Source organism: Pyxidicoccus sp. M6 (genome assembly GCF_055568925.1).
Window position 1 is genome coordinate 7,035,185 of the sequence record NZ_CM145714.1, and the last position, 115,343, is coordinate 7,150,527.

77 protein-coding genes, 3 rRNA genes and 1 riboswitch (2 of these 81 running past the window's edge) are annotated in these 115,343 nt (G+C 68.6%); of the genes, 37 read left to right on the top strand and 43 right to left on the bottom strand.

Annotated features, from left to right (window positions below; genetic code table 11):
* Nucleotides 1–1,476, bottom strand: partial view of a patatin-like phospholipase family protein gene (locus ACVTJA_RS27995; protein WP_465824112.1) — the 5' portion only. It extends 39 nt beyond the left edge of the window; 1,476 of the gene's 1,515 nt are visible here — the first part of the coding sequence; its start codon is at nt 1,474–1,476; its stop codon lies off the left edge, out of view.
* Nucleotides 1,477–2,343: 867 nt separating this feature from the next.
* On the opposite strand from ACVTJA_RS27995, the gene ACVTJA_RS28000 reads away from it, so the two are divergent.
* Complete coding sequence (locus tag ACVTJA_RS28000; RefSeq protein WP_465824114.1) at nt 2,344–2,685, top strand: hypothetical protein; 342 nt, start codon at nt 2,344–2,346, stop codon at nt 2,683–2,685.
* A 105-nt stretch (nt 2,686–2,790) separates the two neighbouring features.
* Entirely contained in the window at nt 2,791–4,779 is a 1,989-nt protein-coding gene (locus ACVTJA_RS28005; RefSeq protein ID WP_465824116.1) for a pullulanase X25 domain-containing protein, read from the top strand.
* A gap of 176 nt (nt 4,780–4,955) precedes the next feature.
* Here ACVTJA_RS28005 and ACVTJA_RS28010 read toward each other — a convergent pair whose 3' ends face one another.
* The 3 genes from ACVTJA_RS28010 to ACVTJA_RS28020 all read right to left on the bottom strand — a co-directional run bounded on the left by ACVTJA_RS28010 (nt 4,956) and on the right by ACVTJA_RS28020 (nt 8,280).
* Nucleotides 4,956–6,482: a sensor histidine kinase gene (locus ACVTJA_RS28010; RefSeq protein WP_465824118.1), complete on the bottom strand. Its 1,527-nt coding sequence runs from the start codon at nt 6,480–6,482 to the stop codon at nt 4,956–4,958.
* The gene (locus ACVTJA_RS28015) at nt 6,479–7,153 is read right to left on the bottom strand and encodes a response regulator transcription factor (protein WP_465824120.1); all 675 of its coding nucleotides are present in this window, start codon (nt 7,151–7,153) and stop codon (nt 6,479–6,481) included. Before ACVTJA_RS28015 ends, ACVTJA_RS28010 begins: the two co-directional genes overlap by 4 nt.
* 131 nt (nt 7,154–7,284) lie before the next feature.
* Entirely contained in the window at nt 7,285–8,280 is a 996-nt protein-coding gene (locus tag ACVTJA_RS28020; RefSeq protein ID WP_465824122.1) for a dioxygenase family protein, read from the bottom strand.
* 171 nt (nt 8,281–8,451) lie between these two features.
* Between ACVTJA_RS28020 and ACVTJA_RS28025 the strand changes: the two genes are divergently transcribed.
* Complete coding sequence (locus tag ACVTJA_RS28025; protein WP_465824124.1) at nt 8,452–9,321, top strand: alpha/beta hydrolase; 870 nt, start codon at nt 8,452–8,454, stop codon at nt 9,319–9,321.
* 3 nt (nt 9,322–9,324) lie between these two features.
* Here the strand turns inward: ACVTJA_RS28025 and ACVTJA_RS28030 are convergent, their stop codons facing one another.
* From ACVTJA_RS28030 to ACVTJA_RS28065, 8 genes are all read right to left on the bottom strand, one after another.
* On the bottom strand, nt 9,325–11,190 hold the full coding sequence (locus tag ACVTJA_RS28030; RefSeq protein ID WP_465824126.1) for a serine aminopeptidase domain-containing protein: 1,866 nt from the start codon (nt 11,188–11,190) through the stop codon (nt 9,325–9,327).
* Between the two features lie 14 nt (nt 11,191–11,204).
* Nucleotides 11,205–13,751 carry a glycoside hydrolase family 2 protein gene (locus tag ACVTJA_RS28035; protein WP_465824128.1) on the bottom strand — a complete coding sequence of 849 codons (2,547 nt, stop codon included), beginning with the start codon at nt 13,749–13,751 and terminating at the stop codon, nt 11,205–11,207.
* 18 nt (nt 13,752–13,769) lie between these two features.
* Nucleotides 13,770–14,750 (bottom strand): DUF1839 family protein, encoded by a 981-nt coding sequence (locus tag ACVTJA_RS28040; protein WP_465824130.1) that lies wholly within the window; start codon nt 14,748–14,750, stop codon nt 13,770–13,772.
* Nucleotides 14,747–15,655: an amino acid--[acyl-carrier-protein] ligase gene (locus ACVTJA_RS28045; RefSeq protein ID WP_465824132.1), complete on the bottom strand. Its 909-nt coding sequence runs from the start codon at nt 15,653–15,655 to the stop codon at nt 14,747–14,749. The genes ACVTJA_RS28040 and ACVTJA_RS28045 overlap by 4 nt, the downstream gene beginning before the upstream one ends.
* Before the next feature lie 81 nt (nt 15,656–15,736).
* Nucleotides 15,737–16,930: an acyl-CoA dehydrogenase family protein gene (locus tag ACVTJA_RS28050; RefSeq protein ID WP_465824134.1), complete on the bottom strand. Its 1,194-nt coding sequence runs from the start codon at nt 16,928–16,930 to the stop codon at nt 15,737–15,739.
* A gap of 4 nt (nt 16,931–16,934) precedes the next feature.
* The gene (locus ACVTJA_RS28055; RefSeq protein ID WP_206727852.1) at nt 16,935–17,177 is read right to left on the bottom strand and encodes an acyl carrier protein; all 243 of its coding nucleotides are present in this window, start codon (nt 17,175–17,177) and stop codon (nt 16,935–16,937) included.
* The gene (gene acpS / locus ACVTJA_RS28060; RefSeq protein WP_465824136.1) at nt 17,174–17,581 is read right to left on the bottom strand and encodes a holo-ACP synthase; all 408 of its coding nucleotides are present in this window, start codon (nt 17,579–17,581) and stop codon (nt 17,174–17,176) included. Before acpS ends, ACVTJA_RS28055 begins: the two co-directional genes overlap by 4 nt.
* 198 nt (nt 17,582–17,779) lie before the next feature.
* A complete protein-coding gene (locus ACVTJA_RS28065) occupies nt 17,780–18,379 on the bottom strand; it encodes a sigma-70 family RNA polymerase sigma factor (protein WP_465824137.1) in 600 nt (199 codons plus the stop codon).
* A 188-nt stretch (nt 18,380–18,567) separates the two neighbouring features.
* On the opposite strand from ACVTJA_RS28065, the gene ACVTJA_RS28070 reads away from it, so the two are divergent.
* Genes ACVTJA_RS28070 through glgB form a run of 4 tightly spaced genes read left to right on the top strand, consistent with a single transcriptional unit; the run spans nt 18,568 to nt 25,764 of the window.
* Nucleotides 18,568–20,562: an alpha-1,4-glucan--maltose-1-phosphate maltosyltransferase gene (locus ACVTJA_RS28070; RefSeq protein WP_465824139.1), complete on the top strand. Its 1,995-nt coding sequence runs from the start codon at nt 18,568–18,570 to the stop codon at nt 20,560–20,562.
* 14 nt (nt 20,563–20,576) lie between these two features.
* Nucleotides 20,577–22,232: a maltose alpha-D-glucosyltransferase gene (gene treS, locus ACVTJA_RS28075; RefSeq protein ID WP_465824141.1), complete on the top strand. Its 1,656-nt coding sequence runs from the start codon at nt 20,577–20,579 to the stop codon at nt 22,230–22,232.
* On the top strand, nt 22,229–23,563 hold the full coding sequence (locus ACVTJA_RS28080; protein WP_465824143.1) for a maltokinase N-terminal cap-like domain-containing protein: 1,335 nt from the start codon (nt 22,229–22,231) through the stop codon (nt 23,561–23,563). The genes treS and ACVTJA_RS28080 overlap by 4 nt, the downstream gene beginning before the upstream one ends.
* Complete coding sequence (gene glgB / locus ACVTJA_RS28085; protein WP_465824145.1) at nt 23,560–25,764, top strand: 1,4-alpha-glucan branching protein GlgB; 2,205 nt, start codon at nt 23,560–23,562, stop codon at nt 25,762–25,764. The genes ACVTJA_RS28080 and glgB overlap by 4 nt, the downstream gene beginning before the upstream one ends.
* Nucleotides 25,765–25,844: 80 nt before the next feature.
* On the opposite strand, the gene ACVTJA_RS28090 is transcribed toward glgB, so the two are convergent.
* A complete protein-coding gene (locus ACVTJA_RS28090; RefSeq protein ID WP_465824147.1) occupies nt 25,845–28,874 on the bottom strand; it encodes a protein kinase domain-containing protein in 3,030 nt (1,009 codons plus the stop codon).
* Nucleotides 28,875–29,608: 734 nt separating this feature from the next.
* On the opposite strand from ACVTJA_RS28090, the gene ACVTJA_RS28095 reads away from it, so the two are divergent.
* Nucleotides 29,609–30,556 (top strand): hypothetical protein, encoded by a 948-nt coding sequence (locus ACVTJA_RS28095; RefSeq protein ID WP_465824148.1) that lies wholly within the window; start codon nt 29,609–29,611, stop codon nt 30,554–30,556.
* A gap of 687 nt (nt 30,557–31,243) precedes the next feature.
* Nucleotides 31,244–32,389: a hypothetical protein gene (locus tag ACVTJA_RS28100; protein ID WP_465824150.1), complete on the top strand. Its 1,146-nt coding sequence runs from the start codon at nt 31,244–31,246 to the stop codon at nt 32,387–32,389.
* 114 nt (nt 32,390–32,503) lie between these two features.
* Here ACVTJA_RS28100 and ACVTJA_RS28105 read toward each other — a convergent pair whose 3' ends face one another.
* From ACVTJA_RS28105 to ACVTJA_RS28115, 3 genes are all read right to left on the bottom strand, one after another.
* A complete protein-coding gene (locus tag ACVTJA_RS28105) occupies nt 32,504–33,571 on the bottom strand; it encodes an acyltransferase family protein (RefSeq protein ID WP_465824152.1) in 1,068 nt (355 codons plus the stop codon).
* A gap of 207 nt (nt 33,572–33,778) precedes the next feature.
* Nucleotides 33,779–34,246, bottom strand: coding sequence for a hypothetical protein (locus ACVTJA_RS28110; RefSeq protein ID WP_465824154.1), 468 nt, complete (start codon nt 34,244–34,246; stop codon nt 33,779–33,781).
* A 153-nt stretch (nt 34,247–34,399) separates the two neighbouring features.
* Nucleotides 34,400–34,612, bottom strand: a complete 213-nt coding sequence (locus ACVTJA_RS28115; RefSeq protein WP_465824156.1) for a hypothetical protein — start codon at nt 34,610–34,612, stop codon at nt 34,400–34,402.
* 281 nt (nt 34,613–34,893) lie between these two features.
* Between ACVTJA_RS28115 and recD2 the strand changes: the two genes are divergently transcribed.
* The gene (recD2, locus tag ACVTJA_RS28120; protein ID WP_465824157.1) at nt 34,894–37,179 is read left to right on the top strand and encodes an SF1B family DNA helicase RecD2; all 2,286 of its coding nucleotides are present in this window, start codon (nt 34,894–34,896) and stop codon (nt 37,177–37,179) included.
* A gap of 89 nt (nt 37,180–37,268) precedes the next feature.
* Here the strand turns inward: recD2 and ACVTJA_RS28125 are convergent, their stop codons facing one another.
* From ACVTJA_RS28125 to ACVTJA_RS28140, 4 genes are all read right to left on the bottom strand, one after another.
* The gene (locus tag ACVTJA_RS28125; RefSeq protein ID WP_465824159.1) at nt 37,269–38,099 is read right to left on the bottom strand and encodes a hypothetical protein; all 831 of its coding nucleotides are present in this window, start codon (nt 38,097–38,099) and stop codon (nt 37,269–37,271) included.
* A 173-nt stretch (nt 38,100–38,272) separates the two neighbouring features.
* Nucleotides 38,273–38,389, bottom strand: a 5S ribosomal RNA gene (gene rrf, locus ACVTJA_RS28130).
* 163 nt (nt 38,390–38,552) lie between these two features.
* Nucleotides 38,553–41,515 (bottom strand): 23S ribosomal RNA (locus tag ACVTJA_RS28135).
* A 410-nt stretch (nt 41,516–41,925) separates the two neighbouring features.
* Nucleotides 41,926–43,463: ribosomal RNA gene (locus ACVTJA_RS28140) — 16S ribosomal RNA — on the bottom strand.
* The 16S, 23S and 5S rRNA genes sit together here, the layout of an rRNA operon.
* 1,249 nt (nt 43,464–44,712) lie before the next feature.
* Here ACVTJA_RS28140 and ACVTJA_RS28145 point away from each other — a divergent pair.
* A complete protein-coding gene (locus tag ACVTJA_RS28145) occupies nt 44,713–45,789 on the top strand; it encodes a hypothetical protein (protein ID WP_465824160.1) in 1,077 nt (358 codons plus the stop codon).
* A gap of 72 nt (nt 45,790–45,861) precedes the next feature.
* Here ACVTJA_RS28145 and sthA read toward each other — a convergent pair whose 3' ends face one another.
* Nucleotides 45,862–47,259: a Si-specific NAD(P)(+) transhydrogenase gene (gene sthA / locus ACVTJA_RS28150; RefSeq protein ID WP_465824162.1), complete on the bottom strand. Its 1,398-nt coding sequence runs from the start codon at nt 47,257–47,259 to the stop codon at nt 45,862–45,864.
* 257 nt (nt 47,260–47,516) lie between these two features.
* On the opposite strand from sthA, the gene ACVTJA_RS28155 reads away from it, so the two are divergent.
* The 5 genes from ACVTJA_RS28155 to ACVTJA_RS28175 all read left to right on the top strand — a co-directional run bounded on the left by ACVTJA_RS28155 (nt 47,517) and on the right by ACVTJA_RS28175 (nt 55,249).
* Entirely contained in the window at nt 47,517–49,622 is a 2,106-nt protein-coding gene (locus ACVTJA_RS28155) for a xanthine dehydrogenase family protein molybdopterin-binding subunit (RefSeq protein WP_465824164.1), read from the top strand.
* A gap of 2 nt (nt 49,623–49,624) precedes the next feature.
* Nucleotides 49,625–50,107, top strand: coding sequence for a (2Fe-2S)-binding protein (locus ACVTJA_RS28160; protein WP_465824165.1), 483 nt, complete (start codon nt 49,625–49,627; stop codon nt 50,105–50,107).
* A gap of 111 nt (nt 50,108–50,218) precedes the next feature.
* The gene (locus ACVTJA_RS28165) at nt 50,219–51,688 is read left to right on the top strand and encodes an MDR family MFS transporter (protein ID WP_465824167.1); all 1,470 of its coding nucleotides are present in this window, start codon (nt 50,219–50,221) and stop codon (nt 51,686–51,688) included.
* Nucleotides 51,689–51,740: 52 nt separating this feature from the next.
* On the top strand, nt 51,741–54,626 hold the full coding sequence (locus tag ACVTJA_RS28170) for an Hsp70 family protein (RefSeq protein ID WP_465824169.1): 2,886 nt from the start codon (nt 51,741–51,743) through the stop codon (nt 54,624–54,626).
* Nucleotides 54,623–55,249, top strand: coding sequence for a hypothetical protein (locus ACVTJA_RS28175; RefSeq protein ID WP_465824171.1), 627 nt, complete (start codon nt 54,623–54,625; stop codon nt 55,247–55,249). The genes ACVTJA_RS28170 and ACVTJA_RS28175 overlap by 4 nt, the downstream gene beginning before the upstream one ends.
* Before the next feature lie 99 nt (nt 55,250–55,348).
* Here the strand turns inward: ACVTJA_RS28175 and ACVTJA_RS28180 are convergent, their stop codons facing one another.
* Entirely contained in the window at nt 55,349–57,244 is a 1,896-nt protein-coding gene (locus ACVTJA_RS28180; RefSeq protein WP_465824173.1) for a M4 family metallopeptidase, read from the bottom strand.
* Nucleotides 57,245–57,916: 672 nt separating this feature from the next.
* Between ACVTJA_RS28180 and ACVTJA_RS28185 the strand changes: the two genes are divergently transcribed.
* On the top strand, nt 57,917–58,126 hold the full coding sequence (locus tag ACVTJA_RS28185) for a hypothetical protein (RefSeq protein WP_465824175.1): 210 nt from the start codon (nt 57,917–57,919) through the stop codon (nt 58,124–58,126).
* 196 nt (nt 58,127–58,322) lie between these two features.
* On the opposite strand, the gene ACVTJA_RS28190 is transcribed toward ACVTJA_RS28185, so the two are convergent.
* Genes ACVTJA_RS28190 through ACVTJA_RS28200 form a run of 3 tightly spaced genes read right to left on the bottom strand, consistent with a single transcriptional unit; the run spans nt 58,323 to nt 60,446 of the window.
* Entirely contained in the window at nt 58,323–58,844 is a 522-nt protein-coding gene (locus ACVTJA_RS28190) for a gamma-glutamylcyclotransferase family protein (RefSeq protein ID WP_465824177.1), read from the bottom strand.
* A 10-nt stretch (nt 58,845–58,854) separates the two neighbouring features.
* A complete protein-coding gene (locus ACVTJA_RS28195; protein WP_465824178.1) occupies nt 58,855–59,451 on the bottom strand; it encodes a GbsR/MarR family transcriptional regulator in 597 nt (198 codons plus the stop codon).
* Nucleotides 59,448–60,446, bottom strand: a complete 999-nt coding sequence (locus tag ACVTJA_RS28200; protein ID WP_465824180.1) for a polyprenyl synthetase family protein — start codon at nt 60,444–60,446, stop codon at nt 59,448–59,450. The genes ACVTJA_RS28195 and ACVTJA_RS28200 overlap by 4 nt, the downstream gene beginning before the upstream one ends.
* 215 nt (nt 60,447–60,661) lie before the next feature.
* Here ACVTJA_RS28200 and ACVTJA_RS28205 point away from each other — a divergent pair, with 215 nt between their 5' ends.
* Nucleotides 60,662–62,164, top strand: a complete 1,503-nt coding sequence (locus tag ACVTJA_RS28205; protein WP_465824182.1) for an MFS transporter — start codon at nt 60,662–60,664, stop codon at nt 62,162–62,164.
* Between the two features lie 3 nt (nt 62,165–62,167).
* Here the strand turns inward: ACVTJA_RS28205 and ACVTJA_RS28210 are convergent, their stop codons facing one another.
* Nucleotides 62,168–63,700 (bottom strand): methyl-accepting chemotaxis protein, encoded by a 1,533-nt coding sequence (locus ACVTJA_RS28210; protein WP_465824184.1) that lies wholly within the window; start codon nt 63,698–63,700, stop codon nt 62,168–62,170.
* 177 nt (nt 63,701–63,877) lie between these two features.
* On the opposite strand from ACVTJA_RS28210, the gene ACVTJA_RS28215 reads away from it, so the two are divergent.
* Complete coding sequence (locus tag ACVTJA_RS28215) at nt 63,878–64,858, top strand: alpha/beta fold hydrolase (protein WP_465824186.1); 981 nt, start codon at nt 63,878–63,880, stop codon at nt 64,856–64,858.
* A gap of 492 nt (nt 64,859–65,350) precedes the next feature.
* Here ACVTJA_RS28215 and ACVTJA_RS28220 read toward each other — a convergent pair whose 3' ends face one another.
* The 10 genes from ACVTJA_RS28220 to ACVTJA_RS28265 all read right to left on the bottom strand — a co-directional run bounded on the left by ACVTJA_RS28220 (nt 65,351) and on the right by ACVTJA_RS28265 (nt 78,786).
* Nucleotides 65,351–65,656, bottom strand: a complete 306-nt coding sequence (locus ACVTJA_RS28220) for a hypothetical protein (protein WP_465824188.1) — start codon at nt 65,654–65,656, stop codon at nt 65,351–65,353.
* 148 nt (nt 65,657–65,804) lie between these two features.
* Nucleotides 65,805–66,137: a quaternary ammonium compound efflux SMR transporter SugE gene (sugE, locus tag ACVTJA_RS28225; protein ID WP_465824189.1), complete on the bottom strand. Its 333-nt coding sequence runs from the start codon at nt 66,135–66,137 to the stop codon at nt 65,805–65,807.
* A 17-nt stretch (nt 66,138–66,154) separates the two neighbouring features.
* Nucleotides 66,155–66,214, bottom strand: a riboswitch (guanidine-III (ykkC-III) riboswitch).
* A gap of 61 nt (nt 66,215–66,275) precedes the next feature.
* On the bottom strand, nt 66,276–67,310 hold the full coding sequence (locus tag ACVTJA_RS28230; protein WP_465824191.1) for a D-alanine--D-alanine ligase family protein: 1,035 nt from the start codon (nt 67,308–67,310) through the stop codon (nt 66,276–66,278).
* 4 nt (nt 67,311–67,314) lie between these two features.
* Complete coding sequence (locus tag ACVTJA_RS28235; protein WP_465824193.1) at nt 67,315–68,385, bottom strand: putative zinc-binding metallopeptidase; 1,071 nt, start codon at nt 68,383–68,385, stop codon at nt 67,315–67,317.
* Nucleotides 68,386–68,551: 166 nt separating this feature from the next.
* Entirely contained in the window at nt 68,552–69,532 is a 981-nt protein-coding gene (locus tag ACVTJA_RS28240; protein ID WP_465824194.1) for an NAD(P)H-quinone oxidoreductase, read from the bottom strand.
* Nucleotides 69,533–69,539: 7 nt separating this feature from the next.
* On the bottom strand, nt 69,540–70,067 hold the full coding sequence (locus ACVTJA_RS28245) for a MaoC/PaaZ C-terminal domain-containing protein (RefSeq protein WP_465824196.1): 528 nt from the start codon (nt 70,065–70,067) through the stop codon (nt 69,540–69,542).
* Nucleotides 70,064–70,954 (bottom strand): HpcH/HpaI aldolase/citrate lyase family protein, encoded by an 891-nt coding sequence (locus ACVTJA_RS28250; RefSeq protein WP_465824198.1) that lies wholly within the window; start codon nt 70,952–70,954, stop codon nt 70,064–70,066. Before ACVTJA_RS28250 ends, ACVTJA_RS28245 begins: the two co-directional genes overlap by 4 nt.
* An 18-nt stretch (nt 70,955–70,972) precedes the next feature.
* On the bottom strand, nt 70,973–72,187 hold the full coding sequence (locus ACVTJA_RS28255) for an 8-amino-7-oxononanoate synthase family protein (protein ID WP_465824199.1): 1,215 nt from the start codon (nt 72,185–72,187) through the stop codon (nt 70,973–70,975).
* An 11-nt stretch (nt 72,188–72,198) separates the two neighbouring features.
* Nucleotides 72,199–76,743 (bottom strand): amino acid adenylation domain-containing protein, encoded by a 4,545-nt coding sequence (locus ACVTJA_RS28260; protein ID WP_465824201.1) that lies wholly within the window; start codon nt 76,741–76,743, stop codon nt 72,199–72,201.
* Nucleotides 76,744–77,283: 540 nt separating this feature from the next.
* On the bottom strand, nt 77,284–78,786 hold the full coding sequence (locus tag ACVTJA_RS28265) for a hypothetical protein (RefSeq protein WP_465824203.1): 1,503 nt from the start codon (nt 78,784–78,786) through the stop codon (nt 77,284–77,286).
* Nucleotides 78,787–79,307: 521 nt separating this feature from the next.
* On the opposite strand from ACVTJA_RS28265, the gene ACVTJA_RS28270 reads away from it, so the two are divergent.
* The 3 genes from ACVTJA_RS28270 to ACVTJA_RS28280 are packed head-to-tail and all read left to right on the top strand — an operon-like array spanning nt 79,308 to nt 82,068.
* Nucleotides 79,308–79,457, top strand: coding sequence for a hypothetical protein (locus ACVTJA_RS28270; protein WP_465824205.1), 150 nt, complete (start codon nt 79,308–79,310; stop codon nt 79,455–79,457).
* Nucleotides 79,454–80,404, top strand: coding sequence for an SAM-dependent methyltransferase (locus ACVTJA_RS28275; RefSeq protein WP_465824207.1), 951 nt, complete (start codon nt 79,454–79,456; stop codon nt 80,402–80,404). The genes ACVTJA_RS28270 and ACVTJA_RS28275 overlap by 4 nt, the downstream gene beginning before the upstream one ends.
* Nucleotides 80,401–82,068 (top strand): AMP-binding protein, encoded by a 1,668-nt coding sequence (locus tag ACVTJA_RS28280; RefSeq protein ID WP_465824208.1) that lies wholly within the window; start codon nt 80,401–80,403, stop codon nt 82,066–82,068. The genes ACVTJA_RS28275 and ACVTJA_RS28280 overlap by 4 nt, the downstream gene beginning before the upstream one ends.
* Nucleotides 82,069–82,128: 60 nt before the next feature.
* Here ACVTJA_RS28280 and ACVTJA_RS28285 read toward each other — a convergent pair whose 3' ends face one another.
* Together ACVTJA_RS28285 and ACVTJA_RS28290 are read right to left on the bottom strand one after the other, a co-directional pair.
* Nucleotides 82,129–82,881 carry a lysophospholipid acyltransferase family protein gene (locus ACVTJA_RS28285; protein WP_465824210.1) on the bottom strand — a complete coding sequence of 251 codons (753 nt, stop codon included), beginning with the start codon at nt 82,879–82,881 and terminating at the stop codon, nt 82,129–82,131.
* A gap of 77 nt (nt 82,882–82,958) precedes the next feature.
* The gene (locus ACVTJA_RS28290; RefSeq protein ID WP_465824212.1) at nt 82,959–85,364 is read right to left on the bottom strand and encodes an ABC transporter permease; all 2,406 of its coding nucleotides are present in this window, start codon (nt 85,362–85,364) and stop codon (nt 82,959–82,961) included.
* A 166-nt stretch (nt 85,365–85,530) separates the two neighbouring features.
* On the opposite strand from ACVTJA_RS28290, the gene ACVTJA_RS28295 reads away from it, so the two are divergent.
* The 12 genes from ACVTJA_RS28295 to ACVTJA_RS28350 all read left to right on the top strand — a co-directional run bounded on the left by ACVTJA_RS28295 (nt 85,531) and on the right by ACVTJA_RS28350 (nt 99,898).
* A complete protein-coding gene (locus ACVTJA_RS28295) occupies nt 85,531–86,037 on the top strand; it encodes a DUF2716 domain-containing protein (RefSeq protein WP_465824214.1) in 507 nt (168 codons plus the stop codon).
* Nucleotides 86,038–86,207: 170 nt separating this feature from the next.
* On the top strand, nt 86,208–87,821 hold the full coding sequence (locus ACVTJA_RS28300; RefSeq protein ID WP_465824216.1) for a CotH kinase family protein: 1,614 nt from the start codon (nt 86,208–86,210) through the stop codon (nt 87,819–87,821).
* A complete protein-coding gene (locus ACVTJA_RS28305; protein ID WP_465824218.1) occupies nt 87,818–88,579 on the top strand; it encodes a VTC domain-containing protein in 762 nt (253 codons plus the stop codon). Before ACVTJA_RS28300 ends, ACVTJA_RS28305 begins: the two co-directional genes overlap by 4 nt.
* A gap of 193 nt (nt 88,580–88,772) precedes the next feature.
* Complete coding sequence (locus tag ACVTJA_RS28310) at nt 88,773–89,756, top strand: porin (protein ID WP_465824220.1); 984 nt, start codon at nt 88,773–88,775, stop codon at nt 89,754–89,756.
* Nucleotides 89,756–91,435: a dTMP kinase gene (locus ACVTJA_RS28315; RefSeq protein WP_465824222.1), complete on the top strand. Its 1,680-nt coding sequence runs from the start codon at nt 89,756–89,758 to the stop codon at nt 91,433–91,435. The genes ACVTJA_RS28310 and ACVTJA_RS28315 overlap by 1 nt, the downstream gene beginning before the upstream one ends.
* On the top strand, nt 91,422–92,090 hold the full coding sequence (locus ACVTJA_RS28320; protein ID WP_465824224.1) for a DUF4956 domain-containing protein: 669 nt from the start codon (nt 91,422–91,424) through the stop codon (nt 92,088–92,090). The genes ACVTJA_RS28315 and ACVTJA_RS28320 overlap by 14 nt, the downstream gene beginning before the upstream one ends.
* Nucleotides 92,091–92,185: 95 nt before the next feature.
* Entirely contained in the window at nt 92,186–93,124 is a 939-nt protein-coding gene (locus tag ACVTJA_RS28325) for a hypothetical protein (protein ID WP_465824226.1), read from the top strand.
* A 34-nt stretch (nt 93,125–93,158) separates the two neighbouring features.
* Nucleotides 93,159–94,022, top strand: a complete 864-nt coding sequence (locus ACVTJA_RS28330) for a hypothetical protein (RefSeq protein ID WP_465824228.1) — start codon at nt 93,159–93,161, stop codon at nt 94,020–94,022.
* Nucleotides 94,023–94,031: 9 nt separating this feature from the next.
* Nucleotides 94,032–96,053, top strand: coding sequence for a PEP/pyruvate-binding domain-containing protein (locus tag ACVTJA_RS28335; protein ID WP_465824230.1), 2,022 nt, complete (start codon nt 94,032–94,034; stop codon nt 96,051–96,053).
* Nucleotides 96,054–96,070: 17 nt separating this feature from the next.
* Nucleotides 96,071–96,766 (top strand): hypothetical protein, encoded by a 696-nt coding sequence (locus ACVTJA_RS28340; RefSeq protein WP_465824231.1) that lies wholly within the window; start codon nt 96,071–96,073, stop codon nt 96,764–96,766.
* Between the two features lie 144 nt (nt 96,767–96,910).
* Nucleotides 96,911–98,374, top strand: a complete 1,464-nt coding sequence (locus ACVTJA_RS28345) for a sensor histidine kinase (RefSeq protein ID WP_465824233.1) — start codon at nt 96,911–96,913, stop codon at nt 98,372–98,374.
* 60 nt (nt 98,375–98,434) lie between these two features.
* Nucleotides 98,435–99,898, top strand: a complete 1,464-nt coding sequence (locus ACVTJA_RS28350) for a serine hydrolase (RefSeq protein WP_465824234.1) — start codon at nt 98,435–98,437, stop codon at nt 99,896–99,898.
* Nucleotides 99,899–99,941: 43 nt separating this feature from the next.
* On the opposite strand, the gene ACVTJA_RS28355 is transcribed toward ACVTJA_RS28350, so the two are convergent.
* Nucleotides 99,942–100,934: a hypothetical protein gene (locus tag ACVTJA_RS28355; protein WP_465824237.1), complete on the bottom strand. Its 993-nt coding sequence runs from the start codon at nt 100,932–100,934 to the stop codon at nt 99,942–99,944.
* 108 nt (nt 100,935–101,042) lie between these two features.
* On the opposite strand from ACVTJA_RS28355, the gene ACVTJA_RS28360 reads away from it, so the two are divergent.
* Nucleotides 101,043–102,815: a serine/threonine-protein kinase gene (locus ACVTJA_RS28360; RefSeq protein ID WP_465824239.1), complete on the top strand. Its 1,773-nt coding sequence runs from the start codon at nt 101,043–101,045 to the stop codon at nt 102,813–102,815.
* A gap of 116 nt (nt 102,816–102,931) precedes the next feature.
* Here ACVTJA_RS28360 and ACVTJA_RS28365 read toward each other — a convergent pair whose 3' ends face one another.
* Nucleotides 102,932–104,248, bottom strand: coding sequence for a hypothetical protein (locus ACVTJA_RS28365; RefSeq protein ID WP_465824242.1), 1,317 nt, complete (start codon nt 104,246–104,248; stop codon nt 102,932–102,934).
* Between the two features lie 347 nt (nt 104,249–104,595).
* Between ACVTJA_RS28365 and ACVTJA_RS28370 the strand changes: the two genes are divergently transcribed.
* Complete coding sequence (locus ACVTJA_RS28370; protein ID WP_465824245.1) at nt 104,596–106,185, top strand: FAD-dependent oxidoreductase; 1,590 nt, start codon at nt 104,596–104,598, stop codon at nt 106,183–106,185.
* Here the strand turns inward: ACVTJA_RS28370 and ACVTJA_RS28375 are convergent.
* A complete protein-coding gene (locus ACVTJA_RS28375; RefSeq protein ID WP_465824247.1) occupies nt 106,173–107,294 on the bottom strand; it encodes a polysaccharide deacetylase family protein in 1,122 nt (373 codons plus the stop codon). The genes ACVTJA_RS28370 and ACVTJA_RS28375 overlap by 13 nt on opposite strands.
* A 32-nt stretch (nt 107,295–107,326) precedes the next feature.
* The gene (locus tag ACVTJA_RS28380; RefSeq protein WP_465824249.1) at nt 107,327–109,069 is read right to left on the bottom strand and encodes an NADase-type glycan-binding domain-containing protein; all 1,743 of its coding nucleotides are present in this window, start codon (nt 109,067–109,069) and stop codon (nt 107,327–107,329) included.
* Between the two features lie 165 nt (nt 109,070–109,234).
* On the opposite strand from ACVTJA_RS28380, the gene ACVTJA_RS28385 reads away from it, so the two are divergent.
* Entirely contained in the window at nt 109,235–109,501 is a 267-nt protein-coding gene (locus tag ACVTJA_RS28385) for a LamG-like jellyroll fold domain-containing protein (RefSeq protein WP_465824251.1), read from the top strand.
* Between the two features lie 78 nt (nt 109,502–109,579).
* Here the strand turns inward: ACVTJA_RS28385 and ACVTJA_RS28390 are convergent, their stop codons facing one another.
* Nucleotides 109,580–115,343, bottom strand: partial view of a non-ribosomal peptide synthase/polyketide synthase gene (locus tag ACVTJA_RS28390; RefSeq protein ID WP_465824253.1) — the end only. The gene runs 26,894 nt beyond the window's last position; the window shows 5,764 of its 32,658 coding nt (coding positions 26,895–32,658); its start codon lies beyond the right edge, outside the window; its stop codon occupies nt 109,580–109,582.

Genomic DNA, 115,343 nt, shown 5'->3' on the forward strand with positions numbered 1-115,343 from the left:
GATGGCCAGTTCTCGCGCGAGGCCCGACCTCACGACGGGCGCATAGCGGTCCCACAGCGGTCCGAGGAAGAACCGCCCGAAGCGGTCCATGGCGGACAGCCCCCCGCTTCCCCGGCGGGCCGGGTGCATGCTGGAGATGATTTCGAGGACCTGGGCCACGCCGAGCGACAGCACTCCGGCGCCCACCACCGGGCCGCGCGCATCCGGGCCTTCGTGAAGCTGACAGTGGAGCCGCGTGGTGTCCTTCCACAGCGTGGCGGCGGAGGTGTAGCGGATGGCGCGCGTGCCTTCGAGGAAGTACTCGCGGCCCTCGTGGGCGAAGCGCAGGCCGTAGGTCATCAACCGTGTGCGCGCGTCTTCTCTGGACTGGAAGATGTTGAAGCTGCCCAGCCGGACGGGGATGTCATCGCCGAAGGGGGCGTAGCTGAGCCGGGCCACGAGCCGCGCGGTGTGGCGGATGTCACCGACGAACGCGTCCACGTCGTCCACGCCGATGGTGAGGTGCACGGTGAGGGGCCGCGCTTCGGGATGGAGGGCGCCGGCCATCGGGTCCGTGGGACCGAGTGCGAAGGGGCCGGTGAGGGACTCGCTGAAGGTCAGGTCCGGAGCGGGCTCGGTGGTGAGGGTCATCTCGGGCGTGAGCGGCAGGCCCTGCTCGCCGCGCACCGTGAGGTACCTCCACGCGTCCGAGTAGCCCATGTCGATGAGCGAGGCCGGGGTGACGCGTCCGTCGTAGACGTCCGTGTCGAGGGGCAGCGGGCGCTCGGGCTTCACGAGGTGGACGGCGATGGGGCGGCTGTGGCCCATGACCTCCTCGCCCGCGAGGATGCGCTCGTTGATGTCACGGATGCGCTCGAGTTGTTCGAAGAGGGCGCCGTTGGCGCTCAGCTCCATCAGGTGGGTGTACTGCTGGAGGAGGCCGCGGCCGTAGCGTGGCGTGTTGCCGATGCACCAGAGCACCCAGATGACATCCGCGCCCCGGCGCACGGCTTCCATCAGGTTGCCGTCCTGGATCCACAGCGAGTCGGTGTAGAGCGTGCCGTCCCGATTCACCGGCGGCATGAGGATGGGCGGAGAGACGGCTGCGACCAGCAGGTCCAGGTCCACGCGCTTGTGAGGGATGACCTCGTTCACCTTGCGGGCGAAGTCGCAGACGTTGAAGGTTCCTTCGAGGAGCTTGCTCTTGTGGATGGCCCGCAGGTCGATGCCCAGGTGCGGCAGGACGCGATGCACGAGCGCCTCGGCGTCTCCGAGCGCTTCCACGTCGAGCAGGTCCACGGGCTTCCGTGGCGCCGCGAAGGAGAGGAAATCCTTCACGGGGAGCGTCCGCCACCGGTTGCAGATTTCCTGGGGAGACAGGCCGGAGAGCAGCATGGCCAGGTTGAGGATGCCGCTCGACGTGCCATCCGCATGTTGGAAGACGACGCCCGCGTCCGCGAGGGCACGCATGGCACCGGCCTGCCACGCGGCGCGCATGCCTCCGCCGACGAGGATGAGCGAGCGCTTCCGACCGTCCCCTCCTCGTCCGACGAGTGAGGCCGGAGCAGCGGATGACTTTGCTCGGGCGCGTGACTTCTTGCTGGAGGATGACCGCTCCCGGGTGCCGGACTCCGCCTGTCGCGAGGCAGCAATGGGCGACCTCGTTGTCGGGCCCGAACCGGCATGTCGCGGAGCGGCTGCGCTGGGCCCCTTCGCACCGCCCTTCCCTCGTCGCGAGATGGCGGCGCCGGCTGCGAGCTCTTCTCGTCGCCGACCCATGAGCGCTCGCCACCTTCCGCCCTCGAGTCGCCCTACTCCATCACCGTGCCGTGCGCCCCTGCGCCTGAACGTGAGGTAGCCGTAGGCCAGCGCGCCCCCGATCACGTTCCCCGCGACCACGCCCAGCGCGAGCGGAGACAACCGCTCTCGCACCGCGGGCGGGAGCACCTGCCCCCTGTCCGTCTCCCTGTCCCCGTGGGCGGAGACGGAGCCCGTGGGCTGTCCGTCGCTCTCGCCACGCTGCTCCGGGGCTTCACCTTCGAGAGGAGTGCTGGACGGTTCGGCTGGCATGACGCGGGCCCCACGTCTCGACTCGAACGGGCCTATCGCTGTGAGGACTGCTTCGCGAAGGGCCTGCCCCCCTCCGGCACGTCGTCAGCCAGGGGAACCTGCGACAAACCTGGGGAGCACCCACGTGGCATGCAACCCTCGCCCACCGCGCTCGACCAGCCAGCGAGGCCAGCGAGTGGCACCACCTCGCGCACCCGCCATTCATCCACGCGCTCCCAGCACCCCACGTCTCCACGCTTCACGGCCTGGATTCGAGCAAGATGCCGCCCGCAGGCTCTTGCGCGAGGTCGACCGGTGAGCACGGATTGGAAGCCCTATGAAGACGGAGGCTCGCTCGGATGGATGGGCTCGCAGGGCGGCACCATTGCCCGCGACGAGGAGCTCGCAGGACAGGTGCGCCTCACCTACGAAGTCGATGACTCGCGCTCCTTCCACGCCATCACCTGCGCCGTGACGGGCTGGCTCCTGCACCACCGCTTCTTCGACAACGCCGAGGCCGCCCACTCAGCCTTCGACGCCATGAAGCCCGCGCTGGAGGAGCTCCGCACCCGGCTCACCGAAGGCGGCCCGAAGTCCCCCGCCGAGGCCCGCGCCGGAGGTCCGCTCCTCGCCGCGTTCATGGCCCGGTTCTCATGACATGCCGCGTCTGGGGGCCCGGGTCATCCGAGCCCCTGCGCGAGCCTCTGGACGTCCGCGCTAAGGTGCACCCTCTCTGCACTTTTCCGACACGGGTCGTCCTTCATGACTCCATTCCGCTTCACCACTCCGGTGTGTCTCCGTGCGTGCGCCGTGCTGCTCACCCTGCTCTGCGCGCGTGCGCAGGCCCAGGCCCAGCCGTCGTCGGTCACCATCGTCGGCACCTTCCAGCCCGCGCTCGGCTGCGCCGGGGACTGGGATCCCACGTGCAGCGCCACGAATCTGGAGCTCAACCCGGTGGACGGTGTCTGGCGAAAGCTCTTCACCGTCCCGGGAGGTGAGCAGCAGTTCAAGGTCGCCCTCAACGGTTCGTGGGAGGAGAACTACGGAGCCCTCGCGCAGCGCGGCGGTCCGAATCTCATCTTCAGCCACACCGAGCAATCCCTCCCCGTGAAGTTCTTCTACGACCCGGTCACTCACTGGGTCACCAACTCGTCAATCACCTCCATCGCCGTGCTCGCGGGCACGCTCCAGTCGAAGCTGGGTTGCCCGGGCGATTGGGATCCGGCGTGCATGCTCACGTGGCTGAAGGACATCGACCTGGACGGGGTGCAGGAGCTCCGCATCCCCTCGCTCCCCGCGGGGACCTATGCGCTGAAGATCGCCCACCACGAGAGCTGGGAGGAGAACTACGGCCTGAACGGTGAGCGCGGCGGCCACGACATCCCCTTCACCGTGCCCGCCGAAGGGCAGGCGATTCGCTTCTCGTACGACACGCCGAGCCACATCCTCACCATCCGCGTCGCCGCGCCCACCACCACCACGCTCGTCGTCACTCCGAATCCGGCGCGCCCGACCGAGCCCATCACGCTCAGCGCCATCGTTGACGTGACGGAGGGCTCCGCCGTGCCCGTCGGGACGGTGAGCTTCAAGGTGGATGGGCAGGAACTGGGACGCGCGGGCGTGGCTCTGGACGGCGTGGCGAGGCTGACGACGGACCCCTTCCCCAGCGGGACGTTCAGCCTCACCGCCGAATACAACGGCACCTATGAGTCGAGTCTGTCGCTGCCCGTGGTCTTCCTGAATGGGTACCCGACGAAGACGACGCTGACCGTCACGCCGTCGAGCGCCATCGCCTACGGGGAGCCGGTCACCCTGGAGGCCTCCGTGGTGCCGGTGGACTCGGGCGTGAGCACGGTGCAGGGCACCGTCTACTTCTATGACGGAGAGACGCAGCTGGGCTTTGCACAGCTCGACAATGGGCACGCGAGCTTCCCGCTCGACACGATGACCGTGGGTGAGCATGCGCTCTCGGCCCGGTTCAGTCTGATGGCGCCGTTCCTCGCTTCGAGCGATGAGGTCACGTACACCGTCAACCGGGCGGTATCCGAGGTGATGTTGAGCGCATCCTCGAATCCCATCCCCAGTGGCCATCCGGTGACCCTCACCGCGTGGGTGCTCGGGGTGCGGCCCAATGTGCCAGGCGTGCCGGGCGCGAGCGTCACCTTCCTGGAGGGGACGAATGAGCTCGCGACCGTGGCCCTCAACGCGGAGGGCGAGGCGAGCTACACCACTGCCCCCCTGGGGACGGGGCTGCACTCGTTCACCGCGGCGTACTCGGGTGACGCGGTCTTCGCGCCGAGCACCTCCGCGCCGCGGGTCGTGGACGTGAGGTCCGTCGAAGAGCCGGATGGAGGCCCGGGCGACGAGGACGCCGGCTCCGCGCCGGATGCCGGCTCGTCCTCGGACGGAGGGACTACCGGGTCCGATGCGGGCTCGGGCACTGTGGACGCGGGTCCGGCACCGGATGCAGGTGGCGGCAACACGGACGCGGGCTCGGGTGACACCGATGCGGGCACTGGCAATACGGACGCCGGAACCACGCCGGGCAGCGACGCCGGCACGCAGGGCCCGGACGCGGGCACCGGCACCACCGATGCCGGAACCTCCACCGACTCGCCCCAGTCCGACGATTCCTCGGGCTGCGGCTGCGGCGCGGGCACGAGCGGCTCTCCGATGTTCCTGCTCGGCATGTGGATGGGCCTCACCGCCCTCCAGTCGCGCCGCCGCTCCAGCCGTCAGTCCCGCGGCTGAAAGACATACAGAGGGCTCGGCGCCCCCGAGCCCTCACACCGCAGTGCGCAGCCTGGACACGAAGAACCACAAGACCAGGGCCACGCCTTGCGAGCCTGCTCGCGCGCGTGCGCCTCGATGAGTTGCCGCGCGGCGGTGTTGTCTGGCTCCAAAGCCACCGCCTGCCGCGCCCGAGCCTATCCGCCAGTCACCTCACCCTCCAGGCTCACCTCGAGCCCGCCGTACTCCGATGGCAACAGCGACAGCGTCCACCCGTGCACCTGGGCCACATGATGGGTGATGTGCAGCCCCAGCCCCTGCCCTTCGATGCCGCGCGTCCGAGCGGCATTGCCCCGGAAGCTGCGCTCCAACAGTCGTGAGCGCTCCTCCTCGGGAATGCCCGGTCCGTCGTCGATGACGCGCAGGTGGAAGCGGCCCTGCCGCGTGCTCTCCAGCACCACCGCCACGTGCCCGTCCTCATGCCCGTGGTGGATGCCGTTGAAGACGACGTTGCTCACCGCCTGCTCGATGAGCGTGACGTCGCCGTTCACCCAGACAGGGGCCTCGGGCACGCCGCTCTCCAGGGAGATGCGCCGCTGCCGGGCAATGGGCTGGTGCCGTCCGAGGACGCGAGCGATGACGCAGTTCAGGTCCACCGGAGCGCGCTGCACCTGTGGCGCTCCCGCTTCGAGCCGCGCGGCCGCCGCCAGGTTGTGGACCAGCGAGGCGATGTAGTGGGCCTCGCCCATCGCGGACGCGAGCACGGCGGGCTCCGGTGCCTCGCCGCGCCCGGTGCGCTGCTGCAGCGTGGACAGGTGTCCCTGGAGCACGGTGAGCGGCGTCATCACGTCGTGCATGGTGTTGGCGAGGAAGTCCCGCAGCGCCTGCTCGCGGGCCTCCTGCTGAGACAACTGGCTCTGGATTTCCGCGCGCGCCTCCTGGAAGGCCCGGGCCAATTCCGCCACTTCGTCGTTGCCGCGGACGGAGACGGGCTGCTGGTAGCGGCTGACGGCGGAGGCCCGCACGTCGCCGGTGAGCTGGCGGACGCGCCGCACCACGGGCCCCAGTGCCACCACCACCGCCACCACGGACAACAGGGGTATGAGCAGCACCTCCGGGGGAGGAACGCCCTCGACGGGAGCGCCCGGAGCATCCATGCGCCGCGCGAGCACGTACGCGCACGCCCCCCCGTCCCACGGCATGCGCATCAGCACGTCGAGGACCGCGCGCCCTTCCAGCGTCGAGCGGCGGACGACGACGCCCTGTCCCGTGGCGACCTCGTGCTGGACATCCTTGGCGATGGCGGGCGCGGATGGGTTCCGCGAGACGAACTGGTCGTCGTACGCGAAGTGCATGAAGAGGGGGGGAGGAATCCCGCTCCGCCCCGAGGGGAGGTCGGGAGGTGGCCCCCGGTCCGGAGGGGGCCGGGGCCCACCCGGAGTCGGGCCACTGCCGGAAGAAAGCGGCTCGCGGTGCGGGCCACTCCCGCTCTCACCCGGCGGCCGTGGTGCGTTCTTGGGAGGCGGCCCCTTGCGCATCCTCCAGGACTCGGGAGCGGCCTCGCATCGCTCGCGCTCCCCCGCCTGCATCTGCGCGAGCGTGAAGGTCTCCAGCGTCTGCTCCTGGCTGCGCAGCACCAGCGACCGCTGGGCCAGCGCGATTCCCGCGACGACGGGAACCGTCACCGCCACCACCGTGAGCGCCAGGCGCAGTCGAAGCTTCACGAGCCATCTCCGGACACGAGCCGATAGCCCACGCCCCACACCGTCTCCACACCGTGCATCGGGCCCAGCTTGCGCCGCAGTCGCGACACATGCACGTCCAGCGTGCGCTCCGTGCCCTCGCGCTCCGGATCCAACACGTGCTCCACCAGCCACTGCCGCGTCACCGCCTCGCGCGGGCGTCGGGCCAGCGCCGCGAGCAGCGCGAACTCCACCCGCGTCAGCTCCACGGGCTGGCCCTGCATGGAGACCTCGCGCGACTGGAGGTCCACGCGCAGGGGCCCGAGCTCGACGACGGCCTCCGCCTTCTGGAGCAACGGCCGGCGCAGGCGCGCGCGCACCCGCTCGATGAGCTCCTCCGGCCAGAAGGGCTTGGTCATGTAGTCATCCGCGCCGAGCTTCAGCGCCCGCACCTTGTCGACGGTGTCGTTGCGTGCGCTGAGGATGAGGACGGGCACCTCGGAGAAGGCGCGGAGGGCCTTGAGCATGTCCATGCCATAGGTGCCCGGCAGCATCAGGTCGAGCACCACGAGGCTCGCCTCGGGCATTCCCTCGGGCGTCAGGAGCCGGCCCTCCTTCCACCACGTGGGCTCGAAGCCCGCGCTCCGCAGGTGCTCGACAATCTGCGCGCCGAGCTGTGCGTCGTCCTCGACGAGCAGGATGCGTTCCCCCATGTCCCGTGTCTCCTCACCCATGCTGGGGCGCCGTGCGCGCGGCCGGTGCTGCGTTCCTCCTCCGGCCAGTACGCACGCCGCCCCCGGGAATCAAGTCACCCGTCGGCACGGGGACTGGAAGTGCTCACCGATCACCCGGCATCGGGGCGGGGAGGCGGCATGCCGCCATCCCAGCCAGGGGGCGGGCCCATGCCGCCATCACCCCCCGGAGGCGGGCCGCCCGGGCCACCCCCGCCGCTGCCGCCCGGCACCTGGCACGACGCCGCGTCCAGCGACGAGCGGATGACCAGCGTCTTCCAGGCCAGCATCGCGCCGTCCTCCATGCGCTGCGTCTGGAACACGTAGTCCGCCACCGAGTCCGCGGAGATGACGGTGTCGTTGCTGTTGGTCGTGTCGCGCGCGCCGCGCGTGTTGTAGAGCGGCTGCGTGTTGACGATTTCGTCGTCCAGCGCGTCGTCGAAGAAGAGCTGGGAGGTGACGTACTCGTTGCCATTCACCCGGACGGTGAAGTGGATGTGGATGGTGCGGCTGCTGTACCAGCCGGGGAAGCAGGTATCGAACTCCGCGCGGCCGTTCGCATCCGTCGTCTGCACGCCGCGGAACCAGCGCGCGGCTCGCGCCGTGGCGTCGCCCGAGGTGCAGAAGTCGCTCGCGTCGTCGCCGGAGTAGAGCCCCTCGGGCGCGGCGTGCCAGATGTCGACGGAGGCGCCAGGCACCGGCTGGCAGGCCTCGTTCACCACCAGGAGCGCGATTCGCACGGGCAGGCCGTCATGGCCCTCGCTGATGTCCTTCCGCTCGAGGGTGTTCGCATAGCAGGGCCCCAGCGTCGCCTCGCACGCGAGTTTGCACGTGGTGCCGATGCCCGAGGCGAACGGGTCGGGGTACGAGGCGGCCAGCGTCATCGCCGCGGTGCCGCCGGTGGCCCACGCCGTGGCGGAACCCGTGCCCGCGTCCGTCTCCGTGCCCGCGTCCGTACCGGTGTCACCGCCGGTGTCATCCGTGCCCTCGCCGCAGGCCACCACGAGGCGTGCGAGCGGCAGCGCCGCCAGTGCCATGCCCATGCCGCGCAGCACCTTCCGGCGCGTGACGACCTCCGCGATGAGGTTCTTCTTGGCGTCGTTGTCCATCCAGGTCCTCCTGAGTGCCGGTCCAGTTCGCCCGTGCTTCCAGGCGTGACGCTGCTTCTCGCGGAAAGACCTTAAGGAAACCTTGAGGGTTCCCGACCCCGACGGCGTGAGGGTCGGCTATCGTCAGCGGGCCATCACTCCGTGGACGGCTTCATGCGAATGAGAAGGCTCATGTGGGGACTCGGAGTGGTGCTGCTCATGGTGGTGGGAGTGCTGGGGCTCAAGGCCTTCCGCACGTACCGCTACCAGGCAACCGTGCTGCGCCCCGCTCCCTCGTCCGCCGTCGTGCCCGAAGAGCTGAAGGACCCGAGGCTGCGCGCCGTCACGCTGACGACGCCGCGGGGGCTGGAGGTGCGTGGGTGGTACGTGCCGCCCACGCGCGGCTCGGCCATCATCTTCGTGCACGGCTCGCCATCCACGCGGCTCGACCTGGTGCGAGAGGCGGCGGCACTGATGCGGCATGGGCACGGCGTGTTGCTCCTCGACATGCCGGGCCACGGCGAGAGCCAGGGGCCACCCACCTGGGGCGCCGAGCACCGCGCCGCGCTGGAGAGCGCGCTCGACTTCCTCACGCGCCAGCCCGAGGTGGATGCGTCGCGCATCGCCGTCTTCGGCTTCTCCATGGGCTGTGCGGTGGCGGCGCGAGTGGCCGCGGGAGACCAGCGCATCGCCGCCGTGGCGCTGGCTGGCGCCTACACGCGGCTGGAGGACCAGCTCCGCTACGAGTTCCGCGCGTGGGGCCCGGTGACGTACCTGCCTGCCATCGCCGCCAACCGGGACGTGGGGCTGCCCGTGGACGAGCTTCGCAACGAGGAGTTCGTCCCCTACCTGTCACCGAGGCCGGTGCTCTACATCGCGGGGACGGCGGACCCGGCCGTCCCGCCGTCCATGGCGGAGCGCCTGTACGCACTCTCCGGTGAGCCGCGCGAGCTGCTCCTCGTGCCGGGCGCGGGACACGGGCACTACGCGGACACGGGCGGAGACGCCTACCTCTCGAAGGTGTGCGCCTTCTTCGACAAGGCGCTGGCTCCCCACGCGTGAGGCTCAGCCGAAGTTCGTGGTGATGAACTCCAGGATGAGGGTGGCCAGGTAGACCTGGGACCAGAGCGGCGTGAAGGTGTGGTCGGGGCCTTCCACCACCTCCATGCGGAAGTTGGGCTTGTTCGCGAGCCTGCGTCCGCGAGGCCCGAGATACCGCTCGATGACGTCCAGTCCGCCGTCGTTGGCGCTGTAGACGAGAAGGGACTTCACGCCCCGGTCCACGAGCTCGGAGAAGGAGCGGCGGACGGCCAGGTGCTCGCGCTGCTCGCGGCCTTGCAGAGGACCGGGCAGCGGCAGCGTCTGGGCGCGCTTCACGGCCCGGGACAGCAGCTCGCGCGCGATGCGCCGCACCTGGATTTCCCCTCGCATCAGGCGGCGCCACGTCTCCTTGCGAAGGATGGCGCTGCGGTAGAAGCGCGTGGACTTGAAGGACGTCTCGTAGGCGGGCCGCTGCTCGCGCTGCTTGATGACGAGCGAGTCGCCGGTCCGCCAGACGAATGTCTGCGGGTTGATGAGGACCTGGGCCGCGACGCGCTCGTCCTGCACGCTGGCGTGGAACGTGAGGAAGGCGCCGGAGCACAGCGAGGCGACGACGAAGCGCCTCATCCCGTAGGTATTGCTCATCCAGTCCATGGCCGCCTGGATGTCGCGAACGGAGGCCTTCGAGTAGAGCGGGTGCTCGCGCTCGCCCGGAGCGGGAGGGCTGTCACCGACGCCAGCGATGTCGAGCCGCATCGCCGCGAAGCCCCGGCCCGCCAGGTCGCGCGACATCGTCACGTGCATCCGGTTGGGGCCCGTGCGGTGGTTGGCGCCGACGGAGACGAACAGCACGCCCACCCGGTCCGTGCGAGGCAGCTCGCGAGAAGGCTCCGCGACGATGCCGAAGAGGCGCCCGTCCGTGCCGAAGCGCACCGCCCGCTCCCGCACCTGCGCACCACTATGCGCCTTGCAGACGAGGACGCTCTCGGACGTGGCGGCACCGGAGGACACGCTCCGCGCGGGCGCGAGACCGTCGGCCTCATCCGCCCCGCGCAGCCAGTCCACCAGTGTGCCCAGCGCCACCTCCGGCAGCTCCGTGAACTCCGCATCCCGCATCGCGGCGGAGTAGCCCGGCACCGTGGGAGAGGACACCTCCGCGCCACTCGCGGTCAGGTGCTTCGCAATCTGAGCCTCCGCACCGGGCAGGTCGTCCCGCCCGATGAGCAGCGCCCGCCGCACCGCTCGCGTCGGCGTCTCCAGCGGCCGAATACCTGACAGGTCCTCCATCGTATCCGGACGCAGCAGGTAGCCAGCAATCTCCTCGCCCGGCGTGGGGTTCTCACGCGGAGGCCCGACGTTGTCCTTCTCCTTGATTTGCCGGAACGCGCGCAGCTCGCGCACGTACGCCCGGCCCGTGGCCGGAGCAGCCCACAGCATCAGGGCCCGCACGTCCTCGCGCTCCGAGGCGGTGGTGAGCGCGAACAATCCGCCCAGCCGCAGCCCGAAGAGGCACACGTGCGCGACACCGGAGCGCCGCTTCACCTCGTCGATGGCGGTGCCGATGCTCCCGCGCCACGCGGCGACACGGCCCGGCTCGTCGTCATAGCCGCTCGAGTCCCCCGTGCCGTCGTAGTCGAAGCGGAGGACGGGGAAGCCCGACTCGGCCAGCCGCGCCGCCAGATGGCGGAACGTGCGATGAGCCGGCATGGCCTCGTAGCCGAGCGGGTTGCACAGCACGACGCCCATGTGGCGCGGCGTCCCGCGCGGAGCGTGGTACCAGCCGAAGAGGCGGCGCTCCTCGGGGCCGAAGGCGATGGGCTGGGGCAGGACGCTTTCCGTGACAGTGGGCACCGGAACCACGGGGGCCTGTCGCGCGACGTTGACGCTCATGGGGGAGGACCCTCTCAAGGACTGGCCGCCTCGGCGGGGGCCAACTCGATGCGCACCGGAGTGGCGGCGTTCAGCGCGTGGACGAACCCACGGAACGCGCGAGCGGACGGCCGGGGCCGTAGCACCACTGTCCGCTCGTCACCCGGTGCCAGGTGGAAGTAGTTGTCGTCCGGCACGTGGCCGGGAGTCTCGAAGGAGACGGCCTGCACGAATCGCTTCGCGCGCAGGCGCACGGTGTGGCTGCCATCCGCGCCGGGGAAGGCCACCGCTTCCAATCCCACGTCCCCGCGCCGCGCCGCCATGGCCGCGTGCGCGAAGTGGAACGCGCGCTGCAACAGCCGGCCGGAAGCCCGCTCGAACAGCGAGGCCACCACCAACTCATGCCCCGGCGGCCCGAAGCGGTACGCATACGTCGAGTCCACGAAGTGGCCCGCCATTGCCTCCGCCGAGAGCCGCACCCCGTCGCGCGCGGGCACGACGGCCTGAAAGCGCCCCTTCGCCACGGGCACGTCGCCGTCCCGGAAGAAGGCCACCTCGAGCTCCACGTCCAGCGCCGTGCCCGTGTCGTTGGTGACGTTCAAATCCAACCCGTCGAGCCCCTCGTCCGACAGCGAGAGCAGGACGCTCGAAGAGGCGCGCTTCAGGCCGTAGTACGCGGCCTTCGGAAGCCCCGTGGAATCCACCACGCCCCAGCCCGCGCCAGGCCACAAGTCACGGAAGAACCACACCAGGGCCCCGTGGCACGTGGAGCCGGGCCGCCGGAACTCGGCCAGCGTCGCGGCCATCACCTCGCCCGACGTCACACGCCCGAGCGCCAGGTAGCGAGCCATGTCCGAGTAGCGCAGCCGCGGGGGCTCCACGCCGAACAACAGGCCCACGTAGTGGTCGCGCACGTCCTCGAAGTCCCAGCCCGCCCCCGGGTCTCTCGGGACGCGAGCCTTCCACTTCGGGTGGTGCGCGGGAGCTTCGCCATCGGCCAGCGTGCGCTCGATGGTGGAGTCCTCGGGAACGTTGGCGAAGGCCAGGCACTCGGAGGCGAAGCGGACGCCCGCGCGGCGCGCATCCTCCATGGGCCGCAGGTACGCGCCGACGCCGTAGTAGTGCGTGACGCCCGTGCGCGTATGGAAAGGCATCGCGCCGCCGCTCGGAGAGGAGCGCCAGTAGGGCACATCCGGGCGCAGCGCCGCGCCAGCCTCGGGCAGCACCTTCTCGAACAACGGGCCGGTCCACATCGAGGGAGCCATGCCCATCATCGCGGCCTGCTGCTCCGCCTCGCTGTTGCCGCACAGCACCGACAGCGACGGACACGCCTGCACGCGCGACAGGAACTGCTCTGCCTCGCGCCGCACGTTGGCGGTGAAGGCCGCGTCCTCGGCGGGGTAGTCCATGTTGGCGAACATGAAGTCCTGCCACACGAGGATGCCTCGGGCGTCGCACGCCTCGTAGAAGCGGTCGTCCTCATAGACCATCGTCCCGCCCACGCGGAGCATGTTCATGCCCGCCGAGCGCGCGAGGTCCAACGCCTCCGCGTAGTCCCGCTCCGTCCCCCCGAGCGACACCACGTCCAGCGGCGTCCAGCACGCGCCCCGGCAGAACACGGGCACGCCATTGATGGACAGCGCGAAGCCACCGTCCGCCGTGGAGAGTTCCACCGTGCGGAAGCCCACCCGCCCCGCGTCGAGCGAGACAGAAGCACCGCCCTCCAGTGCCACGTCCACGCGCACGGGATACAGCCGGGGCTCGCCATGCGTGTGCGGCCACCACCGCTCCACGGACTCCAGCCGGGCCTCTCCATGCAGCCGCCACACGCCCTCACCCACGGCCTCACACGAGAGGGCCGCGCTGCCCTCCCCCACCCGCACCGTCGCCGCACGCACCGGGCTCCACGCCCGCATGCGCAAGTCCACCGAAACCACGCCACCCTCACCCACCACGGAAGAACGCAGGTCCGCGCGCTCCACGCTGAGCCCCACGTGGTGCTCCACGCTCACGGGCCGCCATGGCCCCACGGGAGGCACCGGAGGGCACCACCCGGGGATGTGCCCGAGCAGCGTGGTGCGGAACCAGCGCAGGTGCGGAGCATCCACCAGCCGCGTCTTCCACCGAGGCCGGGCCCGCCGTTCCTGCAACGCCGTCGCGAGCGAGCGGAACCGCAGCGCCAGCCGGCGAGTCCCGCCGGCCCACCGCGTGACATCCACGGAGTGCGCCAGGAACATGTTGTCCGAGCGCAGCACCGGCTCATCGTCCAGCCACACCTCCGCGAGCGTGGCCAGTCCGTCGAACCGGAGGAACACCGCCCCGCCCTCGGCGGCGGGCAGCGCCACCTCGGTGCGGTACCACCAGTCCCGAGTGTCCAGGGGCGGAGGCCTGTCGATGTCGAACGGCCCCGCCGCGCGAAGCAGCGAGGCCGCCGTACCTGGAACGGGCGCGGGCAACCACGCCAGCGCCCGCTCCGCGAGCCGGGAGGGATGGTCCACCGCGCCGGGCTCCACGGCGACGGCCTGCCAGCCCGTCTCCAGCGGTGTCACCCGGTGCGAGCTGACGTTGCGAATGCGCGCCATGTTCCCTCCCGCTGTCTCTCAGCCCGCGACCTGCGTGAGCAGGTCCGTGCCGCGCTGCCAGCCCGACTCCATCGTCCCCAGCAGCTCGCTGAAGTCCGTGGGCTTCTTCGCCGCCACCGAGCGCGCCCCCTTGAGGATGAGCGTCTTCGCCGCCGAGGAGATGGACTCGAAGTCCGCCGCCGCGCGCGTGAGCTCACCCTCGGACGCACCCGCCAGCCAGCGCAGGTACGCCGCCGCCAGCTCGAAGTTCGAACCGAGCTGCCGCAGCGTGGCGAAGGCATAGATGTGGTACGCGTCGATGCCCTTCGCGCGCAGCCCCTCCAACTCTGGAGCGAACTGCTTCGCGAACCGTGCGACGGGACTGATGGCCGGACGGCGGCGCAGGTAGCGGGACAGCAGCGCGCGAGAGCGCTCACGCAGCACGTCCTCGGAGTGCCGCTCCATCCGCTCCAGCCCCACCCACTCCGCGAACAGCGGGAGGATGTGCGCGTCCCACGTCCCGGCGCTGCGGAAGACGCCGTCGAAGTCCTCGCCCTCCAGCGTGTAGTAGCCGGTGTTGTGGAAGTAGCCGAGCTTGCGGCCTGCGACGTCAATCGTCTCCAACGCAATCGTCGTCTTCGTGTGCTGTCGGCGGTAGTCCGTGCCCGCCGTGTCCGGCAGGAAGAACGCGTCGGACTCGGTGAGGATGAGCCGCCCCGCGGACAGGTGGGCCACGGCGTGCTCGGCCAGGGAGCGGTAGACGTTCAGCTCCTGCACCTCCAGGCCGTAGAGCGTGTTCAGGTCGTCGTGCGACGGCTTGTAGAACGTCCACTGGTCGCCCACGAAGTCGAGCGCGACGGTGAAGGCCAGCAGCGGCAACGGGTTGAGCTTCAGCGCGTGCAGCACTTCAATCCACACGTCGGCGTAGCAGTTCTTCTCCACCCACAGCGCGCTCTCGTGGTGGAGGGTGTGCTTGACGTAGGAGCCGGGGTCGATGCCCAGAACGGAGATGACGCTCATGGCCAGAGCACCTTGCGGACCTCGGCCGGCCACTCGGCGGGCACGTAGCCGTGGTGGCGGAACAGGGCCATGGTGACGCGCTCCAGGCCGAAGCCCAGGCACGCGGTGTGGGCCACCTGCCCGTCCGCCGTCTTGATGTCGAAGAGCAGGCCGAAGTGGTCCTGGTGGTAGTTGAACGAGCACACCGCGGTCTGCTTCGCCGTGGACAGCACCGGCACCAGCACTTCGAACTTCAGCTTCTGCATCCGCTGGTTCGCCGCCAGCATGCGGCCGCCACGGCCGAAGAACGGGTCCGACGCCGTCTCCGGCTCGGCGGGCAGGCCCAGCCGCCGCAGTAGCGTGAGGCCGCGCTCCAGCCACATGTCGCGCCAGTCCGCTACCTGCTCCGGCCTGCCGGCGCGCACCATCTCCCGGATGCGGAAGGACTGCATGCGCGTGGGCTCGGGCGACGGCTCGTGGCGGAACACCCAGTTCTGCACGTCCACCAGGCGCCCGTTCTCCGGCAGCGTGCCGGTGAGCTGCGGGTAGATGGGGTAGCAGGCCGCGGGCGCGAGCACCACGTCCGTCATCTGCTGGTACTGCGCCCAGGGCTTGCCCTCGTGGACGCAGTTCATCATCTCCCGGTGCTGGGCGTCGTTGCCCATGAAGCTGAAGATGGTGCCGGCCAGCTGCGGGAAGGACTCCAGGTAGTCGCTCTTCTCGAAGATGCGCCGGGTGATGACGGGCGGGAAGAGCATGTGCTCCGCGACGTCGTCCTTCGCGGCCTCGGTGACGAGGTCGCCGAAGCGGCGCAGCACGTCCTCGAACACCGGCCCGCGGCCGAACACGCCGGGCACGCCGACGGGGATGATGAGCTTGTGCGCGACGAGCGCGTCGTGGAAGTCCTGGGCTGAAATGTCAGTCACGGCAAGAGACTCCGAAAAGAAAGCGAAGAGGTGCCATGCGCCCCGGGGACACGGCGGAGCGCGGGAAGGGACACGCGGCCGTCAGTCCTCCTTGAGGACGAGCAGCAGCGACGCGTTGGTGGCGAGGATGCGGTCGTTGCCAATCATCAACGCCGCGGAGTGCGCGTCGCGCAGGTACCGGCCGAGCGAGAACGGCGAGTCGTTCTTGTAGCCCTGGATGCCGCAGATGAGCAGCGCGCGGTGGACGATGTCCGCGACGAGCGTGGAGGCGGACACCTTCAGGTTGTTCATCTTCAGCGAGAAGCCGATGGAGGACAGCGCCTCCGGGTCGCTCGCGGCCATGCGGCGGCCGGCCTCGGCGGACACCTCGTGCACGCTGGCGCGCATCGTCTGGAGCAGGTTGTGCACCTCCGCGAGGCGCGACGCGGTGGGCGGCACGGTGCCCGGCTTCGCACGAGCCTGCTGGCGCACGAAGGCACGCGCCTTGGCCACGGCGCCGGCGGCGATGCCCAGCCACACGCTGCCCCAGAGGACGTGGGACACCGGCACCATCGTCTGGCTGGCGATGTCCGCGAACGGCACGGAGAGGATGTGCTCCGCCGGGCCGGTGGAGCGGACCTTGAAGCCCGGGCTGCACGTGCCGCGCATGCCCATCGTGTCCCAGTTGCTCGTGCGCTCCAGGGTGAAGGCCCCCTTGCGCAGCAGCACCAGCGACTGGTCATTGCGGGGCGCGTCCGGCGCGCGGCGCGCGGTGGCCAGCAGGTCGTCCGCGTGCTCGCCGTACGAGATGGTGGTGGCGTCCTTGTCCAGGCTGAAGCGCCCGTCGCGCTGCTCCACGGCGGTGACGCTGGCGCGCATCTCCCCGCCCACGCCCACCTCGGAGGTGACGGAGGCGATGAGGAGCTGCTTCTCGTTCAGCTCCGTGAGGTACGCGCGCAGCATGGGAGACGCCATGCCGTGTCGCGCAATGCTCGCCACCTGGATGTGGTGCATGGCGAAGACCATGGCGGTGGACGCGCAGTGGTGGGCCAGGGCCTCGCACATGGCGGCCACCTGGTCCAATGCGACTTCCGGTCCCCCGAGCGAAGCGGGGACGAGCAGTCCGAGCATCCGCGCGCGCTTCAGCGCTTCCATCGCTTCCACCGGGAAGCGGCCCTCGCGGTCCACTGCGTCCGCATGGACGCGGGCCACTTCCGAGGCAATGCGTGTGACGGTCTCCAGCGGACTGGCGGCCGGGTTGGAGACTTCGCCCTGAGGCGCGGCGGCGGTGGTCATGGAGTTATTTCCCCGCCGTGAGCTCTTCCACGGCCTCGCGGATGGACGAGACGCTCTGGAAGACGGTGCGCTTCAGCATGCGGTCGGGGAACTCCACGTCGAAGCTCGCCTCCAGCGCGAGCATGACATTCACGCTCGCGTGGGACGTCATGCCGGCCTGGTACAGGTCCGCCGTGTCCGACAGGGTGGTGATGTCCGTGGACAGGCGCGCGTGCTCTTTGAGGATGTTGCGGATGGATTCAATCATGGGCGTACGGTGGGTTGGAGCTGCTGGGCAATGACGACCGCGGAGGCGTACTCCGCCTCGTGGGTCAGACTGACGGAGAAACCAAAAAGGCCCCGAGCATCCGCGACGCTCAGGGCCTCGGCGTGAAGGGCCAATTCGCAGAAGCCCTCCGGCGAGCGCACCACCTCGATGGTGCGCCACGGCACGGGGACTTCATGGACGCGCAGCACCTTGAGGGTGGCTTCCTTCGCCGCGAAGCGCGCGGCCAGCCGCTCCGGCGCCGCGTGCGCGTCCTTCAGGCAATAGGCCAGCTCGCCGGGGGTGAACAGCCGCTCCAGGTAGCGCTGACCGAAGCGCTGGACGGAAGCCGCCACCGCGGAGACCTGGACGAGGTCCGTCCCCACCACGATTGAGCTTGCAGCCATGCGGCGACTCCCGCCGTCGCTCATACGGCGGCGACGCAGTATTTCCATAGGACCGTGAAGACTTCCAGTGACGGTCGAGGAAATGACAGTTGCACCCGAGTGACTTCTTCGGGGGGCCCAAACTCTAACTTTTGAGAGGGAATGGGGTAGCCACGGACCCGGAGCCCGCTGGTGGTGCGGGCGTGCAGGCGTTGCGCCCTACTCGCCCGGGGCCAATTCCCGAAGCAAATCGCCGAGCTTCTCCAGCGCCAGCCGCGCGCGCGTCTTCACGGTGCCGAGCGGGTCACCGGTGCGCTCCGCGATTTCGCGCTGCGACAGGCCCTCGAAGTAGGCCAGCTCCACCACCTCGCGCTGCTCCGGCGGGAGCTGCTTCAGCGCCGCGAGCACCCGCTGGCGGTTCTGCCCCAACGCGCTCGCCTCGTCCGGCGCGGTCGGCGTGGCGCTCACCGGTGGTGGCTGGTGGGTGGCACCTTCCACCACCCGCGCCGCCGTTCCCATGCTGCGCAGCCGGTCGATGGCGCGCGTGCGGGCGATGGTGGTCACCCACGTCTCCAGCCCGCCGCGCTCCGGGTCGAACTCGCGCGCGCGACGCCACACGTCGAGGAAGGCCTCCTGCAGCACCTCCTCCGCGTCGGCGCGGGAGGGCAACAGCCGCAGCGTGACGGCGAAGGCCCTCGAGGCACAGCGCGCGTACACCTCGCGCATCGCCGCGGCGTTGCCGAGGGCCACCTGCTGGAGGAGGGCCCTGTCAGCCGCCGGGTCGCTCGCTCGGGGGACGGAGGGTGGAGGAGGCGCCATGCAAGTCCCGGATACCGCAACCGACGGGGCAGATCCCAGCTTCAAGTATCACGGTGGGCGGCTGGCAATCCCGTTCCTAACGTTGACAGGCCAACGCGGCCGGCGCGGAAGCCGTCCTGCATCAACGCCTTCCGTGAATCGTCGCCCGGCCGGATTGAACCCAAGCCCTATAAGGGCCGACAGCCTTTATGACCGAACGAATCGGAAGCGTGTTCATCGAGGGAGTCCGACCCGAGCTGGACGCGGGCCGGTATGCCGTCAAGCGCGTCGCCGGAGAGAGCCTCACCGTCAGGGCCGACGTCTTCAAGGAGGGCCACGACGTCCTCGTCGCCGTCGTCCGTTGGAGACAGGTCACCCCCAAGTCACAAGTGACGGACTGGCGGGAGGTGCCCATGCGCTTTCTGGGCAACGACCTCTGGGAAGCCGACTTCCCCCTCGCCCACAACGGCCGCTACGAATACACGATTGAAGCCTGGCCGGATCAGTTCCGCACCTGGGCGTCCGAGCTGAGGCGCAAGGTGGACGCGGGCCGGGACGTGAAGAGCGAGCTGTTGGAAGGCGCGGCGCTCCTGGAGGCGGCCGCCGTCCGGGCCCGGTCCGCTAGCGAGGACGATGCGCGGGTGCTGAGCGAGGCCGCCGTCCGCATGCGCGGCCCCGCCGAGCCGGAGCTCATCGCCGTGGCGCTGGCGCCCGAGCTGGCCACCATCGCCTCCGAGTACCCGGACCGGAAGCTGGCGAAGCGCTACGACAAGGTGCTGGAGGTGTTCGCGGACCGGGAGAAGGCCCGCTTCGGCGCCTGGTACGAGTTCTTCCCGCGCTCGGCGAAGCGCGACGGGAAGACGCACGCCACGTTCCGCGACGCGGAGGAATGGCTGCCGTACATCCAGCGGCTCGGCTTCGACGTCATCTATCTGCCGCCCATCCACCCCATCGGCCGCACCGCGCGCAAGGGGAAGAACAACAGCCTCAAGGCGGGCCCGGACGACGTGGGCAGCCCCTGGGCCATCGGCGCCGCCGAGGGTGGCCACAAGGCGGTGCACCCGCGGCTCGGCACGCTGGAGGACTTCCGCCGCTTCGTGGACGCGGCCCAGCAGCACGGCATCGAAGTGGCGCTGGACATCGCCTTCCAGTGCGCGCCGGACCACCCGTACGTGAAGGAGCATCCGGAGTGGTTCCAGCACCGCCCGGACGGCACCATCAAGACGGCGGAGAACCCGCCCAAGCGCTACGAGGACATCGTCAACTTCGACTGGATGGGCCCCGGCCGCGAGACGCTCTGGCCGGAGTTGGAGTCCGTCATCCTCCACTGGGTGAAGCAGGGCGTGCGGACGTTCCGCGTGGACAACCCGCACACCAAGCCCATCCAGTTCTGGGAGTGGCTCATCCGCCGCGTCCAGGACGCGCACCCGGACGTCCTCTTCCTCTCCGAGGCCTTCACCCGCCCGAAGGTGATGAAGGCCCTGGCCAAGGTGGGCTTCACCCAGTCGTACACGTACTTCACGTGGCGCAACTTCAAGGGCGAGCTGCAGGAGTACCTGGAGGAGCTCACCTCGCCGCCGGTGTCGGACTTCTTCCGCGGCAACTTCTGGCCCAACACGCCGGACATCCTCCCGGAGATGCTGCAGAACGCCGGGCCCGGCGCCTTCAGGCTGCGCGCGGCACTGGCGGCCACCCTCACCTCCGTGTGGGGCATGTACTGCGGCTTCGAGCTGTGCGAGGGCCGCCCGCTGCCCGGCAAGGAGGAGTACATCGACTCGGAGAAGTACCAGCTCGTCGCGTGGGACTTGGACCGGCCCGGCAACATCAAGGACTGGATTGCGCGCCTCAACTCCGCGCGCAACACGCAGCCCGCGCTGCGCCACTACGACACGCTGAAGTTCTTCGAGGCGAACAACGAGCGCGTCCTGTTCTACGGCAAGCGCTCGCCAGATGGGCTGAGCACGGTGCTGATGGCGGTGAGCCTGGACCCGTACGCCCCGCAGGAGGCGCTGCTCCACGTGCCCATGGAATGGCTGGGCGCGAAGCCGGAGGAGACGTACCAGGTGCACGAGCTGATGTCGGACCAGCGCTCGCTCTGGCAGGGCCCTGACGTGAAGGTGCGCCTCACGCCCGAGCAGCCCGCGGCCATCTGGGCCGTGTACCGCTTCCGCCGCACCGAGCACGCGTTCGACTACTACGAGTGACACCCGAGAGGCGTATGGAACTGGATCCCCTCTGGTACAAGAAGGCCCTCATCTACGAGCTGCACCTCCGCGCGTTTCACGACTCCAACGGCGACGGCCACGGGGACCTCCCGGGCCTGATTGAAAAGCTGCCGTACCTCCAGGACCTGGGCGTGGACTGCCTGTGGCTCCTGCCGCACTACCCCTCGCCGCTGCGCGACGACGGCTACGACATCGCGGACTACTACGGCATCCATCCTGACTACGGCACGCTCGCGGACTTCCAGCGGCTGGTGGACGAGGCGCACAAGCGCGGCATCCGCATCATCACCGAGCTGGTCGTCAACCACACCAGCGACCAGCACCCCTGGTTCCAGGAGTCGCGAAGCGACCCGAAGAGCCCCAAGCGCGACTGGTACGTCTGGAGCGACACGGACGACAAGTACAAGGGCACCCGCATCATCTTCCTCGACACGGAGCGCTCCAACTGGACGTGGGACCCGGTGGCCAAGCAGTACTTCTGGCACCGCTTCTTCAGCCACCAGCCGGACCTCAACTACGACAACCCCGAGGTGCAGGAAGCCATGCTGGACGTCATGCGCTTCTGGCTCAACATGGGGGTGGACGGGTTCCGCTGCGACGCCGTGCCCTACCTCTTCGAGCGCGAGGGCACCAACTGCGAGAACCTCCCGGAGACGCACGCCTTCCTCAAGAAGCTGCGCAAGACGATTGATTCCGAGTACCCGGGGAAGATGCTGCTCGCCGAGGCCAACCAGTGGCCCGCCGACGTGCGCGTGTATTTCGGCGACGGCGACGAGTTCCACATGGGCTTCCACTTCCCGGTGATGCCCCGCCTCTTCATGGCCATCCGCAAGGAGGACCGGACGCCCATCGTCGAAATCATGCAGCAGACGCCGGACATCCCGTCCAACTGCCAGTGGGCCATCTTCCTGCGCAACCATGACGAGCTGACGCTGGAGATGGTGACGGACGAGGACCGGGACTACATGTACCGGGAGTACGCCACGGACCCGCGGATGCGCATCAACCTGGGCATCCGCCGCCGGCTCGCCCCGCTGATGGACAACGGCCGCCGGCGCATCGAGCTGATGCACAGCCTGCTCTTCACGCTGCCGGGCACGCCTGTCATGTACTACGGGGACGAGATAGGCATGGGCGACAACATCTACCTCGGCGACCGCAACGGCGTGCGCACGCCCATGCAGTGGACGGGTGACCGCAACGCGGGCTTCAGCAAGGCGGACTACGCGCGCCTGTACGCCCCCGTGATTGCCGACGCGGTGTACGGCTACCAGGCCATCAACGTGGAGGCGCAGGAGCGCGTGAAGGCAAGCCTCCTGCACTGGGTGAAGCGGATGATTCGCATCCGCCAGCGCTACCCCGTCTTCGCGTTGGGCACCCTGCGCTTCCTCCCGACGGAGAACCGCAAGGTGCTGTCCTTCGTGCGCGAGCACGAGGGCATGACGGTGCTGGTGGTCTGCAACCTGTCCCGCTTCGCGCAGCCGGCGGTGGTGGACCTGCGAGAGTACGAGGGCGCGGTGCCGGTGGAGCTCGTCGGCGAGACGCCCTTCCCCCGCATCAGCCAACTGCCCTACCAGCTCTCTCTCGGTCCCTTCATGTTCCTGTGGTTCCGGCTGGACAAGCCGTCTGCGGGGAGGAGCCTGCCGTGACGACCCTCGACCTGACGAAGCTGCCGGAGTACCTCAAGCACCAGCGCTGGTTCAGCGGCAAGGCGTGGCCCATCAAGCACGTGAGCGTGGTGGACCACGCGGCCATGGACTTCGGGACCTGCACCTTCACGCTCGCGGTGGTGGAGGTGGTGTACGAGCTGGGCCAGCCGGAGCGCTACCTGCTGCCCGTGAAGCCCGCGCCGGACGGCGTGAAGGATGCGCTCGAGGACGACGAGTGCCTGCGCGCCCTCCTCAGGGTCATGCGCGAGGGCGGCACCATCGGTTCCGCCTCGGGCCGGCTGGTGGGCGAATGGATTGGCGGGCAGGACGGCCTGCTCGCCCTGCCCTCCCCGCTACCGGTGCGGCGGCTGATGGTGGAGCAGAGCAACACGTCCGTGGTGCTGGGTGAGAAGGTCATCCTGAAGATCATCCGCAAGATCGAGGCGGGAGTGAGCCCGGAGTACGAGGTGGGCCGCTTCCTCGCCACGAAGACGTCCTTCCGGGCCACGCCCCTGCTGCTGGGCGCACTGCAACTGGAGGGCGCGGCGGGGGCCACGGTGGCGCTGGCGCACCGCTTCGTGCCAGACGCGGTGGATGGGTGGAAGTACACGCTGGACCGGCTGCGCCAGGAGCGGGCGCTGGGCGAGCGCTTCCTCGGGGAGATGCGGGAGTTGGGCATGCGCCTGGGAGACCTGCACAACGCCTTCGCCTCCGCCGCTCCGGACGACCCGGCCTTCGCCCCCGAGCCGCTGCTCCAGGAGGACTTGCAGCGCTGGAGCGCCAGCATCGTCGGCGAGCTGGGCGTGACGCTGGCGGACGCGGGCCGGCTGAACCCGGACCTGGAGGGCCGGCGCGAGCGGCTCATCGAGTACGCGAAGCGGCTGGCGCACGTGACACCGTCGGGCCAGAAGATTCGCATCCATGGGGATTTGCACCTGGGGCAGGTGCTGCGGGCGGAGGGCCAGTGGCTCATCTTCGACTTCGAGGGAGAGCCCGCGCGCAGCTTCACGGCGCGCCGCGAGAAGTACAGCGCGCTGCGCGACGTGGCGGGGATGATTCGCTCGTTCGACTACGCGGAGGCCACGGTGGCATTGGAGGGCGGCGAGCCCCGCGGCCGCGTGGGCCCCAGCCGCGCGGCCTTCCTGGAGGGCTACCGCAAGGCCACGCGCGGGGCGCCGTACCTGCCGTCGGACGAGGCCACCTTCGAGGTGATGCTTCGCGCGTTCGAACTGGAAAAGCTCCTCTACGAAGTGCGGTATGAGTTGCAGAACCGGCCGGACTGGGTGCGCATCCCCGTCGAGGCCCTCTTGCGCATGGAGGATTCCAAGTGAGGAAGCCAGCCGACAAGGCCCAGGTCGACGCGGAGCTTCAGCGTGTCATCGAGCTGCGACACCCGGAGCCGCACTCCATCCTGGGCATCCATCAGGACGGTGACGGCATGGTGATTCGCGCCTTCCGTCCGGACGCCGTGGCCATCCACGTGCTGCCGGAGACGGGCGGCCGCATCGCCATGTCACACCGCCTGGGCGGTGTCTTCGAGGCGCGCGTCAACGGCGTCGACAAGCCCTTCGCGTACCTGCTGGAGGTGGAGTACCCCGGCAAGAAGGTCTTCAAGCTGAGAGATCCGTACAGCTTCCTCCCCACGCTGGGGGAGATGGACCTGTACTACGCGGGCGAGGGCAAGCACGAGCGCCTCTGGGAGCGGATGGGCGCGCACCTCATCCACCACAACGGCGTGCGGGGCGTGTCCTTCGCGGTGTGGGCGCCCACGGCGGCCGGTGTGTCCGTGGTGGGGGACTTCAACGGCTGGGACGGCCGGCTGCACGCCATGCGGCGCATGGGCGCGTCCGGCATCTGGGAGCTGTTCGTCCCCGAGGTGGGCGAAGGCGCGCGCTACAAGTTCGAGATTCGCCCGGGGCACGGGGGCACGCGCGTGCTGAAGGCGGACCCGTTCGCCTTCCAGGCGGAGGTGCCGCCCGCCACCGCGTCGGTGGTGCACGACCTGGCGCGCTACCGCTGGGGCGACGCGCAGTGGCTCGAGTCGCGGACGCAGAAGCAGGACGTGGCGCACCAGCCGTGGAGTGTCTACGAGGTGCACCTGGGGAGCTGGCGCCGCGTGGTGGAGGACGGCGACCGGCCCATGACGTACCGCGAACTGGCGCCGGCGCTGGCCGAGTACGTGAAGTACCTGGGCTTCACGCACGTGGAGTTGCTGCCCGTGGCCGAGCATCCCTATGGCGGCTCCTGGGGCTACCAGGTGAGCGGCTACTACGCGCCCACGGCGCGCTTCGGCCATCCGGATGACCTCCGCTTCCTGGTGGACCACCTCCACCAGGAGGGCATCGGCGTCATCGTGGACTGGGTGCCGGGCCACTTCCCTCGGGACGTGCACGCGCTGGGGCAGTTCGACGGCACGGCGCTGTACGAGCACGCGGACCCGCGCCAGGGCGCGCAGCCGGACTGGGGCACGCTGGTCTTCAACTTCGGCCGCAACGAGGTGCGCAACTTCCTCATCGCCAACGCGCTGTTCTGGATTGAGGAGTATCACGTCGACGGCCTGCGCGTGGACGCGGTGGCGTCGATGCTCTACCTCGACTACAGCCGCAAGCAGGGCGAGTGGATTCCGAACCGCTGGGGAGGCCGCGAGAATGAAGAGGCCATCCAGTTCCTGCGCGAGCTGAACGATACGGTGCGCCGCAAGTACCCGGGCGTGGTGGTGATTGCGGAGGAGTCCACGGCCTGGCCCAAGGTGAGCGCGCCGGCGAGCGAGGGCGGCCTGGGCTTCCACTTCAAGTGGAACATGGGGTGGATGCACGACACGCTGTCGTACTTCTCGAAGGACCCCATCTACCGTCAGTACCACCACAACCAGCTCACGTTTGGTTTGTTGTATGCGTTCAGCGAGAACTTCATGTTGCCGCTGAGCCACGACGAGGTGGTGCACGGCAAGGGCAGCCTGTATGGGCGCATGCCGGGAGACCCGTGGCAGAAGCGCGCCAACCTGCGAGCGCTGTTCGGGTGGATGTGGGCGCACCCGGGGAAGAAGCTGATCTTCATGGGCGGCGAGTTCGGCCAGCCGGCGGAGTGGAACCACGACAAGAGCCTGGACTGGCACCTGACGCACGACGCTGGGCACCAGGGCATCATGAAGCTGGTGGCGCAGCTCAACCGGCTCTACAAGGAATTGCCCGCGCTGTACGACGCGGACAGCGAGCCGGTGGGCTTCCAGTGGCTGCAGCCGGACTCGGCGTCCGTGAATGTGCTGGCCTTCGTGCGGCGCTCGCGCCAGCCGGGGCGCCACGTGGTGTGCATCGCCAATCTGTCGCCCACGGTGCACGAGAACTACCGCGTGGGCTTCCCGCTGCACGGCCGCTACGTGGAAGTGCTCAACTCGGATGCAGGCGAGTACGGCGGCTCCAACCAGGGGAACATGGGGCAGATCCACACCGAGCCCACGGGCTGGGATGGCCAGCCCGCCTCCGCGGCACTCACCCTGCCCCCGCTGTCGGTGATGTGGTTCACGCCGGGGTGAGCCGCGGTTTTTCGTGAGGGAGAACGGAGTCAGGGCCCGTCACAGGCACTTCAATTGGGGCCGGAAGCTGCTGGAATCCATCAGCGGCTTCCGGACCCGGAACTGTCGGGCTTCCAGCTCGTCTCCGCAACGTGTTCAAACCGGTGAAACCGGGGCTCCGTCTGATGATGCGTCGCCCCGATCGGCTCCCCAGCGCCGGGCTCCACGAGAATTGCTGATTCAAGTGCACCGATAAACTCGGAGACCGTCGGATAGCGCTTTTTCTGCAATTCCACGGCGCGAACGAGAACACGCTTGAGCGCATCGGAGCACGGCAGTCTCTTCTCGATGAATCGCTTCTGATTTTTCAGAATGCGCAGTGGCAGGTTCTTCTTGCCGTACAGGCTGAAAATTGCGCACATTCCCAAGCCATAGACGTCCAGCAAGACAGTAGAGCGCGACGTCCGCGCTGCCTCTGGCGCGATGTAGAGATGGTTGCCCATCACGCCAGTGCGTGTCCCTCCAGTCGTATCTGCGGCCCAAACCAGATCGAAGTCGGTGAGCTTGGGACAATCTCCATCAATCAGGATGTTGGCTGGCGTCAGGTCACGGTGAATGATGCCCTGACTGTGTGCGTACTGGACGGCTTCTGCGGTCTTGAGAACCATCTTCAGAGCAGCAAGGCCGTCCAGCTTCTTGAGTGCGACGGCCTTACGCAGGTCAGGACCATTGACGTACTCCATTACGAAGTAGAAGAACCCATGTTCTTCTTCCTTGGAAGGGATGACTCGAACAATTCCAGGATGGGTCAGTCTGGCCATCTGCCGAGCACCGCGGAAGAAGCGCTCCCTGCGCGATGAGTCATGGGCATACTGGCTGTGGAGCACCTTGATGGCCACCAGTTCCCTTCGAGACCGGTCATACGCCCGCCATACCGTACCAAAGCCTCCATGGCCAATCGGGTCTAGGAGTTTGAATCTGGCATCGTGGAGCAGGTCTCCTGGCTGAAGCTGTCCCCCCTCGCGGATCGCACGCTTCACTTTCACGATCTGCCGTTGAATCAGCGTAGGATCCTCGCCTGCGATGACACAGGCCTCCTTCTGCGCATAGAGATGCGCCTGACGCTGAGTGAGTTTCGAGAGTATTTTGCTGCGTCGGAGCGGCACAGGCTCGCGTTCATCCGTTACACCAGGAGAGGCAACCGGGACGTCCGGTCGAGAGGGCAGCGGCTTGGGTTGTCCGAGCGGGGGCAGCGCCGTTTCGCTTCGACCAAACAGATGGGCATAAAGCGTGTCGTAATCCGCATCTATGAGATATCTCATCCCGGTGCTCACATCTCGTGGCACGTATTCCGCATCCGACCGGTCGAAGAGCACTGGAAGAAATCGGGCGTTGCGGCCTCCCGACTCATAGAGCATCCGGGTGATCAGAGATGCCTCCCACTTCGTGCCCAATCCCTCACTCGCACCTCCCAGGCCATGGTAGCGGTTGTAATATGTCTCCGTGCAGACAACGATCACTTTGTCAGCAACCGCGAGTTCGTTCTCGCACCACTTCGGCCATCCCTCAGGTGGACTCGTAGCGAAGCGATCCAGGCGACAATCGATTCCATCGCTCCGCAGGCGTTTTGCCAGCGCAAGCACTCGCGCCTTGTGACTATCTGAGTCATGGCTGTAGCTGATGAAGACCCGCAACGGCTTTGCAGCGCGGCTCGCCACAGCCGAATCATCCGCAAGTGCGCCCCTGTTCGTCACACCTGAGGACTCCATCTGCGGTGCCATTATCTCCTGCGTTCCCAGCACGGACAGGAACGCGGGCACCTCCGGGTGCGCCGGGTCCTCGTTGAGGATGGTGAGCAGGTACGGCTGCGCGCGCTGCACGTCCGCGGCGCGCGTGCACAGCCGCAGCACGTTGAGGAGCTGCTCGGACGCCTGCGCCGCGTTCCCCGAGACGACGTAGATTTGATACGCCTTCTCGTGCGCGTCCAGGTTCTCCGGGTCGACGGTGAAGACCTTGCGCAGGTGCTCCAGCGCTTTGTCGTGGAGCTTGTACTTGACGTAGACGTCCGTCTCGGTGAGCAGCTCCGCGAGCCGCTCTCGGCTCATACCCGCCGGAAGCGGCGGCGCCATCGGGGCCGGCGCGGGTGTGGGCTGGCCGAGAGCTGCAGCCTGCAGGGACTGGCCGGGAGCCGACGGCGCGGGCTGCGGGGCCATCACGGGCTGGTGGTGCTCCACGGGGGCCGGAGCGGGCACGCGGCGCGCGAGCAGGTCCGGATCCTTCGGGTCCAGCGCCTCGAGCTGCGTCCAGGCGACCTCGGCCTCGGTGTGCCGGCCGCGCTCCTGGTGGATCTTGGCCAGCTCCTTGTAGACGGACGCCGCCTTGGAAACATATCCCAGTTCCTGGAACGCCTGGGCCAAGAGCGTGAGCGTCTCCACGTCGCGGCCGTCCGCCTTGAAGCACACCTGGAGCTTGGCGAGCGCGCGCTTCTGGTCGCCGCGCTGCAGGTACGAGACGGCCAGCTCCTTGGCCAGCGGAAGATTGTCCGGCTCCAACGCGGAGAGCCGCTCCGCCACGCGAAGCCAGTCGTCAGCGCGCGCGTTGCGTTTGAGGTGCTCGGCGGCGCGCTTGAGCTCCTGCGCGGCCTCGCGCGTCATACCCTCGCGTGCATACAGCTCCGCCAGCTTGAGCTTCGACGCCACGTTCTCCGGGTCGAGAGCCACCATCTTCTTCAAGGTATCAAAGGACGCCTTGGTGTCCCCGGCCTTGTCGTAGTGGTTGGCGACAATCTGGAAGTAGGCCATCGCCTCGGACATCAGCCCGAGCTCTTGGTGGAGTTCCGCCAGCTTGAGGTTGACCTCCAGCAGGTTGGGGTTGAACTTGAGGACCTGCTTGTAGAGGGCAGTGGCCTTCAGGAAGAAGCCGTCGGAGGAGTAGCTGTCCGCGACCTTGATGAAGAAGTGCGCCGCCAGGGCGTTGTCGTTCTTCTTCTGGTACAGCTCCCCCATTTTCTGGAGGACCCGGATGTCCTTCGGGTCGACTTCGAGGATCTTCTGGTACTCCTTGATCGCCTTGTCGTAGGCGCCCTTCGCGACCAGCTTTGCGGCAGCTTCGATGATCTTGTTCTTGTCCATCGAACGTTGGCGTTCCGCCGGGTGCTTCGGAACCCCCTCCCCAGGACAGACAATGCTACTGGACACTGCTCTGTCGAGTCGATGCCCCTCCCTCAGGCTGACGCGGAACTTGACGAAGTGCGGCTATTGGCTGTCCGTGGTGCCTCGGTGGCTTGGGATGAGCGAACACGCCCAATGACAAACGGACAATGCGTGGCAGGGCCTGGACCTCTTGGCTGTCTTGAGCCTCGACACCACGCGGCCTGGGGGGCCCTCGTGCCGGGCCCACCTCGCACATGCCGTGAGCCAGCCCAGGTGCTCCAGCATCGTCAGCCCGCCCTGGCCCCAGTCATCTCCCCCTGTTCAGGACGGCACGAGCGCCCTAGAGGCCTTGAAAGCTTCAATCACCCGCTCCGCGAGAGCAGAACTGGGGTTCCCCCGGGAGGAGCACGCGGGACAGGCGGAGGCGATGGGGCCCGCGTCGTCGGGTGAACCTCGGTTTTCCGTGAGGGGCCGGGGTTTTCTGTCGGGGCCTACGAGTTCCTGACGCGTCTGTCGTACTTCCAGGGCCTGGCCCCAAGGGCAACCGCCATTGCACACGCATGGCAGCCGCCTTGCATTTCGCGCCGCAGGGGCCGTGTCGTGGAGGTCTGATGCGTTTTCGATATGTCGTTGCCGTTGCAGGGCTGATGCAGTCTGGCGCCTTCTTGCTTCCGGTGTTCGGGGCTTCACCGGCGGAGGCCTGCTCTCCGCCATTGAGCTCCCGGCAGTACTTCACCATCCAGGACAGTCTGCCCGGGGACGGCGCGACGGACGTGCCCACGGATGGGGCCCTCCTGCTCACGTCACGGGCCTGGACGGTCCCGAATAGCTCCACCGACGACGGGGACAACTTCGCGAGCGCGCTCTCCGTCACGGTGAAGGACGCGCAGACGGGGGACGTGGTGCCGGGACAGCTGCGAATCTGGTTCGGTGAGCCGCATGGGATGGCATGGACTCCCACGAGCCCGCTGGCACCGAACCGGCGCTATGTGATGGAGGGCACGCTCGACCAGGATGTCCAGCGGCCCGGCGAGGCGCAGGGGCCCACGGAGCTCCGCCAGGAGTTCTCCACGGGCACACGGGCGGCGCCACCGCTGGAGGTGCTGGGCGGCCTGCAGGTCCGCCTGGAATCCTTCGAGCGGGACAAGCGCGACTGCACTCCCGGCCTGTGTGAGTGCGCGGTCGTCGGGCGGGAGATGGCGACGCGGGCCCAAATCACCGTGCCCGCGGTCCAGGGTGGAGCGCCGGTGGGGGGCTACCACGTGGAGATCTGGGTCACCGACCGGACGCCCTACCGGTTCGACACGTCGGCGCAGGAGCCGCACCAGGTGCAGTGGGGCGTATGGGGCGTGGACTCCACGGGCGCTGCCACGGAGACGTCCTTCGCCATGCCTGACAACCCCAACGGCATGCCCTACCTGCCGTGCTTCGCCTGGCGCGTGGTCGACGCCGCGGGCCATGCCACCGAGGGCGAGCCGGTGTGCCTTGCTTCGTTCGCAGCTCCTCCGAAGGAGGCTGGGGAGCTCATCGATCCGGACGACGCGAGGGAGCGTGGACTGGGGTGCTCGGTGGGCCGGTCCCCTGACGGCACCGTGGGCACGGCGCTCCTGGGAGTGCTGGCAATGATGGCCGCCGCACGGTGTCGCCGTCGCGACGTTTGACACCGCCCCCATCGCCCGTCGCGGCGGTCCCTCCCCGGCCGGTTTCCGGGTGTGGGGCGCCGCGACTTGCGAGGCGACCGTCTGCTCCGCCTCTCGGCCCACCGTATCCATGAAACCAGACAGGCATCCGCGAAACATCCGGATGCTTCACTCCCGGGCCTTCACATTCGCCAGCAGCATTCTCATATGTTTCGCGGCTGATGAGCAGGGACTGATTGCGCCTGGGGAGGCAGGCGTCTCAGGTCGCTGACACATGAATGATAACGCGGGCAACACACCGTGCGCTCGCTGTACCTCCTTGCACACGCTCCCCTGCTCTCATCACCAGAGTAGAAACAGGCGTAAGTCGGCGCGCACCGTGTCCGGGCGCGAACGCTATTTGTGTTCACTGGAATTTGATTTGGGTGCACATGTTCTGTGCCCCGTGAATGCAATTCAGCATTCCCGCTACAGGGTAGCAGTCCGTGCAAGCGGCTGGTTACGCCCCCAGAGACACAATTGATGTCCGACTTCTGTCTTCGAAGCACCCGTAGCCTCGCTATGGTTTCACTACTGTCTCTCTCGCTCGTGCTCGCAGTGGCGTGCGACCCCAACGCAGAGTTGCAGCAAGCCGCCGAGACCGATGCGGTCACCGCGCCCGAAGAGGTGGCCGAGGTAACGGCGCCTACGCCCGAGGAATCGGGCGAAGTGACGGAGCCCATCCGCCCCACGGAGAGCAACGAAGAAATCCTCGCTCAGCTGGGTTCGCCCTCGAGCCCGACTCCCAGTGAGGCCCCGACCCAGGCCACGGCCACGGCCGTTGCGCTCCGCTCCGTCGCCGACTGGGAGAAGCTGTTCCTGAATATCTGGAGCTCCACCCATACCAACGACTGGCTCCCCCGGAGCCTCTCGCTGGATAGCTATCAGTTCTACAACCTCGGCTACGCCATCGACGGCAACACGGCGATGTATCGCGCCACCGGGAAGACCCAGTACCTCGACCGCGCTCTGCTGTACGTCAACAACATGGTCAAGAACGCCAAGGTCTCCTCGTCGCTCTCGACCAGCAGGTACAAGGACTCGTACCTTGGCTGGACCTCGAAGGAGTCGGGAACGCTCGGTCAGGAAGTGCCGTTGTGGGAGAGCTACTGCTGGCGCTATGTGACTCGCATGCTGCGCGTCATCCGCGAGACGCCGACGCTCTACAGCAACCCGACCTACCGCAGCCAGTATGACCGTCTGCTTGCCTTCACGGAGCGGAACATCTTCGAGAAGTGGTACAAGCGCAACGCGAACAACAATGTCTATCGGGGCCGCACGCACATGGCGGCGCACTGGGCCTATATCGCGATGGACCTGGCGCGCATGACGACCGACTCCACCAAGAAGGCGCTCTACCAGACGGTCTACACCAACATCAATCGCCGCCTGCCGAACTACGCCTCCTCGATGCGTCAGCAGTTGAAGCCGCACCCGAAGAACCCCGCGGCCTACTACTGGAGCGCCGTGTGGGGCTCCACGGCCCTTCCCGGGCAGGACTGTCCGCACGGTAACGGCGTGATCTCGTACATCGCCGAGGCCCACGACGCGGGCATCGAGTTCACGAACGACGACATGCGCAAGTTCATCGCGACGCTCACCACCGTCGTCTGGCCCACCACCGGCAAGTATGCGAACTTCGTCGACGGCTCGGGGCTTGGTGGCGGCTGGTTCAGCGACGGGTGGATGAAGCTTGGCCGCTACGACGCCAATCTCCAGCGCCGGCTGGAGGTCCATAACGTGGGCCGGACCGTCCAGTTCTACGGCAACGGAGCGCTCAATGCGCGAATCCTGTCCGGAGCGGCCACGCCGTAAGCGGACGGACACACTCCCCTCCCGCCACTGAGCGCGGGAGGGGATGACGGGCTCCTGAGCTGCCAGGCCGAATACCCGGCCTGGCAGCCTGGGGGCCCTTCGTGTTTCAGCGTCTCAACTGTTCGCGGTTGACGCGCTCACGCGATGTGGAGAGACAGCCGCCCGAGCCCTGGCCTTCCTCCGTCGGCGGTAGAAGCGCAGCGCAGGCTGCTCGACGAGGTGGGTGATCGCGGTTGCCAGAAGGAGCGCGACAGCGAGCGCTACCGCGATGGCCGCCTCGGGGCGCCAGCCTGCTAACTCGAGCCGCTGGATGATGAGGTAGCCGATGTTCTGGTGGACCAGGTAGAGCGGGTAGGAGATGAACCCCAGGAAGATGAGGGGGCGCCAGGTCAGCCAGGCCAGTGCTCTCGTCGCGAGAGCATGGGAGATGCCGAGGACGGCCAGGAGCACGATGACGCTGGCGGTGCTCCCTACGAGCAGCTCGTGAGTGAGGCACAACCCGATCAACGCGAGCGAGGAGGAGGCGGAGACTTCGCCACGGCTCCGTTTGAAGGCCAGGACTCCCAGCGCGAAGAACTGCAGGTGCGGCCGCCCCGCGAAGCGAGCGGCGACTGGCAGTCCCATCGACTGGGCGACCAGCTCGGCCACGGTCTGTAGCGCGACGAGTGCGATGAGGACGGGGATGACCTTGTCGAGCATCCGTGCTGACAGGAGCACGAGCACCAGCGTGTAGAAAGACAGCTCGACGGTCAGCGTCCAGTAGACGCCATCCACGTGGGCGACGCGCAGGAACTCCTGGAACATGGTCAGGTTGACCAGGGCCGCCTGGATGCTGACTTTGCGATCCGGCAGATTGAACACGCTCACCACCGTGAAGGTGAGCGCGAGGCTGATCCAATAGGCCGGGTAGAGCCGGGTCACACGGCTCATCGCGAAGTCCCGGGCCCTTTCGACGCGCTCCAGCGACATCAAGATGACGAAGCCGCTGATCGCGAAGAAGAGCTGGACCCCGTACTTTCCGAAGGGCACCTGCGCCCAGAGCTGGGCTACATGCCCATAGCTGCGGTCATAGTGAGTCGTGTAGTGGAACAGCACCACGAGCAGCGCGGCGATACCTCGGAGTGCATCCAGCTCGATCAGTCGATGAGGCCTGGCACTCGCGGATTCGGAATCATTCACCATGCGCGTTCCCTCTCCCGTCAAGGGTAGCCACATGGGCAGGGGACCGGTTCCTCCCCGAGGGACGGCACAGGTGTCGAGATTCCACCGCCCCGGGGCCCGGGGGGAGTCGCGCGGTTGGAGGGTGTGCAGGCGGCTGCCACGCGATGGTCAGGGCGAACGGGCAAGCAGCCCTGCCCGCGGGCTCAAGTCTCGTGCTCCTGGCGCACGTCAGAACCCGAGGAACTCGAGCTCATCATCCGTGAGCTGATGCAGGGGCTGGCGGCTCTTGACCTCGCCGGTCCTCGGGTCGTTGTACAGCTCCGTCTCGGGGAGGTTGCGCAGGACCAGTTCCAGCTTGCGGATCTGCCCGCGCTCCGAGTCGATCATCTCCCGCTCGCGGATGATGTTGGCGATGACGCCGGCGGGAACGATGGTGTCGCGCGAGGCATCACCCTGCGCCTGGTAGGAGACGAAATTCGAATTCTTGTTCTTGAATTGGATGACCAGGGCCGCGAGACGCTCGGAGTCAATCTGGTACTCCTCGCGGATCCGCTTCATCCGTCCTTCGCGGTCTTCGATTCGCGCGGCAATCTCGCGAACCTTCTTCTGCATGGCCTCACGAAGGACAGGAGTCGTCTTGGTGTTGTAGCGGACGGACTCGAACAGCCCGGTAGGTTCCTCGACGTGGTAGCCCATGATTTCGTTCCTCTTTCCGTGGGTTGAGAGCGAACGGAAGACGGCGCAACCGCGGCAGCCTGACGTCATGAAAAAAGCCCCCGGTGCCTGGCGCACGCGGGGGCTTCTCGAGGAGCCCGCGTCCCGGAGAGGGCCACGGGCCAGCGCGCACTTCTATTCACACCAATGCGGCTGGGTGACGCAGTCGCGACAAAGCCCGCCCACGCACACGGTGCGTCCCGGGCAGTATTCATCCGGGTAGCGGCAGGCCAGGGCCTGCTCGGTCTCTCCGAGCTGGGGCTCCGCCGCTTCTTCGACCGGGCCACCGCAGCCCGCCAGCGCCAACACCGCCATCAGACCCACGGCACTTCGCCAGAATCCACGCATAGAGAACTCCTCGTCCAGGGGGGTTGTACGGCCTTGCCAGCGTAGCGGACCTGGCAGTCACGATGCGAGTGGCAGATGTTACAAGGTATCATTTATGCCGGCGGGGCACACCGAGCGGAACCGCACCACTCGGGCACCGGCGGTTACCCATCCCTGCGCACATCGCCTGCCACCTCCGTGCTGGAGGCACTGCCCGGGAAGCAGGCAGCCAGACACGAGCAACCGGCCGACATCCCTCGTGAACGCGGCAGCGTCCGTGCGTCCTGATAACTTCAGGAGTCATGTCCGCCTCCCGCCATCCCCCGGTCTACGCCGCCGACGCGGGTGGTGCACTTCCCTCGGTGCGGGACGGGAACCCGGTGCCTCGTGTGGGCAACACTCCCCCGGCACCCACCACCGTCCTGGAAGGAAGCCTCGAGCGCATCACCTACACCAACGAGGAGGCCGCCTGGAGCGTGGTCCGGGTGGTCGTGCCCGGTCGCAAGGAGCCCATCACCGCGGTGGGCAACCTCCTGGGTGCCCAGCCCGGGGAGTCCCTGCGCCTCACCGGCGAGTGGGTGCAGGACCGGAAGTACGGAGAGCAGTTCCGGGTCGTCTCCTACGCCACGGTGAGGCCCGCGACGCTGGTGGGCATCGAGAAGTACCTCGGCAGCGGGCTGGTGAAGGGTGTGGGCCCCGCCATGGCGAAGCGCCTCGTCTCGCGCTTCGGGCTCGAGACGTTGGACATCATCGACTCGAAGCCCGAGCGACTGGCCGAGGTGAAGGGCTTCGGTGAGAAGCGCCGCAAGCTCCTCATCGAGACATGGGCCGAGCAGCGCGACATCCGTCAGGTCATGGTCTTCCTGCAGACCCACGGGGTGCCAGCCAGCTTCGCGGTGAAGGTCTACAAGCAGTACGGCGCCCAGGCCATTCCCGTGGTGCAGGACAATCCCTACCGGTTGGCCATCGACGTGTATGGCATTGGCTTTCGCACCGCCGACCGCATCGCCCAGTCACTCGGAGTGCCCACCCACTCGCCCAAGCGCGCCGAGGCCGGCGTGCTGCACGTGCTCCGGGAATTCTCCGAGGAGGGCCACCTCTACGCACCGCGCGACAAGCTCACCGCGCGCACGGTGGAGATGCTGGAGGTGACGCCCGAGCTCGTGGACGCGGCCATCACCCGGCTCGCCGCGGCCGAGTACCTCGCCGTGGAGGGTGCCAGCGCCCTCGCCCAGCCCCGTCCCGAGGACGCCGTCGAGGCGGTGTACCTCAAGGCGTTACACGTCTCGGAGGTCGGCGTCGCGAACCTGCTCAAGGCGCTCGCCGCCTGGCCCGCGCGCCCCCTGGAAGTGGACGTGGAGCGGGCCATTGCCTGGTTCGAGGGCCGCCAGGGACTGACGCTCGCCCCCGAGCAGAAGGAGGCGGTGCGCCAGGCCATGGTGGCCAAGGTGCTGGTCATCACCGGCGGCCCGGGCACCGGCAAGACGACGCTCGTGAATGCCATCCTCTCCATCCTGGAGAAGAAGGGCCGCAGGATGTTCCTCTCCGCGCCGACGGGGCGCGCGGCCAAGCGGATGGGAGAAGCCACGGGGCGCGAGGCGGAGACCATCCACCGCCTCCTCGAATACAACCCGCGCACCCACGGCTTCCTGCGCGACAGGAACAACCCGCTCGAAGCCGACGTGCTGGTGCTCGACGAGGTGTCCATGGTGGACACCGTGTTGATGCTCAACGTGCTGAAGGCGCTGCCCCCGCACTGCCAGCTCCTGCTCGTCGGAGACGTGGACCAGCTCCCGAGCGTGGGCCCGGGCAGCGTGCTCCAGGACATCATCGCGTCGGGACACGTGCCGGTGGTCCGCCTGAAGCACATCTTCCGCCAGGCCCAGGAGAGCCTCATCATCACCAACGCCCACCGCATCAACCAGGGCGAGCTGCCACAGGTGCCGCCCGCGGACGCGATGGCCGACTTCTACTTCGTGGAGAAGGAGGCGCCGGAGGCCATCCTCGCGGCCGTGAAGACGCTGGTGAAGGAGCGCATTCCCCGCCGCTTCGGGTTTCATCCGGTGGACGAGGTGCAGGTCCTCGTCCCGATGAACCGGGGCCTCATCGGCACCGCGAATCTCAACACCACCCTGCAGGAGCACCTCAACCCTTCCGGAGAGGAGCTCACCCGGGGCCACCGCACCTTCCGCGTGGGCGACAAGGTGATGCAGGTGCGCAACAACTACGAGCTCGGCGTCTTCAACGGAGACATCGGGCGCGTGGAGGCCATCGACAAGGACGAGCAGATGCTGCTGGTCCGCTTCGACGGGCGGACGGTGGCCTACAACTGGTCGGACCTCGACGAGCTCGTGCTCGCCTATGCCACCAGCGTCCACAAGTCCCAGGGCAGCGAGTACCCGTGCGTGGTCCTGCCCCTCCACACGCAGCACTACACGCTCTTGCAGCGCAACCTGCTCTACACCGGCGTGACGCGCGGCAAGAAGCTGGTGGTGCTGGTGGGAAGCAAGAAGGCGCTGGGCATCGCGGTGCGCAACGGCGACACCCAGAAGCGCTTCACCCGGCTCGCCGCGCGGCTGCGGGACTGACGCCGCGAAGCGAGCTTTCAAAGCGGAAGCCCCCCGTCGCCACAGTCGGACGCGACGCCGGAGCACGAGCGCCCCAGCGCCAGGTTCTTTCAGCTCTCGTCGCCGCTGCTGTCGGACATGTACCCGCCCAGCTTGTCGAACTGCGTCGGCTTGGGGGTCTCCTTCTTGAAGTTCTGGTCCTTGTAGTTGACCGTGCGGCGCATGTAGTCCGGGTTCTTCGCCATCGGGAAGGTCGGCGTGTCGCCCTTGAAGGCGTCGTCGAGGCTGATTTTCCCGTCCTGCACCATGCGCAGCACGCCACGCGCCGCCTTGTCGGAGCCCAGAACACGCTGAGGTTCGGAGACGTGGGTGATGGCAGAGAGCTTCGCCGCGGCATTCTTGGCCTGCCCGCTGGTGAGCTTCTCCGGATCCTTGCCCTCGAGCGCCTTCAGGAGATCCGTCGCAATCTCCTTGTCGGTCGCGCCGCTCTTCCTCATGCCGTCCACGAGGTCAGAGTACTTGTGCCCCACGGAGGACTTCTTCCCGTAGTTCTTCGCCTCGCTGCTGATCTTGAACCCGGGGTCCGAGGTCGGGAACTTGCTCGCATTGACCGGACCAAACGGCGTGTCGAGCTTCGTCTTCGGCTCGTTCTTCGGGTTCTTCTTCGCGAGATTGCCGGCGTCCGCCCGGAAGCCGCTGGTGCCAGAGTGGGAGGCCACGGCACTGCTGGAGCTCATGCGGTCCATGTCCCGCTGGTGCTTCCGCTTCAGCCGCGCCTCGGTGCTGTTGTCCTTGGCCTCATCCGTCTTCGGCTTCTTCGCCGGCGCGGAGCCGTCCACGTCATCCGCCTTGCGCTTCTGGGCGCCACCCAGCGGCGGCGGGCTCGGAGAGCGAGAAATGGACGGAGAGGGAGAAGAACCACCCAGCTTCAGTTTCGGCATGGAACACCTCCGGCGCGGGGCCAGCAAATGACGCACGGAGCCTAACACCGCGCCTTCGCTGTGGCTGGAGGTTTTTCCGGTCTTCCGGGCGCCGAACGAAATGGCGCCGCAAAGGCAGACGCGGAAAAAGAAAACCCCCGTTGCCACGAGGGCAACGGGGGTTCTCAAAAAGAATCCGGCAGCGACCTACTCTCCCACGCGGTTTCCCGCGGAGTACCATCGGCTCTGGAGGGCTTAACTTCCGTGTTCGGGATGGGAACGGGTGGGACCCCTCCGACATAGCCACCGGAAAATCAGCGACAGTGCATACAAAGGGTAAGTTTCAATTCGTGCGAGTGAAGTCTCGCTGCGCCTATTTTGAAGCGTCTTCCAGGCGAGTGGCTTTCACCACTCGAGCCTCGGCCTTGGCCCCGAGTCCCTTACGCCCCGTGAGGAGGCATGGAAGAGAACGGGGAAAGTAAGCCGCTCGACCCATTAGTACCGGTTAGCTCAACGTGTTACCACGCTTACACACCCGGCCTATCAACGTCGTAGTCTTCGACGGGTCTTCAGGGGCTTGCGCCCGGGATACCTGGTCTTGAGGTCGGTTTCCCGCTTAGATGCTTTCAGCGGTTATCCAATCGGCACATGGCTACCCAGCGATGCCTCTGGCGAGACAACTGGTACACCAGCGGTGCCTCCAACCCGGTCCTCTCGTACTAAGGTCAGAGCCTCTCAAGTATCCTACGCCCACAGCAGATAGGGACCAAACTGTCTCACGACGTTTTGAACCCAGCTCGCGTACCGCTTTAATTGGCGAACAGCCAAACCCTTGGGACCTGCTCCAGCCCCAGGATGCGATGAGCCGACATCGAGGTGCCAAACCTCCCCGTCGATGTGAACTCTTGGGGGAGATAAGCCTGTTATCCCCGGAGTACCTTTTATCCGTTGAGCGATGGCCCTTCCATTCAGGACCACCGGATCACTATGACCTGCTTTCGCACCTGCTCGAGATGTCTCTCTCGCAGTCAAGCTCCCTTATGCCATTGCACTCGCCGCCCGGTTTCCAATCGGGCTGAGGGAACCATCGCGCGCCTCCGTTACTTTTTGGGAGGCGACCGCCCCAGTCAAACTACCCACCAGACAGTGTCCCAGTCCCGGATGACGGGACATGGTTAGACACCAGAAATCAACAGGGTGGTATTTCACCGTTGCCTCCACCGAACCTAGCGGCCCGGCTTCAAAGGCTCCCACCTATCCTACACAGTCAATCCCTAGTGTCACTGTCAAGTTGTAGTAAAGGTTCACGGGGTCTTTCCGTCTTGCTGCGGGTAAACTGCATCGGCACAGCTATTTCAATTTCGCTGAGTCCCTCTCCGAGACAGCGCGGAAGTCGTTACTCCATTCGTGCAGGTCGGAACTTACCCGACAAGGAATTTCGCTACCTTAGGACCGTTATAGTTACGGCCGCCGTTTACTGGGGCTTCGGATCATCGCTTCGCCTTGCGGCTGACGAATCCCCTTAACCTTCCAGCACCGGGCAGGAGTCAGACCCTATACGTCGGCTTGTCGCCTTCGCAGAGTCCTGTGTTTTTGGTAAACAGTCGCTACCGCCATTTCTCTGCAACCTCTCTCGGCTTCGGCTGTACGCCTACACCTACCAGAGGCCCACCTTCTTCCGAAGTTACGGTGGAAATTTGCCTAGTTCCTTGGAGGAGAGTTCTCTCAAGCGCCTTAGGATTTTCTCCTCACCCACCTGTGTCGGTTTACGGTACGGACACCCTATGAGCTCCCTACGGGACTTTTCTTGGAAGCCGAGCATCAGCGACTTACCCCTGACGGGGCGCCATGGGGTCTCGGGGATGACTGCCGCGCCTTTAGTCGTACGCGACACCCCTACACCTTTAGACTGACACAACCACCGGTCAGCTCGCCTAGCTTTCTCCGTCCTCCCTTAGTTCAACGCTCACAAGATGGCGCAGGAATATTAACCTGCTTTCCATCACCTACGCCTTTCGGCCTCGGCTTAGGTTCCGGCTAACCCTGGGAAGATTAACTTGACCCAGGAAACCTTGGGTTTACGGCGAGGGGGTTTCTCACCCCCTTTATCGCTACTCATTTCGGCATCAGCACTCCCAGTCGCTCCAGCCGCCTTTTCAGTCGACCTTCGCTGCAACTGGGACGCTCCCCTACCGCCATGCGCTTTACGCATGACCCGAAGCTTCGGTACTAGTCTTGAGCCCCGTTACATTTTCGGCGCGGCCTGTCTTGACCAGTGAGCTATTACGCTTTCTTTAAAGGATGGCTGCTTCTAAGCCAACCTCCTGGTTGTCAATGACCTGCCACATCCTTTCTAGTGTTCACTTAGACTAGATTTGGGGACCTTAGCTGTCGGTCTGGGTTATTCCCCTCTTGCCAATGGACGTTATCACCCACTGACTGCGTCCCGGGATAACAATTGCCGGCATTCGGAGTTTGGTACGGTTTGGTAATCTGGTGAGACCCCTAGCCGTTCCAGTGCTCTACCTCCGGCATTGAATTGCCCGAGCCGATACCTAAATATCTTTCGGGGAGAACCAGCTATCACGGAGTTTGATTGGCCTTTCACCCCTACACACAGCTCATCTCAGAAATTTTCAACTTTCATGAGTTCGGTCCTCCATGCGGTGTTACCCGCACTTCAACCTGGCCATGTGTAGATCACCCCGCTTCGGGTTATAATACACGCAACTGAACGCCCTGTTTGGACTCGCTTTCGCTCCGGCTCCACCTATCGGCTTAGCCTCGCTACGTATATTAAGTCGCCGAATCATGATGCAAAAGGTACGCCCTCGCACTGCCTTGCGGCGTAGTGCTCGGACTGCTTGTAGACATGCGGTTTCAGGTTCTTTGGACTCCCCTTACCGGGGTTCTTTTCACCTTTCCCTCGCGGTACTTGTTCACTATCGGTCGCCAAGGAGTATTTAGCCTTACCGGATGGTCCCGGCTGATTCGGGCAGGATTGCACGTGTCCCGCCGTACTTGGGTACCCCGCTCGGCTCCAACCAGCTTTCGCGTACGCGACTATCACGCTCTTTGGTGGCCCTTTCCAGAGCCTTCCGCTAGCCAGTCAAAGTCCTACCGCGGACCCACTACCCCGCTGCCACTTGCGTGACATCGGTTTGGGCTTCTCCCATTTCGCTCGCCGCTACTTTGGGAATCACTCGTTGTTTTCTCTTCCTCAGGGTACTGAGATGTTTCACTTCCCCTGGTTAGCTCCATCCAACCTATGAATTCAGTTGGAGGTAACGCCGCTATTCGCAGCGCTGGGTTTTCCCATTCGGACATCTCCGGATCAACGCTCGGTTGACAGCTCCCCGGAGCTTTTCGCAGCCACCCGCGTCCTTCATCGCCTCTTGGCACCTAGGCATCCACCGCACGCCCTTAGTAGCTTACTTGCCCTGATCTCTTTCAGGCCCACCTCCCGGCGGACTTATTGAAACTCGAGACCAAGGCCCAGACCCCTGCTCTTCGCAGCAGGCCCGGAAGACTTCTTCGATTCAGCACTTGATGGGACTGTCTTGCACTGTCGGCGCATCAGAGCCTCCCGGCTCCGTCACACCTGGCAAAGTCAGTCCTCTGCGAGAACTTCTCTCAGCAGAAATTGAACTTACCCTTCGTATGCACTTGTCAAAGAACGCGAAGCTGAGTCGTTGGACTCAGTCCTTCAAAACCAAACAGCAAGCCCAGAGTAGAGAGTCAGATTGTGACTCGGAAACGTTGACCTGGTTGACCTGACGGAGCACCGAAGCGCTCCTGGTATCCCCTACTGCACCCGAAGGTGCTGTCGGATACCCGGTCTCCTTAGAAAGGAGGTGATCCAGCCGCAGGTTCCCCTACGGCTACCTTGTTACGACTTCACCCCAGTTACCGACCACTCCTTGGGCATCTCTTGGTGAGATGACTTCTGGAGCAATCGACTCCCATGGTGTGACGGGCGGTGTGTACAAGGCCCGGGAACGTATTCACCGCAGCGTGCTGATCTGCGATTACTAGCGATTCCGCCTTCATGGAGTCGAGTTGCAGACTCCAATCTGAACTGAGACCGGTTTTATGCGATTAGCTCCCCCTCGCGGGTTGGCAACGCTCTGTACCGGCCATTGTAGCACGTGTGTAGCCCTGGTCATAAAGGCCATGAGGACTTGACGTCATCCCCACCTTCCTCCGGTTTAACACCGGCAGTCCCTCTAGAGATCCACTTGCGTGGCAACTAAAGGCGAGGGTTGCGCTCGTTGCGGGACTTAACCCAACATCTCACGACACGAGCTGACGACAGCCATGCAGCACCTGTCTCTCGGTTCCCTTGCGGGCACTCCCTCATCTCTGAGGGATTCCGAGGATGTCAAGACCAGGTAAGGTTCTGCGCGTTGCGTCGAATTAAACCACATGCTCCACCGCTTGTGCGGGCCCCCGTCAATTCCTTTGAGTTTTAGTCTTGCGACCGTACTTCCCAGGCGGAGAACTTAATGCGTTAGCTTCGGCACCGCGGGGGTCAACTCCCACGACACCTAGTTCTCATCGTTTACGGCGTGGACTACCAGGGTATCTAATCCTGTTTGCTCCCCACGCTTTCGCGTCTCAGCGTCAGTTACCGTCCAGGTGGCCGCCTTCGCCACCGGTGTTCCTCCCCATATCTACGAATTTCACCTCTACTTGGGGAATTCCGCCACCCTCTCCGGCACTCAAGCACGACAGTTTCGGGCGCACTTCCTCAGTTGAGCTGAGGGCTTTCACACCCGACTTGTCACGCCGCCTACACGCGCTTTACGCCCAATAATTCCGAACAACGCTTGCACCCTCTGTATTACCGCGGCTGCTGGCACAGAGTTAGCCGGTGCTTCTTCTCCCGGTACCGTCAAGCCGTAGCATGTTAGGCTACGGGTTTTCGTCCCGGTCGAAAGTGCTTTACAATCCGAAGACCTTCATCACACACGCGGCGTTGCTGCGTCAGGCTTTCGCCCATTGCGCAAAATTCCCCACTGCTGCCTCCCGTAGGAGTCTGGACCGTGTCTCAGTTCCAGTGTGGCTGATCGTCCTCTCAGACCAGCTACCCGTCGTTGCCTTGGTGGGCCATTACCCCGCCAACTAGCTGATGGGCCGCGGACTCATCTGGTTGTGATAGCTTGTATACAGAGGCCACCTTTTCCCTCAGTCTCCGAAGAGGCCGTGGGCTTATCCGGTATTAGCCAATCTTTCGACTGGTTATCCCGGGCATCCAGGCAGATTATCCACGTGTTACGCACCCGTGCGCCGCTCTACTAAGGGTTGCCCCTATTCGCGCTCGACTTGCATGTGTTAGGCACGCCGCCAGCGTTCGTTCTGAGCCAGGATCAAACTCTCCAATTGAATTTTGAAGAATTGAACCGGCATCAGTCCCAGTCCGGCTAAGGACTGAAGACTCGCTGATTCATCAGGTGCTGCCGGCTGCGCTTCGCAGCGCGACCTGGCTGGCACCTTCAAAGAATTGACTGCGGTTTCCGCAATCTGTCTTCTACTTGGGCTTGCTATTTGGTTTTCAAAGACCGAGTCGCTTGTACCGCCCGCGACTTTTTGCTACCTTTGCTTCGTCTGCATCTCGCTGTTTCGTCCAGCGGGGCTGCAGTTTCTATTCGAGTTTGCGTCGACTTGCAACCTTTGTCTTCGCTTTCTCGCGGCGTCCTCGAAGTCTTCAGCACCGCCCAGTGGCTTCTGCTGTTTTCTTTCGAGGGGGCGCGGCTTCTACTTCGTTGCCGCCATCCCTGTCAACCGCTGCTTCGTTGACTTTCCCAACCTTGCTGCCCGTTTGACTTCTTCCCGGGCTTCGCTTGGTCGGGGGCGCGGCTTCTACTTCGTTGCCGCGTCGTCCGTCAACCTGCTTCGGCGACCGCCATATTCCGTGTGTCGGTGCTGCTTGAACCCGCTGCCGAAGTTCCTTCCGCGCCAGTGCGCGGGCTTCGTTGCGAGGGGCGCGGCTTCTATCACCACCGCGTTTCGAGTCAACCGCTACTTGCTGACTCTTTCTTCCTGCTCTTCTCCGGAACCCCTTGGCTGCTTGCTGCCGGCCAACCAGTCCGTCGAGCGGGGCGCGGCTTCTACCACCACCGCGCTTCGAGTCAACCGCTTCGTTGCACTCTTTCTTCCCCCACTCTTCGTTCCCGCCAGGCTCTGCTTCGGGCCAGGCGGGGCGTCGAGCGGGGCGCGGCTTCTACCACCGCCGCGTCTTGAGTCAACCACTTCGTTGCACTCTTTCTGCCGGCTTCGGAAGTGCCTCGTCCACGGCCTCCCGACAGCGACTCCCTCGGCTTCTCCCCTGCCCTCCCTGCAACCTGACTCTTGTCCTCGTCGTGAGTGCGAGAGGAGATCTTCTCCCTCTTTCTACCTGGAGGCAGCCCTGAAGGATTTCCTCAAGCGCAGCCGGTTCCTTTCTCTCGCCACGTGGGCCGCCGTCTCGGCCGGACTCGCTGCGTGCGGCCCCGCGGTCGAGTCCGGACACGAGGAGCAGAACGTCCTCGACGGCCAGCAGCAATCCCTCACCGAGGGTGCGCCCCTGGCCACACACGATGCGAGCTGTCTCCGCCTGCAGGACCAGAACACGTGGAGCAGCTACGCGTCCTACATGACGCCGGTGGGGCCCGCCGTGGGGATGCCGGGCGTGCTGGCCGACCTGAATCGCGTGGGCCCCATCCTCACCGGCACCAACCATCCACCGGCCGCGGGCTACAAGGGCGGTTTCCGCTGGAACGATGGGGACATGTCCACCACGGAGTGGGTGCCCCAGGCGCTCACCGCCGGCGTGTCCGGAAGCACCAACATCGCCATCGTCGCCTGGCACTACGCGCTCACCAACCCGGACAAGGGTGTGCGCATCTCCGTGGCGGACATCTCGGATATGTCCCTGAGCGCGGTGAACTACCGCCACGTCCTCCTCGTGCGGCCCACCAGCTCCGGCAACTTCACCACCGTTCCGGTGCATGGGGGTGGCCTCGCCTGGTACGGCAACTACCTCTACCTGGCCGACACCTCGCAGGGCTTGCGTGTGTTCGACCTCACCCAGATTCGGGAGGTGAATACCGGCACGGCCTGCGAGACGCGGATTGGCGCGTACGGCTCGGTGTGGTGCGCCTATGGCTACAAGTACGTGCTGCCACAGGTGAGCGCGTATGTGGTGCCGTCCACCATCACCAGTCCCTGTCGTCCGAAGTTCTCCTTCCTCGGCAAGGACACGCGCGGTGCCACGGACGTGGTGCTCTCGGGTGAGTACTGCAACAGCAGCGACGCGCAGTGCCCCCATGACGGCTCCACGCCCGGCCTCGGCGGACGGCTCTACCGCTGGCCGGTGGACGCCACCACGAACCGACTCAAGACGGTGAGCGGCGTCGTCTCGCCCGAGCGGGCGTACATCATGAACGAACCCAACGTGCAGGGCGTGGCCCCCATCATGACCACGACTGCCACGACGTCCTATTGGCTGAGCTCCACGCGCTACAGCGGCGCGCTCTTCAAGGTGTCCACGGGCGCGTCGCGCACCGCATACCTGTCGAGCAACGGAGACTGGGCCCGCATGCCCGAGGGCATGCATGCCACGGGCAGCGGCACCAACCTGTGGACGGTGACCGAGGGCTACAACAGCTCCACCAGCCCGGCCTCCGGCGGGCGTGTCGTCTTCTACGTGGACCAGGCCTCGGTGGACTGAAGCGAGTCTCGAGCTGGAAGCGCTGAGCACACCCGAGGGAGGCGCGCACGTGGAGCGCCTCCCTCACCCCCGTCAGAACAGGCGATTGAGCCCGTTGAGCGCGGCCACGCGGTACGCCTCGGCCATGGTGGGGTAGTTGAACGTGGTGTTGACGAAGTAGTCGATGCTGTTGCCCGGGCCTTCCTGCGCCATGATGGCCTGGCCGATGTGGATGATCTCCGAGGCGTTGTCCCCGAAGCAGTGGAGGCCGAGAATCTCTCGCGTCTCCCGGTGGAACAGCAGCTTCAGCATGCCCACGGTGCGGCCCGTAATCTGCGCGCGAGCCAGGCTCTTGAAGAAGGCGTGGCCCACCTCGTAGGGGACTCCGGCCTGCGTCAGCTCTCGCTCGGTACGGCCGAGGCTGCTGATCTCCGGGCTGGTGTAGATGCCAGTGGGGATGTCCTTCACCAGCTTGTGCTCCAGCCGCCCCTCGACGATGTGCGTGGCGGCGAAGCGGCCCTGGTCATACGAGGCGCTCGCCAGCGACGGCGCGCCCACCACGTCGCCCACGGCGTAGATGTGGGGCACGGCCGTCTGGTACGCGTCATTCACCTGGATGCAGCCCCGCGAGTCCACCGCGATGCCCAGCGGCTCCAGGCCCAGGCCCGCGCTGTTGCCCGTGCGCCCGTTGGCCCAGAGGAAGACGTCCGCCTTGAGCTGCTTGCCGCTCTTCAAGTGGAGCACCACGCCGTCCGCCCGCGCCTCCACCTTCTCCATCTCCTCCTGGTGGCGGATGAGCACGCCCTGCTCGCGCAGGTGGTACGAGAGCGCGTCTGAGATTTCATCGTCGAGGAACGACAGCAGCCTGTCCCTCGTGTTCACCAGGTCCACCTTCACGCCGAGCATCCGGAACATGGAGGCGTACTCGCAGCCGATGACGCCCGCGCCGTAGATGATCATCGTCAGCGGCGCTTCCTTCAGCGTGAGGATGGTGTCCGAGTCGAAGACGCGCGGGTGGCTGAAGTCCACGCTCGACGGGCGGTAGGGCCGCGAGCCTGTGGCGATGACGAAGGCCTTGGCGGACAGCAGCTCGTGCGAGCCCCTCGGCTCGGAGACCTCCACGGTGTGGGCGTCCAGGAAGCGCGCCCGGCCGACCACCAGGTCCACGCGGTTGCGCTCGTAGAAGGTGCTGCGCAACTGCACCTGCTTGGACACCACCGAGGACGCCTTGCGGAGCATGTCCGACAGGGTGGTGTTGCGCGCCAGCTCCGCACGCAGCTCCGGATGGTCTCCCTGCACGTCCACCAGTCGCTGGACGGCATGGCGCAGCGCCTTGGATGGAATGGTCGCGGTGTGGGTGCAGGCTCCACCCACGAAGGGGCTCTGCTCCACCGTGCACACCCGGCGGCCGGACTTCACCGCCTTCATCGAAGCGCCTTCTCCACCCGGACCGGAGCCGAGCACCACCACGTCGAACTGCCGAACGGTCATGCGCGCAGCCTTACCACGTGACTTCCTGCTGTCCACGAAGCATGAGCCGGGGAGCAGCAACCGCTGGCCGCCCGCTCGACCCATCCGAGGCGCGGCCGGGCCGGGGGAGCAGGCGCTGGAGCGCCCCGCGCGTTTCCAGTTCACGGCGTGACAGCCATGGCGGCTGGCTGGAGTTTCTGGAACTCGGGTTTTCCCGGAACGTGGCCATGTGCCATGCTCAGCGCATGGCGGATACCCCCGGAACGCATGAAGTCGTGATGGGTCGTCGGCGGTTCCTCACCTGGGTGGTAGCTTCACCCGCGCTGGTCGTCGCCGCGCGGCTGGGGCTCGACGTCCCTCAGGCTGATGCGGCGGAGACTGGTGAGACTCCTCTCAACGCCTACGTCGCCATCCAGAGCGATGGGCGCATCCACACCACCCTGCCTCGCACGGAGTTGGGACAGGGCATCACCACCGGCGTGGCCATGCTCGTGGCCGAGGAGCTGGATGTCGCCCTCGGGGCGGTGGAGGTCCGCACCGACGACGCGGACCCGCGTTGGGTCATCCAGCTCACCGGGCTCTCGTCGACGATGCGCTATCTCGCCGGCCCCATCCGCGCCGCGGCCGCGACGGCACGCGCACGGCTGGTCACCGCGGCCGCGAACCGGTGGCACGTGTCCGCGCAGAGCCTCACCACCGTGAATGGTGAAGTCGTTGCTCCGGATGGGCGCCGCGCCGGTTATGGCGAGCTGGCCCCGGAGGCGGCGGCCGTGCTGCTGCTCCTCGTCTCACCGCAGCCGAAGGACCCGAGCGAGTACACCGTCGTCGGTCAGCCCACGGGCCGCATCGACGCATTGGACATCGTCACCGGGGCGGCGAAGTACGCGCTCGACCTGGACATCCCAGACGCGGTGCCCGTCGTGGTGGCGCGGCCTCCCACGCTGCGTGGCACGGTACAGAGCTTCGACGCGTCGACAGCGCTGGCGATGCCCGGTGTCCTCGGCGTGGCACGCGTGCCCTCGGGCGTGGCGGTCGCCGCGAAGACCTACGCGCAGGCGTTCGCGGCCCGGGACGCGGTGCAGGTCTCGTGGGGCCCCGGGCCAGCCAGCAACCTCTCCGACGCGAACATCCGCACGCGGCTTCGCGATGCCATCGGCGCGCGACCGCTGCCGCCGCTGTTCACGGCACGCACCTTGGAGGGCCGGTTCGACTTTCCCTACCTCGCGCATGCGCCCATGGAGACGCAGAGCTGCGTGGCCCGCGTGACGGCTGACCGCGCCGAGCTCTGGATGGGCGCACAGGACCCCAAGTTCATCCAGCGCGAGGTGGCCCAGGCGCTGGGCTGGGCCCTCACGCCTCAGCGAGTGACGGTGCATACGGCTCGCGCCGGCGGTGGCTTTGGCCGGCGGTTCTTCGCCGAGGCCGCCGTCGAGGCCGCGCTCAGCTCACGTGCGCTCTCGCGGCCGGTGAAGCTGATGTGGACGCGCAACGACGACATGCGGCACGGACACTACCGGCCGGCCAGCCACCACCGCATCCTCGCGTACCTCGGCGCGAATGGCTCCATCCTCGGCTGGCACCACCGCGCCGCCATTCCCACCGTGGAGCTTCCCCATGGCTTCGGGGACGTCCTCACCTCGCTGCTCGGCACCGCCCTTCCCGACCTCACCGCCGCGACCTTCTTCGCGCTGTCCCAGCACGTGCCGTACCGCTTCGGGCTGGTAGGCCAGGAGCTGCGCGAGGTCTCCATCCCCATCCCCACCGCGTCGTTCCGCTCGGTGTTCACCAGCCAGGTCGGCGTGGCCAACGAGGTGTTCATCGACCAGCTCGCGCGTGAGCTGGGACGTGACCCGGTGGAGCTGCGGCGCTCGCAGCTCTCGTCGAACCGGCTGAAGGCCGTGCTGAACAAGGTGGCTCTCGAAGGGGCGTGGGGCAGGCCACTGCCGCCCGGAGTCGCCCAGGGCGTCGCCGTGCTCGAGGAGTGGGACAGCGCCGTGGCCCACCTCGTCGAGGTCGACGTCACTGGCGAGGCGCCTCGCGTGCTGCGTGTCGTCATCGCCGCCGATGTCGGCCTGCCCATCAACCCGAAGAGCATCGAGGCGCAGCTCCAGGGCGCGGCCATCGACGCGTTCTCCACGACACTGAGCGCGGGCCTCCACATCGACTCGGGCGCCGTTCGCGAGGGCAGCTTCGCCGACTACAAGTGGCTCCGGATGCGGCACGCTCCCGCGGAGATTGCCGTCCACCTCGTCCGCTCGGACAACCACGTCGGGGGCGTGGGCGAGCTCGGTTATCCGAGTGCCGCCGCGGCCCTGACCAATGCCATCGCCCGGGCGACCGGCACCATGCCCACCCGCTTTCCGCTGCTCGACGCAGGAGCCTGACCATGCCGGCCTACCAGTTCATCCTCAACGGCCAGACGGTGTCGGTGGAAGCCCCCGCGGACCTTCCGCTGCTGTGGGCGCTGCGTGACCTGCTCGGTGTCACGGGGCCGAAGTACGGCTGCGGCGTGGGCGTGTGCGGCGCCTGCACGAGCCACCTGGAGGGCGATGCCTTCCGCCCCTGCATCCAGCCCGTCAGCGGCGTGGCCGGCGCGCACGTCACCACCATCGAGGGCCTGGGCAGTGACGGACTCCATCCCGTGCAGCAGGCGTGGATTGCCGAAGACGTGGCCCAGTGCGGCTTCTGTCAGCCCGGGCAGATCATGGCCGCCGTGGCGCTCCTACGAAGGAACCTGGACCCGACGGACGCCGACATCGACGCGGCCATGAGCGACAACGTCTGCCGGTGCGGCACGTACGTGCGCATCCGTGCCGCCATCAAGCGAGCAGCCCGGCAGCTCCGGGAAGCAGGCACCGGACTTCGCTGAGCGTACGACCGCAGGGGTGTTGAACGGTGCCGTGGGAAGGACCGCTTGTCGGTGGCGTCCTCCCTTCGCGCCCGTTAACAAGGCCGCGTCTCCGGCGCCGCTCCGACACCCATGCGAAAGACCCATCGTCCCCTGACCACCCTGGCCCTCGCCCTGAGCCTCTTCATGGCGGCGCTGGAGGTCACCGTCGTCTCCACCGCCATGCCCACCGTGGTGGGCGAGCTGGGAGGAATCCAGAGCTACGCGTGGGTCTTCACCGCGTACATGCTGTCCTCCACCATCACCGTCCCCATCTACGGGAAGCTGTCGGACCTGTACGGTCGCAAGCCCATCCTCCTGTTCGGCACCGGCCTTTTCCTCGTCGGCTCCATCGCCAGCGGCCTGTCCACCTCGATGAGCATGCTCATCGCCTTCCGCACCCTGCAGGGCCTGGGCGCGGGGGCCATGCAGCCCATCTCCCTCACCATCATCGGGGACATCTACACGATTGAAGAGCGCGGCAAGGTGCAGGGGGCCTTCAGCGCCGTCTGGGGAATCGCCGGACTCGTGGGGCCGCTCACCGGCGCCCTCATCGTGAAGTACCTGTCCTGGCACTGGGTCTTCTTCATCAACGTCCCCGTGGGCGTGGCCACCTCGCTCCTGTTGATGGCGTTCTTCCATGAGCAGGTGCAGCGCAAGCCTCAGCGGCTCGACTATGCGGGGGCGACGCTGCTCTCCGCAGGTGTGGTGGCGCTGCTCTTCGGCGTCCAGGGCGTCGGGCGGAACATGCTGGCGCTGCCCGTGGCCATCCTCCTGCTCGCCGCCTTCGTCTTCGTGGAGCGCCGGGTGCCGGAGCCCGTCATCCCCATGACCATCTTCAAGCAGCCCGCAATCGCCATCTCCTCCGTGGCGGGCGCGTGCTTCTCCGCGGCGATGTTCGGGGCCACCACGTACGTGCCGCTGTATGTGCAGGCCGTGCTCGGCGGCTCGCCCACGCTGGCGGGCGGGATGATTACGCCGATGATCGTCGCGTGGCCGACCGCCGCGCTGTTCGCGGGACGGCTGATGCTCAAGACGGGCTTCCGTCCGCTCATCGTCGGTGGGCTCGGGCTGACGGTGGCGGGCACCGGGGCAATGGCCGTGCTGCTCCGGCCGGACTCGCCCATCCTCCTGCTCCAGCTCGCGATGGGCGTGTTCGGCGTGGGGCTGGGCTTCGCGTCCACCGCGCTGCTCATCGCGGTGCAGACCAGCGTGGGCTGGGAGCTGCGCGGCGTGGCCACCGCCAGCAACATGTTCTTCCGCACCATCGGCGGTGTGCTCGGCGTGGGAATCATGGGAGGCGTCATGGTGTCCCAGCTCATCAAGGACCCGCGCATTCCGCTCTCCGCCGCCAACGCACTGCTCGGCCCCGAGCATGGCCATGGCGTGCCTCCGGAGATGCTGAAGACGCTGAGCAGTGCGCTCGGCGCGGGACTCACCATCAACTTCTGGCTCATCTGCACCTTCTCCGTGGCCGCCTTCGCCGCGGGGCTGTTCTTCCCCAAGGTGTCCCGGCAGACGGGGACGCCCGTCTCCGCGGCGGACGCGGCGGCTCCGCATTGACCCAGGGGCCCCTCCTCGCGTGGGGCTCCAGGCCGGGCGTAGGATCTCGGGCATGGATGTCGGGGTGGACTTCGGAACGACCAAGACGCTCGCCGCTTGGGACGATGGGGGCGAGATACGGGTGTGCGAACCCATTCCCTCCGTGGTGTGGTTCGACGAGGACGGCCGGAAGCATCCTCACGTCGGGCACCTTCCTCCCGAGGACGCGTCCTCGTGGGTGGGGCAACCGGGGGTGAAGAGACAGTTCGGCGAGAGCGCGAAGCGGCGCTGGTTTCCGCAGGAGGTGGCGGCGCATGTACTCGGCGAGCTGCGCGCGCGCCTGCCGACTCCTCCCGCGGGTGAGACACTGTCGGCCGTGCTCACCGCGCCCGCTTCGTGGGGCATGCGCCAGCGCGCCGTGCTGCGCGAGGCCGCCGAGCTGGCCGGCTTCCACGTGCGCCGCGTCCTCCCCGAGCCCGAGGCACTGGCCGTCTGGTGGTCCCGCCAACCCGGCGGCATGGAGGACCGCCTGCTGCTCACCGTGAACTTCGGCGGAGGCACCGTCGACGTGGCCATGGTGGAGACCGAGGCTTCCGTCGTGGACACGCTCGCCATCGGTGGCGCGCCCATCGGCGGGTTCGACCTGGACTCGCTCGTGCTGCACTACGCCGCGCGCACGGCGCGGGTGGACCCCGAAACCCTGCGCGGTGCGCGCCTCCGTCGCTTCATGGCCGCGCTGGAGAACGCCAAGATTGCCACCCTGGCCGGGCAGAACGGCCAGCTCCGCCTCTGGCGCGACGAGGGCGCCGAGCCCGTGGTGGTGGAGCTGCGCGGCGAGGAAATCCTCCGGCTGAGCACTCCCCTGCTCGACGCCGCGTGCAAGGTGGTCCGCGAGACGCGCATGCTCATTCGCGAGCGCGCGCCGAGTCACTGTCTGCTCATTGGTGGCTCCGCGCGCATCCAGCGCTTCCGGACCCAGCTCATGGAGGACCTGGTCGGCACCCGGCTGCACGAGTGCCACGGAGACGAGGTGGCCCGGGGCGCGCTGTTCCATGCGCAGTCCCTGGCGCAGCGGCGCGGTGGCCTGCTCGTCTCCGCGCTGCCGCGTCCCGTGGGCATCCTCCTCGAGGAGAACAAGCCCGCGTGGCTCCTCCAGCAGGGACACTCCATTCCCTTCCGCAAGAGCGCGCAGCTCACCACGGAGCGCCCCCGGTCGGAGCTGCGCGTCCACGTCGTGGAGGGCGGAGCTCAGCCCGGCTCACACGAGCTGCTGGGCTCCGTGGCCCTGGAGCTGCCACCCCAGGCCAATGGTTCCACGCTGTCCCCGGATGCGCCGAAGGAGGAGCTCCACTTTGGAATCACGCTCGACCTGAACGCGGAGCTGGAAATCGTCGCCGAGCTCCGCGCGCTCGGAATCAGCCATCGTCAGACGGTGATGTCCGCCGCGCGCCTCAATGCCGCGCAGAAGTCGGTGATGGGGCGGAAGGTCTCGGAATGGGTGGAGACCCGTCGCACCGCCCAGCCCCAGCAGCACCAGGAGAAACGACTTCGCGACGTGCAGCGGGATGCGAAGCAGCTTGCCGAGGCGCTGGAGCGCAAGGGCTGCGCGGAGACCGTGCGCCGGCTGCGGGAGATGGCGGACCTGGCCGCTCACCACCTGTCGGCCGGGGCCACGTTGGGCGAAGGCGAAACGGCGTACTGGGCGGCACTCCGCTCCCGCGCCCGCCTGCTGCGCGCGCTCGGCTCCGTCGAGGGCGACTGGCCCCTGCCTTCTCCGCTGTCGGGTTCCGGTGCCACCGCGCCGGGTGTGTCACTGCTCGACGCGGCGCGGGGCGGAGACCGCCAGTGGCTGGCCGAGGCACAGGCCGAGCTCGACTCCGCGCGGAAGGCCGGCACTCTGCGGGACATGGCCGACGCGGTGCTGCAGGAGCTTCCACCGGGACGGGGCCGGCAGGTGCTGGCGGTGCTCGCGGCGCCGGGCCTCGGCGTGGCGCAGGTGGGCCAGGTGCTGTCGGGCACCACGACGCCATGGGAGCACTTCGCGGCGGGCAGCGTGGCGCTCGTGAGCGAGGAGCCGGAGGCGGCACGCGGCGCGATGGAGCTGCTGCTGGACTGGGCGGACCGGGCACACGAGGAGGACCGGGCTCCCGGATTGCCGCGGCCTTCCGGCGAGCCTCCGCTCGCGCTCTCCCTGCTGCGGACGCTCTACCCCGAGAGCTTCGTCTCGCCGCTCGCCGAGCTTCTGTGGCTGTCGCTGCGCCCGGGCTCCGGACGGGACGCGGTGCCCGCCGTGCTCGCCGCGAGGGCGGCCACTCCCCTGACGCGTGCCGTGCTGGCGTTCTCCACCGAGCGCCCCGATTCGATTCCAGACGATGCGCCCCGCCGCCTGCGTCTCGCTCGCGACGTGGCCCTCGTGCTGACTCCGACAGCGGACGCGAGTGCCTGGGCGCGCCTGGCCCGCTGGCGCGAAGAGGATGCGGTGGCATTGGAGCGCGTGGTGACTTCGCTCGGGCTCGACGCTCGCACGCGCCTGTTGGCGGGGGCGGCCGTCCCCGGTCAGGAGGCCTTCCTCGCGTGGCTCCTGGCCAGCTTCCACGCGATGCCCGGTGGGCTCACGCCGCTGGTCCATCCGATGCTGGAGCAGGCTCCGGAACACGTGACGCTGTGGAAGGCCCTGGGCGGACTGGCCAGCCGTGAGCTGGAAGCGCTCGCGATGAAGGTGTTGCTGCGCCCCTCCGGGCGGGCCGCCGTGGAAGGCGCGGCCGCCTACCTGCGCGGCCTCTCCGGCAAGGTGGCGGAGGGCACGTCGCGCTTCTATGCCGTGCTGGCCCGCGTGCGGACCGGCGGGAAGCTGGGGCTGTCGGGCGTGCTGCGCACGTTGTGGACATGGCTCACTGCGCCGGAGTTGCGGCCGGTGGCGGCGCGGTTGCTGCGAGGCGGTTCGGAGGTGTCGCGATGAGCCAGGAGCGCATCATCGTGGAGGCGGCCTTCCTTCGCGGGCTGCTCGGGCCGCGTCCCCTTTTCCGGGACACGAAGCTGCTCTACGCGGAGCTGGCGAGCCCGGACGAGGCACTCATTCGCCGCGGCATCCAGCGCGTGGTGACGCATGCGCGGATGCCTCACGCGCTGGACGTCGACTTCCACTGGGATGCCACGTTCGAGGCGCACGTCGGAGGACTGGCCGAGCTGGGCCGCTCGCGCATCCGCCTGCCCATGTCCTTCGTGGGCCACAGCGAGCGCTGCGCGACGGCACTGGCGCACGAGGTCGCGCATCACGTCATCTCGCTCCACTGGCGGGCGGTGACGTCCCGCATCATGGCGCGTTGCCCGCAACCCTCGTCCGCCATGGCGCAGATGGAGTGGCTGACGGACCTCACCGTCTTCCAGCTCGGCCTGGGCGCGCTCCTCATGTCGGGCGTGTATTCAGAGGACATGGACGGCACCGTGTCTCGCGGCGGCTACCTCAGTGATGACGAGCTGCGATATGCGCTGCTCGACTACGCCGAGCACGAGCGATTGAGCGGGACCGAGCTGGAGCACCACCTGTCACCGAGTGGCCGTAGGCTGATGCTCGGCCGCTGAGCCATACCGAGGGCTCCACCGGGGATGCACACTCGTATCCCTTGAGACATCCCGGGCGTCCCGTCCCAGGCTGACCGGGACGCCCGGAGCTGTCACCGGCTAGTACTGGCCCTTGAGCGACACGCCCGAGTAGGCCGAATAGCCGCGCAGCATGACCCAGTAGCGCCCCGCCGTGGTGCGCGCGGCCAGGGTGCACGTCTCGTTATTGCCGCCGAGGTACGGCCGGCAGTCGAACGATGCCGTCGTCGGGGCAGAGCCGAACTTCACGTACAGGTCCGCGTCCCCCGTCCCGCTGCTGAGGGTGAAGGACGTGGGCACGTTGGCCGGCACGTCGAGGCAGTAGTAGCTCTGCGAGCTCGCCGCGCCGGAGAGCCCGGTGAGCGTGACGCCGTTGGTGAGCAGCGTGCACGTGGGAGGCGGAGTGGCCGCGCCCACGCCCACCGCCAGCCAGGCCTTGTCCACCGCGTCGAGGATGGCGGTGCCGTAACCCAGCGCCTGCGCGGCCGAGCGCGTATACGCCTTCGCCTGGGCCAGCGTGGTGCTCGGCGTGAAGAAGTTCAGGTTGGCCTGGTAGAAGATGCGGCCCGCGGCCTGGATGCCGATGCCCGGCACATTCACCGACGAGCGGCCCCGCGGGTGCAGACCACCGGTGGACAGCAGCTTGAACGCCAGGCTGCTGATGCCCGAGGCGTAGTGGACGGGCACGGAGGAGTTGTAGTCCGCGTAGTAGTCCAGCGAGACGCCATCACGCTTGGGGTCGTCCAGGTACCGGAGCGCGTCACCCGACGTGGACGGCGTCCAGGCCAGCTCCCCGATGTACCAGACGTCGGAGCCCATGATCCATGGACCGGTCGCCCAGCTGTGGCAGTACGCGGCGAAGATGTCGGAGTACGACTCGTTCAGCGCGCCGGACTCGCCGGAGTAGATGAGGTCGGAGGTGTAGTCCGTCACCGCGTGCGTCACCTCGTGGATGACGACGTCCGGGTCCGCGCACAGCGGCCCCACGGTGGTGCCGTCACCGTCGCCGCACACCATGCCGGTGCCGTCCCAGTACGCGTTCGCGTAGTTGCTCTGGTAGTGCACGCGCGCATAGAGCTGCGCGCCCGCGTTGTCGAAGCTGTCCCGCGAGAAGTTCACGTTGAAGCAGTCATAGAAGCGGCCCAGGTTGTCGTAGGCCGTGTCGATGGCCGCATCGCCCGTGGCCGGCTGACCTTCGAGACGGCAGGTGCCGCTGTTCGTCCCGCCCACCGAGCACACCTTGCGGTTCCTCGCGTGGTGGACGTCCGAGTAGCGCCACACCTCGGCCCCGTCGAGCGCGCCGACGAAGACCTGGTCGCTCACCGCCGAGCCGTCCTGCTCGCCCTCCACCTGCACCTGGAAGGCGAGCGTGAGGCGCTCCGTCGCGGGCGCGCGCACGTAGACGAGCTGGGGCTCCCCCACGACGGTGCGGCCGCCCTTCGTGGCCGTCAGCGCGAACTGGCGCGCGGCCTGGGCGCTGATGCGCGGCTCGGAGGCGACGCTCTCGCCGTCCCGGGCGTCGCCGTTCACCGCGTAGACGCGGCCCTTCTCGTCCAGGTGGAGGATGAGCTGCTGCCCCACCACCTGCAGGCCATTCTTCGTCTGTGCATAGCGGAGGTGCGTGTGGCCCTGGTCGTCCGTGTTGGCGCTCAGGGGCACCAGGTCCCGCGTGCGCAGGCGAAACACCGGGGCGATGCGCTCGAGCGTCGGCGTCAGCAGCGCGTGCGCCTGGCGGGCCGAGGCGCCAGTGATGACCCGGCCCGTCTCTCCCAGCGGGCCGCTGAGTATGAACGGGATGCCGTCATCATGGATGCCCGTGACTTCCGTGCCGGGCAGCGCGCGCAGCGCCGCCTCGATGTCCGAGAGCCGGGAGACGCCTTCCTCCCGAGATGCCTGGGCCGGCTCCGGCCCTTCCGAGCCACAAGCCGCGAGGGAGAGAGAAAAACATGCAACGAGCCACCGGGTGCCACGCTTCATGATGTTCCCCGCCAGTGAGGGTGGATGCGACGGGGGATCGTATATCGGGAATACGACATAAGTCAGGAATCCATGCGCAACGTGGAGTTGGCGGACAAGCCAGACGTATCGCAATCAAATACATACCATCGACGCCACAATGGCAATCAATCCAATATTGCATGTATTTGATTGACACGGAGCCGATGTTCGGAAGGGGCGAAAAATGGCTGAAGACGCGTTCATGTAGGCATTGCCCTCGTCCACGCCACGCGCCGGGCCCTGCCCGAAGCGGTGTTCATGTAGGGATTGCCTGATCTGACGGTCGGTTCTGCCTGAAGACGCGTTCATGTAGGCATTGCCCTCGCCCGCTCCGGCCGATCGGCTCTGCCTGGGCGGGTGTTCATGTAGGCATTGCCCCAACCCGGGGTCTCAAAACTGGCTGAAGAGCTGTTCAGGTAGGCATGACGATGCGCAAATTCGGTGCCAATCACTGAAAGCCTGTTCCGGCCCCAGCCTGCGATCGGAGCCGGCCGCCTGAAAGACCGTTCATGTAGGCATGGTCATTCATTCAGGTGCAGGTCGCTTGCCTGCCCTGCGGTTGCAGCGGCGGGCGCGCGCGCCGTGCATCGCTTGCTTCCCCCTCCCCTCGCCCCCAGCGTTGGGGTTGTGGCTCCACCAGGAGGCAGGGAGATGGCCAAGAAGAAGATCGCCGAAGGCTATGGGGGGACGAGCGAGCAGCGCCAGCGTCACCTCCACAACGACAACTTCTCCGAGCGCGCCCCTCACACTCCGGCCGAGGCGGAGGAGGTCCGCAGCACGCCGGACAAGGACGGAGCCGTGGTGACGGTGCATCCCCTGGAAGACGAGGACACCGACGACCTCTGGCGCGGCGAGCCGTGAGCCCGCGGCTCCTCAGTGGCGCATGAAGAGGAAGTAGAGCACCGCGCTCAAGGCGACGGACACGAGGATGCTGCCAAGGCAGCCGAGCTTGTTCGAGAAGAAGAAGAACATGAGCGTGGCGCAACCTGCGCATCCCCGGGCCTGAAGGAAGCCCGGGGGCGCGGTGCTGTCGACCAGCGCACCGTGGTGCGCGCGACTACGCGCCGCGCTTCAGCCGCTCCACGTACTCCGCGGGCAGGCCCGCCGCCTGGGCGCCGCGCACCAGCGCCTCCACGAAGCGCGGGCTCACCGGGCCGTCCTGCGAAGCGCGGCGCGGATTGGTGACGAACGCCGTGGCTTCCACTTCCTGGCCGTCCACCACCACGCGCACGGTGCGCTCCACGCACATGCCCGTCACGAAGCCTTCCTTGTGCTGGACGATGGGCCAGTCCTGGCCGCGAATCTCGAACAGCCGGCCGTACACCCTGCCGCCCGTCGCGTCCGCCAGTCCCGCCACCCGGCCGCCCCACCAGCGCGAGGGGAAGTCGTAGACGAGGTCCACGTCCACCGCCTCCGCCAGCCGGCCTTCCGGCAGCTCGAAGAAGCCGTAGCTGTGCTGCTGCTTCCACTCGTCGAAGGCGGCGCGGTCCAGGATGGTGGAGTAAGCGAAATACAAGCGCGTGGCCGAAGGGTCCGCCCCCTCGCGCGCCTTCATCACCTGGTCGTAGTGCGAGTCCATGCCCGCTTCTTTAACGCTTTTCCCGCCGCGGCGCGCCCGCCTCGTCGCGGAACACGGCCAGCACGCCCGACACGTCCAGCCGCGACGTCTTGATGAACAGCCGCAGCGCCCGCTCCACGTGCTCGGCCAGCGTCGTCATCTTCTCCAGCCGGGCCAGCCGCTCGCGGGGCACCCCGGTCACCGACTCCGCCAGCCGCCGCGCCTCCGCCAGGTCCGCGCGGATGCGCGCCACGAAACCCGCCTCGCGCTCCTCGATGACGTGCGTCACCATCCGCACCAGGTCCGTCTCCGCCGCGTAGCGCCACGCCGAGTCCTGCGGCAGGCGCACCCGCTGGATGACACCCCAGCGCTCCAAATCCCTGAGCAGCATGGACACGCCGCCCTTGGACAGCTCCAGCTCGCGCTCGATTTCTCCCGCGGTCAGGGGCTCGCCGCGCAGGTACAGCAGGGCCCACACCCGGCCCTGGTTGCGCTTGAAACCCCAGAACTCGATGACGTTGCCGACCGCGTCGACAGCGATGGCCTCCCACGATGCCAGCCGTCCTTCCTGGGCTGGCACCTCGGATGCCGGGCTCCCGGGTCCCCCCGTCCACAGGTAGCCCTTCATGCAGCGCGCCCCTGGACCTGCTCGGCGATGCCGGCGGACAGCTTCCGCGCCCAGCCCACCAGCTCCGCGCCGGCCGGCTCCTGGGCGAAGTGGCCGAGCTTGTCGAGCGCGGCCTCGATTTCGACGTTCATCCGCGCCATGGACGCCTCCACCGCGCCCGTGGCCTCGATTGCCGCGCCAATCTCCTTCGTGCGCTCGGGCGTAATCGTAGAGAACGCCCAGGCGTCCTTCAGCTTGCGGCGCAGCGACTCCTCCTTGGCCACCGCCAGGAGGATGGGCATGGACGGCGTGCGCGAGTGCACGTCCGCGTAGCGCGGCTTGCCCACGTCCGTGCCGAGGATGTCGCGGATGTCGTCGGCAATCTGGAAGGCCACTCCCAGGTGGCGGCCGAAGCCGTCGAAGCGCTCCACGGCCTCCGGGTGGTCCGCCAGCGTGGCGGCGGCGCTGCCGCACCAGCCGAACAGCGAGCCCGTCTTGCCCTCGGCGATGAAGCGCAGCCGGTTGAGCGGAAGGTCCAAATCACCACGGGCCTCCACCTCGGCGATGGCGGCGCGGGTCATCTCGGAGACGACGGAGAGCGCGCTGCGCGTCAGGCGCGCGTCGAGGAGCGACAACTGGTGCAGGCCGGTGGAGAGGATGAGGTCACCGCTCATCACCGCCACGATGTTGCCCCAGCGCGCGTTCACCGTGGGCCGGCCGCGGCGGAACATGCCGGCGTCCACCACGTCGTCGTGCAGGAGGCTGGCGGAGTGGATGAGCTCCGACGCGACGGCCACGTCCACCAGGCGCTCCGGCTTCACGCCCACCGCGCCGCCGAAGAGCCGCACCAGCATGGGGCGCGCGCGCTTGCCACCGCTGCCCAGGCAGAGGTGACGGGCCGCCTCCATCAGCGTGTCGCCCTTCACGTCCGGACCCGCATTGCCGTCCACCAGCATGCTCCCAAGCCGCTGCTCCACCGCCCCCAGAAAGTCCGTCAGCTCCCCAGCCAGGTCCATGTGCGCCGTCTCCTCGCCCGTTCATATAGTTCAAGACCGCGTGAACTGCACCTGAATCCAGCGTCGCCCTCCAGGCGGGCGGGCGAGGTGGGATACGCGACCGGCGCCTGGATGGTGGGCGGCCGTGCGCGAGAGGTTCACTTGGGGGCGGATTGAGGGGCTGGGAGGGCTGTGCGACAGACGAGAGGCCCCGTCGCTCCCGAAGAAGGAATGCGTTGAGCCCCGCCGCCTTCCGCCGCCACCTGCTGAGCAGCTTCGCCTCGCTCGCCTCCGCCGTCCCGCTGTTCCGCCCCGGCTCGTCCCTGCCGGGCTCCTCCGCCCCGCTGCTGGGCGCGCCCCCCGCGGACGGGCCCGCCCCTCTCTCCACCCGGGCCACGGGCCGGCTGCGCCGCAGCATGGGCGCGTCCGTGGTGGAGGGCATGTTCGCGGAGGTGTTCACCGCGTGCGCGGGCGCCACGGTGCTCACGGCCTGGGCCATTGCCCTGAAGCTGGGGCCGTTCCTCGTCGGGGTGATGACGGCCCTGCCCTTCTTCGCCCAGTTCGTGCAGTTCCCCGCCGCGTGGCTGACGTCCACCTTCGGCCACCGCCGCGTGGCGCTCACCGCGGTGTGTCTGTCGCGCCTGGTGATGTTCCCGCTGGTCGTGCTGCCGTGGTTGGGATTGACGCTGCCCGGGCAGCAGCGGCTGCTCCTCGCGGTGGCCGGTGTCTCCTCGGTGCTGGGCGTGGTGGGCAACAACGCGTGGGTGGCGTGGATGGGAGAGCTGGTGCCGCGCTCCGTGCGGGGCCGCTTCTTCGGCCGGCGCACCGCGCTCACGACGCTCGCGGGCACGTGCGCCTCGCTGGCTGCGGGCCTGCTCATGGACCGGCTGCGCAAGCCCGAGGGCGTGGGCCTGGGACTGCCGCTGCTCGCCCTGGGCGCGTGTGTCATGGGCGTGGTGACGACGCTGCTGATGGCCACGCAGCACGACCCGGCCCCGCCGGGCGTCGCTCCGCGTCTGGAATTGAAGGGCGCGCTGGTGCCGCTGAAGGACCCCACGGCACGGCGCGTGCTGGGCTACCAGGTGGCGTGGAACGCGGCGGTGGGGGTGTCCGCACCCTTCTTCGCGCTGCACAGCCTGCAGAACCTCAAGATGACCTTCGTCATCATGGCGCTGCACGCCGCGGCGGTGGCGGGGGTGCGCATCCTCACCGCGCCGCTGTGGGGGAAGATGATTGACCGGGTGGGCGCGCAACCGGTGCTGATGGCGTGCTCGCTGGGCATCAGCACCATCCCCGTGCTGTGGCTGTTGCCGTCCGCGGGCACGCTGTGGCCGCTGCTGTTCGACGTGCTCCTGGCCGGCTCGCTGTGGAGCGGCCATGGCCTGGCCATCTTCGCGCTGCCCCTCACCGTGGCCCCGCGCAAGGGCCGGCCCTTCTACCTCGCCGCCTTCGCCACCGCCGGTGGGCTGGCGTACTCCGCCGCCGCTGCGGTGGGAGGCGCCATCGCCGCCGCGCTGCCGCAACAGTTCATGCTGGGCGGCCACGTCTGGGTGAACCTGCACGTGCTGTTCGTGCTGTCGTCCGTGGCCCGCTACGCCGCGAGCCTGCTCACCGCGCGCCTCCCCGAGCCCGGAGCCCACCCGGTGCGCTCCGTGGGGGAGATGCTGTCTCGGATGTTGCCCCGGCCCCGCCCCGCGCCCGCGCTGGCCGAGGCGCGCTCGGGTGATGGCGAGGGCTGAGAATCAGACGCGGTACGACCGCACCACCTGCGACACACGCTCGGAGAGCATCTTCAGGGACACCGCGGCGTCGCTCGTGTTCTCGATGCGCTTCACCGTGTCGCCCATCAGCGTGTTCAGCTCGTTGACGGCGGTGAAGATCTGCTCGATGCCCGTGGCCTGCTGGCTCACCGTGCGGGCAATCTGCCGCGCGGAGGTGGTGCTGTCCTGGACGATGCCGGTGAGCTGCCGCAGCGTGTCCCCGGACGTGCGCACCTGCGTCAGCCCCGCCTCCATGCGCTGGGCACCCTCCGCGGTGATGTCCACCGTGCCGGCAATGGCCTCGCTGATGTCCGAGAGAATCGCCCGCACCTGATTCGTCGCGCGGATGGACTGGTCCGCCAGCCCGCGAATCTCCCGCGCCACCACCGCGAACCCCTTGCCGTGCTCCCCCGAGCGCGCCGCTTCAATCGCCGCGTTCACCGCGAGCAGGTGCGACTGGTCCGCCAGGTCCTTCACCGTCTCGGTGATGCCACCAATCTGCCGCGTGCGCTCGCCCAGCGACATGATGCGCTCGGTGATCTGCTCCACCTGCGAGCGCAGGTCCACCAGCCCCTCGATGCTCGCGGCGATGGCCGCCTCGCCGGTGCGGCCCAGGGACTCGGCGCGCTCGGCCACCTGGATGACGGACTCGGCGGAATCAGAGGCCAGCAGCGCCGTCTGACGGATTTCCTGCGCCGTCACCTGCGTCTCCTGGAGCGCCGCCGCGCTGCGGGAGACCATCTGATTCTGCTCCTCGGCGGACTCGTTGAGCCCCATCACCGAGTCGCTCAACAGCTCCGTGGACGACTGGAGCTGGTGCAACAGCTCCTTCAACTTCGACACCAGCATGCCGACGACGCGCGCGAGCTGCCCCACCTCGTCGTCCGAGTCGATGTGCACCGGCTCGCGCAGGTCACCGTGCTCGACGATGCGCCGCACCGCGCTGCTGAGCTGGTTCAGCGGCGCGACGATGCGGCGGCTCGCCACGAAGGCCACGCCCGTGAGCACCACCAGCGCGCCCAGCAGCACCAGCCGCAGGTTGCCCAGGATGTCCTCCACCCGGTTCTGCGCCTCCGTGCGGTTGAAGCCCACGTGGACCTCGCCCAGCCCGCCGGAGATGGGCGCGGCCATGTCCAGCAGCTCCGAGCCGCCCGAGGTCAAGATGCTCCCGTCCCGCGTCGTGGCCAGCCGCTCACGGTGCTCGCGAATCACCTGCGCGTGCCGGCCCGCCACCGCCACCAGCTCGCCCCGGGCATCCACCACCGCCACGTAGGCGAGCTTCCCCTCCTGGGCCACGGTTTCCAGCGTGGCCTGCACCGCGGCCGCGTTACTGCCGCGAAGCAGCCCCGTCAGCGTGGCGGCCAGTGCGGTGGGCACCGCCGCGCCCAGCTCGCGCCCCTGGTCATCGAAGGACTGGCGCATGCGAGGCACCGTGTAGCCGAACGACAGCAACGTGAAGAACAGCGCCACCAGCAACGGCGCCAGGGTGATCTTCTGCTTGAGGGAGAGTTGCATCCGGGCACTGGGGGGAAGGATGTGACGACCGTCCCATTCCGAGCCGAGAACAGGATAAGAAGACGCTCTGGATAAACCAGAGAGGTGTCACATTCTGGATGCCTCTCCTCGGAGCACGCAATCCCACCTTCGGTGCCTGCGGGAGAGTACCTAGACGCGCGGTGTCCGAGGAACCCCATGGCTCGTAATCGCAAGGCGCTGGCAGGTGTTGCCGTGTTGCTGGTGGTATTGGGTGCGCTCGCCGCCAGTGTGACTCCGGAGCTTCCGGCGGCGGAGGCGGAGGCGCGCTATGCGACACCGCCCTCGCGCTTCCTCGATGTGGACGGGCTGCGCATCCACTACCGCGATCAGGGACAGGGCCCGGTGCTGGTGCTGCTGCACGGCTCCAATGCCAACCTCTTCACGTGGGAGGGGTGGGTGCGCGAGCTGTCGCCCCACTACCGCGTCATCTCCCTGGACCTGCCCGGCCATGGCCTCACGGGCCCGGACGCGAAGGGGCGCTACGCGTGGACAGGCATGGCGGAGGTGCTGGAGGCCTTCCGCGCGCGCCTGGGGCTGGAGCGCTTCCACCTCGCCGGCAACTCCATGGGCGGCTCGGTGGCGTGGCACTACGCCCTGCTCCACCCGGAGCACGTGGACCGGCTCATCCTGGTGGACGCCGCGGGCTACCCGCGCGACGAGCCGTCGCCGCTGGTATTCCGGCTGGCGCGCACACCGGTGCTCGGAGAGTTGCTGTCACACGTGACGCCCCGCCAGGTCATCGAGAAGAACGTGCGCGCCGTCTACGGCGACCCGTCGAAGGTCAAGGAGGCCGACGTCGACCGGTACTACGCGCTGCTGTTGCGCGAGGGCAACCGCGAGGCCACGCGCGAGCGCCTGCGCGCCACGACAGACGATGGACTTTGGCAGCGGCTGGGCGAGGTGCGTGCCCCCACGCTGGTCCTGTGGGGCGCGAAGGACACGTGGATTCTTCCCAGGTACGGCGAGCGGTTCGACCACGACCTACCGGACTCGCGCCTCGTCATGTACCCGGGTCTGGGCCATGTACCCATGGAGGAGGACCCGGTGCGCACGGCCGCGGACGCGCACCGCTTCCTCTCCGAGGGCGGCACCGTCACTGCACCACCCGCGCCGGGCTCCGGGGCAGCCAGACCGTGAAGGTGGTGCCCGCCTCCCTGGACGAGCGCACGTCGATGTGGCCTCCGTGGCCTCGCGCTCCCGAAGCATCAGCAGGGTGTCGCGTAGATCCCCCAGCTCTCGCGCGGCGTTGTGCAGGTCATAACCCGCCACCAGTCGCTCCAGGGCACGGACGTCCGGCAGGTCTCCCAGGGCCTCGTGCACGCCGGTGTGCGGGCCGCGCACGACCTGGGCGATGCGGTCCAGCAGACTCGGAGCGTGGCCCCTCAGCACGGGACCTTTGAGATTCCAGGCCACGGGGTATGAACGAACGCGGCGCTCCCACTCGGCGAGCACCTCCTCGCGCCGCTCCTGGATGAAGTCGCTCAGGCGGAGGCCCGCATGGGTCGTCGCTCCCCCGGGGTTGGCCATGAATGAAAGCCAGTCACCACTCCGGCCAGCCACCGGAGTCGGGACTCGCTCTTGATGCGCGTGGTGGGAGAAGTGGCCCCGCGGCCCGCGGCGTGAGGCCGCTCAGCGCTGGGTCTCCTCCCGACGGTGTTGGGTGGCCGCCTGGCCACGCTCCCGGGAGATGCGCAGCAGCTTGATGAGCCGGCGCCGCGTGTCCACCGCGTAGTGGAGGGTCAGGTCCTCGTGGCGGAAGCTCGGCGCGTCCTCCGTCGACGCTTCCGGCGTCGCCAGCGCGGACTGCTGGGCCAGCGACTCCAGCCGCTCCTGGATGGCCCGGTAGGTTTCACGCGACATGTACGAGACCTGCTCCCAGGCCTCGGCCACGATTTCGACGGTGTATGGACGGTGGACGTTCCTCGGCGACCTCATACGCGACGGGTGCCAATAGCAGGCCACATGCCAGGGGCGCTGTGAGTGATTTCAGACGGTTGCACGCCCCGTCACTTGCATCCCTGTAGAAACGGAAGTCCCCCGCCAGGGCGGAGCCTGAAAAAACTCCGCCCCCGTGCGGCGGGCTTCAGGGGCCTTCGCCGGCGCCGCTGGTGGCCTTGAGTCCGACGATGGCCACGAGCAGCAGCGACAGGAAGAAGATGCGCAGCGGTGTGGCGGGCTCCTGGAAGAGGAAGATGCCCAGCACGGCGGCGCCCAGCGCGCCAATGCCCACCCAGACGGCGTAGGCCGTACCAATGGGCAGCGTCTTCGCGGCGACGCCCAGCAGCACCATGCTGGCGATGATGGCGGACCCGGTGAGGATGCTGGGAATGGGGCGGGTGAAGCCCTCGGTGTACTTGAGCCCGATGGCCCAGCAGACCTCGAGCAGCCCGGCGATGACGAGAAGGACCCATGACATGACGCACGACTCCCGTGTTCGCGTCGTCTTGTCCTGACCGGGTACGGCGCACCTCGTCCGGGCCCGGCGAGCTCACCATGAGCCGCCGTGCGAGGCGCGCGTATAACGCTCCGCCCTGCCCTCTTCAACCCGCGTGAGTCAGTGCGCGGAAGCAGGCTCGGAGGCAGGCGCCTCCACGCGCGAGGCCCTGCCGCGCGACAGGCCGTGGCGCCGCGCGGCCACCTCGACGATGTGCTGCACGAGCTGCGGATAGGACAGGCCCCGCTCGCGCGCGCCGAGCGCCACCTCGCACTGCGCCTCCAGGTAGGGATTGGGGTTCACCTCCAGGAGATAGGGTTCGTTCGTCCTGCTGGACACGCGGAAGTCGATGCGCGCGTAGTCGCGCAGCTTGAGCGCGCGGAAGGCCGTCACCGCGGCGCGCTCCACCCGGCCGCGCAGCTCGTCGGACAAGTCATGCGGCACCACCAGCCGGGGGCTGCCCTCCGTCTCGGGAGCGAACTTCACCTCGCGGTTGGCGATCTTCATCCGCTTGCGGCTCCACTTCTTCCCGAAGTCCAGCTCCACCACCGGCAAGACTTGAGGATTGGAGTGCTCCCCGAGCACGCCCACGTAGATTTCTCGCCCCTCGATGAACTCCTCCGCGAGCGCCTCGTCGTCGAACTCCTCGCGAATCCTGCGCACGCGCCGGGCCAGCCCCTCCATGTCCTTCTCCACGCCCAACCCCATGGAGGCGTCCGAGCGCGCCGGCTTCACGATGAGGGGGAACTTGAGGTCGCCGCTCGTCTGGAAGGAGTCGCCGTCGAACGTGGCGAAGCGCGGGGTGAGCACGCCGTGGAACTGGAGGAGCTGCTTGGCGAGGATTTTATCTTGCGCCAGCAGGAGCCCCGCCGTGCCCGAGCCCGTGAAGGGCACGCGAGCCAGCTCCAGCATCGCGGCCACGTTCACCTCCAGCCGGTAGTCCTCGGCGAACGTCTCGCAGATGTTGAAGACGAGGTCCGCGCGGCTCCACGTCACCTTGCGCATGAGGTCGGTGACGCTCTCGTCCACGCCGACGTCCACCGTGGTGTGGCCCACCTCCTCCAGCGCGGAGCGAATCTGTCCGACGACGGCGTCGGGTGCCTCGCCCTTCGGTTGGTAGTGGAGGACCGCGATGCGCAGGGGGGCGACAGGCATGGTGTCATTCCTCGTAGAAGCGGTCGGTGTAGAGGTGGTTCATCGCCAGCGCCGTCACCAGCGAGGCAATCTGGACGGCGGCCTCGCGGCTGTCGTCCGGGTGCAGCGTGAGGCCGAGCTCGGCGGTGCGGTCGGCGAGGTGGTCCACCAGGGCGCGCACCACGGCGCGGCTCACGCCGGTGTAGCGGCTCACCGCGGAGAGCAGGCGCTGGCGCTCGGCGCGCACCAGCGTCTCCGCGCGCGCGGGGGCCTCGCCCGGGCCGTAGAAGATGTCCTCCAACGACTGGTCAAAGGCATCGCGCAGCTCCAGGTCCACCTTCTCGTCCAGCTCGCGCTGGCGGTAGTAGTCGAGGACGCTGCCCTCCATCTCCTCCGTGGTGAGGTCCGGCTCGGCGAGCCGCACCAGCGGCGGCGTGCGGCCCAGCTTCGCGACGATGTCCTCCACGTACTGGAGCTTCTTCATCGCGCCCCAGCCCTGGTAGCGCTTCTGCCAATCACTGCCGGGAGTGAGCCAGACGGCGAACGTCTCCGCGAAGTCCTCGTCCGGGTGCTTCTGCGCGTACCAGCCGGAGATGTGGTGCACGTAGCGCCGCGAGAAGGGACGCGCCTTGTACTCGTCGCGGTACGGGCGCGAGTAGTCGCCGAACACCTTGCGCCACTCGTCCGTGTCATAGAGCCGGTAGGCGTAGTTGAAGGCGTGGCCGGCCTCGTGGCGGAGGTACATGAGGATCTCCTCCTCCGTCTCCACGCCGCCGCCCAGCTCCTCTTCAATCGAGTGTAGCTCCGCGTCCGCCAGGTAGAAGGGCACGCCGATGACGGGGACGCCGGAGGGGCAACCCCATTCGTCGGACAGGTAGCACTGCGGCTTGAAGGAGATGCCCTTCGCCTCCAGCTCCGCGTGGAGCTGCGCGATGTCGCGTTCCAGTTGCGTGCCCGCGAGCCGCAGCGAGAGGTCCTTGATGCGCGCCTTCAGGAGCTGCTCGCGGTGCGGCGGGAGCCTGCCGCGTCCATCCCCCTGCTGGGCGGGATGTTTCTCGCGCATCTGCAGGCCGGGATGAGAGGGCGGAGTCAGCATTCCGCTCTCTAGATAAGGCTCGCTCGGGAGAGCGGACAGCCTGCGCGGCCCGGAGGGCGGCCGGGCAGCCAGGCCCTCGCCGGTCCTCCTCCCTCTCTCGGTAGATTCCGGCGGACGGCTACCTCGCCCAGCAGCCCCACCAACCTCCGCACCTCCAGCGCGGCGCCTACACCTCCAGGACGATCTTCCCGAAGCTCATGTTGGACTCCATGCGCCGGTGCGCGTCCGCCACCCGCTCCATCGGGAAGGTGGAGTCGATGATGGGGCGCACACGCCCGGCCACGAGCTCCGGCAGCCACCGCGCGCGGAAGCGTTGCGTGACGGCCACCCGCTCCTCCAGGGAGAGCGGGCGCAGTGCCATGCCCTTGAGCTGGAGCCGCCGCATCACCGCCTGCCGCAGGTCCAGCTCCGCGCTCATCCCCTCCAGCATGCCCAGCAGCAGCAGGCAGCCGCCGAACTTCAGCACGGACAGGTTGCGATCCAGCGCCGCGCCGCCGACGAAGTCCTCCACGAGGTCCACGCCCGTGCCGCCATTGAGCGCCGGCACCTCGCGCGCGAAGTTGTGCTCCGTGCGCAGCACGCCCGCGTCCGCGCCCAGCTCCATGCACCGGCGCCGCTTCTCCTCCGTGCTCACGGTGAAGAACACCTTCGCCCCCACCGCCTTCGCCACCTGGATGCACGCGGTACCGATGCCGCTGCCGCCCGCGTGGATGAGGACGGACTGGCCCGCGCGCAGGCCGCCCAACTCCAGCAGCGACTCATGCGCGGCGATGAAGGCCTCCGGCGTGGCCGCCGCCTCCACGAAGGACCAGCCGTCGGGGATGGGGATGGCCATCCCCTCCTCCATGAGGCACGCCTCCGCGTAGCCTCCGCCATCCACGAGCCCGAAGACGCGCTCGCCCGGGGTGAAGTCACGCACCTCGGAGCCCACGGCTTCCACCTCGCCCGCCACCTCGATGCCCATGCGCGGAGTCCTGGCGCCGGGCGGCAGCGGATAGCCCCCGCTGCGCTGCACCGTATCTCCGCGGTTCAGCGCGGAGGCGCGCACGCGCACACGCAGTTGGCGCGGCCCCGGCTCCGGGCGAGGCAGCTCGCGCACCTGCATGACCTCCGGCCCACCGAACTCTTCCAGCACCACGGCCCTCATGGGCGCTTCAGTAGTTTGCATCGACGTCCACGCTGTGTTTGCGAAGCGGTACGAGGAAGGAGCGCTCGAAGGTCATGAAGACGGTGCCGTCCGCCTTCACGCCTTTCGTCTCCACGGAGACCACACCCTGTGTCCTGCGCGACTTCGACATCCGTTTGTTCAGCACCCGGCTCTCCGCGTAGATGGTGTCGCCGACGAAGACGGGGGCGGAGAGTCGAACCTTGTCCCAGCCCAGGTTCGCCACGCCCTTCGCGCTGGTGCTGTTGAGGCTCATTCCTCCGACGATGGCCAGCGTCACCAGGCTGGACATGAGGGGCCGCTTCCACTCCGTCTTGCTCGCGTACACGGCGTCGATGTGGAGCGGGTGCGTGTTGAGGCACAGCAGCGACTGCCAGATGTTGTCCACGTCGGTGAGGGTGCGCCCGGGGCGGTGCTCGAACACGTCGCCCACCTCGAAGTCCTCGTAGTAGAGGCCGTGCGTCTCGCGATAGCGCTGCTTGCCCACCTTCTTGTGGGCGGTGACCATCTTCTTCATGTGTCTCCTCGGCCGGCGCTCGTCCGCAGCGGGACGGGCTCCATCGCCTCCTCCAGCTTCACGCTCGCCAACACGCGCCGCGCGGCAGCCACCAACGGAGGGCCCACCATGCTGCCGCTGACGAGGTGGATGCCGCCCTTCCCGTCGTCCGCCTGGGCCAGCACGCGCCGCGCGTGGTCCACCGTGTGCGCGGAGGGCCTCAGCGACTCGTGGATGATGTCCACCTGGTCCGGGTGGATGACGATTTTCGCGGTGAAGCCCAGCGTGCGCGCCCGGCGCGTCTCCTCCGCCAGCCCCTCCGGGTCCATCAGGTCGAAGAAGGGAGAGTCGATGGCGGCGAGCCCCGCGATGTTCGCGGCCATGGCGATGCGCGCGCGCGCGTAGAGCATGGGCTCCCACGTCAGCGGCACGCCGAGCTGGGACGACAGGTCCGCCGCGCCGAAGATGAGCCCGTGCAGCCGGGGCGTGGCGCTGGCAATCGCATCCACCGCTGAAACGCCCTTCGGTGTCTCGATGATGGCCAGGAGCACGGCGTCCGGAATCCGGTCGCCCAGCAGCTCGTCGAGCTGCTGCAGCTCCATGGGCGACTCCACCTTGGGCAGCAGGACGGCGTCTGGCTGGACACCCGAGTCCAGCAGGGCGAGCACGTCGCGCAGGCCCTCCACGGTGCGAAGGCTGTTGATGCGCACCGTCATGGGGCCGAGCTGCCGCGAGCAGCGGAGATGGTCGACGGCGAGCCGGCGCGCCTCGGCCTTGAGGTGCATGGGCACGCCGTCCTCGAGGTCGAGCAAGCCCACGTCCGCGCCCACCGCCGCCGCCTTGTCGAAGCGCGACGGGTCCAGAGCGGGTGTCACGAGGAAGGTCCTGCTGGGAATGGGTAACGACATGACGCCTCCGCTCTCTCTTCAGGCCACCGGCGCTGACACTTCCAGCACGGCGTCACACAGGCGCTGCACGTCGTCCCGCGACAGGTTGGAGCGCAGCATGATGCGCAGGCCCGCGCGCCCCTTCGCGACGATGGGGAAGAACACGGCCGACGAGTAGAAGCCCCGCTCCAGCAGCCGCCGCGAGCGCTCCACCGCCGCGGACTCGGGGCCCACGTCGATGATCTTGATGGCGTAGTCCTCGCCCTTCGTGCGCGTGGGCACGCGCTCGTCGAAGTAGCGGATGTTCGCGCGCAGCGCCTGTTGCCGCGCCGCCAGCTCCGGCGTGCCGTGGATGCGCGCCGAGGCCATGCTGGCGCCGATGGCGGGGATGCACAGGCTCTGCGACCAGCCCAGCGGCCCCGCGAAGCGCCCCACCAGGTCCGTGTGGTGGCCCGGGCCGAGCATCACCGCTCCACCCGCCGTGCCGAAGCCCTTGCCCAGCGAGCCGATGATGATGGTGCGCGGCCCCACGTCGCCGCCAATCAACGTCCGCACGAAGCCCTCGCCCGTCTTGCCGTAGAGGGAGATGGAGTGCGAGTCGTCGAAGTAGAGGAAGAGGCCGTAGCGGTCCTGCAGGGACAGCAGCTCCTTCACCACCGCCGCGCCGCCCATGGAGTAGAAGCCGTCCGCCACGTAGGCCACGCGCGCGTGCTTGCGGCAGACGTCCTCCAGGAAGTTCAGGTCATTGTGCGCGCACGTCAGCACCTCGGTCTCGTCCGCGCAGATGGGCTTGATGAGGTTCATCGAGAAGTGCGCCGACTTGTCGAAGACGAGCACCGGCTTCTTCCCCTCGGGCAGCAGGTGGCCCGAGGCGATGAGCGGCAAGAGCCCCGCGCTGGCCGCGCTCGCGGAGGGGGTGACGACCACCTTCGAGCGCCAGAGGCGGGAGAGCTCATCCTCCAGCTCGTCCAGGATGGCCACGCGGATGCGCAGCCGGGAGATGGCCATGTCGAGGGTCTTCTCGCGACGCAGCACCTCGATGGCGCCTTCGATGACGTCCGGGTGCGAGTCCAGCCCGAGGTACGAGCAGGAGCACATGTTGATGAACTCGCGGCCGTCCGGCAGCTCGAGCGAGCCTCGCCCGGTGTTGCGCACCGACAGGTCCAACAGCCCTGCTTCCTTCGCGGCCTGGAAGGAAGGATTGCCGTGGACGATCATCGACTCCGTATTGCGATAGCGGTTCTTGTCTTCCATGGAGGCTCTCGTCAGGGCGAATCGGGGTTGGCGAGCGCGCGGTCCACCTGCGCGAGCAGCGCGTCGCGCAGACGCTCGGCGGTGGAAGGCTCGAAGAGGTCGGTGTTGAACTCGAGGCTGCCGCTGAAGCCGTCCTCCAGCTCGTACAGCGCCAGGGCCAGCTCGTAGACGGAGGCGCCGCGGTCCGCGGACTCCATGGGCGCCAGCGTCAGCCCGGGCAGTGGCACGGGCTCCGAGGGCGCGTTCTGCAGGGCGAACATGGCCTGGAAGAGCGGCGACCGGTTGGGCAGCCGCTGGATGCCGATGGCGTCCACCACCTGCTCGAAGGGCACCTCCTGGTGCGCGTACGCGCCCAGCGTGACGTCGCGCACGCGGGCGAGGAGCTGGCGGAACGTGGGCCCGCCGCGCCGGTCCACGCGCAGCGCCAGCCCATTGACGAAGAGACCGATGAGCAGCTCCAACTCCGGCAGCGTGCGGTTGGCGATGGGCGAGCCGACGACGACCTCGTCCTGGCCCGACTCGTGACAGAGCACCGTGCCGAAGAGGGCCAGCAGCGCCATGAAGGGCGTCACCCGCTCCTGCTGGCAGAGGGAGTTGAGGCCGTCGCTGCGGGCCTTGCCCAGCACCACGGGAATCGACGTGCCGTTGAAGGTGCGCGTCGCCGGGCGGGGCTTGTCGGTGGGCAGGTTCAGCAGCGTGGGCGCGCCGGCCAGCGCCGCGCGCCAGTAGCCCAGCCGGGACTCCAGCTCGCGCCCGGCGAGCCAGGCCCGCTGCCATGCCGCGAAGTCCGGGTACTGGATGCGCAGTGGCGGCAGCGCCGGCGTCCCCCCCGTGACGAGCGCGGTGTAGAGCAGCCCCACCTCTCGACTGAGGACGCCCTCGGACCAGCCGTCGGACAGGATGTGGTGCTTGCTGAAGAGGAGCAGGTGCTCGTCGTCCGCGAGCCGAAGCAGCTCGCCGCGAACCAGCGGCCCGTGCGTGAGGTCGAAGTGCCGGCGCGCCTCCTCGGCGATGCGCATCCGCACCTCCTCCCACGCGTCGTCCCGCCCGCGCAGGTCCGTCACCGGCAGCTCGAAGCGCAGCGTCGTGGCCACCCGCTGCACCGGGCGGCCATCCTCCTCGGCGAAGGTGGTGCGCAGCGTCTCGTGCCGGTCCACCATGGCCTGGAGCGCGCCCTGGAGCGCAGCCACATTCAAGTCACCCAGGAAGCGGTACGTGCCGAGCTGGTTGTACGCCTTGGACGTGGGGTTCTGCTTGAACAGCTTCCACAACCGCTCCTGCGAGAAGGACAGCGGCAGCGGCTCGTCGCGGGGCACGCGGACCAGCGGCGGCAGCGAGCGCACCGGCGCCCCCTGCTCTCCCTCGATTCTCCGCGCGAGCTCCGCCACGGTGGGCCCCTCGAACATGGTGCGCAGCGACAGCTCCACGCCCAGCGTGTGCTGGATGCGCGAGAGGAGCTGCGTGGCGAGCAGCGAGTGGCCGCCCAGCACGAAGAAGTCGTCGTGCACGCCGACGCGCTCGCGGCGGAGCACCTGGCACACCAGCTCGGCCACCTGCTCCTCCACGGGCGTGCGCGGCGCGACGGGCTGGCCATTGTCCCCCGCCCCCACCGTGTCCGGGTGCGGCAGCGCGCGCCGGTCCACCTTGCCGTTCTGCGTGACGGGCAGCGTGTCCAGCACCACGAAGGCCGAGGGCACCATGTACTCGGGCAGGCTCCTACGCAGGAAGGCGCGCAGGGCCTGCGTGTCCAGCGTCTCCGGACTGCGCGGCGCGAGGTACGCCACCAGCGCCTTGCCGCCGGGCATGTCGTCGCGCGCCAGCACCGTCACCTCGCGCACGCCCGGGTGGCGGGAGAGGACGACCTCCACCTCGCCGGGTTCGATTCGGAAGCCGCGCAGCTTCACCTGCGAGTCGCGGCGGCCGAGGAACTGGAGCCGCCCATCCGGCAGCCAGCGCGCGAGGTCTCCGGAGCGGTAGAGGCGCGCACCGGGCGCGGAGCTGTACGGGTCGGGGATGAAGCACTCCGCCGTCAGGTCCGGCCGCCGCAGATAGCCCCACGCGAGGCCGTCACCCGCGATGAAGAGCTCACCCGGTACGCCCACGGGCACCGGCCGCAGATTCCTGTCGAGCAGGTACACGCGCGTGTTGGAGATGGGCCCGCCGATGGACACCGAGTGCCCCACCTCGGCCGGGTCCGTCAGCACGTGGCAGCAGGTGAAGGTGGTGCCCTCCGTGGGGCCATAGCCATTCACCAGCCGGCCGCCGAAAGCGAGGTGCTCGCGCACGCGCTCCGGCGGCAGCACGTCTCCGCCCGCGAGCACCTGCCGCACGCGCGCGAGCGCCACGGGCTGGCTCGTCACCATCTGCTCGTACAGCGCGGCCGTGAGCCACAGCGTGGTGATGCCGTGCTCGCCCAGGAGCCGGCCCAGCTCCTCCAGCGACAGCGGATGCGGAGGCGGCACCACCAGCCGTGCGCCATGCAGCAGGCAGCCCCACAGCTCGAAGGTGGACGCGTCAAAGGCCAGCGGCGCGAGCTGGAGGAAGACCTCGTCCGGGCCCAGCTTCGCGAAGCCCGTGCCCACCACCAGCCGCGTCACCGCGCGGTGGGGCACGCACACGCCCTTCGGCCGGCCCGTGGAGCCGGACGTGTACATGACGTACGCGAGGTCCGCGCCCGTGACGCTCACTCGCGGCGCGGTGTCCGGTGAGGCGGCGAGGTGAGCCGCGTCCGTGTCGAGGAACAACGGGCGCGCGATGTCCGAGGGCAGGTGCCCCGCATGGTCCTCCAGCGTGAGCACGCGCGAGGCGCTGGTGTCGTTCAGCATGAAGCTCAGCCGCTCGGTCGGAGCGGACGGGTCCAGCGGCACGTACGCGGCGCCAGCCTTGAGGATGCCGAGCACCGCCACCACGGCCTCGGGCGCGTGCTCCATGCACAGGGCGACCCTGTCACCCACGCGCACGCCGTCGGCAATCAGGCGGTTCGCGAGTTGGTTGGCGCGGCGGTCCAGCTCTCCATAGGTGAGCGTGCCGCCTCCGGGCGCCACCACCGCCACGGCCCGAGGTGCCTGGGCGGCGCGGGCCTCGAACAGCGCGGGCAGGCTGGCGTCGCGCGGGTACTCCGCGGCGGTGGCGTTCCAGTCCACCAGCACGCGGCGCCGCTCCACGGTGGACTGGAGGGACAGCTCGGACAGGCGGCGCGTCGGGTAGAGGACCGCGTTCTCCAGGAGCACGCGCAGGTGCTCCATCATCCGCGTCGCGGTGGACGGCTCGAACAAATCGGTCCGGTACTCCAGCGTGCCCGCGAGTCCCCGGGGCGACTCCACCAGCGTGAGCAGGAAGTCGAACTTGGACGTGCCGCTGTCCACCGCGTCCACCGGCGTCAGCGTGAGGCCGCGCATGGACAGCTCCAGCGGCGGCGTGTTGAGCAGGCCCAGCGCCACCTGGAAGAACGGCGTGTGTCCCAACTGGCGCGCGGGCTGGAGCACCTCCACCAGCTTCTCGAAGGGCACGTCCTGGTGCGAGTACGCGCCCAGCGTCACGTCCCTCACGCGGCCGAGCAGCTCGCGGAAGGTGGGGTCTCCGCCGAGCTTCGTGCGCAGCACCAGCGTGTTGACGAAGAAGCCGATGAGCCCCTCCGTCTCCGCCTGCCGGCGCCCCGCGATGGGCGCGCCCACGCAGATGTCGTCCTGCCCCGTGTAGCGCGCGAGCAGCGCCTGGAGCCCGGCCAGCAGGCCCATGAACAGCGTGGCCCCTTCCGCGCGGCAGAAGTTCTTCAGGTTGCGCGAGAGGTTCGCCGGCAGCTCCACGTTCATGATCACGCCCGGGTTGCGCGTGTCGGCGGTGCGCGGCTTGTCCGTGGGCAGCTCCAGCGAAGGCGGCGCGCCCTCCAGCTGCCGCTTCCAGTACGCGAGCTGTCCCTCCAGTACGTCGTCCTGGAGCCACTCGCGCTGGCGCACGGCGTAGTCCGCGTACTGGATGGGCAGCTCCGGCAGCGGCGACGGCTGGCCGGCGAGGAAGGCCTCGTAGAGCGCTCCCAGCTCGCGGATGAGCACGGAGAGCGACCACGCGTCGGAGACGATGTGGTGCACCGTCACCAGCAGCAGGTGCTCCTCGTCGGCGAGCCGGAGCAGCCCGGTACGCAGGAGCGGCCCGCGCGCCAGGTCGAAGGGCAGGCGCGCCTCCGCACGAGCGAGACGCAGGGCCTCGCGGGTCCGCTCCGGCTCGGGCAGGTGGCGCAGGTCCTCCACCTCCAGCTCACACGGCATGCCAGGGTGGATGACCTGGACGGGCCGGCCCTCGCGGGCGCGGAACGTGGTGCGCAGCGACTGGTGGCGGCGCACCACCTCCGTGAAGGCCCGCTCCAGCGCGGCCACGTCTAGCGCACCCTTCAGCCGCAGCGCGGCCGGGATGTTGTAGAGCGCGCTGCCCGGTTGGTACTGGTCCACGAGCCACAGCCGGAGCTGCGCGAAGGACAGCTCCGCTTCCTCCGTGCGCGCCACGATGACCGGCGCGCGCACCCGCTCCTCGAGCGAGAGGCTCTTCTTCATCGGTTCCATTGCGGGATTCCCATCGACTCGGTGGGGCCAAGGCGGCCGCGGTGGATGAATCGGACGGCGTTCCCGGGGACGGCCGCACTCCGCGCATGGCGGGCACGCGAGACATCAACGCGGACCTGCACGGAGCGAAGCGGCGTCACCGGCGGCAGATGCTCACACTCCGTGCGGCGGAGCAGGCGTGTGCGCAGCGAGCCCCCGCATGCCCGCCAGGAGGACGGACGGGCCTCATTGCCAAGAGGCCACATGGGCATGTCGATGACGACGAGGCACGGCTGGAGCATGGGGGGAGCCGCGAAGGCAGAGGGGGTGCCTTCGGGCTAGTCAGGTCTTACTTAAAAACCTGTGTGCGCCGCCATGACTCGTTTATGACTGCCTTTGCACACGCAGACTGGAAACATGGAGCGTGATGCGAAACATGCCCGCAAGATTCCGTCTGACTACAGAGGCGGGATTGACCCGCCCCGGGTTGATATGACTGCAATAAAACAAATGTCTCGGGACCCATTTGCATTTCGGGTCCCGAGACATCTCACGCCGAGACTACGGGCAGTCCGCGGTGCAGGCGGCGTGCGTCTCCCACGGCTGGCAGGTGGCGTCCCCGCATGAGGAATTGAGGAACGTCTCCAGCACGGCCTTGCGGTGCGGCAGGAAGACGCCGCCGAGGGCCGGAGAGATGTTGTAGCGCGGGCCGAAGGGGCCGGCGCTGGTCTGCTCAGACACATGGACGAAGCCCAGCGACGGGGGCCAGATGATGCCGCCGCCCAGGTTGGCGTTGTTGCTGAACTGGTGGCAGCCGGCGCAGGACAGCGCCAGCGAGCGCGCCACTGCCTGCTGCGGCGTCAGCGCGCTGCCAGCGGCGGTGAGCGCGTTCTGGACGTTGGTGTGGAAGGTGCTGGGGCCGGCGCCGAAGTGGAAGAGGTAGTCGTTCTCCGGGCCCTGCGCGTTGCTCTGCCCGCTGTTCTCCGGCGTGGTGCTGGCGAAGTTGAAGAGGTTGATGTCGTTGATGGCCAGGTTGGGCACCTGACCGGGGAACTGCGCGTTCTGGAAGTTGAAGGCCTCCGGATGCGTGGAGGTCGGGTCGAAGAGCAGGCCGCCCGGGTTGGTGGAGTCCGTCACCGGCCGGAAGTTCAGCGCGCAGGGCGTGGTGCCGCACATCGTCCGAATCACCTTGAACTCACGCAGCGTCCACGGCGGCTGCATGAACTGGTTGGTGCGCACCTGGCCCGTGGCCGGAATCCCCGTGCGGCTGCCGTAGTTCTCGAAGTGGACCACCGGCAGGAAGCCGCCGCCGATGCCGGTGAAGTAGAACTGCTGGAGCATCGAGACTCGCGTGGCGACGCTGGCCGTGGTGGTGAGGCTCGCCCAGAAGTTCGCCACCGGCATGCAGCCCGCGAGCCCGAGGCCCGGCGTGGGGTTGGGCAGCACGGCCTCGAAGATGAGCAGGTTTCGCTGGCCCGGGTTGGTGAAGCCGGAGCGCTTCGCGTAGATGATTCGGTACTCGCCGCAGTCCGTCCCGCTCAGCGGCGCCAGGTCGAAGCGGTTGACGAGCGCGGTGGGCACGTACTCGTCCGGATTCGTCCCGGGGCTGGTGAAGGGATTGACGCCGGCCTGGTTCCCCTCCACGCGCGGACACTGGTAGGCGTAGTTGTTGAAGACCGGCGTGCAACCGGGCGGAAGCTCCGTCTGCCACCAGGTCTGGAAGAGCTGCAGCGGCGTGAGGCCCGCCACGCCGGCCTGCGTGACGAGCTGCTGCATCACCTTCTGCAGCGGGAAGTTCTTCACGATGGCGTCATCCGTGACGATGAGCGAGCTGCGCGGGTCCACGGTGACGGCTTGAGCCGAGGGCCGCTGAGGCGGCAGCTCCACCGCGCCGATACCGCGGCGCTCCGGGTGCGGTGCAGGCTCCACGCTCATGCTCTCGGGTGCGGGCGCGGGTGGCGGCGCTTCGGTGGGCGTCTCACCACAACCCGCCGCCCACGCCAGGGTGATACCTCCGAGCGCGAGACGTCGGGAGAACTGCTTCCACTGTTTCATCCGCTTCATGTTGTGTCCTCTTGGTCGCGCGGACGGCCGCGCCCCCTGCCGTGGATGGACCCCGGCCGGTCGCGGTCCAGGCACACGGAGCCGGCAGAACGTTCCGTGATTCATGGATATCTACTGTATTCACCCGACGTGAAGCGAGACATTCAGGCAAAGTGAGTCATTGCGACAGGATGTCTTGGGTGATGTATCGATTGACCCCGCGACACCGTCACACATCAATCCACATACAGTTGTAATTCATTTGGCAGGTTGGGTTTGCCCGCCCGCAACAACGCCTCGTAACGTCGAGGGCCTCACCTGGCGCGATTCACCCCGGTGGCGGGGACGGTGGGCCGGCCGCCCTCCTCGCCGTGACGCATCGAGCCCAACATCGGGAGTACACAACGTGTCACGCAACATCCCCCTTGATGAAATTGGCCGCGAGGTCCGGAGCATCATCGCCGGCACACTGAGAAAGCCGCTGGAGCAGATCCCCCCTCACCGCGTCGCTGGAGGGCGGGCTCGGCATCGACTCCATGGCGATGATTGAAATCAATATCGGCCTGGAGGAACGCTTCCGTTTCGCGATGCCGGAGATGACGTCTCCGGCCGAGGCGAACCTCAAGACGGTGGAGGACCTGGCGCGTTTCGTCGCCGCGCAGCTCGACCGACAGACGGCGAGGTCCGCATGAGCGCGCCCGCCCTGGAGTTGAGGCACCCGGATGAGCGCGTCGCCGCCCAGCGCACCCCGGAGGAGCAGCGCGCCCACGAGGCGCGCGAGGTGGCGCAGCACTACGAGCACCACCCGGAAATATTCAGCCTCGTGCTGGACTCGCGACTGGCGTACTCCACCGGCGTCTTCGTGAAACCGGACGAAGATTTGGAGGCGGGCCAGGCGCGCAAGTTCGCGCGCGTGGCGGCGAAGCTGAACATCCAGCCCGGAGAGAAGGTGCTGGACGTGGGGTGCGGCTGGGGGAGTCTGCTGCTCTACCTCGCGCAGCACACGCAGGGCGAGTTCCACGGCATCACGCTGAGCAGCAAGCAGCGCGAGGTGGCGCTGCGGCGCGCGAAGGACTGGGGCGTGGCGGACCGCGTGCGCGTGGACCTGACGCATGTGGAGGAGTTGGCGCCCGCGCCGGAGAGCTACGACGTGGTGCTCTTCTCCGGGAGCATCGTCCACATGCACAACCGCGAGGACATCCACCAGCTCGTGGCGCGGACGCTGAAGCCCGGTGGGCGGCTGTTCATCTCCGACTGCTACTTCCCGGAGATGCCTCGCGGAGACCGGGACAGCAGCGCCACGCGGTACATCTTCGTCACCGCCATGGGCTACTGCCGGCTGCTCAGCCTGTCGGAGGAGCTGGGCCTCATCGGCCGCGCGGGGCTGGATGTGCTGCACGTGGAGGACCTGACCAGCTCCTACGTGCAGACGCTGGGACACTGGATTGACAACGTCCGGAAGAACCGCGACCGGATTGAAGAGCTGGCTCCCGGCTTCTCGCGAGTGCTCCAGGGCTACATGACGGTGGCGAAGGTGTCCTTCGCGCGACGCACGGCGCTGGAGTACATGCTGCTGGCCACCAAGGGCGCGCCGAAGGTGAACGTGGCGGGCTGGCCCATTCCCGGGGACGCGCGGTGAGCGGGCCCCGGACTCTCGCCGGGCTGCTGCGAGCCCGCGCGGAGGCCCACGGCGAGCGGCTGGCCATCCGCTACAAGGAAGCAGAGGGCTGGCTGCCGCGCACCTGGGCGGAGACGTGGGAGGAGGCCCGCGCGGTGGCCGCGGCGCTGCATGCGCGCGGCGTGCGCCCGGGCGACGGCGTGCTGCTGCTCGTGCCGGAAGTGCACGCGGCCGTGAGCACCCTCTTCGGCGTGTGGGCACTGGGCGCGGTGCCGAGCATCCTCGGCGTGCCGTACCGGCTGGCGGACCTGGACGCGTACCTGGTGCAGCTCCGCGACACGGCGCGCAGGCTGGACGCGAAGGCGCTGGTGCTGTCGGGCATGCTGGCGGGCATGGCTGGTGAGGGCGAGGGCACACCCCTCATCGTCGCCGACTCGCTGGTGGAGGAAGGGCGCACCCTCTCCTTCCAACCCGAGCCGGACGCCGCGCCAGGCCCGTGCCTCGTGCAGCTCACCAGTGGCAGCACTCGTCATCCGCGTGGCGTGATGCTGTCGCATGAGCGGGTGATGCTGCACATGGCGGCGATGAGCCAGGCGCTCCCTTCTCCCGCGCACGCGGCGGCGGTGTCCTGGCTGCCGCTGCACCACGACATGGGGCTGCTGGGCGGGTTGTTGTTCCCCTTCTTCAACGACTTCCCGGCGCACATGCTGTCCCCGCTCGACTTCCGTCAGCGGCCGTTCTGCTGGCTGGAGGCGATGAGCGAGTTCCACGCCACCATCTGCGCCGCGCCGCCCTCCGCGTACGCCATCTGCCTGGGACTGGCGAACCGCGCGAGGGAGGCGCGGCTGGACTTGAGCGCGTGGGAGGTGGCGATGATTGGCGCGGAGCCCGTCTCCCCAGAGCTGTTGCGGCGCTTCTCGGACCGCTTTGCTCCGTGCGGCTTCCGGGAGGAGGCCTTCTTCCCCGTGTACGGCCTGGCCGAGGCCACGGTGGCGGTGACCTTCCCGGAGAAGCTCGCGCCCACGGTGGTGGACCGCATCGACCGGGCCACGCTGGAGCGCGAGGGGCGCGCGGTGCCGTGCACCGAGGCGGCGGGCGCGCTGGTGCTCACCGGCGTGGGCCGTCCCATTCCGCACACCGAGGTGCGCCTCGTGGACGCGGAGGGACGCGCGGTGCCCGAGCGGACGCAGGGGGAAATCCTGGTGCGCTCGGCGACGCTGATGCAGGGCTACTACGGCGAGCCCGAGCTGACGGCGTCCGCGGTGCGCGAGCAGTGGCTGCACACGGGAGACCTGGGCTACCTCGCGGAGGGCACGCTGTTCATCACCGGCCGCAAGAAGGAGCTCATCATCAAGGGCGGGCACAACCTGATTCCGTCCATCCTCGAGGAGCTGGCCTCGGAGGTGGACGGCGTGAGGGCCGGCTGCGTCGCCGCGGTGGGCGTGCGCTCCGAGCACCGGCAGACGGAGCTGGCGTACGTGCTGGCGGAGACGAAGCTGGAGCCGGATGCCCAGACTGCTCTGGGTGAGCGCATCCGCGAGAAGCTGCGGGCGCACGGCATCGCCATCGACCACGTGCTGCTGGTCGCGCCGGGCACGCTGCCCAAGACGACCAGTGGGAAGCTGAAGCGCGGGGCCATCTCGGAGGCCATCGCCTCCGGACAGCTCACCGGCACGCTGGCGTGAGGATGAGAAGACCGGCCGCCCGGGGACGAGCTCGGGCGGCCGGAGTGGACGTTGCGTCCCTCAAGCGCAACGTGGGAGCGCCGCCTCCACGATTCCGTGGCATGTCGTGGCCGCCGCCAGCGCGGCATCGTGCGTGTCCTCCAGCGGGCCCACGGGCGGGTGCAGGGTGACGAGGACGTCTCCGCCGCGCACGGGGATGGTGAGGTGCGGCGGAAGAATGTCGAACGTGCCGGTGAGCGTGACGGGAACCACCCGCACGCCGCCTCGCGCGGCGATGTGGAAGGCGCTGTTGTGGAACGACCGCATCCGCCCATCCGGGCTGTAGCCGCCCTCGGGGAAGAAGACGACGGACACACGCGCCACCTTGCGCTGCGCCTGCCGCAGCCCTGGCAGGGATGCGCGGATGCTGCGCGGGTCCACGGAGATGTGCCCGAACAGCCGCATGCCCCAGCCGATGAGCGGAATGCGGAACGCGTTGCGCCGCGCCACCATGCGCACCGATGTCAGCGGCTGGAGCGAGGCCACCAGCACCGCCGCGTCCAGCAGGCTCTGGTGGTTGGCGACGATGATGTACGGCTCGTCGCGAGTCACGTGCTCCTGGCCCCTCACCCCCACTCGCATGCCCAGCAGCGCGAGGATGCCGCGCGCCCAGAGGATGGAGCACACGTCATGGACGCGCTGCCGCCGGTCGAACGGGAGCACCAGCAGCGCCAGGGGAATGAAGACCACCAGCGACAGCATGGACCAGCTCGCGGCCAGTGCCGTCCTCACGAGCTGAGCGGCGCGAGCTGGCGTGGGCGCGGGCGGAGACATGGGCCGCACGAGCATACGTCGGAAGACGTACGGCATATACGTGACTCACTCCGGGTGAGCGCACGCCGCTTTGACGGTCAGCCGTCGGCGCGGAGCGCCTCGTTGGGCGGGACCTGGAGGGCACGGCGGGCGGGCAGCCAGCTCGCCAGCAGGGCCACGGCCCCGAGGAGCAGCGGCACGACGCCGAAGGTGAACGCGTCGAGCTCGCCCACGCCATAGAGCAGGCTCGACAGGCTGCGCGCGAGCACGACGGCTCCCACCAGCCCCAGCGCCACGCCCACCGCGGCAAGCCGTACACCCTGCCCCACCACCAGCCACACCAACTGGCCATCGGTGGCCCCCAGCGCGATGCGGATGCCCAGCTCGCGGGTGCGCTGGCTCACCGAGTACGCCAGCACGCCGTACAGCCCCACGCCCGCCAGCACGAGCCCGAGCACCGCGATGGCCGCCAGCAGCGTGCCCAGCACCTGCGTGCGTGCGAGGTTGGCGTCCACCAGGTCCATCATGGAGCGCACCTGGACCAGCGGCAGGTCCGGGTCCACCGAGCGCAATGTCTCGCGCAGGATGGGCGCCATGGAGGCCGTGTCCCGCGTGGTCCGCACGGTGATGAGCATGTACAGCGCCTGGGACTGATTCATGGGGAGGTACACCTCACTGGCCGGTTCCTCGTCCACGCTGTCGTGGTGGACGTCGCCCACCACGCCCACGATTTCGCGGAAGCCCTCTCCATCGAGGTCCACCTTCACGCGCTGCCCCACCGCGCTGCGGTCGGGGAAGTAGTGGCGGGCGAACGTCTCGCTGACGACCACCACCGGCGCCGTGCCGGAACCGTCCGTGGACTCGATGCCGCGCCCCTCCTTGAGAGGCATGCGCAGGGTGGCGAAGTAGCCGTCGCTCGCGGTGCGGAAGGTGCTCAGCTCGCGCGTCTCCGCCGCGGACGCGGGCTCGCCGGGCAGCAGCACCGAGGTCATGCCCTTGCGTCCCCACAGCGGCACCGTGCTGGCCAGGGCCGCGGACTCCACGCCTGGAAGGCCTCGCACGCGCTCCAGCGCCGAGGCGAGCACCGCGCGCTGGGCCGCGTCGTCCCGGTACTTCTCCCTGGGAACGAAGACCTCCGCCACGGTGACGCCGCGAGGCTCGAAGCCGAGCTGCACCTGGTGCAGCGAGTGGAGCGTGCGCAGCATCAGCCCGGCGCCCACCAGCGGCATCAGCGCCAGCGCCACCTGCGCCACCACCAGCACCGCACGGGCGCGCCCCTGGCCCGTGGCCCCCCTGCCCCCGCGCAGCCCTCCGAGTGCCCCGCGCCCATCCGCTCTCGCCGCCTTCAGCGCCGGCATCAGGCCGAAGAGGACGCTGGTGAGCAGCGACAGCGCCGCGGCGATGGCGAGCACGTGCGGCTGCATCCGCACCGCTTCCGGAGGAAGCACCTCGACGGGGACCAGCGTGCGCAGCAGGTCCATGCCCCACAGGGCCAGCAGGAGTCCGGCCGCGCCTCCAGCGAGCGCGAGCAGGACGCTCTCCACCAGGAACTGCCGCATCAACTGGGCGCGCCCGGCCCCGAGGGCGGCACGCACCGACACCTCGCGCTCTCGCGCGCTGGCCCGGGCAAGGAGCAGGTTCGCCACGTTGGCGCAGGCCACGAGCAGCACCAGCGCCACCACGCCCGCGAGCAGCCAGAGCGGCTCGCGCGTGTCCTCCACCACCTGCGCGTGCAGCGGCATCACGCGCACGCCGGGCGCCTCTCCCGCGAAGGACTCCTCCTTGGCCAGCGCGGCGGCCACGGCCTCCAGGTCCGCCCGCGCGCGCTCCAACGGAACGCCGGGACGGAGGCGGCCCACGGCGCGCAGGTACATGTTCTCCGGCCGCTCGCCTCCAGCGAGGTCCAGGGCCAGCGGTGTCCAGATGTCCGCGGCCGGCGCGAGTCGGAAGTCAGCGGGCAGGACGCCGAGCACGGTGAAGACCTGTCCGCTGAGGTTCACCGTGAGGCCCACCACGTCCGGCCTTCCGCCGAAGCGGCGCTGCCAGAGCCCGTGCGAGAGCAGGAGGACGTTGTCGCGTCCGGCCACCTCCATCTCGGCGCTGAACGTCTGCCCGAAGATGGGCCGCACGCCGAGCATCGGCAGCAGGTTCACCGTGGCGCGGGCCGCGCGCACGCGCTCGGCCGGTCCGTCGCCGGTGAGCGTGAAGTCGCGCACCGACAGACCTTCCAGCCCCTGGAAGGAATGCGAGCGCTCACGCCAGGCCTGGAGGGCTCGGAGCGTCACGCCCATGCGCTCCATCTGGGGATTGGACTGGTAGAAGCGGACGAGCTGCTCGGGCTCGGAGTACGGCAGCGGGCGCAGCAGCACCTGGTACACGACGCTGAAGACGCTGGTGGTGGCGCCGATGGCCAGCGCCAGCGTGGCGATGATGACCAGCGTGAAGCCGAGCTCGCGCCGCATCCGGCGCAGGGAGAGGCGGACGTCCTGGAGGAGCTGGGACATGGGGACCCTGAAGGGGTGCAACTCTAGCGCCACCTGACGCCTGGCCGTCCGGCCCCCAGGGCTCACCTGAGACAGCCGGGCCGTGTCCGGAGATGGCACGAGCCCTTCCCGGAATCGGACAGCGGTCGCATTGCCATGGCTGTCAGCGAGGGCAATAACCCTGGGTGTGAGCACACATGCGCCCCAGGCCTGGTTCCTCCTCTCCGGCGACGAAGAGAAGTCCGCGCTGAATCACCCATGGCCCGACGAAAGGGACGGAGATGTCCAGTTCGTCGTAGGCGATGCGTTTCGCACGCTGCGACGAGAGGAGCTGCTCGGGCTGTACGCGGATATGACGGAGAAGATGCTCGCCGTGTTCCGGGAGCTGGTTTCGCCGGGTGGGTGGCTCTATGCGCTCGACTACCACCACACGAACTACCGCCTCTTCCCGCACGCTCCCGCCGAGAACCCGTGGCCTGTGACTGTCTATCCGGATGGAGACCCGGAGCACTGGTTCGTGCCGCCCGATTCCCGCTTCGTCTACTCCGCGAGCTACACGGTCAACATCACCGAGGGCCGGCCTCCCATCGAGGTGGAGACGTACGCGCTGCGGGGGCGCGAGCTCGTCGAAGCGGTGGAGCGGAACCTGCCCAAGCTCTTCCAGCTCGCTCGCCGGCTTCCTGTAACGGAGTAGCAGGGGCGGGACTCCGCCCGGGCCAGGCGCGAATTCCGGTCGGAAATACTTCGTCACGTTCGTGAAACAAAGAAGTCACGACGCCACCTCAAGGTGTCACCTCGCAGCAACAGCACCGGCACGAAGCCGGTCCTGCTTCGAGGGCCACCTGCTCTCACGAGGAGCGTCGTATGCACGGAGTCCTGCGCCTTCCCGCGCTCGCAGTGGTCACCTTCCTCGCCGTGGCATGTGGCGATGGCCGCCCCGATGGCTGGAGCGAGGAGTCCCACGGTAAGAACGCGAAGCCGGCGTATGACACCGTCTTCCCGGCCGACAAGGTCCAGCGCCTCGACATCGTCATCTCCGCCTCCGACTGGCAGGCGATGCAGGACGACATGACCGACATGCTCGGTGAGTTCGGCTCCGGTGGAGGCCAGACTCCCGGCGGCGGTGGCGGATTTCCGGGCGGCGGTGGCGGCGGCACCCTCCCTCCCGAGCTGACCGCCGCCTGCCAGGGCAAGGCCGCGGGCGACGCATGCACCGCCACCATCAACGGCAACACCTTCACCTCCACCTGCTCCGCCGTGCCGGATGGAACGGGCACGCTCGCCTGCCTCCCCCAGGGTGGCCCCGGAGGCGGCGGCCCCGGCGGCCCTGGCGGCGCGACGGACGGAGGCACCGTCGTCATGCCGGGCGGCGGAGGCGCCACGGACCTCATCCCCCGCACGCCCGTCTACGTCCCCTCGACGGTGCGCTTCGAGGGCAAGACATGGTGGAACGTCGGCATCCGCTACAAGGGCAACTCCACGCTGTCGGGCGGCTGGCGCTCTGGCATCGGCAAGCTGCCCTTCCGCCTGAACTTCGACAAGTTCGAGGACCAGTACCCCGAAATCGAGGGCCAGCACTTCTACGGCTTCAGCAAGCTGTCCCTCTCCAGCAACCAGGGTGACGACTCGTACATCCGGGACCACGTGGCCACGGACACGTTCCTCGCGGCCGGCGTGCCCACCGCGCACACGGGCTTCATGGCCGTGTACGTGGACCACGGCAACGGCCCCGAGTACTTCGGCCTCTACACGTCCGCCGAGGACCCGCAGAAGTCCCTGCTCGACACGCACTTCGGCAACCACGACGGCGCGCTCTACGAGGCCGATGGCACCGGCGCCACCTGGGCCGCCTTCGACTCGGAATCCTTCGAGCCGCAGTCCGACGCCGCGGAGGCGACATGGGAGAGCGTGGAGGCCGCCATCGCCGCCCTCCATGCCGACCGCACCGACGCCGCAGCCTGGCGCGCGGGACTCGAGGCGCGGCTGGACGTGGACGGCTTCCTCCAGTGGCTCGCCGTCAACACGGTGATGGTGAACTGGGACAGCTACGGGAACATGTCCCACAACTACTACCTGTACGCGGACCCGAACGATGGCAACCGGCTGCACTGGATTACGTGGGACCACAATCTGTCCATGTCGAGCATGCGCGCGCTGTCGCTCACGCTCGCCGAGGTGACGGAGTCCTGGCCGCTCATCCGCTTCCTCATGGATGACCCGGTGTACCGCGCGAAGTACGAGCAGTACGCACGTGAAGCCGTCGCGGGCCCGCTCGCCGCGGAGACGGTGAAGGCGCGCATGCAGCAGGCGCACGACCTCATCGCGCCCTATGTCTCCGGGGACAACGCCGAGCGCGAGGGCTTCACGTACACCAGCGCGCAGCAGTTCGACGCCTCGCTCACGGGCAGCAACGGCCTGTTCAGCTTCATCGAGCAACGCGAGGCGGCGGCGCACACCACGTTCGGAGTGGCCCCATGAGCGCTCTCGCCTGGACCGAGGCACCGTCCCCGATGTGCGACGCGCCCGACCTGGACCATGAGCGGCGCTTCCTGCCGCGCCACGAAGCGGTGGAGACCTTCCTTCGCGCCGCGGCTCCGTTCACCGAGGCCCGCGTCTACGAGCCCGGCCTCCCGCTGTCCTTCACGCGCACGACGTACTTCGACACGCCAGGGTTGGACCTGCTGTCCTCGGCCCGGAGCGGCTACGCCCAGCGTCTGCGGCTGCGCGAGTACGCGGCGGCAGTGGACCTGGAGCAGCCACCCGTCCTCACCGGACGGCGCTTCCTCGAGGTGAAGGTGACGTCGGGCGAGCGGCGCACGAAGTCGCGGTGCGCCGTCTCCGCCGAGGAGGCGGAGGCGCTGCTGTCCGGTGTACCGCTGCCCGAGGAGAGCACCGCCCTCGAATTGCTGCGGCGGATTGCGCAGGGGCCGGTGATGCCGTGGGTGACGGCCTGGTACCGGCGCGTTTCGCGGACGACGGCGGACGAACGGGTCCGCATCACCCTCGACCAGGACCTGGCCTTCGCCTTCCCTCCGATGCCCGGTGACCCCGCCGAACCCACGAACCTGCTCGAACACGCGCCCGCCGCCCTGCTGGAGGTGAAGTGGCAGGGACGCGCGCCGCCATGGCTGGAGCAGGCGCTCCGGCCGCTCGCGGCGTCGGAGACGCAAGGCTCGAAGTTCGAGCAGGGCATGCGCGTGCTCCTGGGCGGAGACGTTCCGCCGCGCTCCTTCTGAGCACGCTCCCTTCCACCAAGGACATCTCATCGTGAGACCCCCTCTCCACCGAGGCCCCTCGGGCCGCGGATTGCTACTCATTGCCTTGTTCGTCCTGGCCAGGTCCGCCAGCGCCCAGGAGGCCGAGACGCCGTCGGCGCCCGCACCGGAGCCCGAGACACCCGGGCCCGCGTCGAGCACGAACGAAGCGCTCGTGATTCCCACCGTGTTCGGAGACGTGGAGCTCGGCGGCCGGCTCGACGTGCGCGAGACGATGGAGCATCCCCAGGGCGGCATCTGGGCCGGCGAGCTCACCCTGCCCGTCGCCCGGCTGGAGGCCGTCTACCGTTGGAAGAAGCGCCTGCGCGCGGTGGTGGAGTTCGACGTCCGCGGCGACGTGAAGGACGCCTATGTCTGGCTGAAGATCGGCCATGGCTTCGCCACGCGCGCCGGCAACTTCAAGATTCCGCTCTCCCTCATCGAGCTGGAGTCCGCCACGCGGCTCCCCCTGGTCCGCCGGGGACTCGTGCGCGACGTGCTGGATGACGCGCTCGGCCTCAGCGGTCGCAGCGCGGGCGCGCAGGCGGAGTGGAAGTGCTCCGCCTGCTTCGGCGACCTGAAGCTGCTGGCGGGCGTGTGGCAGACGAAGGACCCGGACTCGAAGGTCGCGCTGGAGCGGGGGCTCGGCCTGATGCCCGCGCTGCGTGGCACGTGGGAGCTCGGCGACGTGGAGCTCGGCGCCTCCGGCCTCGTGCAGCCCGCGGGCTCCAGCCCCGGCGGTGACGAGCGGAGCTGGCTGGCGGAAGTGGACGTGCGGCACACACTGCGGCTCGGCACCGGCGCGCTGCGCACCTGGGCGGAGGCCATCACCGGACGCGCCGCGCTCATCGGTGGCACGGGCAACCTGCTCTCGGGGCGCGTGGTGACAGCGTGGCGGCTGGGCGGCGCGGACCGCGGCAAGGCGTACGTGGAGCCCTTCCTGATGCTCTCCGCGATGGACCCGGACATGGACCGGCCCGAGGACCTGCTGTGGGAGGGCGCCGCCGGCCTCAACGCCGGGCAGTGGGAGCGGTGGCGCCTGCAGGCTCAATTCGAGGTTCGGAAGACCAGCTCGGGCACGCCCCCGGTGCTGGAGGCCCTGGAAGAGAGCCTCGCCTCGCGGCGGGCCGTGCTGGTGCAACTGGAAGTGGGGTTCTGATGCTGATCGTATTCGAGGGAATCGACGGGTCCGGCAAGACGACCCTCTCCAACCGCGTGGCCCAGGAGCTGCGCCGCGCGGGCCTCAGCGTGCGCCACGTCCGAGAGGGCGGCACGCTCGCCTCGCCCGTTTCCGAGGGGCTGCGCCGCTTCACGAGGGACCCGGTGAACCTGGCGCTCACGCCCACCGCGGAGCTGCTCCTCTACGCCGCGCGTGAGGCCCAGCTCCTGGAGGAAATCACCCGCCCCGCGCTCGCCGAGCACGAGGTCGTCATCACCGACCGCTTCTTCTACACCGCCGAGGTGCTCGCCCGCTGGGGCCGCGGCCTGCCGGAGAGCGTGGTGCGCCCCGTGCTCGATGCGTGCTCTCGGGGACTCGTGCCGGACCGCGTCTTCCTCATGGACGTGATGCCGACCATCGCGAAGGCGCGCCGCCGTATCTCGAAAATCATCTCACCGAAGCCCGGCACGCCGTCGCGCAAGGGGCTGGCGGGCTCGGGGCTCCAGGTGCGGCTGCGCGCGGGCTACCGCTCCCTCGCGTCCGAGTCCCCCGAGCGGTGGACGCTGCTGGAGAACGCGGGCGTCCCGCTCGACGTGCTCGTGCAGCAGGTGGTCCAGGACATCCTCCAGGCACGCGATGGCATCGCGCCCCCGGCGCGCGTGCTGCGTCCCACGCCGCCGCCCGTCCGCTCGCTGGAGGAGGCGCGCGCGAGCTTCCTCCACCAGCTCGACGTGTGGATGACGGAGGAGCCGCCGCTCGCGGCGTACTTCCTCTCGGGGATGACGGGCGCGGACATGATGGAGCGGCGCCGGCGCCTGGCCGCGCAGCACCCGGAGCTCGTGGCCCATGGCCTCGGGGGCTTCGCGGATGCGGAGTCCTGGCGGCTCCGGTGGCATCTGATGGAGTACGCCCCGGTGGAGGTGCTGCGCTCGCTCTCGGACGCGGCCATGGATGCACCGGAGGCATGGGAGCTGCGCGAGCGGCTCGTCACCCAGGAGCCGATGGAGGTCGCGAAGTCGCTCACAGGGCTCGACACCGAGAAGTCGTGGTGGATGCGCGAGCGGCTCTCCTTCAACGCATGGGAGGCCGTGGTGGGCTCGCTGGCCGGGCTCGTGGGAGACCGGGCCTGGACGGAGCGGCAGCGCTGGCTCACGGGCTCGGGCGGCGAGGATGCGCTCGGCCTGGACCTGGTGGCGCGCACGGCCTGCCGCTCCATCCGCGGACTCGACGACGACATCGCCTGGGCCTGGCGCGAGCGGGCCTGGAGCATCGCTCCGGACGCGGTGCTCCGCTCGCTGGCGGGGCTCACCAGTCCGCGCTCCTGGCAGCTCCGCGACGAGCACGTGGCCCGCGCCCCCAAGGTCGTGCTCGGCACGCTCGACGGGCTGGACCACCCGCGCGCGTGGATGCTGCGCGAGTCCTTCGGCGCGCAGTGCGATGAGGTGCTGGACTCCATCTACGGCATGGACGTGCCGCAGGCCTGGGGGCTGCGCACGGCGCTCGCGGACACCTGGCCCGCTGCGACGGTGCGGAGCCTGGGCCCGCTGCTCGAGACGCCGCGAGGCCGCTCGCTCGCGGAGCGACTGTTGGCGGCGAACCCCCACGACCTCGGCCTGCTCCGGCAGGCGGCCCGTGGCGCGGCGGACACCTTCCTGGGAGCGTTCGATGCCTCCGCTTGAGAACGTCCTGCAGGGGCTGGACTCGGGAATCCACTCCCTCACCATTCCCACGCTCCTGGCGCGCTTCACGCTGGCGCTGCTGCTGGGCTCGGTCCTCGCGTACCGGCCCTGGCGCAAGCTGATGCCTCACGTGCCGGCCATGGTGCCGGAGACGGCGCACACGCAGGTGCTCATCGCCGTGGCCGGCGCGGTGATGACCACCGTCATCGGCGACAGCATGTCCCGCGCGTTCGGCCTCGTGGGGCTCGGCGGCTTCATCCGCTTCCGCTCCGGCATCAAGGACCCGCGGGACGCGGCGGCCATGTTCGTGATGATTGGCGTGGGCATGGCGTGCGGCCTCGGTGCCGCCTCCATCGCGGTCTGCGCGGCCCTCTTCTTCGGCGGCGTGCTGCTGGTGCTGGACGCCGTCAGCAAGCGCCGCATGGAGCTGGTGACGCTGTCGCTGGGCCTGGAGGACGTGAGCGCGGCCCTGCCCGTGCTGCGAGCGCTGCACCCCGAGGTGCGCTTCCTCTCGCTGGAGCAGTCCAGTTCCTCCGCCGAGGGCACCGCGGTGGTCGAGCTCCCCGTACCCGTGCGCGCGGATGGCCTGGAGCTCATCCAGGGACTGCGCAGCCGGCTGCCCGGCGTGCGGAGCGCGTCGCTGGACCCGGAGTGACTCCGCCCGTGCGCGCTCAAGGGAATCTTCAGATTCGGGGGGCACACTCCATCGTGCCCCGAGGAGGACAGGCGATGGCCCGAAGGATTGGTGACATGAAGCTCCCCCTCCTGCTTGCGCTGTGTGCCGCGCTCGGGTGTGGTTCCTCGGAGGACCCCGATGACGGCCTCTACCCCGTCATCGTAGACGACCTCACCTACTCGCCCTGCGACGAGAGCCAGCGCGTGGGACAGTTCACGGTGGAGTTGGGCGACGGCTACACGGCGGTGCAGGGCCGCGCGCTCAGCGGCGTCGTACCAGCCAACGTGCGCGAGGTGGCCGCCGAGGAGGACCAGTGCCGACTGCTGCTGGGCCGCACCCTCTTCTGCGAGCCCGCATGTGGCGCCTCGCAGACGTGCGGCGAGGACGGCGCCTGCATCCCGTACCCCACCGCCCAGAACCTGGGCACGGTGCGAGTGCTGGGCCTGAAGAGCGACCTGTCCATGTCGCCCAACTCCGTGAGGTTCTACTCCAACGGCTCGACGACGATTCCCCATCCCGGCTTCGACCCGGGCGCGGACATCTCGCTGGTGACGAGCGGCGCAGACCTGCCCTCGTTCTCGCTCCAGGGCCAGGGCGTCGCGGCGCTCAAGGTGCCCGAGGGCGGCATCACCCTGGAGCGCGGGAAGGCCATCACGGTGACGTGGACGCCGTCCACCGCGTCGGAGGCCGCGCGCCTCTACCTCGTCGTGGACCTCGCGCACCACGGAGGCATCGCCGCGTCCGTCGAGTGCGACGGCATCGCGGACACGGGGAGCTTCACCCTTCCCGCGGACCTGCTCTCGCGGCTGCTCGACGAGGGCGTCGCCGGCTTCCCGAAGCTCACCCTCACCCGGCGTTCGGCGGACTCGACGGACACGCAGGCCGGCTGCGTGGAGTTGCTGGTCCTCTCGCAGGTGGAGCGCGAGGTGCTCATCCCCGGACTCGTGTCGTGCAGCACCAACGCGGACTGCCCCGACGGCCAGACCTGCCAGTCGGACCTGACGTGCCAGTGAGCCGCGAACCCCAAGCCATGGAAGGGAGCCTGCCGTGAGACGCTCATTCATCAAGCCTGCTGTCGTTGTGGCCCTCCTCGGAGCCTGGCTCCCGGGCTGTGGCTCGGATTCGCCGCCGCAAGGGTCGGACTCGGAGGACACGGACGGCGGCGGAACGTCTGGAGAGAGCGACGGCGGAACATCCGGAGGGAGCGACGGCGGAACGTCCTCGGGGGACGCGTCGCAGTTCAGCTTCTTCGTGACGAGCATCGAGGCCATGCGCCAGCTCTCCGGCAGCCAGAATGGCTTCGGCGGAGACCTCCGCTACGGCGAGTCCACCGGACTGGCGGGCGCGGACAAGATCTGCCGCACCATCGCGGAGATGGCGGTGCCGGGCGCGGGAGCGAAGACGTGGCGCGCCTACCTCAGCGCGTCGACGGGCGGTGCCGACGGCGGCGTGGTGAACGCCATCGACCGCATCGGCGAGGGCCCCTGGTACGACCGTAACGGCCGGCTCGTGGCGTCGAGCAAGACGGGGCTCCTCGGGAGCCGCCCTGATGGAGACGCGGCCATCAAGAACGACCTGCCCAACGAGCGAGGCGAGCCGAACCACCAGGGCGTGGACAACCACGACACGCTCACCGGCTCCACCAAGGCGGGGAAGTTCAGCGGCACGAAGGCCAACACCTGCAACGACTGGACGAGCGCGGTGGGCTCCACGGGCCGGCCGATGATTGGCCACTCCTGGCCTCGCAGCGCGAGCAACCCCAGCAACGGCGGCAACTGGATGTCCGACCACGAGGCCCCCGGCTGCGCGGCCGGTGTCACCCTCTCCAATACCGGCGGAGGCATGGGTAGCAGCACGGTGGGCGGAGCCGGCGGCTACGGCGGCATCTACTGCTTCGCCGTCACTCCCTGAGCCCTACCCATGCGCGCGCATCGACTGCTGATTCTCGCCACCGTCCTCCTCCTCGCGTGCTCGTCGTCCTCGGATGACGGCGACAGCAACGAGGTGCGGGAGGAGGCCTGCGTGGCGGAGGACGCCGCCTCTCCCGACTCCCTGAAGCACCTCGGCTGCCAGGGAGACTTCGAGGCGCTGGCCTCGGAGCCGCTCGACACGAGCATTCCCGGCGCCCGCTCGGTGAAGGTCGTCCTCGACCGGTTCGACGGGGACGCGCTCTACTTCCAGAACAGCCAGAAGTACTCCATCCACTACGCCTTCGCGTCCGCGAACCTCTCCGGCAACGGGCGCCCCGTGGTGGGCTCGCTCGCGGACTTCAACCAGACGGAGTACACGTCCCCGGACCGCCGCTTCCTGCTCGGCGCCGTCACGTACTACGAGGGGTCGAAGGTCTGGGCGCTGGAGCTCGCGGCCTACGACTCGGCCTCGGCGGCGCTGATGACCCAGCTCTACCAGGCCATCCAGAAGGAGGCGTGGTTCGGCCCCGCGCTGGTCTTCCACCCCACGTCGCAGGCCGTCGCGGCGGAGGCGAAGAACCTGCCCGCTTCCGTCAAGGTGATGACGACGGATGAGCTGTACGAGTCCATCGACTACCAGCCGCTCAACCTGGCCACGTCGGTGGGCCGGCTGCGCTTCCTCAAGGCGGAGGAACTGGCGACGACGTACCTGTCCTTCCGCGACATCGTCGTGCTGGACGTGGTCCCCAACGACATCTCCGTGGTGCTGGGCATCATCACCGAGGAGTTCCAGACGCCGCTGTCCCACGTCAACGTCCTCTCGCAGAACCGCAAGACGCCCAACATGGGCCTGCGCAACGCGATGTCGAACTCGCGGCTGCGTGCGCTGGATGGCCAATGGGTGCGCCTCACCGTGGGCGCCTTCGACTGGAGCGTCGAGGCCGTGACGGCCGAGGAGGCCGACGCCTTCTGGGAGGAGCACAAGCCGGCGCCCGTGCAGCTCCCAGCGGTGGACCTGAGCATCACCGACCTGCGTGACATCGAGGACGTGGTGGTGGAGGGCACCGGCTCGCTGCGCGACGCCATCAAGGCCGCGGTGCCGGCGTTCGGCGGCAAGGCCGCGCACTACTCCGTGCTCGCGAACACGGAGGGCGTGCCCATCCGGAAGGCCTTCGCGGTTCCCGCCGCGTACTACGTCCAATTCATGGAGCAGAACGGGTTCTACGCCCAGGCGGACGCGATGCTCGCGGACCCCGAGTTCCAGCAGAAGCCCGAGGTGCGCGACACGCGCCTGAAGGCGCTGCGCGACGCGATGCAGGTGGCGCCGGTGGACGAGTCCTTCCAGCAACGGCTGAAGGCGAAGCTGGACGCGGACTACCCGGGGCTGAGCATGCGCTTCCGCACCAGCACCAACAGCGAGGACCTGGAGGGCTTCCCCTGCGCCGGCTGCTACGAGTCACACACGGGCGACGCGGGCGACTGGGAGGACGTGCTCGACGCCATCCGCGAGACGTGGGCCAGCATCTGGCTCTTCCGCACCTTCGAGGAGCGCTCGTACAGCAGCATCGACCACAAGTCGGTGGTGATGGCGCTGCTGGTGCACCACAACTTCCCGGACGAGGAGGCCAACGGCGTGGCGCTCACCGCCAACCCGTATGACCCGTCCGGCGTGGAGCCCGGCTTCTACGTCAACGTCCAGGCCGGAGGAGACGCCGAGGTGGTGCACCCGCCTCCGGGCATCACCAGCGACCAGTTCATCTACGGCTTCCACCAGCCCGGCCTGCCCATCACCTACCTGTCCCACTCCAACCTGGTGTTCGACGGGGAGACGGTGCTGACGGCGGCGCAGGTCTACGAGCTGGGCAAGGCGTTCGACGCCATCCACGAGCGCTTCTCTCCGGCCTACGGCCCCAAGGCGGGCAACACCGGCTGGTACGCCATGGACGTCGAGTTCAAGTTCGACGGCGAGCCCGGCGAGACGCCCCACGTCGTCATCAAGCAGGCCCGCCCGAACCCCGGACGGGGCCAATGAGTGGCAGGGAGGTCGCGGTGAAGCGACACGCATGGACACTGGGAGCCGTGGTGCTGCTCGGGCTCACGGCAGCGGGCTGCGGCGGAAGCACCACACCGGGCGATGACACCGGAGACACGCCCTCCACCACGGGGCCGCTGTTGCCGTGGAAGCCAGGCAACCGGTGGACGTACCAGGTGACCGAGGACGGCCAGGTCTCCTCGAAGGAGACCACCGTGGGTGAGCTGGAGCCCGTCGGCGGCACGGGGGTGACCAAGGACGTCCTCGCGAACCGCGTCGTCACCCGGAAGGGAGAGACCGACCAGACGGTGAGCTGGCAGGCCCTCTCCGGCGAGCGCGTCGTGCGTTACCGCGAGCAGTCCTTCCACGCGAGCACCGGGGAGCTGGAGCTGGAGGAGCAGTGGGACCCGCCCAAGCTCCACCTCGACGAGTCGGCCGAGCACGTCGCCCTGGGCGCGAGCTGGCTGGAGGTCTACGAGGAGACGAAGCTGCCCACCGACGACGCGCCGAGCACGGAGACGGCGAGGGACCGCTGGACGGTGATCGCCGAGGACGAGTCCGTCACCGTCCCCGCCGGCACGTTCCGCGCGCTCGTCCTGCGCAAGGCGGGCGGCAGCAGCTCGAAGACGTACTGGTACGTGCGCGGCATCGGCAAGGTGAAGGAGATTGGCGGGCAGACGGAGGAGCTATCCGCCTACGAGCTGGTGCCGTGAGCCACGCTCCTCCCGGCCGCGACCTCGGCCCGCACTGCATGGGGACTGGAGACCCGGTGTCCTCCCGCTTGGGGAGCGGGCTGGATGAGTCCCGCGCCCCGGGTGTTGAGACGGGACGTCGAAGTCCGCGCCGAGGGGAGCTGCATGAGAGGAAGCCTGCGAAGCCAAGCCGTCACCGTCACCGTGCTTCTGGGCATTCTCATCGGAGTGACGGTCGCCACGCTGGCGGGCACCAGCGCGACCATGGAGCGCAACAGCGCCCGCATGATGGGCGTGCTGGAGAGCATGCAGGCGACCGAGGCCCTGGAGAAGGGGCTCATCTTCCACGAGCGGGAGCAACGCCTCTACGAGGCGACCGGCAGGCTCGAGCACTTCTGGGCGACCGTGGAAGCCCAGAAGCGAACGCGCGAGGCACTCGCACGAGTCAGGAGCCTGGCCGACTCCCAAGAGGAGTCCGCCTTCCTCGACGAGCTGGGCCAGGAGATTGAAGGGTACTTCGCCCACCCGACCCCCATCCCCGGGAGCTTCGAGGCGGCGACGGGACGGATGCTCGACCGGGAGATGCACTTCTCGCGAGCGCTGGAGAAGCTCAACTCCGCCGACGTGCGCGCCACATTCGAAGCGAACCAGCGGTGGACACGGAGGGCCCACGTCGTGGGCATGGTGGTGTCGATGGCGATGGTGACCGGAGCGGCCCTGACGTACTGGATGCTGCGGCGGGACGTCTACTGGCCGCTCGAGGCGGTGCGCCAGGCACTCCTGCGCTTCCGCCCGGGCACGCCGCTCCAGCGTGCTCCGGACACGGGCGTGCGGGAGATTCGCGACATCGCCTGCGCCTTCAACGAGACGGCCTCGCGGCTGGAGCGCCAGCGGGAGATGCAGCTCGGCTTCCTCGCCGGCGTGGCGCATGACCTGCGCAACCCGCTCCAGGCGCTGAGCGCGGCCGCTTCCAGTGTTCGCCCCGGGCGTCCTCTTCCTCCCGAGCAGACGCTGAGAGACCGCTTCGCGCTGGTGACACGCCAGGTGGCCCGGCTGACGCGGATGGTGGAGGACCTGCTCGACACGTCCCGCATCGAGGCGGGCCAGCTCTCGCTGAACCGCGACGAGCACGACCTCATCGAGCTGCTGCGCGAGGCCGTGGAGCTGCACCGTCCCGTGAGCGATTCGCACACCCTGGTCACCTCATGGCCGCAGGGCGCGCTTCGGGTGCGGTGCGATGGCGCCCGCATCGCGCAGGTGCTCAACAACCTCCTGAGCAATGCCATCAAGTACTCGCCCGACGGAGGCCCGGTGCGCGTGGAGGCCGGGAGCACGGCGGACTGCGTCTGGGTGGCCGTGCACGACTCGGGCGTCGGCGTGGACGCCTCGGAGCGCGAGAGCATCTTCGAGCCCTTCCGCCGCAGCGCCACCCACCGCGCCAGCATCCCGGGCGTCGGCCTGGGTCTCTCCGTGTCGCGCCGCATCCTCGAAGCCCACGGCGGCTCCATCCACGTGGAGAGCGAGCCGGGCCACGGGACCACCTTCCGCATCCGGCTGCCCCATGCCACCGCCGAGTCGGCCGCACCCCGGCCCCCACCCTTGACACTTGCGCAGGCCCACCCCGGCTGAGGCGCACACGCAATCGGTTGCGCCGGATATCGTACCCTCCGGGAACTCACTGGAGGACGAATGAACTGGCTGAAGGCGCTCTGCATGGGCGTGCTCGTGGCGTGGATGGGCGTGGCGCCCGGCGCCGAGGCGGCGTCGCAGAAGCAGGAGATTGACCGGCTCATCACGAAGTACCAGCAGCTCGGCCAGTTCAACGGCAGCGTGTTGGTGGCCAACGAGAAGGGCGTCATCTTCGAGAAGGGCTACGGCTTCGCCAACTTCGAGTGGCAGGTGCCGAATACGCCCGACACGAAGTTCCGCGTCGGCTCGGTGACGAAGCAGTTCACCGCGATGGTCATCCTGCAGCTCGCCGCCGAGGGGAAGCTCCAGGTCGAGGACCCCGTCACGAAGTACCTGCCGGACTACCGCAAGGACACGGGCGACCGCATCACCCTCGCCCACCTGCTGCAGCACACGTCCGGCCTGCCCAACTACACCAACGCGGAGTTCTTCAAGAAGAGCTCACGAGACCCGTACACCGTCGCGGACTTCGTGAAGAAGTTCTGCAGCGGGGACCTGGAGTTCGAGCCCGGCACGAAGTTCAACTACAGCAACTCGGGCTACTTCCTGCTCGGCGCCGTCATCGAGAAGGTCACCGGGCAGACGTACGCGGAGGCGCTGAAGCAGCGCATCTTCGACCCGCTGGGGATGAAGGGCACCGGCTACGACGTGAGCGCCACGGTGCTCCCGAAGCGCGCGAGCGGCTACGAGGCCCGTCCCGGCGGGTACGTCAACGCGGACTACCTCGACATGACCATCCCCTACGCCGCCGGCTCGCTGTACTCGACGGCGCAGGACCTCTACCGCTGGGACCGCGCGCTCTACGAGGACAAGCTCCTCCCCGCGCAGCTCAAGCAGCGGATGTTCACCCCGGGGCTGGAGAACTACGGGTTCGGATGGATCATCAACCCGCTCGAGCTGCACGACGGCAAGACGAAGCTCGCGAGCATCGGACACGGCGGCGGCATCAACGGCTTCGCCTCCCTGCTCATCCGCGCGCCCGAGAAGAAGGAGTTCGTCATCCTCCTCGACAACACGTCCCGCGGGCGGAAGCAGATGGAGATGGCGACGGGCGTCCTGAGCATCCTCCACGGAATCCCACCGAAGCAGCCCCAGCAGGCCATCGGCGACGTGATGCTGGCCATGCTGGAGAAGTCGTCCGCCGCGGAGGCCATCGCCCGCTACCGGACGCTCAAGGCCACGAAGGTGGCCGAGTACGACTTCGCGGAGCGCGAGCTGAACAACGTCGGCTATCGGCTCCTCGGTACCGGGCGCGTCGCGGAGGCCATCGAAGTCCTCAAGCTCAACGTGGAGATGTTCCCCAACTCCGGGAATGTCTACGACAGCCTCGGTGAAGCGTACCTGGCGCAGGGGAACAAGGAGCAGGCGCTGGTGAACTACCGCCGCGCCGTGGAGCTGGACCCCAAGAACACGAACGCGGCGCAGACCGTGCAGCGGCTGGAGAAGCCGAGCGCCGCGCGCTGATGCGTCGGGAGTGCGGCCCCGCGACTTCCCAGCGGGGCCGCGCCTACCGCGCTGGAGCCTCCGGAGCACCCTGCTCGGGTGCCCCGGCCGGCACGGTGACCTTCGGCGCGGACCGGACCGGGCGCCAGTTCAACGCCACCCGGAGGAACGGCGCGGGATGCGTGGAGCTGGCGCCGAGCTCCAGCGCCTTCCGGTCCTTGTCGAGCAGCGCGAAGTCGTTGAGCACGTCGAGCCCCACGGACGTGCTCAGCCACACGGTGCCGCCGCCCAGCCGGACGTTGGCCGTGGGGCCGAAGTGCAGCGACGTCTCGCGGACGAAGTGCGCGCCCAGCGCGAGCCCGTCCTCCGGCATCCGGGCGTGGAAGACCTGCTGGTCGAACACGCCGGTGAGCCCCAGCTCCAGCCCGTCCCCGAACTTCCGCATCAAGGTGAGCCGGGGCAGGCCGAGCTCCACGATGTACGGCCCCTTGCGGTAGCCGAAGCCCACGATGGGGATGACGGGGAGCACGTTGAAGGGCCACAGCACGACGACGCCGAACATGAGCCGCATCCCGGGGTCGCCGCCGATGAGGTAGTTCGCCATGGCGTAGCCCACCCAGGACATGTCCATGCCCAGGTCGAATGAGCTCCGGAAGTCGGTGCGCGCCGTGCCCGATACCCCCGCGAACATCATCCACCGGGGCGCGAGCGGCCGGACCGCCGTGAGCCCGAGCTGGATGCGGTGGAAGCGGCGGCCCAGGTCGTCCTCATCGCGGCCCACCAGCGTCCCCTGAGGCTCCAGCGCCAGCCACCGCGTCTCGTACGCCAGCGATGGGACGAGCACCGTCTTCCCGAGGAACACGGGCGGCAGGGGCATGCGGAGGTCCCACTGCCTCCAGTTGTCGAGCTTCCCTCCTTCCGCGCCGATGGCCGTGCCGCGCGCAAGGCTGAAGCTGACGTAGGCGCGGTCTTCCGACGTCTGGGCACTCACCGGGGTGGAGAGCAGGAGCAGGCCCAAGGCGATGAGGCCGCACTGCAATCGGGAGCCTCTCGTCATTCGCAGGGACACGTGGAGCCGTCCTTTCGCGGGGGAGACGGGGAGTGTACCGCGAGTCAGTCCTGACTCGATGCCGTTCCTTTATTTACTCAGTTACGCTAACGGCCCGTGACGCCCTACACGATGTTGCATCTGGCGCTCGCGGGAGCGTTCTTGGTGCTCGCCCTGGTGCACCTGGCGACGTGGGCCGCGGTCCGCTCGCAGCGCGTGCAGCTCTGGCTGGCCTGGAGCTTCCTCGGGTTCGCCGTCATCAGCTTCGTCGCCGGGCTCACCAGCCGCGAGGCCAGCGCCGTCTTCACCGACACGCGCCCGTGGCTGGTGTTCGGCACGCTCACCTCGGTGGCCCTGCCCTACCCGCTGTTGCGCGTGGCGTGGTCGCTGCTGGACCAGCCGCTCACCTTCGGCCGGCGGGTGATGCTGGGGGTGACCGTCGCGCTCGGGGTGGTGCGGGTGCTCGACATCACCCTCTCCGTGCTCTCGCTGGGGGCGACGCGGCTGGCGTTGGAGGACCTGTCGCGGGCGACGGCGGGGCTGAGCCTGCCGCTGTTCTGGGTGCTCGCGGCGTGCGTGGCGGGGACCTGGGCCTTCGAGGCGATTCGGCTGATGAAGCGCCGCGGGGCCATGTCGGCGGCGGTGCTCTGCGCGGCGCTGTGCGCGTTGGTGCTGCTGGGGCGGGAGCTGACCATCGACCTGGGTTGGACTCCGGGGCCGTCGCTGTTCGCGCTGGTGGGGCTGCCGTTCCTGCTGCTCGCGACCACCGCGCTGGCCATCCTCACCGCGCGCTCGCTGCGGGGCGCGGACCTGGGGACGGGCATCCACCGCTACCGCCGGCTCGTGAGGCTGGGGCGCGGCGGCATGGGCGAGGTGTGGCTCGCGGTGCGGACCGGGCGCGCGGGCTTCCACCGGCTCGTGGTGCTCAAGCGGATGCTGGACGAGGGCGGCGGCGGCGAGGACCCCGCCGTGCGCCTCCACCGCTTCATCGGCGAGGCTCGCACCGCCGCGCGCCTCCACCATCCGCACGTCGTGTCCGTCTACGACCTCGGGCAGGTGGATGGCGGGTGGTTCATCGTCATGGAGTACCTGAGCGGCGTGAGCGTGCTGGAGCTCGTCCGGCGCGTGCGGAAGGAAGAGGCGCTGCCGCTGGAAGTGGTGGTGGAGCTGTGCCAGCAGGCGCTGCGCGGACTGGCCTATGCGCACGAGCGCGGCGTGATTCACCGGGACATCAGCGCGGACAACCTCATCGTGTCCTTCGATGGCGTGGTGAAGGTGGTGGACTTCGGAATTGCCCATGGTGCCGGTGACGCCACGGAGCGCGTCTCGGGTACGACGGTGGTGCCGGCGGTGGACCGGCTCACGCAGGTGGGCGACGTCATCGGGAAGTTCGTCTACATGCCGCCCGAGCGGCGCGCGGGAGCCCCTGCCACCGCGTCCGGCGACCTCTATGCGCTGGGCTGCGTGCTGCATGAGTTGTTGTTCGGAACGCTTCCGAGGCCACAGGAGAACGCGGGAGGCCCCCGGCTCCCGCGCCTGGAGCGGCCCGATGCACCGGAGGCGTACAGGATGCTCAGGGACGTCGTCGACATCGCGCTCCGGCCGCATCCGGAAGACCGCTTCGCCGATGCGTGGGCCTTCCAGCGTGCGCTCGCTCCGGTGCGGCACGCGCTGCCGGAGGTGGACCTCGCGAGCTGGCTGCGCACGAGCTTCGCGGAGCGGTGGGCACGCGAGCGGGAGCTGTCGGAGCTGAGCGACCCCACGCCCGCCGAGGTCGAAGCGCTGCTCACGCGCGAGATGCCCGCGGACCCAGCGGTACACGACGCGGCCACGAGACTCGTGAAGCCGGGCACCGACGCGGCGCCGACTGTCATCCAGCGCTCGCGCTGAGCCCCTGCTTCCGGGGTCATCGGCGGCATCGATGAGCGCATAGAGCTCCGTCCCGTGCTCCCACCCCACTCGCGCCCCTTCCACCCCTTCCCCGCCCCTGAAGCGGAGCCTTCCCGTCAGGCCGTCCCGAGGCCCTGTTCGGGCGGCGCGTAGACGACGTCCCCGTTCGACGGGTCCTCCTGCACCAGCGTGTAGTTGATGGACTGGTCCTTCTTCAGGTCGAGGTCGTGGAGGAAGCGCTTCCACTCGTCAGGGGGCATCGTCTGGCAGCCGGCGCTGCGCGGATTGTCCTCGCGGCCCATGTGCCAGAGGTTTTCCTCGCCATCCTTGCCGCGCACGTTCTCGTCGAAGTCGCCGTCATGGTCGACGTCGTACTCGGCCTGCCATTTCGCCCCCTCGGGCGCGCCAAGAATCTCCCGCGTGCCCTCGTTGTCGAACGGCCCCCGCGTGAAGAGGCCACCGAGCATCCGGCCGGTGGAGTGGCGCAGGTGGTACGTGTACGAGCCCTCCGGCAGCCGTCCCAGGTCCTTCCGGTCGTCCCCGCCAATCTCCTCGCCCCAGCCCTCGTCGAGCATCTGCTCACCGGGCTCGGTGCAGGCGCTGTACGACGTGCAGTGCTTGCCGCCCTTCTCGTCCACCCAGATCAGCACGGCCTTGTCGTCGTAGGCCCCCTTGCCGTCGTTGGTCTTCGTGTTCGTGTCGTGGCGGATGGCGAGCATGTTGCGCTTGCCGGGCGTCGAGTCGAACGTGCCGCCATTGCGCTCGATCATGGCCTTGTAGTGGTCGTACTGCGCGGCCTCCTCCGCCGCCTTCTGATCCTGGCAGGACGACAGCGGCGCCGGGGCGAGCACCTGGGTGTCGCCGTCGGCGACATTCCTCTTCTGCAGGTCGGTCGGCACCTGCGCGGCATCGAGCGCCGCCTTCCGCTCGGGACTTCCGGCCGGGGTGGCGAAGATGCTCTTCACGTCCTTGCCCGACACCGTACCGGCCTCTTTGTAGTGCGGGTGCTCGGCGAGGTATTCCCTGGTGCTCGCGTATGCCTTGCCGGTCGTCGGGTCCACCACCCGATCACCCTGGCGCACCACCACGTGGCCGTCCCTGGCCTTGACGCCCTCGCGGGTGTCATCCAGCAGCACCAGCTCCGCTTCCTGCTGCGCACCCTCCGGGAGCGTGCCGATGTAGTCGACCGCCTGGTCCAGGCAGTTGACCTTGGCATCGTTGACGTCCTCCGTCAGCAGGGTCGACGCCTCCCTGCTGCCTTGCAGGTCGACCCTGGGCTTCTGGGGCGCGGGCGTGAACGTGTCGCGCGGCGGCTGCTGCGAGGAGACGGCCCGCGGCTGCGCGGCAAGAGCGGGCGGCTTCGGCTGGGTCGACACCGGGGGGACGACGGGCTTCTGGGGTTGGGTCTGGCGGAAGATACGGGGGAAGTTCATGACGGCCTCCATGGAGGTGTTGCCTTCAATCAGCAGAGGCCGGTGACCCGACAGCCATCCCAGGAAAATGCACACGGCGCGAACCGGGGACAGCGCGTTCGCGGAGGAGTACGCGGACGCCGTCCTCGCGGTCTCGAGGCTCCGAGGGGACCTGGGGGCCTCCAATCCGCTGAGCGCAAATATCAGTCGCTCCCCTCCTCCACACGCCGACGGACGCTCCCCACCTGGTGCCTTTCCCTGTGGCGGCCGGGCGCGGCTCTGTCCGTTGGGGAATGCAAGCTGACAAAATAAGCTGTTCCTTACATTTTCCCTGGGTCACGAGCACCGGGCATGCCCAGGGAAAATCCATGAGTCCGTCACGCAATCTTCAAGTCCTCATCGCCGGCGCGGGCCCCACGGGCCTGACGCTGGCCTGTGAGCTCGCGCGGCGCGGAGTCGCGTTCCGGTTGGTGGAAGCCCAGCCGAAGCACTTCGCCGGTTCGCGCGGCAAGGGCCTGCAACCGAGGACGCTCGAGGTCTTCGACGACCTGGGCCTCATCGGCCCGCTCCTCGCATCCGGCACGAAGTACCCGCGCCTCCGCATGTGGTGGCGAGGCCTGCCGCTGATGCGCTGGAGCATGTTCGAACAGCGCGAGCCCACACCGGACGTGCCGTACCCCAACACCTGGCTCGTCCCGCAGTGGCGCACCGAAGAGCTGCTGCGCGAGCGGCTCGCCGCGTACGGAGGCACGGTGGAGCTGGCCACCGCGCTCACCGGCTTCGAGCAGGACGCGGGCGGCGTCACGGCCACGCTGACGCGGGATGGACGCACCGAGCAGGTCCGCGCGAGCTACCTCGTCGGCGCCGATGGCGGGCACAGCTTCGTGCGCAAGGCGCTGGGCGTGGGCTTCGCGGGAGAGACCTACGAAGAGGAGCGGATGTTGGTGGGCGACGTCCGGGTGGATGGGCTCGACCGTGAGAACTGGCACGTCTGGCCGAAGACGAAGGGCGGCGCCATCGCGCTCTGCCCCCTGCCCGGCACGGAGCACTTCCAGTTCTTCGCGAAGCTCCCCACCGGGATGAAGCCGCCGGAGCTCACCGAGCACGGCCTCCAGCAATTCTTCGCCGAGTGCGCCCGGCCACGCTCGGGAATCCGCCTTCACAGCCCGAGCTGGCTCTCGGTGTACCGGCCGAACGTGCGCATGGTGGACCGCTACCGGGTGGGCCGCGTGTTCCTCGCGGGAGATGCCGCGCACGTCCACCCGCCCACGGGAGGCCAGGGGCTCAACACCGGCGTCCAGGACGCGTACAACCTGGGCTGGAAGCTGGGCCACGTGCTCGCGGGCGCGCCCGAGGCGCTGCTGGACACGTACGAAGAGGAGCGGCTGCCCATCGCGGCGCAGGTGCTGGGCCTCTCCACCCGGCTGTATCGCCAGGCTTCAGCGAACGGTGGCCTCAAGCCGCAGCGGCGGGGCGCGGACGAGCAGCAGCTTGGAATCAGCTATCGCGGGGGCACGCTGTCTCGCGACGAGCAGCGCAACCCGGGAAGGCTGTGCGCGGGAGACCGGGCCCCGGATGCGCCCTGTCACGACGCCAGCGGCGGTGCTGTCCGCCTGTTCGATGCCTTCCGGGGGCCGCACTTCACGCTGCTCGCCTTCGGCGAGGCGCATGCGGGCACGGTGACACGCGTGAGCGAGCGCCACGCGACCATGGTGCGAGCCCTGCGGCTGTTGCGGCCGGGAGAGCGCTGCCACGGGCAGGACCTCGTCGACTCCGGCGGTCACGCGCGCGCGGCCTACGACGTGCTAGGCGACGCGCTCGTGCTGGTGCGGCCGGATGGCCATGTCGGCCTGTTCGCGAGCCCGGGCACTCCGGAGCAGGTGGAGGACTACCTCCGCCCTCTCCTGAGCCCACAGCTCCCCAGGACGGAGAGGAGCCCTGTTGGCTATTGCTCGTGACAGTCCACCCAGCTCACGCCCGAGCCGCGCACCTCGCGCCAGATGCGCGGGAGGGCCTCGAGCGCCTTCGGGTGGGTGTCGTGGAAGAGGATGATGCCGCGCCGCCACAGCAGCATCAGCGTCAGCACGCGTCCAGCGGCCCTCGAGCCGGTGATGCTCGCGTGCCAGTCCTGCGAGTCGATGTTCCATAGGACGTCCTTCATCCCCCCGTGCTCCAGCGCCTGGAGGATGGCCGGGTTGCGCTGACCGTACGGCGGGCGGAACAACGTCAGCTTCGCCTGGCCCTCCGGCAGACTCTCCGCGAGCCGGGAGTGGAAGGACGTCATGCCCTCCACCGCGCCGGCCCAGGTGGCATGGGAGCGATGCTCCTGGCCGTGCGAGCCAACGCACATTCCCGCGTAGAGCGTCCGGAGCTGCTCCACCGACGTCGCCTTCCGCCGGGCCGTGTACGCGTTGCCCAGCAGGAAGAAGGCCGCGTGGATGCCCTCGGCGCGCAGCGTTCCGGTGAGCACGTCCGTGCCGCCGCCCCTGGGCGTGGGGCCGTCATCGAAGGTGAGCAGGAAGTGCCGGTCGGGCAGCTCCTGGCCGAAGTGCTCGGAGGGCGCCAGCGGGAGAATCTCACTCGTCACCTTGGGGAAGAGCCCTGCCAGCCGGGCCTGCTCATACAGGTAGCCCTGATGGAAGGGCTTCTGCTCCGCGTACCAGGGCGCCAGCTCCGCCGGCAGCGTGCCCAACCCTCTGCGCGCGGTGGTGACCAGCGACTCCCAGCTCGCGGGTGCCTCGCCCTCGCAGAAGAGGGCCCCGGCGGTGCACGTCTCTCGCGCCTTCCGGAAGTTCTCCACCAGCACCTTCCGCAGGCCCTCCTTCCACCGCGCCACCGACGCGGCGTATCCCGAGCCCGCGTCCTGGCGCGGCTCCGAGTCCGCCAGCGCCTCGACGAACACGGCGATCTCCGCGCGCGAGGCCATGTCGAAGGCCTGGGGGGACTCCAGGGGCCAGGGCCAGTGGGCGCGCTCGGTGAGTGAGACCTTCAGGCCCGCCGCGTGGGCGGAGGGCGCGAGCAGGGCGGCGCAGACGAGCGCGGACAGGATGAGGAAGAGGCGCGACATGGGGCACTCTCGGGGAACGCGGGCGCCGAGGCCTACTTCACGGCCTCGGCCTGCTTGCGCTGCATGCGCGCGATGGCGTCGCCGTAGACCTTCATGGGCCGGTTCTGGTTCGCCCACCAGAAGTTCTGCTCCGCCTGCTTCCAGTCCCCCTGGGCCTCGAAGATGCGCGCGATGTTGTAGTACGAGCTGGCCATCACCCCACTCTTCCCCGAGCCCCGCGCCAGCGAGATTGCCTTCCGGTTGGCCCAGATGGCGTTCGGGTAGTCCCCCACCTTCTGGTACGACAACCCCAGGTTGCTGTACGCCTGAGCGTGCGCCGGGTTCTTGTCCACCGCCTGCTGGTAGAGGGCAATCGACTCCTTCAGCTTGCCCTGGTGATAGAGCTGCTCGCCCTTCTTGTTGATCGAGTCTGCGCTCTCCACCGCGGCCACGCTGCTGCGCGAGCGGGCGATGCGCCCGAGCAGCACCGGCGGGCTGCCGGCGTACACCTCCACCTCGGAGAGCCCGGTCAGGTCGGAGCCACCGTGCACGCTGACGATCTCCAACTCCAACGCGCCGGCGGACACGGCCGGGGAGAGCGCGAACTCCTGCCGGCCCTTGTCCTTCTCCAGGGTGACGACCTTGGTGAAGGCCCCGAGCGTCAGACGCACCTCCTTGGGGCACCCGTAGCCGGCCGGCGGCGGCGTGAGGGCGACGCGGCTCACGGCCTCTTCCTTCTCGAAGCGCATGTGGAGCCACTCACCGATGCCCTGGCCGGGCACGCCCTCGGCCCAGACCGTGTCCGGCGCGCCGTCCACCACGTGCACCGGCGCGTACCGGCTTTCTTCTCCCGAAAAGAAGTCCATGCGGGAGCTGGCGGTGATCCAGCTCGGCGCCTGGTACTGCGTCACGTCGAGGCCCGTGTCCTTGCCCACCTTCACGCGCACCTCCACTGCGCGGCGGGTGGCGTCATCCTGCGGACGGGGGCTGCGGTAGCTGACGACGTAGTTCACCGCCACGCCGCCCGCCAGCGAGCGGACGATCTCCCGGAAGTCACCCGAGTCCTTGTCGAAGAAGGTGCCCCCCAGCTTCCCCGGCATCCAGTGGTAGGGCTCCAGGTCCGGGCCCACCACGTGCAGTTGCACACCCCTGGACTGGAGCGCCTCCGCCACGCCCTGCGCGGTGCGGCTCGTCACCTTGTCACCCGAATGGAAGGAGGCGTCGGTGATGAGCAGGAAGACCTTCTTCGCACCGGGCCGGTGCGACAACTTCGAGGCCTCGATGAGCGCGTCGAGCTGGTTCTCGGGCTCGTCGTCGCCGCCCTCCGCCGTCAGCTTCGAGAGCTGCCGCTTGAACTCCTCGACGTTCGCTGTGTACGGCACCACGCGCTCCACCCGGTCCGAGTACGAGACGAGCGCGAGCCTGAAGTCGAAGCCGCTGTTGCCGAGGATGTCCGCGAACTGGCGCGAGCGCTCCACGAGGCCGGCGATCTCCTCGCTCATGCTGCCCGTTTGATCGAAGACGAAGACCACATCCACCGAGCTGCTGGTAGCGGCGCCCTCGAGGCGCTGCTCCTCGAAGGAGATGATCTCTCCGGGGTTCATGTCCTCGCGGATGGAGAAGGCCTCGCGGGTGAGGCCCCCCATGCGCTTGCCGGTAGCGCTATCGCGCACGTTGACCGTGAGCGTGACGACGGGAAACTGGCTGCTCTGCGGGGTGATGATGACCTCGGGAGTGGCCCCGGCGGTGGAAGCGGCGAAGCACAACGAGACAGCGAGCGGCGTGAACCAGCGCATGTGAGGCACCTGACTGTGGGGGACGCGCGTCCCAAAGCACGCGGCGTGCCGACGGTCAGATGGGCGGACCTGCCCGGAACAGTCTCCTCCTGGCCACGTTGTGGCCCCTCGGGCACCGAAGCGCGGGCATCCAGCCACAGCTTTCCCGCCGGGCAGTTCCATCACGTGGCCGCCACCTACGACGGCATCGCGTTCAAGCTGTATGTCGATGGCCTGCTCGAAGGAGCGCGAACCCTCCAGAAGACCCTTGTGTATGACTCCGCGACGCCATGGACCATCGGTTCGACCTACTCGCCCTTCCGTGAGTTGGGTTACCCCAGAACCTGGACTGGCATCATCGACGAGGTAGGCATTCACAATCGGGCCCTGACCCAGGAGGAGCTCCAGGCCGTCTTCAACTCAGGCGGTGCAGGTAGTTGCCGCACAAGGTGAGCAGGGGTTGCCCACCTTGTTCTCGCCGGACTGGCTGGAGTGGGGGGCCGTCGGAGTCCAGGTCCGCCGGTCCCCACGTCAGCCTGTAGTTGACGGGTCCTCCTGGAGCTTCTGCGCGAGGTCCTCCACGGTGGGAGCCCGGAGGATGGAGTGGTGGTCGCCGGAGAGCTCGCACACCTCCACGCCTCTGGCCGCGAGCCGTGCCCAGCCGCCATCCGGACCGGTGGGCACCTGCGTCTCGCTCGCGCGCACCAGCGTGACGCGACCTCCGTAGGTGCCCGGCTCGTAGCGCCACAGCGCACGAAGGTTGCTCGCGAAGACGCGGTACAGCGTGTGGAGCTGTTCGAGCCCTACTCCGCGCGCCAGCACTCCGGCGCTCCGGCCCGCCTCCAACATCTGGCTCAGCAGCGCGTCTCCGCTCGGGAGTGCTTCTGCGTCCAGTTCGGGAACCGGCAGGCCGACGAGGCGCGCGGTGAACTCCACGAACCGGGCCGCGAGCCACGACTCCCCTGCCCCTTCGGGCGGACGCTGGTCGAAGGCGTAGGAGTCGATGAGCACGAGCTGTTCAATCCGCTCGCCGCGCTGCTCCAGTTGTCGCGCCATCTCGAAGGCCACCATGCCGCCGAGCGACCAGCCACCCAGCCGGTACGGGCCGGACGGCTGCACTTCGCGCAGCGCCTCCACGTAGCGCGCCGCCAGCGCTTCCACCGTCTCCAGCGGTGCCTGTTCGCCCTCGATGCCGGGCGCCTGGAACGCATGGAACGGCTGGTCCGGCCCCAGCGCACGAGCCAGGTCCAGGTACGGCAGGACATTGCCGCTGACCGGGTGGACGCAGAAGAACGGCCGGCGTGAGCCACCGGTGGTGAGCGGCACCAGCACGGACGACTGTCCCGGTGCCTCGCGCAGCCGTGCGGCCAGCTCTTCGAGCGTGCTCGACTGGAAGAGTGACACCACCGGCAGGCTCCGGCCCAGGCGCTCGCGGATGAGCGACATCATCCGCATCGCCAGGAGGGAGTGGCCTCCCAGCGCGAAGAACTCCGAGTGGATGCCGATGGGCGACACGCCCAGCAGCTCCTCCCAGATGCACGCGAGGCGCAGCTCCAGGTCATCGCGTGGCGCCACGTAGACGTGGGCCTGTTCCGTCGGAGCCTCCGGCGCGGGGAGCGCCTTGCGGTCCACCTTGCCGTTCGGAGTCAGCGGCAGCGCGTCCAGCGTGACGAAGGCGGAGGGCACCATGAAGTCTGGCACCCGCTCCTTCAGGAAGCGCCGCAGCTCCGAAACGTCCGCAGCCGTCCCCGGCCGGGCCACGAGCCACGCCACCAGTCCCTGGTCGCGAGCCATCACCACGGCCTCGCGCACATCCGGATGCTGGCGCAGCGCCGCCTCCACTTCGCCCAGCTCGATGCGGAAGCCACGCACCTTCACCTGCTGGTCGATGCGGCCGAGGTACTGCAACACGCCCTCCGCGAGCCACCGCACCCGGTCTCCCGTGCGGTACAGCCGCGCGCCGGGCGTCGTGCTGAACGGGTCCGGGACGAAGCGCTCCGCCGTGAGCTCGGGCCGGTCCACGTAGCCGCGAGCCAGGCCCGCGCCGCCGAGGTACAGCTCGCCCGCGACACCCGTGGGCACGGGCTGGCCGAACGCATCCAGCACGTAAGCCCGCGTGCCATCCAGCGGCCGGCCCAGCGTCGGCTCACGCGTCGCACCGCGAGGCGCCAGGGCCCACGTCGAGTACGTCGTGTCCTCGGTGGGGCCGTAGAGGTTGAAGACGCGCTCCACGCCGGGCGCGGCCTCGTGAATGGCCTGCACCAGCGAGTTGGCCAGCGGCTCGCCCGCGAGGTTCACCGTGCGCACCGAGCCAGGCACGGCGTGCGCGCGAACCAGCTCCGCCATCGCCGAAGGCACGGTGTTGATGAGGGTGACGCGTCCGGCCGCCGGCAGCGAGGGCAGCTCGAGCGCGTTCCTCGCCACCACCACCGCGCCGCCGCGCGTGAGGGGCGCGAAGAGCTCGAAGACGGAGAGGTCGAAGTTGAGCGAGGTGGAAGCCAGCACTCCGGCCAGCGTCTCCGCCGGGAAGACGCGCGCCGTCCACCGCAGGAAGGCCACTGCGCTCCGGTGCTCCAGCGCGACGCCCTTGGGCCTGCCCGTGCTGCCCGACGTGAAGAGCACGTAGGCCAGGTGGTCCGCGGTGACGCCGGAGACCGGTGCCTCGATGGGCCCGTCCGCCAGCACGCGCGCATCGTCAATCGCTACGAGCGCCGCTGTCGTGGAAGGTAGCGAGTCCAGCAGGTGTCGCTGGCCCACGACCACGCGAGGCTTCGCATCCTCCAGCATGAACCCGAGCCGCTGGCGCGGGTACGCCGGGTCAAGCGGCACGTACGCACCACCCGCCTTGAGCACACCGAGCACCGCGACCACGAGCTCCGCCGTGCGCTCCATGCACAGGCCGACCCGCACCTCCGGCCCCACGCCGAGTCGGCGCAGGTGATGCGCAAGCCGGTTGGCCCGCGTCTCGAGCTCGCGGTACGTCAGCGACACGTCCCCCGCGAGCACCGCGACGGAGTCCGGCATGGCAGCCACCTGCCGCTCGAAGAGCGTGTGGATGCAGGCATCCGCGGGACCCGCCGAGCCGGTGTCGTTCCACTCCACGAGCAGGCGGCGCCGCTCCGAGTCACCCAGCAGGGGCACGGTGAAGACAGGCTGCTCAGGCCGCGCCAGGGCGCCTTCGAGCAGCGCCTGGAGATGACCGAGCATCCGCTCCACCGTCGCGGGCTCGAACAGCGCGGTGCTGTACTCCAGGCCGCCGGTGAACCCGTCCGCCCCGTCCGTGAGACCGAGCGTGAGGTCGAACCGAGCCACGCGGTGCTCGACCTCGACGGGATGGAGCACCAGGTCCGACAGGCCCTGCCCAGCGGCCTTGGGCGTGCTGTCGAGCGTGAACATCACCTGGAACAGCGGCGAGTGGCTGAGGCTGCGCTCAGGCCGCAGCTCCTCCACGAGCTTCTCGAAGGGAACGTCCTGGTGCGCGTACGCGCCCAGCGTCACCTCGCGCACCCGGGCGAGCAGCTCGCGGAAGGACGGGTTTCCGTCCAGCCGGGTCCGCAGCACCAGCGTGTTGACGAAGAAGCCGATGAGCCCCTCCGTCTCCGCCCGCGTCCGGCCCGCGATGGGCGAGCCGACGCTCACGTCGTCCTGTCCGGAGTAGCGCGCCAGCACCGCCTGGAACGCGGCCAGGAGCACCATGAACGGGGTCACTCCCTCGCGTTTGGCAAGCGCCTTCACGGCGTCCGTCAGCTCGCGTCCGAGCGAGAACGGAGCGAACGCGCCCTCCAGCGACTGCACCGCGGGCCGAGGCAGGTCCGTGGGCAGCTCCAACAAGCGAGGCGCGCCGTCGAGCTGCTGCCGCCAGTAGCCAAGCTGTGCCGCCAGCGTCTCGCCTTGCAGCCAGCCGCGCTGCCACAGCGCGTAGTCCGCGTACTGGAGCGGAAGCTCCGGCAGCGGCGACGGGCGGCCCTGGGAGAACGCCGCGTAGAGCTCCGAGAGCTCGTGGACCAGCAGGCCCATGGACCAGCCGTCGGAGATGATGTGGTGCATGACGAGCACCAGCACGTGCTCCTGCGTGGAGAGCTTCAGCAACGTCGTCCGCAGCAACGGTCCCTGAGCGAGGTCGAACGGACGCTGGGATTCCTCCTGCGCCTGGCGGAGTGCTTCCGCCTCACGCGAGGCAGCAGGGAGGGAACTGAGGTCCACGGTGTGCAACCGCGCGCGGCCTTCGGGGTCGATGACCTGCACGGGCGAGCCGTTCGCGACCTGGAAGGTCGTGCGCAGCGACTCGTGACGACGCACGAGCTCGTGGAAGGCGCGTTCCAGAGCACTCGTGTCGAGCACCCCGGACAGGCGCACCGCGGAGGGGACGTTGTAGACGGTGTTCCCCGGCTCCAGTTGCTCCAGGAACCAGAGGCGCTGCTGTGCGAAGGACAGAGGGAGCGCACCGTCGCGAGTTGCGCGCTTCAGCGACGGAGCCTGGGTGCCGGCGGTGCGGGCTCGTGCTGCCTCCACGCGCTGAGCCAGCTGGGCCACCGTGGGCGACTCGAACAACTCGCGCAGCGGGAGCTCCACCAGGAAGGTGTCGCGGATGCGCGACACGAGCTGGGTCGCGAGCAGCGAGTGGCCACCGAGCTCGAAGAAGTCGTCGAGCACACCCGGGTTGTCGTGGCGTAGGACTTCCGACCACAGGCGGGCCAGCGTCTGCTCCACCGGCGTGCGCGGAGCGACGTACTCCCGACGACCGGCGGTCGAGATTGCGTCCGGTGCGGGCAGGGCCTTGCGGTCCACCTTCCCGTTGGGCGTCAGCGGCAGCGCGTCCAGCACCACGTATGCCGACGGCACCATGTACTCCGGCAACCGCTGCTTCAGGTGCATGCGCAGGGTGGCCGCGTCGATGGTGGCGTCCTCCCTCGTAGTCACGTACGCGACGAGGCGCCTGCCCTCGCTGCCATCCTCTCGTGCGATGACGACGGCCTCGCTGACTCCCGGGTGCTGGGCCAGTGCCGTCTCCACCTCACCCAGCTCGATGCGGAAGCCACGCACCTTCACCTGCGTGTCGCGGCGGCCGAGGAACTCCAGCGTCCCGTCTGGGCGCCAGCGCACCACATCGCCTGTGCGGTACAGCCGCTCGCCCTTCCCGAACGGGCTGGGCACGAAGCGTTCCGCCGTCAGCTCCGGACGGCCCACGTACCCCACCGCCAGGCCATCTCCGCCGACGTACAGCTCGCCCGGAACGCCCACCGGTACGAGCTGCATGGCGCTGTCCAACACGTACGTCTGCGTGTTGGTGATGGGGCGGCCGATGGGTACCGAAACGCCTGGTTCCTGCGGACCCTCCATGCGGTGGCACGCGGAGAACGTCGTGTTCTCCGTCGGGCCGTACCCGTTGATGAGCACGTGCCCGGAAGCCAACCGCTCCCGCACGCGCCCCACCGGCAGCACGTCACCGCCGGCCAACAATTGCTTCACGCGCGCCAGGGCTTCGGGCTGCCGTGCCTGCATCTGCTCGAAGAGCGCGGCCGTCAGCCACAGCGTGGTGATGCCGGACGTGCTCAGCGCACGTCCCAGCTCCTCCAGCGACGGAGTTCCGGCCGGATACACCACCAGCTTCGCTCCGTGCAGCAGCGCGCCCCACACCTCCAGCGTCGATGCGTCGAAGGAAATCGGGGCCAGTTGCAGCCACACCTCCTCGGGTCCGAAGTGGGCGAAGTCCGTCCCCAGCACCAGCCGCGACACCGCCCGGTGTGGCACTCCCACTCCCTTCGGCCTTCCCGTGCTTCCCGACGTGAACATCACGTACGCCAGGTTCGCGCCGCCGACGCCGGGCCGCGGATTCCCGTCCGGCTGACGAGCGATGAGCTCCGTCCAATCCGCGTCGATTCGCACCACGGGCACACCGTCGGACGGCTGCACCATCCGAAGGACGTGCTCCTGGGCGACAAGGAGTGCGACGCCCGCTTCGCGCTGCATCCAGGACAGGCGCTCCTGCGGATAGCTCGCATCCAGCGGCACGTACACGCCGCCCGCCTTCAGGATGCCCAGCACGCTCACCACCAGCGCCAGCGAGCGCTCCACGCACAGGCCCACCCTCACCTCGGGCCCCACTCCCGTTGCCTTGAGATGATGTGCGAGCTGGTTGGCTCGACGGTTCAGTTCCTCGTACGTCAGCCGCTGGCCCGCGTATTCCACCGCCACGGCCCGTGGTGTCTTCAGCACCTGCGCTTCGAACAGCTCGTGCAGGCCCGCGTCGCGTGGGTACTCCACGGTCCGGCCGCTCCACTCCTCCACCAGCCGG

Bases quoted from the DNA above. Each gene is read 5' to 3' on its own strand.
- ACVTJA_RS28200 (WP_465824180.1), bottom strand. From the start codon at position 60,446: ATGGACCTGGCTGGGGAGCTGACGGACTTTCTGGGGGCGGTGGAGCAG.
- ACVTJA_RS28235 (WP_465824193.1), bottom strand. From the start codon at position 68,385: ATGCTGACTCCGCCCTCTCATCCCGGCCTGCAGATGCGCGAGAAACAT.
- ACVTJA_RS28025 (WP_465824124.1), top strand. From the start codon at position 8,452: ATGTGGGGACTCGGAGTGGTGCTGCTCATGGTGGTGGGAGTGCTGGGG.
- ACVTJA_RS28260 (WP_465824201.1), bottom strand. From the start codon at position 76,743: ATGGAACCGATGAAGAAGAGCCTCTCGCTCGAGGAGCGGGTGCGCGCG.
- sthA (WP_465824162.1), bottom strand. From the start codon at position 47,259: ATGACCGTTCGGCAGTTCGACGTGGTGGTGCTCGGCTCCGGTCCGGGT.
- ACVTJA_RS28355 (WP_465824237.1), bottom strand. From the start codon at position 100,934: ATGACGAGAGGCTCCCGATTGCAGTGCGGCCTCATCGCCTTGGGCCTG.
- ACVTJA_RS28320 (WP_465824224.1), top strand. From the start codon at position 91,422: ATGCCTCCGCTTGAGAACGTCCTGCAGGGGCTGGACTCGGGAATCCAC.
- ACVTJA_RS28105 (WP_465824152.1), bottom strand. From the start codon at position 33,571: ATGGTGAATGATTCCGAATCCGCGAGTGCCAGGCCTCATCGACTGATC.
- ACVTJA_RS28245 (WP_465824196.1), bottom strand. From the start codon at position 70,067: ATGAAGAAGATGGTCACCGCCCACAAGAAGGTGGGCAAGCAGCGCTAT.
- ACVTJA_RS28190 (WP_465824177.1), bottom strand. From the start codon at position 58,844: ATGGACTCGCACTACGACCAGGTGATGAAGGCGCGCGAGGGGGCGGAC.
- ACVTJA_RS28170 (WP_465824169.1), top strand. From the start codon at position 51,741: ATGGATGTCGGGGTGGACTTCGGAACGACCAAGACGCTCGCCGCTTGG.
- ACVTJA_RS28165 (WP_465824167.1), top strand. From the start codon at position 50,219: ATGCGAAAGACCCATCGTCCCCTGACCACCCTGGCCCTCGCCCTGAGC.
- ACVTJA_RS28005 (WP_465824116.1), top strand. From the start codon at position 2,791: ATGACTCCATTCCGCTTCACCACTCCGGTGTGTCTCCGTGCGTGCGCC.
- ACVTJA_RS28370 (WP_465824245.1), top strand. From the start codon at position 104,596: ATGAGTCCGTCACGCAATCTTCAAGTCCTCATCGCCGGCGCGGGCCCC.
- acpS (WP_465824136.1), bottom strand. From the start codon at position 17,581: ATGGCTGCAAGCTCAATCGTGGTGGGGACGGACCTCGTCCAGGTCTCC.
- ACVTJA_RS28285 (WP_465824210.1), bottom strand. From the start codon at position 82,881: ATGTCTCCGCCCGCGCCCACGCCAGCTCGCGCCGCTCAGCTCGTGAGG.
- ACVTJA_RS28305 (WP_465824218.1), top strand. From the start codon at position 87,818: ATGAGCGCTCTCGCCTGGACCGAGGCACCGTCCCCGATGTGCGACGCG.
- sugE (WP_465824189.1), bottom strand. From the start codon at position 66,137: ATGTCATGGGTCCTTCTCGTCATCGCCGGGCTGCTCGAGGTCTGCTGG.
- ACVTJA_RS28015 (WP_465824120.1), bottom strand. From the start codon at position 7,153: ATGGGGGAACGCATCCTGCTCGTCGAGGACGACGCACAGCTCGGCGCG.
- ACVTJA_RS28230 (WP_465824191.1), bottom strand. From the start codon at position 67,310: ATGCCTGTCGCCCCCCTGCGCATCGCGGTCCTCCACTACCAACCGAAG.
- ACVTJA_RS28070 (WP_465824139.1), top strand. From the start codon at position 18,568: ATGACCGAACGAATCGGAAGCGTGTTCATCGAGGGAGTCCGACCCGAG.
- ACVTJA_RS28325 (WP_465824226.1), top strand. From the start codon at position 92,186: ATGAAGCTCCCCCTCCTGCTTGCGCTGTGTGCCGCGCTCGGGTGTGGT.
- ACVTJA_RS28255 (WP_465824199.1), bottom strand. From the start codon at position 72,187: ATGGAAGACAAGAACCGCTATCGCAATACGGAGTCGATGATCGTCCAC.
- ACVTJA_RS28020 (WP_465824122.1), bottom strand. From the start codon at position 8,280: ATGGACAACGACGCCAAGAAGAACCTCATCGCGGAGGTCGTCACGCGC.
- ACVTJA_RS28180 (WP_465824173.1), bottom strand. From the start codon at position 57,244: ATGAAGCGTGGCACCCGGTGGCTCGTTGCATGTTTTTCTCTCTCCCTC.
- ACVTJA_RS28345 (WP_465824233.1), top strand. From the start codon at position 96,911: ATGAGAGGAAGCCTGCGAAGCCAAGCCGTCACCGTCACCGTGCTTCTG.
- ACVTJA_RS28090 (WP_465824147.1), bottom strand. From the start codon at position 28,874: ATGGACAAGAACAAGATCATCGAAGCTGCCGCAAAGCTGGTCGCGAAG.
- ACVTJA_RS28300 (WP_465824216.1), top strand. From the start codon at position 86,208: ATGCACGGAGTCCTGCGCCTTCCCGCGCTCGCAGTGGTCACCTTCCTC.
- ACVTJA_RS28030 (WP_465824126.1), bottom strand. From the start codon at position 11,190: ATGAGCGTCAACGTCGCGCGACAGGCCCCCGTGGTTCCGGTGCCCACT.
- ACVTJA_RS28040 (WP_465824130.1), bottom strand. From the start codon at position 14,750: ATGAGCGTCATCTCCGTTCTGGGCATCGACCCCGGCTCCTACGTCAAG.
- ACVTJA_RS28380 (WP_465824249.1), bottom strand. From the start codon at position 109,069: ATGCGCTGGTTCACGCCGCTCGCTGTCTCGTTGTGCTTCGCCGCTTCC.
- ACVTJA_RS28220 (WP_465824188.1), bottom strand. From the start codon at position 65,656: ATGAGGTCGCCGAGGAACGTCCACCGTCCATACACCGTCGAAATCGTG.
- ACVTJA_RS28240 (WP_465824194.1), bottom strand. From the start codon at position 69,532: ATGAGGGCCGTGGTGCTGGAAGAGTTCGGTGGGCCGGAGGTCATGCAG.
- ACVTJA_RS28215 (WP_465824186.1), top strand. From the start codon at position 63,878: ATGGCTCGTAATCGCAAGGCGCTGGCAGGTGTTGCCGTGTTGCTGGTG.
- ACVTJA_RS28035 (WP_465824128.1), bottom strand. From the start codon at position 13,751: ATGGCGCGCATTCGCAACGTCAGCTCGCACCGGGTGACACCGCTGGAG.
- ACVTJA_RS28335 (WP_465824230.1), top strand. From the start codon at position 94,032: ATGCGCGCGCATCGACTGCTGATTCTCGCCACCGTCCTCCTCCTCGCG.
- ACVTJA_RS28195 (WP_465824178.1), bottom strand. From the start codon at position 59,451: ATGAAGGGCTACCTGTGGACGGGGGGACCCGGGAGCCCGGCATCCGAG.
- ACVTJA_RS28270 (WP_465824205.1), top strand. From the start codon at position 79,308: ATGATTGAAATCAATATCGGCCTGGAGGAACGCTTCCGTTTCGCGATG.
- ACVTJA_RS28055 (WP_206727852.1), bottom strand. From the start codon at position 17,177: ATGATTGAATCCATCCGCAACATCCTCAAAGAGCACGCGCGCCTGTCC.
- ACVTJA_RS28265 (WP_465824203.1), bottom strand. From the start codon at position 78,786: ATGAAGCGGATGAAACAGTGGAAGCAGTTCTCCCGACGTCTCGCGCTC.
- ACVTJA_RS28350 (WP_465824234.1), top strand. From the start codon at position 98,435: ATGAACTGGCTGAAGGCGCTCTGCATGGGCGTGCTCGTGGCGTGGATG.
- ACVTJA_RS28210 (WP_465824184.1), bottom strand. From the start codon at position 63,700: ATGCAACTCTCCCTCAAGCAGAAGATCACCCTGGCGCCGTTGCTGGTG.
- ACVTJA_RS28155 (WP_465824164.1), top strand. From the start codon at position 47,517: ATGGGTCGTCGGCGGTTCCTCACCTGGGTGGTAGCTTCACCCGCGCTG.
- ACVTJA_RS28145 (WP_465824160.1), top strand. From the start codon at position 44,713: ATGACGCCGGTGGGGCCCGCCGTGGGGATGCCGGGCGTGCTGGCCGAC.
- ACVTJA_RS28185 (WP_465824175.1), top strand. From the start codon at position 57,917: ATGGCCAAGAAGAAGATCGCCGAAGGCTATGGGGGGACGAGCGAGCAG.
- treS (WP_465824141.1), top strand. From the start codon at position 20,577: ATGGAACTGGATCCCCTCTGGTACAAGAAGGCCCTCATCTACGAGCTG.
- recD2 (WP_465824157.1), top strand. From the start codon at position 34,894: ATGTCCGCCTCCCGCCATCCCCCGGTCTACGCCGCCGACGCGGGTGGT.
- ACVTJA_RS28160 (WP_465824165.1), top strand. From the start codon at position 49,625: ATGCCGGCCTACCAGTTCATCCTCAACGGCCAGACGGTGTCGGTGGAA.
- ACVTJA_RS28125 (WP_465824159.1), bottom strand. From the start codon at position 38,099: ATGCCGAAACTGAAGCTGGGTGGTTCTTCTCCCTCTCCGTCCATTTCT.
- ACVTJA_RS28050 (WP_465824134.1), bottom strand. From the start codon at position 16,930: ATGACCACCGCCGCCGCGCCTCAGGGCGAAGTCTCCAACCCGGCCGCC.
- ACVTJA_RS28290 (WP_465824212.1), bottom strand. From the start codon at position 85,364: ATGTCCCAGCTCCTCCAGGACGTCCGCCTCTCCCTGCGCCGGATGCGG.
- ACVTJA_RS28175 (WP_465824171.1), top strand. From the start codon at position 54,623: ATGAGCCAGGAGCGCATCATCGTGGAGGCGGCCTTCCTTCGCGGGCTG.
- ACVTJA_RS28250 (WP_465824198.1), bottom strand. From the start codon at position 70,954: ATGTCGTTACCCATTCCCAGCAGGACCTTCCTCGTGACACCCGCTCTG.
- ACVTJA_RS28275 (WP_465824207.1), top strand. From the start codon at position 79,454: ATGAGCGCGCCCGCCCTGGAGTTGAGGCACCCGGATGAGCGCGTCGCC.
- ACVTJA_RS28375 (WP_465824247.1), bottom strand. From the start codon at position 107,294: ATGTCGCGCCTCTTCCTCATCCTGTCCGCGCTCGTCTGCGCCGCCCTG.
- ACVTJA_RS28315 (WP_465824222.1), top strand. From the start codon at position 89,756: ATGCTGATCGTATTCGAGGGAATCGACGGGTCCGGCAAGACGACCCTC.
- ACVTJA_RS28065 (WP_465824137.1), bottom strand. From the start codon at position 18,379: ATGGCGCCTCCTCCACCCTCCGTCCCCCGAGCGAGCGACCCGGCGGCT.
- ACVTJA_RS28110 (WP_465824154.1), bottom strand. From the start codon at position 34,246: ATGGGCTACCACGTCGAGGAACCTACCGGGCTGTTCGAGTCCGTCCGC.
- ACVTJA_RS28115 (WP_465824156.1), bottom strand. From the start codon at position 34,612: ATGCGTGGATTCTGGCGAAGTGCCGTGGGTCTGATGGCGGTGTTGGCG.
- ACVTJA_RS28365 (WP_465824242.1), bottom strand. From the start codon at position 104,248: ATGAACTTCCCCCGTATCTTCCGCCAGACCCAACCCCAGAAGCCCGTC.